Origin of the sequence: Streptomyces sp. NPDC021224 (assembly GCF_044332905.1) — a bacterium.
GTDB lineage: Bacteria > Actinomycetota > Actinomycetes > Streptomycetales > Streptomycetaceae > Actinacidiphila.
Genome location: NZ_JBIRPW010000003.1, coordinates 460,461 through 572,955 on the forward strand (window position 1 = coordinate 460,461; position 112,495 = coordinate 572,955).

Sequence of the window (112,495 nt, forward strand, 5' to 3'; positions counted from 1 at the left end):
GGCGTGCTGCGCGCCGGGCACCGGTACGGGGTGCCCGTTTTTCCCGGGGTCGCCACCCCGGGTGAGGCGGTTCGCGCACTGGAGCTGGGCGCGGACGCGCTGACCGTCTACCCCGCGGTCTCCGTCACCCCGGCGTGGGTGGCCGAGGTCCGCGCGGTGCTGCCGCAGGCGCCGCTCGTGCCGATCGGGGGGATCACGCTTGCGGCGGCGCCCGAGTGGATCGCCGCGGGGGCGGTGGCGGTGGGGCTGGGGTCGGCCCTGACGAGCGGTGATCGGTTGACGGTGAGCAAGCGGTTGTCGGAGCTCTTGGATCGTCTCGCGGCGTAGGCCCTCCGGGGGGGCTGGGGTTTGGCGCTCCGGGGTGCCACCGGGGGTGCTTTGCGCGACCTTGCGGTGGGTGGGTGGCTTGTCGCGCCGTTCTCCCCCAGAGCTTCGCCTGGGAGGTGCCCCCACGCGCCCCTGTCGCGGCGGCGCCGTTGCTGGGGCGGGGGCCGCCACGGGGCACCTCCTCGGAATGCGCGTTCGGCCTCTTGTCGTGTGGGTGAGGCACTTCCAGCGCATTCCTGCGGGGGCACCCCGCACCGTCCCCCTCCAGGCCGGTTCGGCGGCTGCCTGCCAGTGGGGGCGGATGTTTCGCGGACTGCGGTTCGCCGCCGACGGTGAATGCGCCCCGCGAGGGGGCGGAAAGCCGACGTCCATGCCGCACGGGTGGTGCGGGTGGCAAACACCCCGCGCCGCCAGGCGCGGGCACCCCCGCGGCGGGGAAACCCGCCGCGAGGAGGAGACGTGATCGACCTCCATGTCGACACGGTGTACGCCCAGCTCATGACGCAGGTCAGGGAGGCACTCCGGAGGGGGGTGCTGAGGCCGGGGGATCAGTTGCCCACCGTGCTGAAGGCGTACCGGGAGCTGGAGCTGTCGGGGCTGGTGGAGGCGCGGCAGGGGGCGGGGACGTTCGTGAGCGGGGAGCTCGGCGCCGCCGACCCGCATGCGATGGCGCGGCTGCGGGCGAGCTTCGCACGGTGGGTGGGGCAGGCCCGGGAGGCGGGGCTGGAGGCGGAGGACGTACGGGCGCTGATCGGGTCGGTGCTGGCGGAAGAGGCCCGTACGGCGGGGAAGGAGGGGGGTGTCGCATGAGCGCGTACGCGGTGGAGGCGGTGTGGCTGGTCGTGCGGCGTACGCGGCTGACCGTGGGATGACGCCGGGCGGTGCCCACCCGCTGGACAGGGCGCCGCGGGTGGTGCGCCCGCCCCGTAAGATCGGGCCCGCCGGAGGGAGTGGCCCGCCGGCGAGGCGGGAGGCAGTGGTGATCGTCGCCGTACCGGGGTCGAAGTCCGTGACGGCCCGGGCGTTGTTCCTGGCGGCCGTGGCCGGCGGGGAGAGCGTGCTGCGCAGGCCGCTGCTGTCGGACGACACCGACGGCTTCGCGCAGGGCCTGGTGGCGCTCGGCTACGGGGTGCGGCGCACGGACGACGCGTGGCACGTGACCGGCAGCCCGGACGGGCCGCCCGCGGCGGCCGCGGACGTCGACTGCCGGGACGCGGGCACCGCCGCGCGCTTCCTGCCCGCGCTCGCCGCCGCCGGGCACCGCGGTGTCTACCGCTTCGACGCCTCCGCGCAGATGCGCCGCCGTCCCGTCGCCCCGCTGACCGGGGCGCTGCGCGCGCTCGGCGTGGACCTCACGCACGACGAGGCCGAGGGCCACCTGCCGCTGACCGTGCGGGCGGCGGGTGTCAGGGGCGGCGAGGTGGAGCTGGACGCGAGCCTGTCCTCGCAGTTCCTGACCGCGCTGCTGATGACCGGGCCGCTCACCGCGGAGGGCCTGCGGATCCGGGTGACCGGCATCGTGTCGGTGCCCTACGTCGAGATCACGCTGGCGATGATGCGCAGCTTCGGCGTGGACGTGACGCGCGAGGGCGACACCTTCGTCGTCCCGCCGGGCGGCTATCGGCCCGCCGACTACGCGGTGGAGCCCGACGCCTCCGCCGCCAGCTACGTCTTCGCCGCCGCCGCGCTCGCCGGGCGGACCGCGACCGTACCGGGGCTCGGGCAGGGCGCGTTGCAGGGCGACCTGCAGTTCGTCGAGGTGCTGCGGCAGATGGGCGCCGACGTCGAGATCGGGCCGGACGCGACGACGGTGACCGGCACCGGGCGGCTGTCCGGGGTGACGGTCGCCATGCGCGACATCTCCGACACCATGCCGACGCTCGCGGCCGTCGCCCCGTACGCGGACGGTCCGGTGCGGATCGAGGACGTCTACAACACCCGCGTCAAGGAGTGCGACCGGCTGGACGCGTGCGCGGAGAACCTGCGGGCGCAGGGCGTCGAGGTGGAGACCGGCCGGGACTGGATCGAGATCCACCCGGGCGCGCCCCGGCCGGTGGAGATCGCCTGCCACGGGGACCACCGGATGGCGATGAGCTTCGCCGTCGCGGGCCTGCGCAACCCCGGTACGACCTTCGACGACCCCTCGTGCGTGAAGAAGACCTTCCCGGGCTTCCACGAGTTCTTCGCGGACCTGCGGGCCCGCTGGGACGTGTGAGGAGCGGCAACTCCCGTGTGACGGCAGGGGAATCCGTGTGAACGGCTGCACGGCCGCGCGGGCCCCGGCCATCATGGTCCGGACGAGCGGGGTGGCCGGTTTTCGCACCCCCCTGACCGAACGGGAGCACCCATGCACGCAAAAGACGCCGAACTGGCCGACGTCCTGACCGAGTCGCTGGGCGACGAGAAGATCGTGGCGGCCGCCTACGCGAGGGTCGACACCGTGCTGGGCCCGGCGCGCATGCTCTCGCCGCTCGGCAACTACCTGATCGCCAGGCCTGCCGCGCGCGCGGCCGCGAAGAAGATGACCGAGGAGACGGACATACCGCTGGACGCGGCGGTCGTCTTCGGCGTCAGCGACAGCTCCCTGCACGTGTGGACGGCCGACCCGATGCTCAACCGGGTCGGTGACCACCTCGGCGCGATCGCGCTGGAGCGCATCGCGTCCGTCACGGTCGAGAGCGGCAAGAACTGGCAGCCCGTCACGATCACCATGGCGGACGGCAAGAGTGTCGCGCTGGAGGGCCGGGGCGCGATCCACGCGGTGGCGGCGGAGTTCGGCAAGCGCAAGGCCCGGTAGCGCTTCGGCGGTGGGCCGGGCGGGTGGGGCGCGCCGGTGTCCCGTGGCGCAGAACCGTTTCGCCGCAGTTGTCCCGATCTAGGGTGACCTCTGTTTTGCCCACCCCACGAAAGGGATCCCCGTGCGTATCCGTACGACTCTCGCCGCCGTGACCTGCGCGGTCGGCGTCGCCCTGTCCTTCCCGGTCCCGGCGCACGCCGCCGACGGCGCGTTCGCCTACCGCACCTACCAGGGCGAGAAGTCGCTGGTGAACCCGCCCGGCCGGGAGTGCGTCACGCTGCCCGAGGTCGCGGACTGGGACCTGCCGCCGGCCACCCACGCCGTCAACGACACCGACGCCTCGGCCACCGTCTTCGCCGGACCCGACTGCGACGGACCGCACTTCTCGCTGCCGCCGTACGCGGGCGCGGCCCTGAAGGACGGCTTCCGCTCGGTCGTCTTCTCCTTCTGACGTCCGGCGGGGTGCCGGACCGCACGGCCCGGCACCCCGCGGCGGTGCCTCACACGCGCGCGGGCAGATACGGACCCACCGCGCGCCAGGCACGCGCGACGTACTCCTCCTTCTCACCGACCGGCGCGACGTAGTGCAGCGCCTCCGTCGCGGCCTCGGTGCCCGCGAGGCGGGCGATCAGCCACCCGGCCAGATACTGCGAGGCGAGGCAGCCGCCCGCCGTCGCGACACCGTCCCGTGCGAAGAACGGCTGGTCGAGGACCTCGATCCCGGCGGCCACCACCCAGGGCCTGGTGGTCAGGTCCGTGCAGGCGGGAACACCGTCGAGCAGCCCGAGCCGGGCCAGCACCAGCGCGCCCGAGCACTGCGCGGCGATGAGCTGGCGCGCCGGGTCCAGGCCGCGCAGGACGCCCATGACCGCCGGGTCCTCGACGACCTCGCGGGTGGCGACGCCGCTGCCGACGACGACGGCGTCGGCCTCGCACGCCTCCTCCAGGGTGGACATCCGCGCCACCGTCACGCCGTTCATCGACGTCACCGTGGGGGTGGGGCAGGCCAGGGTGACCCGCCAGCCGTCCGCCCGGACGCGGCCCAGCACGCCGAGGGCGATCAGGGAGTCGAGTTCGTTGTAGCCCTCGAAGGTGAGGATGGCGATGTGCACGGCGGCTGTCCTTCCGCTGGAGTGGGCCCCGACGGTAGGGATCCGCGGACGGGACGGTCAAAGAATTGTCATGGATACAATCCGGTTCATGGCGGCCTCGCGCTACAAGACCCTGGTCGACGCCTTCGCGTCGGACATCCGCGCGGGACGGCTCGCCGCGGGCACGCGGCTGCCGACCCACCGCGCGCTCGCCGCCCGCGAGGGCGTCGCCGTGGTGACCGCGACCCGGGTCTACGCCGAGCTGGCGGCCATGGGCCTGGTGAGCCGGGAGCAGGGCCGCGGCACGTTCGTCCGCGACCTCGCGGTGCCCGCCGGGCACGGCATCGACCAGCAGGCCGTCGCCAACGACGCGGTGGACCTCACCTTCAACTACCCGCTGCTGCCCGAGCAGTCCGGCCTCCTGCGCCGGGCCCTGCGGGAGACCGCCACCTCCGGCGAACTCGACGCGCTGCTGCGCTACCAGCCGCACCGGGGCCGCCCCCAGGACCGCGCCTCGATCGCCCGCCACCTGCGGCGCCGCGGCCTCCCCGCCGACCCGGACCGGATCCTCGTCGTCACCGGAGCCCAGCACGGCCTCGCCGTCACGGTCATGGCCGCCCTCGGCGCCGGTGACGTCGTCGCGGTCGACGCGCTCACCTACCCGGGCTTCAAGGTGCTCGCGCAGGCCTTCCAGCTCGACCTGGAGCCCGTCCCCACCACGGCCGCCGGACCCGATCTCGACGCCCTGGAGCGGCTGTGCGCGACCCGCCCGGTGCGCGCGGTCTACACGATGCCCACCCTGCACAACCCGCTCGGCTGGGTCATGTCCGCCGCCGACCGTACACGGCTGGTGGCGATCGCCCGGCGGTACGGTCCGCTCCTCGTCGAGGACGCCGCCTACGCCTACCTCGCCGAGGACCCGCCCGCGCCGCTGGCCGCGCTCGCGCCGGACGTCACCGTCCATGTCTCGGGGCTGTCCAAGAGCGTCGCCACGGGCCTGCGCGTGGGCTTCGTCGTCGCGCCGCCGCCCCTGGTCCCGGCGCTGGAGCGGGCGATCCGGGCCACCGTCTGGAACACCCCGGCGCTCGCCACCGCCCTCGCCTGCCGCTGGCTCGACGACGGGACGGTGGACCGTCTGGAGGCCCGCAAACGCGACGACGCCAGGGCCCGGCAGGCCGTCGCCGCCGAGGAACTGGCGGGTCTGCCGCTCGTCGGCCACCCCTCGTCGTACTTCACCTGGCTGCCGCTGCCCGAGGACGCGCGCGCCGACCGGCTGACCGCCGCCCTCGCCCGCCGGAACATCTCGGTCAGCACCGCGGAGCCCTTCGCCGCCTCGGCGCACCCGCCGCAGGCGCTCCGCCTCGCACTGGGCTCGACGGACCTGGACCGGCTCCGGGCGACGCTGCGCACGGTGCGGCGGGCCGTCACCGAGGACGCGGCCAGCTGAACGCCCCTCACCGCGGGGCGACGGCCGGTTCCCGGTCCAGGGCGATGCCGAACTCCGCACGGTAGGCGGGCAGCACCTCGGCCTCGTCCAACTCCCGCTCCTCGCGGTGCCCTTCGGCGTCCGTCCGGACGAGCGTCCGCCCGCTGAGGGTGACGCGGCCGCCGTCGTCCGTCAGCCGCGAGCACACCAGCGACGTCCGGAAGTACGAGCCCGGCGCCGTGCGCTGGTACCAGCACGTCGCCCCGAAGTCGGCCGCCTCGCGGGGCCGCTGCTCCAGCCGGTAGGCGGGGGAGCCGTCGTGCAGGACGTCCAGGTCGCCGTGCGGGGCCTCGGCGAGACGGAAGCGGCCGCATGGGTCCTGCTGCTCCGCGCGGCTGGCGTAGTCGAGCGGATAGGTGCTGTGCCGCCCGAAGCCGACGTCCGCCAGCCACGGACCGCCGCCGTCCGCGCCCGTGACCCGCAGCGCCATGTGGTCGTACGGCGGCCCGAGCCGCCCGTCGTCCCCGACACCGCGGGCCGCCAGCAGTTCCACGCCGAAGCCGAGCGAGCGCAGCAGCGCGGCGAAGGCGCCGTTGAGTTCGTAGCAGAAGCCGCCCCGGCGCCGTGTGACGATCTTGTCGGTGAGGGCGTCCTCGGTGAGCACGATGTCCTCGCCGAGGTGGATCGACAGATTCTCGAACGGCACGCTCACCAGGTGCCTGCGGTGCAGCTCCCGCAGCGCGTCGGCGTCGGCCGCGGCCGGGCGTGCGGCGCCGATCCGGCGGAGGTAGGCGTCGGTACGGGCGGGGTCCATGCCCGTACCGTACGGTCCGCCCCCGGGGCCGGACGCGTCGGCCTCGGCGACACGCGGATCCTCCCAGCGCAGCCGCCACGGGCGCGGCCCGCCCCGCCCCCCGGCGTGCGGGGCCTCCTCGACCAGCCCGTGCCGGGCCAGCTGCCGCAGGTGGAAGGAGCACAGCCCGGAACTGTGCCCCAGCCGCGCGGCGGCCCCCGTCGCGGTGACGGTGCCCTCCTCGGCGAGCAGGTCGAGCAGCGCGAGCCGCACCGGATGGTCCGGCAGCTCACGGCGGGCACGGCTCGGGCGGGTGGTGCCGCGCAGTTCGTCCTCGGTCATTTGCAAAGAGTGCTACTTTGCAAATGACTTGGCAAGCCGGGGAGTTGCCCGGCCCACCGTTTGCGAAGGGGCTGCGGATGAGCGGGGACGGCGTGCGCGAGGTGCGGGTGCTGGGGGAGCGGGTGGCGTCCTACCCCGACGTCCCGCCCGAGGTGGGACGCGGCGCGCTGCGCCGGATCACCGTCGTCGGCGAGGACGTGCTGCACCGCCCGTGCGCCGACGTCACGGACTTCGGCACGCCCGAACTGGCCCGGCTCGTCGACGACATGTTCGCCACCAACGCGATGGCCGAAGGCGCGGCCATCGCAGCCAACCAGGTCGGCGTGCCGCTGCGGCTCTTCGTCTGGGACATGGCCGACGAGTGGGGCGTGCGCCACGTCGGCCACATCGCCAACCCCGTCCTCGACGAACTCCCCGCCGAACGGCGCCGCCTGGTCGAGGAGTCGGAGGGCTGCCTGTCCGTGCCCGGCCCCTACCGCCCCCTCGCCCGCCCCGACACCGCCGTCGTCCGCGGCCGGGACCTGCACGGCAACCCGCTCGTCATCGAGGGCCGCGGCTACTTCGCCCGCTGCCTCCAGCACGAGACCGACCACCTGTCCGGCAACCTCTACCTCGACCGCCTCTCCGCCCGCGACCGCCGCTCCGTCCTGCGCGAGATGGCCCGCACCCAGGACGAGGTCACCGCCCGCCGTGCCGCCCGCGCCGCCGACCTCGGCAAGCCGCTGCCCCTGCCCTGAGCGCCCTCAGTCCCCGGACGAGCCGAAGATGCCGACATGGCTCGGCTCGTCGGCGCCCGCCCCGTCGTAGAGCAGGACGTACCGCCCCGTCCAGCGCGGTGTCTGCTCGTCCAGCAGCGTGGGGCCGCGCTCCGCGACCGGCTGCTCCAGCCCGGCACCGGCCTCGGCGAGCGCCCGCTCGAACGCGGCGGTCGTCGGCCGGTCCGTGCCGAAGTGCAGGCGTATCCGCTCCGGCGCGAGCGGGCGCAGCGTCCCGTAGCCCTCCGCGTCCATGTCCGCCGGCTCGCCCGTCGGGGGCACGATCCGCGGAATGTCCAGGACCGAGTGCGTCCCGGCCGTGCCCATGAACTCCTCGTCCGCCCACATCTCGGCGATGCTCCCGAAGTCCTCGCTCCACCCCTCCGCGAAGAGCCGGTCCTGCAAGGCCGCCAGCGACTTCTCCACGCTCCCCGCATACGGCGTGACGTACTCCCACGAACTGGCACCCATGGCCCGTGACCTCCCCTGATCCGCTCCACCCCGACGGACACCACGCTAGGGGCGACCACTGACAATCCGGCCCCTCCGGTAACTCGTTCGGGTGATGGACCCATCCACACGGGCCGCGGCTCCGAATACCTGGTGTGAGCGAAAAGACGGACAGCGGCGGCCGACCGGCCCCCCGGCGCGGGCGGTGGGTGCTGGGCGGCCTGAGCGGGCTGCTGGCGGCAGCGGCCGCGCTGGGCTCGGCCGAACTGGTGTCGGCGGCGGTGCGGCCGCAGTCGAGCCCGGTCGTCGTGGTGGGCGGCGCGGTCGTCGACCGCACCCCGGCATCCGTAAAGGACTACGCCGTACGGCACTTCGGCACCCACGACAAGCTCGTGCTCCAGCTCGGCATCGTCGTCCTGCTGGGCCTGTTCGCGGTGGCCCTCGGCCTTGCCGCGCTGCGCCTGCGCCGGACCGCCGCCGCGGGCGCGGCCGTCTTCGGCCTCGTCGGCGTGCTCGCCGCCACCAGCCGTCCGGACCACCGCGCAGCGGACGTCCTGCCCTCCCTGGCGGCCGCGTTCGTCGCGGCCGCAGTGTTGATGCTGCTGTCCGCGCGCCTCACCCCCCGTCCTCCCGCAAGCGGCCCCACCGTCCGGGAGGAAGCCGGGCCGCCGGCCTTCGACCGGCGCGGCTTCGTCGTCGCCGCGGCGGCCACGGCGGCCGCCTCCACCGGCGCCGGGACGCTCGGCCGGGCGCTGAACGGCCGCCGGGGAGCGGCCGCGGCGCGCTCACGCGCCGCGGTCGTGCTGCCCCGCCCCGCGTCCCCGGCGGATCCGGTGCCGCGCGGCGCCGCACTGCCCGTGGACGGCCTCAGCCCGTTCATGACCCCCGCCGACCGCTTCTACCGCGTCGACACCGCCCTCGTCGTCCCCAGGATCGACGCCGGAACCTGGCGGCTGCGCCTGCACGGCCTGGGCGTGCCGCGCGAGGTCGAGTACACCTACGCCGACCTGCTGGGCCGCGAGCTGATCGAGCGGGACATCACGCTGACCTGCGTCTCCAACCAGGTCGGCGGTCCCTACACGGGCAACGCCCGGTGGACCGGCGTGCGGCTGGCCGACCTGCTGCGCGAGGCGGGCGTACGGGCCCCCTCGCAGGGCGGCCCCGCCGACCAGCTCGTGGCCCGCTCCGTGGACGGCATGACCATCGGCACCCCCGTCGAGACCGTCCTCGACGGCCGCGACGCGATGCTCGCCCTCGGCATGAACGGCAGCCCGCTGCCCTTCGCCCACGGCTTCCCGGTACGGGTTGTGATCCCCGGCCTGTACGGCTACGCGTCCGCCTGCAAGTGGCTGCGCGAGCTGGAGCTGACCACCTTCGACGCCTACGACGCCTACTGGGTGCGGCGCGGCTGGGCCCGGCGGGCGCCGGTCAAGACGCAGTCCCGCATCGACACCCCCAGGCCGTTCGCCACGCCCGCCGCCGGCCGCGTCCCCGTGGCCGGCGTCGCCTGGGCCCAGCACCGGGGCATCGAGCGCGTCGAGGTGCGGGTGGACGGCGGCCCGTGGCGGACCGCCACCCTCGCCGCCGAGGACACCGTCGACACCTGGCGCCAGTGGCAGTGGGAGTGGGACGCGCCTCCCGGCACCCACACCCTCGAAGTCCGCGCCACGGACCGCACGGGAGCGACCCAGACCTCCCGGCGCACCGGAACCGTCCCCGACGGGGCGACCGGCCGGCACTCGGTGGTGGTCACCGTGACCTGACCCCCGATGCCGTCCCTGCGGACACGCGATCCACAACCCCCTTTACAACACCCCCTGGAGAGACCATGAGCCACCTCGCCCGCCGCGTCACCGTCGCCCTCACGGCCGCGGCCGTCCTGCCCCTCGCGCTGACCGCGTGCTCCAGCAGCGACAAGAAGTCCGCGGACGACTCCGCGTCGTCCGCCGCTCCCGCGACGAGCGCGGCCGCCCCGTCCGTCGCTGCCATGGACCAGCCGTTCGGCCCCGGCTGCGCGGCCGTGCCGAAGAACGGCGCCGGAAGCTTCGACGGCATGGCGCAGGACCCGGTGGCCACCGCCGCCTCGCACAACCCGGCGCTCTCCACGCTCGTCACGGCGGTGCAGAAGGCCGGGCTCGTGGACACCCTGAACAACGCGCAGGGCATCACCGTCTTCGCGCCCACCGACGCCGCCTTCGCCAAGCTCCCCAAGGCCACCCTCGACAAGGTGCTCGCCGACAAGGCCATGCTCACGAAGATCCTCACCTACCACGTGGTCGGCCAGCCGGTGAAGGCGCCGGACGGACTGGCCCACGGCACCTACACCACACTGGAGAAGGGCACGCTGACGACGTCCGGCTCCGGCGAGTCGTACAAGGTCAACAACACGGCCAACGTGGTGTGCGGCAACGTCGAGACGGCCAACGCGACCGTGCAGATCATCGACACCGTCCTGATGCCGCCCCAGTAAGCCTCCGGGAGGCTTCCCTCGACGACCGGACCGCGACCCACGGCTGACCGCCGTGCCTGCCAGGAGGTGCCCGTGCGTGCCGTGACACGCAGTGCAAGCGAACCCGCCCCCGAGCCGTCCCCGCCGGGACGGCTGGAGTCGCTGCTCGACCGTGTCGCACGCGGCGACGGCGAGGCGTTCGAACGCCTCTACAACGCCGTCGCCGGGTCCGTCCTCGGCCTGGTGCGGCGCGTCGTCAGGGACCCCGCGCAGTCCGAGGAGGTCGCCCAGGAAGTGCTCGTCGAGGTGTGGCGGTGCGCGGCACGGTTCGACGCGCGGAAGGGCAGCGCCATGGCCTGGATCATGACGCTCGCCCACCGCCGCGCCGTGGACCGGGTCCAGTCCGCGGAGGCCGGCGCCCACCGCGAGGCACGCGTGGGCGTCCGGGACTACACACCCGCCTTCGACGAGGTCAGCGAACACGTCGAACGCCGCCTGGAACACGAGCAGGTACGCCGCTGCCTGCGGCAACTGACCCCCCTCCAACAGGAGTCCGTGACCCTCGCCTACTACCGCGGCTACACCTACCAGCAGACCGCGGAAGTCCTCGGCGTGGCCCTCGGCACGGTCAAGACCCGCCTGCGCGACGGCCTCGTTCGCCTCCGCGACTGCCTGGGGGTGGGCTCATGACCGCCGACCTGCACACCCTCACCGGGGCGTACGCGCTCGGCGCGGTGTCCGGACCGGAAGAACGGGCCTTCCGCCACCACCTCGCCGAGTGCGGCGCCTGCCGCCAGGAGGTCCGCGAATTCACCGAGACCGCCGCGCGGCTGGCCATGGCCGTCGCCGAGGTGCCGCCCGCGGCCATGCGCGAGCGCGTCCTCGCCGCGCTCCCCGCCGTCCGCCAGCTCCCGCCGGACGCCCCCGCACCACGTCCCCCCCGACGCCGCTGGCGCCTGTCCCACCTCGCCCTCGCCGCCTGCCTGGCCGTCACCGCGGTCGCCACCGGCCTCGCGCTCGACGCCCGCCACCGCGCCGACGTCGCCGTACGGGCCGAACAGCGCGCCGCCGAACTCAACGCCGTGACCACCGCCCCCGACGCGACCTTCCACACCGGCCCCCTCACCGGCGGCGGCACGGCCACGGTCGTCTCGTCCCCCACGCTCGGCCGCTCCGCCGTCCTCTTCCACGACCTCCCCGACCTCCCCGACTCCCGCGTCTACGAACTCTGGTACCGCCGCGCCGGAACGATGGCCCCCGCGGGCCTCCTCCCCGCCCGCCCGGCGGGCACCGCCCTCCTCGACGGCACCCCCGCGGGCGCGGACGCCGTCGGCATCACCGCGGAACCCCCCGGCGGCTCGCCCGCCCCCACCGGCCCGCCCCTGCTCGTCCTCCCCCTCTGACGTCACCCCACGTGCGCCCACACGAGCTTGCCGACCCCGTCCCGCGAACTCACCCCCCACCGCTGCCCGGTGAGCACCCCCACGAGCGCCAGCCCGCGCCCCGCCTCGTCCTCCTCCGCCGCCCGCCGCGTCAACGGAATCCGGTGCGACGCGTCGTGCACCTCGATCCGCACGCCCTCCTCCCGCCGCTCGTACCGCGTCTCGATGAGCCGCCCCCGCGGCGTCCGCGCATGCCGCACCGCGTTCGTCATCAACTCACTGAGCACCAACTCCGCGGTGTCCGCCAGCCCCTCCAACTCCCACCCGCACAACGCCTCCCGCAACTCCCCCCGCGCCCGCCCGACCGCGCGGGCGCTCATCGGCCACCGGATGACGACGAGCTGCCGCTCGGGCTGGTCGGGGCTCTGGCTGTCGTCCTCGTACGACGGTTCCATATGCGTAGTCCTCCGCGAAGTCTGCGGGCACGTTCTGTGCCTTTCCGCTTACAGAGTGGCTTGGCCGGGGATAGCCTTGACAAGAGGCGCAGGTCTCCAACGGGCCTGTCAACGAGGGGAGCAGCCATGATGGGCAGGCAGGCGCGAAGCTCCAGCTCCGACCCGAGGGTCAAGTACGGGGAGGAACTGAGACTGCGCCGCGAGGCCGGGGGGCTCACACAAGTGCAGCTCGGCGAGCTGGTGATCCTCTCGCCGTCGATGATCGCCCACATCGAAGCGGGCCGCCGCAAACCGAGCCTGGACGACGCCCGCCGCCTGGACCAGGTGCTGTGCACCGAGGGCTTCTTCGTCCGCTTCCTGCCGACGCTGAACGGCAAGCGCTTCGCCGAGCACTTCAACGACGCGGCGGACGCGGAACAGCGGGCTGTGGCGATCTACTCGTACGCGGTGTCGCTGGTGCCCGGCATCTTCCAGACCGAGCGCTATGCCCGAGCGGTCTTCCGCGCTCAGCACGCCAACTACGTTCCCGAGAAGGTTGACAAGCTAGTTGTCAACAGGCTCGCGCGTGCCGAGATCCTGCGTGCGCAGGACGGTCCCGAGGTCTGGACGATCCTCAACGAGAATGTGCTGCGCGCGGTGGTCGGCGGCCCCGAGGTGATGGCCGAGCAGCTCCGGCACATCGCCCAACTCGGCCGGTCGGGCCGTGTGCTCGTGCAGGTGATTCCGTACAGCGCAGGCGCTCACGCGACGATGGCGAGCATGATGTCCTTGATGCGCTTCGAGGACGAGCCAGACGCGGCTTACGTCGAGGGTCTCTACACCGGTTCCCTCATCGACGACCCGGCTATGGTTCAGCGCTACCGGGACGCCTACGATCTTGCCAAGGCCGCGGGGCTCTCGCCCGAGGCGTCCCTGAGCATGATCGAGTCGGTGGCTAAGGAGTACGAACGCCATGCCTCCCAGGTACATCCCTGACGTGTCAGCGCTGACGACGTGGCGGAAGTCCAGCTACAGCGGCGGGGACAACGGCGACTGCGTCGAGGTCGCGGACGGTGTGCTCGGCGTCGTCCCCGTTAGGGACAGCAAGGACCCGCAGGGTCCGGCGCTGGTTTTCCCGGCGGAAGCCTGGGCGAGCTTCGTCGCCGACGTCAAGGCGGGCCGCTTCGGGGCCTGAACCGTCCCTCCCACGAAGGAGAGCGCGACCGTGATGATCTCAACGCACCTCGTTGACGCGTCCGCCCTGCCGGGCTGGCGTAAGTCCAGCTACAGCGACGCCGAAGGCGGCAACTGCGTCGAGGTCGCGGACGGTGTGCTCGGCGTGGTCCCCGTCCGGGACAGCAAGGACCCGCAGGGGCCGGCGCTGCTCTTCTCCTCCGAAGAATGGGCCTGCTTCGTGGCGTATGTGAAGGCGGGGCCCGCCTGAAGTCGGTCGAGGTCCGGGCCGGAGGGCCGTAGCGTACGGGCATGACGCACGAGAACCCTTCAGCCGCCCCCGACACGCTTCAGCAGCGGCTGCGAGCCGCGCTGCCCGCCGCCATGCGGGCCCGGGACAAGGCGACGCTGGCCCTGCTCCGTTCCACGCTCGCGGCGATCGAGAACGCCGAGGCCGTCGCCCTGCCCGACGCGCCGGGCGGCAGCCTGGCGATCGAGCAGACACCCGTGGGCGCAGGCGCGGCGGAGGCCGCGCGGCGGGAGCTGACGGAGGCCGACGTCGAGGGCATCGTCCGGGCGGAACTGGCCGAGCGCGAGGCCGCGGCCGAGGCCTACGACCGAGCGGGTCAGGCCGCCCAGGCCGAGCAGTTGCGCGCCGGGGTCGCGGTCGTCTCCGCGTATCTCCCGGATCCGGACGGCCGCTGAACGTCCGACGGTGATCGATTGTCAGACCCGCCTGGGATGCTCCGGGCATGGAGATGACAGTGCAGCTCACGATCGACTGTTCCGACCCGCGGCGGATGGTGGCGTTCTGGACCGAGGCTCTCGGCTACGTCCCCGAGCCGCCGCCGGACGGCCATGCCACCTGGCACGCCTACTGGGAGTCCCTGGGGCTGCCCGCCGAAGAACTGCCGTCCGGCGCCGGGGACACGCCGGAGTCGATCGTCGACCCCGCCGGGCACGGGCCGCGCGTGTGGTTCCAGCACGTTCCGGAGCAGAAGACCGGCAAGAACCGGTGGCACTTCGACCTCAAGGTCGGCGGCGGCCGTGGCGTCCCGCTCGACCTCCGCACGGAGCGCGTCAAGGCCACGGTGGACCGGCTCGTCGCCGCCGGTGCCACCGTGCTGAGGATCAAGGACGAGCCGGACACCGGCTTCTACGCCACCGCGATGCAGGACCCCGAGGGCAACGAATTCGACGTCGTCTGAGCCCCACCCTTCCCCCCATCACCCCCACCGGCAGGCAGCCGCCCAGCCGGCCCGGAGGGGGACGGTGCGGGGTGCCCCCGCAGGAATGCGCTTCCCAGTCCCTCACCAACTCGGGAGGAGGGCGAAGGCGCATTCCGAGGAGGTGCCCCGTGGCGGCCCCCGACCCACCCTGCGGCGCGCCGCGCAAAGGGGCGCGAGGAACTGCGCGACCAGCCCCCACCGGCAGAAGGTCGCGCGGAACACCGCAAGAGGCCCCCGCAGCGCCCGCCTCACGGCCAGACGATGAAGCGCCCCCCAGCCACCTGCCGGGGCTCCTCCCCGGCCTCCGCCAGCACCGCCCGGATCTCCCGCAGATGCTCGACCGTCATCTCCAGCGGAGGCTCCTCCGGCTGGTACGTCGTACGGATCGGGTAGTCCACGCCCGGCTCGCGGGTCATCTCGATGTGGCACCCCAGCACGTGCGTGACCGGCCGCTGCCCGGCGAACTCGATCAGCCGGTCGATCGTCCGGACGAACGCGGGCCAGTCCTGGACGTACAGCCGCCCCGGATACACCGTGTCGCCGGTCAGCAGGAACCCCGTCCACGGGTCGTAGTACGTGACCGCCGCCTCGTGGTGCCCGGGAGTGGCCAGGCACTCCAGTACGCGGCCCCCCAGATCGACCCGCGCCACCGCCGCCGGGTCCTGGTCGAACCCGAAGTAGCCCCACGCCGTGGCGAGGTCGGCCCCGACCACCCGCGTGCCGGGGCGCCCGGCGAACTGGCCGTCCCCCGCGACGTGGTCGCCGTGCGCGTGTGTGTGCAGCACCAGCAGCTCGTAGCCGTTCCGCGGGTGCCGGGCGAGCCACTCGTCGACGAGCCGGTCGACGACCTCGCGCAGCGGGAAGAACTCGGCGGACGCCGTCGCCCCGGTGTCGATCAGCACCGCCCGCGCGTTCCCGAACAGCAGGAACAGGAACGGCGCCTCGTAGTGGATCGCCTTGTTCTGCCGCAGGACGACCGTGTGCTCGTCGTACGCGTGGACCTGGATGTCCGGGTCGGTGTTGTGCTTGGCCGACGGCGAGCCGTGGATCCAGCGGACGTCCAACGCGCCGGACCGGGGTACCGGATCGGTGAAGTCGACGAAGTCGACGGGATGCGTGCCTGCGGCCATGATGCCTCCTGAGCATGTCGTGCCGGCGGACAGGGCCCGGGTGGGGCCCGAATGCGGCCCGGTTGCGGCCCGGCTGTAGGCCGGGTGCGGCCATCTTGCCGCCCGCCCCGCGGGCCCCGCGTCAGGAGCCCCCCATCCCGCCCCGCCGCGCAGCCAACCGCTCCATCAGCTCCGCGCTCCGCGCAAGCACCGCCCGCTCCTCCTCCGACAGCTCGGACTCGATCGCGAGGGCCAGCCACCCGGCCCGGCGGCCGCGCTCGGCCTCCAGCGCGGAGCGCCCCGCCTCCGACAGCTCCACGAGCGACTTGCGCCCGTCCGTGGGGTGGGCGCGGCGCGTGACGAGGCCCTGGTCGAGGAGGAGGCCCACCGCGCGGGCCATCGACTGCGGCCGTACCCGCTGATCGGCCGCGAGGTCGCTCGTGGTCATCGCACCGTCGCGGTCGAGGGCGCCGAGCACGGCGATCTGGCCGAGCGGAATGACGTCCTCGCCCTTCACCCGCCGGGTGAGTTTGCCCATCGCGGTACGCAGTTCGGCCGCGACGGTGGCGGCTTCCGGGGTCGGCATAGGGCACTTTAACCCGTAACGCAACTATGCAGCTGAGCTGCGCAGCTACGCTGAACAGTGTAACTGAACAGCGGAACTGAACAGCATTACTGCACAGCAATGCTGTAGAGTTCCAGATGTCGGGCCGAGCGCCAGCGCCGTCGCAGCCGGGCCCGGCAGGCGACGAAGGGAAGGACCTCCCATGCCCGCACTCACCAGCATCAGCAGCCTCACCGCCCGCGCCGTCCTCGACAGCCGCGGCAACCCGACCGTCGAGGTCGACCTCGTCCTCGCCGACGGGTCGCTCGGCCGCGCCGCCGTCCCCTCCGGTGCTTCCACCGGCGCCCGTGAGGCGGTGGAACTGCGCGACGGCGACCCGGAGCGCTGGCACGGCAAGGGCGTGGACCGGGCCGTGGCCCATGTGAAGGGCGAGATCGCCGCCGCCGTGACCGGGCGCGACGCCCGCGACCAGGCGGGTCTGGACGCCGCGCTCGTCGCGCTCGACGGCACACCCGCGAAGGCGCGGCTCGGCGCGAACGCCCTGCTCGGCGTCTCGCTCGCGGCGGCCAAGGCCGCCGCGGCCTCGCACCGGCAGCCGCTCTACCGCTACCTGGGAGGGGCCGACGCCCGTGTCCTCCCGGTGCCGATGATGAACATCGTCAACGGCGGCGCCCACGCCGACAACCCGCTGGACTTCCAGGAGTTCATGATCGCCCCGGTCGGCGCCCGCACCTTCGCCGAGGCCGTGCGGATGGGCTCCGAGGTCTTCCACACCCTGCGCCGCGACCTGCTGGCCGCGGGCCACTCCACGGGAGTCGGCGACGAGGGCGGCTTCGCGCCCGCGCTGCGTACGGCCGAGGAGGCGCTCGACTTCGTCATGGCCGCGATCGAGCGGACCGGCTACCGGCCGGGCACGGACATCGGCCTCGTCATGGACCCGGCGTCCTCGGAGTTCTACCGGGACGGCGTGTACGCGTACACGGGGGAGGGCGTGCGGCGGACGTCCGCCGAGCAGGTCGACTACCTCGCCGGGCTCATCGACGCGTACCCGGTCGTCTCCGTCGAGGACCCGATGGCCGAGGACGACCACGAGGGCTGGCGCGAGCTGACCGCGCGGGTCGGCGCCCGCTGCCAGCTCACCGGGGACGACGTCTTCTGCACCGACGAGGCGCTGGTGCGCGAGGGCATCCGCACCGGGGTGGGCAACGCCGTCCTGGTCAAGGTCAACCAGATCGGCACGCTGACCGAGGCGCTCGGCACGGTGGCGGCCGCCCGCCGCGCCGGGTGGAACGTGGTGATGTCCCACCGCTCCGGCGAGACGGAGGACACGACGATCGCGGACCTGGCCGTCGCCACGGGCTGCGGCCAGATCAAGACCGGCTCCCTGTCCCGCTCCGACCGCACGGCCAAGTACAACCAGCTCATCCGGATCGAGGAGGAGCTGGGCGACTCCGCGGTCTACGGCCACCCGGCGCCCTGACCCGCCCGCCGCACCACCCCCCGCCGCGCCCGGCCGCACCGAGAAGCCCTCGCCCAGCCCGGTGGGGAACGGAGGGCCCGGAGCACCGGGACGGGACGCCGCGCTTGACCCTCACGTGGCGTCATGCCGCATCGTCGGGGGCGTGGAAGAACACCTGACCGTGGGGCGCGTCGCGGAGCTGGCCGGAGTCAGTGTGCGCACGCTGCACCACTACGACGAGATCGGGCTCGTCCGGCCGTCCGCGCGGACCGCCGCGGGCTACCGGGCCTACGCCGCCCGGGACGTGGAGCGGCTGCGCGAGGTCCTCGGCTACCGGCGGCTCGGGTTCGGGCTGCGGGAGATCGCCGACCTCGTCGACGATCCGGGCACCGACGCCGTCGCGCACCTGCACCGGCTGCGCGGGCTGCTGCTGGAGCAGCGCGACCGCGCCGCCGCCACGGTCAGGGCCATCGACCGGGAACTGGAGGCACGTGCCATGGGGATCACGACCACACCGGAGCAACAGCTCAAAGCGTTCGGCGCGCAGTTGTACGAGCGGATCGGCTCCGACTACCCGGCGACGCGGCGCACCGAGCCGCGTATCGCCGAGCAGATCTGGGCGGCGCTCGGGGACGCCCGCACCGTGCTGAACGTCGGCGCGGGCAGCGGCTCGTACGAACCGGCCGACCGCGACGTCACCGCCGTGGAGCCGTCCGCGGTGATGCGGGCGCAGCGGCCCGCGGACGCGGCGCCCTGCGTGGCGGCTTCGGCGGAGAGCCTGCCGTTCGAGGACGGGTCCTTCGACGCGGCGATGGCGGTCAGCACCGTCCACCACTGGCGGGACGCGCTGGCCGGGCTGCGCGAGATGCGGCGCGTCGCCCGCCGCGTGGTGGTCCTCACGTACGACGCGAGCAGCCCCGGCTGGCACGACCGCTTCTGGCTCTCCCGCGACTACCTGCCGGAATTCGCCGACATCCTGGTCCACTGGCCGTCCTTCTCCGAGCTGACCGCGGCGACCGGCGGCCGTGCCGAACCCGTCCTCGTCCCCTGGGACTGCGCCGACGGCTTCTTCGAGGCCTACTGGCGCCGCCCCGAGGCCTACCTGGAGGAGCCCGTGCGCCGTGCCGTCTCGGTCTGGGCCAGGGTCGGCCCCGAGGCGGAGCGGCGCGCGGTCGACGCCCTGCGCGACGACCTCGCGTCGGGCCGCTGGGCCGAGCGCAACCGGGACCTCGCGACCCTGGAGGCGGCCGAACTGGGCCTGCGGCTGCTCGTCGCCTGAGACCCGCCGCGCGCCCGCGGGCCACCGGCACAAATGCCGCAACCGGCACCGGTACGGGAGGCGTCCGCGCTAGTGTCGCCGTGCTGGGGCGGCGACGCCGGAGGGGGTGCGGTGGACGAGGTGAGCGCGGTGGACGGCGGCGTGGCCGTCGGCGGCGACGCACGCATGAACGCCCCGGGCGGCATGGCCGTGGGCAGTGTCAAGGGCGACGTGTACATCCACCCGACCCCGGCCGGGCAGGCACCGGGGCCGGTCGTGGCCCTGCCGCCGGCCCCGCCCGTCTTCGTCGGCCGTGAGGCCGAGGCCGACCACGTCCTCTCCATCCTGCGGCCGGACGACGGCGGGACGGCCTCCGTCGTCGTCAGCGCGGTCGCCGGGCTCGGCGGCATCGGCAAGACCGCGCTCGCCCTGCACGCCGCCCACCACGCGGTGCGACGGGAGTGGTTCACCGACGTCGTCCTCGTCGACCTGCGCGGCTACGACCCCGACCCGCTCACCGCCCACCAGGCGCTCGACCTCGTCCTGCGCACCCTGCGCGTCGCCGCCGACGACATCCCCTCCGCGCCGGACGAGCGCGCCGCGCGGTACGGCTCCGTGCTCAGCTCGCTGGGGCGGGAGGGGCGGCGAGTGCTGGTCGTGGCCGACAACGCGTCCTCCTCCGACCAGATCCGCCCGCTGCTCCCCGCCGGGGACCGGCACCGGCTGCTGGTGACCTCCCGTCACACCCACCCCGACCTCGGCGCCCGGCTCATCGACCTGGACACCCTCGCCCCCGGGGCGGGCGTCGACCTCCTCCGGGCCACGCTGGAGGCCGCCCGCCCCGGCGACACCCGCACCCACGACACCCCCGAGGCCGCCCTGGAGCTGGCCACGTGGTGCGGCGGGCTCCCGCTGGCGCTGCGGATCAACGCCGCCGCCCTCGTACTGGACCCGGAGCAGACCCTCCCCGAACTGCTGGACGAGCTGCGGGCCCACAGCTCCCGTATCGACGCGGTCGACGCGTACACCGGACTGACCGGCACACAGCGCGCCCTGCGCGCGACGTTCGACCTCTCCCACCAGCACCTTCCCGCCGGGCACCGGCAACTGCTCCACCTGCTGGCGATCGCCCCCGGCTCCGACATCGGCCTGCCCGCCGCCACCGCGCTGGCCGGCCGTCCGGCACCCGAGGTCCGCGCGGCCCTGCGCGAGCTGACCCGCGCCCACCTGCTGACCCACCGGTCCGGCCCGGCGGGCAGCCGCTGGTCGATGCACGACCTGACGCGCGATCACAACACCCCTGCCGCTCCGGGCGAGGACGGGGCCGACGACGAGGCGGTCACGCGGCTGCTCGACCACTACCGCGGCTGCGCCCAGGACGCGGACACCCACCTGCGGGCCCTGCCCGGCGAGAGCGTCCCGGACACCTTCACCGGCCGTCCCGACGCCGTCGCCTGGTTCGACGCCGAGCAGGACAACCTGCTGGCCGCCGGCCGCACCCACCGCACGTTCGCCACCGCGATCCTCAGCGCCTACCTGGGGGACTACCTCGACCTGCGGCGGCGCTTCGACGAGGCGGTGGAGGTGCACACCCGGGCGGTCGCCTTCTTCCGGGACACCGGGGACCGCCACCGGGAAGGCATCAGCCTGGGCAACCTCGGGGGATCCCTGTGGGACGTGGGGCGTTTCGGCGAGGCGATCGAGGCGCACACGGAGCATCTCGCGATCTGCCGGGAGCGCGAGGACCGGCGCGGCGAGGGCGTCGCCCTGAACAACCTGGGGCTGGTGCTGCGGGAGATGGGGCGTGTGGAGGAGGCGGTGGAGGCGCACACGGCGGACCTGGAGATCTGCCGGGAGACCGGGGACCGGCGCGGTGAGAGCAAGGCGCTGAACAACCTGGGCCTCGCCCTCCAGGAGCTCGGGCGCAGCGACGACGCCCTCGCCATGTTCACCACGGCGGTGGAGATCTGCCGGGAGACCCGTGACCGGGCCATCGAGGGGTCCGTCATGAACAACCTGGGCATCACGCTGCGGGAGATGGGGCGTGTGGAGGAGGCGGTCCAGGCCCACACGACGGACCTGGAGATCTGCCAGGAGGTCGGCGACCGGCACGGTGAGGGCGTGGCGCTGAACAACCTGTGCTTCGCCCTCCAGGAGCTGGGACGCCTCGACGAGGCGGCCGCCGCCTGCACGCAGGCCGTCGAGATCTACCGGGAGACGCGCGACGCGCGGCGGGCGGAGCAGGCCCGCACCACGCTGGCCCTCCTCCGGGAGGCCCAGGAGGAGACCGCGCGGCAGTGACGCGGGAGGGCCCGCGCGTCACCAGTTCAGGGCGTCGTCCATCGACTGCTGCCAGTACGTGGTCTTCAGCGTGCTGTCGATGTAGAGGCCCTTGGCGGGCAGCGGCGGGTGGGCGGCGGTGCCGACGCTCTCGTTGCCGGAGCGGCCGGAGAAGTGGACCGCCAGGGTCTTCGCGGTGTAGCCGTACTCGCCGCTGCCGTCCGCGGCGGACAGCGTCACCGAGGCGAAGCCGGACTCGCCGGGGAAGAGGGTCACCACGGCCTGCGGGTGGGAGGCCTCGACGGGCGGGGGCACCGACTGGGCGCCGGTGAACTGGAGCGCCGGGTAGCCGTAGAGGTAACAGGTCGCGCTGCCCGTGTTGGTGACGGTGAGCAGCATGTGGTTCACCGGGCGGTTCAGCGGTGCCGCGACGGTCTTGGTGTTGGAGCCCTCGCACGTGACCGGCTTGCGGGAGGACGCCGGCGCCTTGGTGGCGGTGTGCCGCGGCGTCGCCTTCGGGCTGCCCGAGCCCTGGTGCCCGGAGCTGGAGGACGGCGCGGGGGCCGCCGTGGAGGGCGATGCGGACGGGTCGGGGGCGGAGGCGGTCGCGCCGGGCGCCGTGGCGCCCGCGGTACTCGCGGTGCTCGTCCCGGACTTCTCGGCGCGGGGGCCCGTGCCGTCGTCGCCGCACGCGGTCAGGCAGAGCGCGGCGAGCGCGACACCCGCGGCCGCGGCGGCGAGTCGGACGGAGGAGGGGCGGATGCCGGACATGCTGCGTACCTCTTTCGCTGGGGACACCGGTGGGGTGCTTGGATGGCAGGAGCTTGTTCGGTGATCCGTCCCACCTGCCATGCCAGCCGGGCGGTTGGGGATACTGGAACGGTGAAACAGGCTCTGACCAGGGCACATCCGGTGACCCTGGAACGCCGGAACGGGACGCAGGGGGACGCTGCCGGATGGACGAGCACGGGGCGGGGGCGGCGGAAGCCGCACCGGCCGAGCGGTTCGCGACGCTGCTGAGGGAGCTCAAGGACCGCGCGGGGCTGAGTTACGGGACGCTCGCGGGGCGGCTGCACATGAGCACCTCGACCCTGCACCGCTACTGCAACGGCACCGCCTTCCCGAACGACTACGCGCCGGTGGAGCGGCTCGCGCGGGTGTGCAAGGCGTCGCCCCAGGAACTGGTGGAACTGCACCGCCGCTGGGTCCTGGCGGACGCGGCCCGCGCGGCGGCGGCCCTGGAACGGCGCAGAGGCCTCGCGTCCGGCGGATCCGAGACGGCGGCGGGCGTGGCCCAGGCGGCCGGTGCGTCCGAGGTGGCCGACACGCCGGACGCGGCCGACGCACCGGACGACACTGCCGCGCCGGACGCGCCGGACGCGCCGGACGCGCCGGACGCGCCCAACGCGCCCAACCCGCCCGACGCCCCGGACGACCGCGACGCCCCCGACGAGCAGGTCGTCGTCAGCACACCGGGCGCCCCCGCCCCGCGGCGGCGGCGTTCGGTGCTGGCCGCCTCCGCCGCCGCGGCCGTGCTCGTGGGCGTCGTGCTCGCGGTGCACCCGCCGTGGGCCGGGGGCGACGGCGGGGACGCGGGGCGGAAGGCGGCCGACGCGGGCAAGGGCAAGGCGGTCGCCGCCTCCGCGTCGCAGGGGTTCACCACCCCGGACACCCCGGCCGTGCCGACCGACAGCGCGAGCGCGTCCGGCCCCTCGCACACCACCGGGGCCGCCACGCCGAGCGGCCCCGCTCCGACGACGTCCGGCGCTCCGGACGCGGGCGGCAGCGCCGTGCCGATCACCGTCCGCACCCGCCCGTACGTCTACGACAACCCGTGCAGCCAGCACTTCCTGGTCGACAGCGAGCCCGCGCAGATGGGCCCGCCCGCGAACGAGGAGAACGCGCCGCGCTGGGCCGCCTCCTACGGAGCGGTGTCCTCCGGCGAGCAGCGGGTCGCCCTCACCGTCCAGGGCGCCGATGCGCAGACCGTCGTGCTGGAGGCGCTGCACGTGCGCGTCGAGTCCCGGGACGCGCCGCTCGCCTGGAACGACTACGCGATGGGCGTCGGCTGCGGCGGCGGCGTCGAGACCAAGTCCTTCGACGTCGACCTGGACGGCGGCAGCCCCACCGCCAAGCCCAGGAACGGGCAGCGCGCCTTCCCCTACAGCGTCAGCGAGTCCGACCCCGAGGTCTTCTACGTCACCGCCCACACCGGGTCGCACGACGTCCGCTGGGACCTCACCCTCGACTGGTCGAGCGGCGGCCGGCACGGCACCGTACGGATCGACGACGACGGCACCCCCTTCCGTACCAGCGCCGACGCCGGCCGCCCCGGCTACGACTACCCGCTGGGCGGCAGCGACTGGATCCCGCGCACGGACTGACCGCAGCGCCCGGAGCGGGCCCTACTCCACCCGCTCCAGCGCCTCCGGCCCCACCGCGTGCAGCAGCGGCTCGCCGCCGAGGAAGCGGGCGATCTCGGCCACCGTGCTGTCGCCCAGCGCCCGGCGGCCCTCCACCGTGGCCGCCGCCTGGTGCGGGGTCAGCAGCACGTTGGGCAGGGACCGGAAGGGGTGGTCCGGCGGGAGCGGCTCGGCGTCGAAGACGTCGAGGGCCGCGTCGAGGCGGCCGGTGCGCAGCTCCGCCAGCAGCGCGGACTCGTCGACCAGCCACGAGCGGGCGGTGTTGACCAGGCCCGATCCGTCGGGCATCAGGGCGAGTTCGCGGGCCCCGAGCATGTGCCGGGTCGCGGGGAGCGCGGGGGCGTGCACGGCGACGACACGGCTGCCCGCGAGCAGGTCGTCCAGGCCGGTGGCGCGCACCCCGAGGGCGTGGGCGTCCTCCGCCGTCAGATACGGGTCGTACACGCTCACCTCGGCGCCGAGCGCGCGGGCGAGCGCGATGTAGGCGCGGCCCGTGCGGGAGGCGCCGACGACGCCGACCGGGCAGCCGCGGATCTCGTGCCGGGCGGGCGCGGCCGAGGCCTCCTCCCAGGGCAGTCCCGCGCGCAGGGCGTGGTCGAAGCGGTGGACGCGGTGCAGCAGCGCCAGGGTGAAGGTGAGCGCGACCTCCGCGACCGGGCCCGCCATCGCCGCCCCCGCCTGGGTGACGCGCACCCCGCGGTCGAGGACGGCGGCGGTCACGTACGGGCTGACGGCCCCTCCGGTGTGGGCCACCAGCCGCAGCCGGGGCGCCCGTTCGAGCAGAGCGGCGTCCAGCCGGGCGGTGCCCCACGCGGTCACCAGGACCTCGGCGTCGCCGAGCGCGGCGGCCAGCGCCGCCGGGTCGCCGTGCGCCTCGACCACGGTGACGTCGGTGAGCAGCTCCAGCCGCCGCCACGCGGCGGGCGCGAAGAACTGCTCGCGCAGCCGGGCGGGCACGGCGACGACCGCGCGGGGGGCCTCAGCGGAGCCAGTCATCGCGGTGCTCCGCCACGAAGGCGTCGTCGGTCAGCCACGGGTACGCGGCCGCGATCGACGCGATCTCCTCCGCCTGCCGCGGGGAGAGCCGCTCGTTCGGGTCCAGGCACCAGGTGCCCTCCAGCAGGCCCTGGCGGCGCAGCACCTCGTGGACGCCGGGGATGCAGCCGCGGAAGGCGTTGCGGACGTCGAAGACCGCGGCGTTGGCCTGGCTGAGCTGGGGCGCGCGGCGCAGCAGGTCGGTCATGAGGGCGTGGTCGCCCGCGCGGGCCGCCCGCACCTCCTCCAGCAGCGCGACCGCGCCCCTGGTCCACACCGCCCACTGGCCGAGCAGCCCGCCGGCGAACCACTTCAGGGTGCCGTCCGGGGTGCGGTACGGGGTGAGCAGGTCGTTGAGGATCGCGTCGTCGTTGCCGGTGTAGAGCGCGACCTCGTCGGCCCGGTCGCTCGCGCCGACCGCGGCGATGACCTCGGCGGTGCGGTAGCGGTCGAAGGGCGCGGTCTTGATCGCCACCACCGCGGGCAGTTCGGCGAAGGCCCGCCAGAAGGCGGGGGAGAGGTAGCGGCCGCCCACCGCGTCCTGGAGGTAGAAGCCGATGACGGGCAGCACCTCGCCGACCGCCCGGGCCCGTTCCAGCAGCCCGGCCTCGTCGGCGCCGGGCACGGCGGGGCTCAGCAGCACGGCGTCGTAGCCGAGTTCGGCGGCGAGCGAGGCCTCGGCGACGGCCTGCGCGGTGTAGCCGCAGGCGCCCGCGACCTTCACGACCGGGCGGCCGGCCTCCTTGTCGGCGGTCTCGGCGGCCAGCGCGAGGACCGGGCGCAGCAGGTCCACCCCGGCGTCCCGGATCGCGAACTGCGTGGTGTGCACGCCGACCGCGATGCCGCCGGCGCCGGAGGCCAGGTAGTAGCGGGTCAGGGCGCGCTGCCGCCGCTCGTCGAGGCGGCGCTCGGCGTCGAGCGCGAGGGGGTGGGCGGGGATGACCGTACCGGCGGCGAGCAGCGCCAGCGGGTCGGCGGCCGCCGCGGCGGCGGTGGGGGCGGCGGGTGTGGGGAGGGACACGGTGGGTCAGAACCTTCCGTCGCGGGTCTGGAACTTGGTCGGTCGGCCGGACAGCGGCAGCCCGCGGCGCAGCCACTCCGCCTGCCAGCCGACGAGGGTGCGCAAGGACACCGGCGGGTAGCCGAACAGCGCGTGGCAGTAGCTCGCGTCGGACAGCAGCGCGGTGCCGGACTCGGCGCCGGTCGTCACCGCGCCCTGCGGCTGCGCGCCGAACTCGGCGGCGAACAGCCCGGCCAGCCGCCGCACCGACGCCGTCTCGGGTCCGGTGAGGTTGACGGTGAAGACGTCCTCGTGGGCGTGCAGCAGCGCGCGCAGCGCGACCTCGTTGGCGTAGCCCTGCCACACGACGTTGACGTGGCCGGTCGTCACGTCGACCGGCTCGCCCGCCCGGACGGTCGCGGCGATGTCGGCGAGCACGCCGTAGCGCAGGTCGACGGCGTAGTTCAGCCGCAGCAGCGCGACGCGGGTGTCGTGGACGGCGGCGTGGTAGCCGAAGACGCGCTCGCGGCCCAGGCACGACATGGCGTACTCGCCGACCGGGCCCACCGGGTCGGTCTCGGCGGAACCGGCCGAGGCGGTGTCGACCAGCGGGTAGACGTTGCCGGTGGAGAAGGCGGCGATCCGGGCGTCCCGGTAGCGGCGGGCGATCCGGTCCGGCAGCGCGGCGTTGACGGCCCAGGCGTGCGCCGGGTTGCCCGCGGAGCCGAACTTGGCGCCGACCATGAAGACGACGTTGCCGGCCTCGGGCAGCGCGGCCGGGTCCCCGTCGAGCAGGTCGGCGGTGACCGGGACGACCCCGTCGGCGGCGAGCGCGTCGGCGGCCGCGCGGTCCGACCAGCGCGACACCGCGTGCACGGCGAGGTCGGTGCGGCCCGCGGCGTCCAGCGCGCGGCGGGCGAGCCGGGCCAGGCTCGGGCCCATCTTGCCGCCCGCGCCGAGGATCACCAGGTCGCCGTCCAGCCGGGCGGCGTCGGAGACCAGGGCGGGCGAGGGCTTCGCGAGCAGCTCCTCCAGCTCCCGCTCGCTCGACGGGAAGTCGACGGCGGGGCCGGTCAGCGGCGGCGGGGTGTGGGTGTGGGTCATGTGCGGGGTCATCCTTTGACGGCCGAGCCGGTGACGCCCTCGGTGAAGTAGCGCTGGCCCGCGAGGTAGGCGGCGAAGATGGGGACGAAGGCGATCACCGATCCGGCGAGCACCTGGCTGAGCGGCACCTGCTGCTGCTGGAGCGAGGCGATGCCGACGGTGAGGGTGCGCATGTCGCTGCTCTGGCCCATGATCAGCGGCCACAGGAAGTCGTTCCAGTGCCACAGGAAGACGAACGTGCCGAGCGTGGCGAGGATCGGCTTGAGCAGCGGCAGCACCAGGCTGACGAAGATCCGCAGCTCGCCGCAGCCGTCCAGCCGGGCCGCCTCGAACATCTCGTCGGGCAGGTCGCGGATGAACTGCCGCATGAGGAAGACCGCCTGGGCGTTGGCGAGGGTGGGGACGATCAGGCCCCAGTAGGTGTCCACGCCGCCGAGCTTCGCCATCATGATGAAGGTCGGGATCATCGTGACGTGGTACGGCACCATGACCATCGACAGGAACGACCAGAACATCGTCTCCCGCCCGCGGAAGCGCTTCTTGGCGAACGCGTACCCGGCCAGCGACGCCAGGGCCAGCACGCCGACCACCGACACCACCGAGTAGACAAGGGTGTTGAGCAGCCAGCGCGGCACGTCCTGGGCGTCCAGCACCGCGCTGTAGGAGGAGCCGCTCAGATGCCACGGCAGCAGGCTGCCGGGCAGCTCCACCGCGGCGCCGGGCTTCAGCGACAGCACGATCATCGCGTAGAACGGGAAGACCGTCGCGAGCGAGGCCACGGTCAGCAGCACCGCGCGCACCGCGAGCCCGGTCCTGCCGGGCCGCAGCGCCCGGGGCACGATGTCCTGGAACTTGTCCCGGGCCATGGTCACTTCTCCTTTCCGAGCACCATGCGCTGCACGAGCGCCACGACCACGGTCATGACGAACAGCACGCAGCCGAGCGCGCTCGCGTAGCCGAGGTCGGAGTACTTGAAGCCCGCGTCGTAGAGCTGGTAGACGAGGCTGTAGCTGGCGTTGGCGGGCCCGCCGCCGGTCATCACGTAGACGGCGTCGAAGATCTGGAAGCTGTTGGTCGTCTCGATCACCGCGAGGAAGAAGAACGCCGGCTTCAGCTGCGGGGCCACGATGTAGCGGAAGCGCTGGAAGGGCCCGGCGCCGTCCATGAGGGCGGCCTCCTCCAGCTCGCGCGGCACGTCCTGGAGCCGCGCGAGCAGGATGAGCATGCCGTAGCCGCAGCGCGACCAGATGCCGACCAGGGCCAGGGCCGGCAGGACGAGCGCGGAGTCGGTGAGCCAGGACTGCTCGGGCAGCCCGAGCAGTCCCATCAGCCCCGACCAGGGGCCCTTGGTGGAGAAGATCCAGATGAAGACGGTGGACGCCAGGATCAGGCTGGTGACCACCGGCAGGAAGAAGATGGACCGGAAGAGCTTGGAGCCGCGGAACGCGCGCCGGGTGAGCAGCGCGAGTCCCAGCGACGCGGCGATCGTGAAGGGCACGGCGATGACGCTGTAGACGACCGTCACCTTCATCGACGACCAGAACAGCGGGTCGTGCATCATCCGCTGGAAGTTGTCCAGGCCGGTGAAGTGGGTGCTGTCGCCGATCGTGTAGTCGGTGAAGCCCAGCACGAGCCCGGCCAGGCCGGGCCCGAACCGGAAGGCCAGGAAGAGCAGGAAGCACGGCAGCACGAACAGCAGCCCGACACGGGCCTCCCGGCGGGCGTGCGGCCCGCGCCGGACGGGCTCCGGCGTGCTGCGGGGGCGGGAACGGGACTCCGCGACTGCGGCCACGGGACCTCCTTCGGGAAGACGGGAGTGCGGGATGCCGGGGTGCGCCGGGGCTCAGCGCTTGCGGGCGATGATCTGGTCGGCGGCCTGCGCCGCGTCGTCCAGCGCCTTCTTCGGGTCGGTCTTGCCGAGCAGCGCGGCCTGCAACTGCGGGGCGAGCACGCCCATCACGTCGCGCGAGGCCTTGTTGAGCGGGCCGACGTCGGTGCTCTCCAGCACCTTCTCGGTGGCCTCCTGGTGCTGGTCACCCGGGTAGAGCGCGGTGGCGTCGGTGCGCGGCGGGAAGTAGCCGCCGGGCTTCTGGAGACCGGCGTCGTTGGCCGGCTGGGTGACGTACGAGATCCACTTGCCCGCCGCGTCCTTGTTGGCGCTCTTGAACATCGCCAGCGTGCCGACGGTGCCGTACGCGGCCGGGCTGTCGCCGGTCAGCGCCGGGCCGACCACGATGTTGTCCTTGCCCCAGAACGGCTCGACCTCGGCGGCGGTGTTCTGCCAGGTGCAGGCGACCTTGTTCTTCGCCAGGTCGGTCTGCTCGATCTGCGGGGTGGTGGTGATCAGGTCCTTGGGCGTCCAGCCGTTGTCGACGAACGTCTTGAGCCAGGTCAGCGCCTTGACCCCGGCGTCGCTGTTGAAGGCCGCCTTGGTGCCGTCGGAGGAGAACACGTCACCGCCGGCCTGCCACAGCAGCGGGTAGAAGGTCATGTTGAGCGTCGCGGTGGTGTCGCCGCTGTAGCTGGTGGCGTAGAAGCCCTTGGCCTTGAGCTTGGGGGCGAGCGCGGCCAGCTGGTCCCAGGTGGTGGGGTAGGTGGTCTCGCCGATCGCGTCGAAGACCTTCTTGTCGCACAGCAGGGGGTAGGTCGACATCAGCACGGGAGCCGCGTACGGCTTGCCGTCCACGGTCACGGCCTTGAGCGCGGAGGGGCGCAGCGCCGCCTTGTCCTTCGCCGTCATCCACTGGTCGGCGGATATCAGGTTGCGCTGGTAGGCGGGCAGCTGGTCGGGGATCAGGTACGCCACGTCCGGGCCCTTGCCCGCCGCGAGCGCGGTGGTCAGCGCGGTGTCGCGGTTGGCCCAGGGGTAGGTGGAGACCTTCACGGTGATCCCGGGGTTGGCCTTCTCGAAGCCCTTGACCAGGCCGTTCCAGTAGGCGTCGTTGGCCTTCGGGTCGTTGATCACCGGGTAGACCCAGGTGCTGACGGTCTTCTTCGAGGACGAGCCGGAGCCGCTGCCGGAGCCGCAGCCGGCGAGGGCGGCGGTGGCGCACAGGGCGGCGGCGGTGGCGATGGCGGCGGTGGTGCGGCGTCTCACGGGGTGTCTCGCTTTCGGGTGCGGATACTGCGGGTTCGAGTCCTGGAGGGGCGCGCTCACCGGGACGGCACGGTCTCGACGGTGCCGTGGTGCCGGGAGCGCTCGGCGGCGAAGGCCGCGAGGTGGCTGCCGAGCGAGTCGGCGGGGCCGGAACGGATGTGGGAGCGGTCGCCGGTGGCGAGCGCGGTGACGAAGGCCTCGACGAGGGCGGTGTCGCCGCCGCCGTGGCCGTCCGCGGCGTTGGAGCCGAGGTCGCCGATGTCGCGGACCACCGTGGAGTCGTCCCGGAAGTCGTGGACGACGACACGCTCGCCGTCGCCGCGCAGCCAGCCGTGGCTGCCGAAGATCCGGGTCTGCCGGTGGGTCTGCTCGGTGAAGGCGGTCATCGTGAAGACGGCGGTGGGCCCGCCGGACAGCTTCATCGCGACGACCTGGTTGTCGACCACGTCGTTGTCGGACCGGTAGACGCACCGCCCGTAGCGGCCGGTGCGCAGCGCCTCGGTGAGCACGTCCTCGTCGTCCGGGCCGGTGGCGGCGGAGGTGACGTGGTCGATGGGCCAGGCGCCGCCGGTGCGGCGCAGCGCCGGGTAGTAGAGCTTGGGCGCGGAGTAGGGGCAGCCCGGTTCCGCCGCGCAGGACAGGCAGTTCTCGCCGGCGTCCGCGGGGGCGTTCTCGGGGCGGAAGTGCTGGAGCGAGCCAAAGCTCGCGACCGTCTCGATGCGGCGGCCGGTGACGTACGCGATCCAGTCCAGGTCGTGGCAGGACTTGGCGAGGATCATCGGCGACGACAGGTCCTCGCGGCGCCACGGCCCGCGGACGTAGGAGTGCGCGTAGTGCCACCAGCCGACCGGCTCCAGGTGGTCCAGGCCGGTGACAGTGCCGAGCACGCCGCTGTCCACGACGCTCTTGACCAGGTCGGTGTAGGGCGTGTAACGCATCACATGGCAGACGGCGAAGGGCACGCCGGTCGCCTCGACGCCCTCCACGATCGCCCGGCACTCGTCCTCGGTGGGGGCGAGCGGCTTCTCGGTCATGATCGCGTACCCGGCCTCGGCGAGGGCGAGCACCGGTTCGGCGTGATCACGGTCCTGGGTGGCCACGATCACGCCGTCGGCCAGCGGTCCGCCGTTCGCCGCGGTGGCGGCGAGCAGCTCGCGCCAGCCGTCGTACCCGGTGGCCCCGGGGACGAGGGCACGCGCCTCGGGCCGCGGATCGGCGACGGCGGTGAGACGGGCGCGTTCGGGGTGGTCGCGGATCCACGAGGCGTAGGTCAGCCCGCGGTTGCCGGCGCCCACCAGGGCGATCCGCACGGGCCGGTCCCCTGCCGGGCCGCCGGTGACGGCGCTGGTGGCGAAGTCGGTGGCCATGTCTCCCTCACGGTGGTGGGTGGACGGGCAGGCCGGGGGCCGGCCCGTGCGGTAACGGGAAAGGGGGGTGGGGCGGTGCGTCAGGCGGGCAGCAGCAGGTTGCCCGCGGTGTGCTGCACGCGGGCGCCCTCGTCCGGCATGGCGGTGCGCGCCACGCCGTCCTCGGTGCAGCCGGTGTGCAGCAGATGGCTGTCGCCCGCGAAGGCGGCGGGCGCGAGCCGCAGGCTGCCGCCGGTGAAGGCGGTGCCGGTGGCCCGGTAGCGGTTGACGCCGTCGGTCAGCAGGATGTGCGCGGTCTTCGCGTCGGGGGCCCGGAAGTCGGCGCCGTCCAGCTGCCAGGTGACGGTGCGCCCGGCGGTGTCGCGGGCGAGATAGGCCGCCGCGCTGTTGCCGCCGGTGAAGCGGGCGCCGCCGTCGATCCACAGCCGCTGGTCCTTGGCGGAGTTCAGCCGCAGGCCGGTGCCGGTGAACGTGCCGCCGTGGACCGCGGTGTCGGCGTGCGCGACCGTGCTGGGCGCCGCGCCGTCCCCCGCGCCGTCGAAGGTGCAGTGGTCCAGCACGAGACCGCCGGTGCCGTTGAACTGCGCGCCGTCCAGGCCCTCCAGCCGGACGCGCAGCAGGTGCACGTCCGCACTGACGTTGGCCGCGGTGATCTCGGACGCCTTGCCCTGGGTGAAGGCCGAGTCGGCGATCACGGTGGGGCGCTGGGCGCGGTGCGAGGACTGCGATATCACCAGCGGGCCGGACGCGACGCAGCCGCGCAGCTGGGCGCCGTCGGCGTTGATCCAGATCATCCCGGAGCCGGGCTGGGCGTTGCCGATGACGAGCATGTCCTCCAGCGTCAGGTCGGTGATGTTCGTCCTGGCCACGAACCACGAGCAGGCGTGCCGCCGTACGGTGACGCGCTTGGCCGCGCCGCCCCAGGCCGCGCCGGAGTTGGCGAAGGTCATCAGGCCGGAGTTGCCGGTGAAGGTCAGGTCGTGCTCGAACTGGCCGTGGGTGACGAAGGGGCCCTGGTCGTCGCCGTCGCCGTGGCAGTTGGTGACGTAGCCGTACGCCGAGGCCGTCCAGTCGTTGAGGTGCCGGGCGTTGGCGACGTGGCAGTCCTCGACGTGCCCGTACAGGCAGTAGATCTGCTGGGTGAGGTAGCCCGCGCCGCCGTACGTGACCGAGGCCGGGTTCTTCAGCTGGCACTCGGAGGTGCGGAAGTACGTGCACCAGCGGCGCATCACGACCGGCCAGAAGGTGCCGGTGGCGTCGATGCCGGACACGTCGCAGGAGACCGCGTACTCGTACGCGATCGGGTGCGAGCCGGTCTCGGTGTCGTTGTCGGCGACGCCGGGCACGCCCTCGAAGACCATGTTGCGCACGTGGACGCGCTCGACGGGCTCCACCCGGGTCCAGGTGAAGGTGCGCCCGGCCGCCAGGTCCCAGCCGATCTTGTAGTTGACCCGGATGTGCGTGCCGTCCACGATCTCGGTGACCTGGACGAGCTTTTGCACCTCCTTCTCGTACAGACCCGTGCCCGCGGCGGCGTCGATCTCCACGCTCCACCACTGGCCCAGCGCGAAGGCCTTGGAGTCCGGCACCTCGAAGATGTCCGCGAGGTCGGGCATCGCGGCCGACAGCTTCGACTTCACGGTGGTGTCGGTGACCTTGCCCAGGAAGTACAGGACGGCGCCGAAGGGGTTGTTGTAGGCGTTCTTCTCGATCCCCACCGTCGTGACCCGGTTGCCGCCGAAGTCCAGCTCGACCCGGGAGCGGGAGAAGGTGTGGCGCTTGGTGAAGTTCAGGTCGGTGTGCGCCTCGATCCGGTGCACCGAGGGGTCGCCCATCATGGCGTCCAGCGCCGCGTCGGCCGGGGCCGAGCCGTCGAACAGGCCGAACTGCCGGAAGTCCAGGACACCGTCGTGGACCATGCGCCAGCGGCCCTTTGCCGCGGGCTTCGGATTCCCCGGGGCCAGGACCGTGCCGCCGTCGGCGGCGGCCGTCGAGGCGGCGTCCCAGCGGACGAGCATGCCGCCGCCGTCGCCGGGCGCGCGGTAGCCGGCGACCAGGGCGAGCACGCCGTCGGCGAGCTTCTTCGGGTCGAGGGCGAGCAGCGCGGCGACGGTGCCCGCGGTGAGCGGGGCGCTCTTCGGGACGCTGTCGGCGTGCGCGGTGCCGGATCCGGCGGCGACCGCGGTGCCGGTCGCGGCGACCAGCAGGCCGCCGATGCCGCCGGCCCGCAGCAGGCTGCGGCGGGAGGAGTCGGGGCGCGGGTCGGGGGTGGTGCGGGTGGATCTGTCGGTGTCCGGCACGGAGCCAGGGGTGTGGTTCACGGGGGTGCCTCCGCCTTCGGTGGGCCTAAGGGCGAGGACGAATCCCGTGACGCTTGTCGTCGGACGGATGGCCGTATCGGCCGGGTGCGGAAAAAGCGCTGACCAGAGGCAGGGTGCGAGCGCGGCACCGGTCGATGAGCGGAGACGTTAAGCCTGCTCCCGCGCTCCGGTCAAGCCCCTGCCGCGCCGGATCACGCCCCGGCGGGGGCGCCGAAGCCGAGGCTGAGACTGATCCGGTCGGCCACGTCCCGTACCTGCAGGCCCAGTTCGCGGAAGCGCCAGCCGGGCAGATCGAGCTTGAGGCCGGTGATGCTGATCGCCCCGGCGCAGTCGCCGCGGTGGTCGCGGACGACGCTGCCGATGCAGAAGATCCCGTCCGCGTCCTCCTCGTCGTCCAGCGCGTAGCCGGTGGCGCGGACGTCGGCGAGGTGCTGGAAGAGCGTGGCCTCGTCGGTGATGGTGCGCGAGGTGCGGCGCGGCAGCCCGGTGCGGGCGACCAGCTCGCGGGCCTGGCTCTCGGGCATCGCGGCCAGCAGCGCCTTGCCGATGCCGGTGCAGTGCGGCAGCTCGCGGGCGCCCATCCGCAGGTCCAGCCGCAGGCCGCCGTTGGTGTCGACCTGGTCGATGATGACCGCCTGGCCGTCCTGCGGTACGGCGACGCGGGAGGCCATGCCGGTGGCCGCGGTGAGTTCGACCAGCAGCGGACGGGCGACGTCGCGCAGCGAGACCTGGGCCTGGGCGCGGTCGCCGAGCCGGGCCAGGCCCATGCCGAGGCGGTAGCGGCGGTTCATGCCCTCGCCCTCGTCGGCGACCAGGCCGTAGTGGCGCAGGGTCTGGAGCAGGCCGAAGGCGGCGCTCTTGGAGACTCCCGCCCGCTGGGCGACCTCGGTCACGCTCAGTCCCGCTCCGGGGCCGCCGGCGGCGAGCACCTCCAGCACTTCGGCGGCTCTGGCGACCGTCTTGACCAGGTACTTCGGATCGGGTTCCGGGCCCCGTGCGGGGCCGTCGCCGAACCCGCCGCCGCCCCCGCTGACGGGTGCGTTCGCACCACTGTTCTGCATATCGAAACACTTTACCACTGGGGACCCCTTGACCGGCGCGGTTTCGCCGACCTAGGATCCGTACTGTTCTGCTATTCGGAACAGTGTTCTTGAAAATCGTTTCTGCATCGTCTCAGCACCGCAGCGAACGATTCCTGCGACGACTTGCCGGGCGGATGGCCCCGCGGTCCGGGCCGGGCAGGGTCCAGACCGTCACCCACAGCATCGACGCGAGGAGCACCACATGACGCTCGCCGAGCGGGCCCGCCGGGTGATACCGGGCGGGGTCAACAGCGGCCAGCGCAGCATTCCCGGCCTCACCGGTCTGGTCGTCACGCGCACCGAGGGCTCCCGGTTCTGGGACGCGGAAGGCCGGGAGTTCACCGACTACCACGCCGCCTTCGGGCCGCCGCTGCTCGGCCACAACGACCCGGACGTCGCCGCGGCGACCGCCGCGGCCGGACAGCGCCTCGGCCTGACCGGCGTGGCCGTCACCGAGGGCGAGGTGCTGCTCGCCGAGCAGCTCGTGGAGCTGATCCCCTCCGTGGAGCAGGTGCTGCTCACCAGCACCGGCAGCGAGGCCACCTTCCACGCGCTGCGGCTGGCCCGCGCGGTCACCGGGCGGCGGCTGGTCGTCAAGTTCCAGGGCTGCTACCACGGCTGGCACGACGCGGTGAGCCTCAACGTGATCTCCGCGCCGGACCGCGTCGGCCGCCACGACCCGACGTCCACCGGGATCCTGCCCGAGGTGCTGGACGCCACGCTGGTGCTGCGCTTCAACGACCCGGCGGCCGTCCGGCAGGCGTTCGCCGAGCACGGCGCCGACATCGCCGCGGTCATCGTCGAGCCCGTCCCGCACAACGTCGGGGCGCTGCTGCCCACCGACGAATTCCTGCGCACCCTGCGCGAGGAGTGCACCAGGGCCGGCAGCGTCCTGGTCTTCGACGAGGTCATCACCGGTTTCCGGCACGCCCTCGGCGGCTACCAGTCGATCGCCGGGGTCACCCCCGACCTCACCACCCTCGGCAAGGCCATCGCCAACGGCGCCCCGCTCGGTGCGCTGGGCGGCCGGGCCGACCTCATGCAGCACTTCAGCAGCCGCCCCGGCGGCCCCGTCTTCTTCGCCGGCACCTACAACGGCCACCCGGCCACCGTCGCCGCCGCGCTCGCGACGCTGCGCAAGCTGCGCGAGGAGCCCGTGCACGAGCACGTCTTCCGGCTCGGCGAGCGGGTCCGCGGCGGACTGGACGCGCTCTACCGGCGGCTCGGCGTGCCCGCGGTCGTCACCGGCTACGGCTCGGTCTTCGTCACCTACTTCATGCCGGGACCCGCGCCGCTCACCTACGACGACCTGCTCGCCAACGACACCGCGCTGTTCGTCGGCTACCGCCGCAACCTCGTCGACCACGGCATCTTCGAGCTGCCGCTCAACCTCAAGCGCAGCCACATCTCCTACGCCCACACCGACGACGACGTGGACCGGCTGCTCGCCGCGACCGAGGCGGCCGTCACCCGCACCCTGAGCGAGGGCGGCCCGGACGACCTCGCGCACGCCAGCACCATGGGCGGCGCCGCCGCGGAAGGGACAGCACGCTGATGCTGACCGTCAACACCACCCGCCCGGCCGGTCCGGCCGGCCGCATCAGCCGCGTCGAGACGCTGCAACTGGGCACCGCCTGGCGCGACTTCGGCTACGTCCGGATCCACACCGACGAGGGCCTGAGCGGCATCGGCGAGATCACCCACCCCTACCGGGTGGACGAGACGTGCCGGCTCACCGAGGCCATGGCCCACCGCCATCTGATCGGCGCCGACCCGTTCGACGTCGAGGAGATCTGGCTGCGGATGTACCAGGGCGACTTCCTGCGCGGCGGCGACGTCGGCGGTGTCGTCGTCTCCGGCGTGGACCAGGCCCTGCACGACATCATGGGCAAGGCGCTGGGCGTGCCCGTCTACCGGCTGACCGGCGGCGCCGTCCGCGACCGCGTCCGGGTCTACGCCAACGGCTGGTACACCGGCGAACGCGTCCCGGAGGAGTTCGCCGCGAAGGCCAAGGAGGCCGTGGGCAGGGGCTTTTCCGCGCTGAAGTTCGACCCGTTCGGCGCGGGCCTGCACGAGCTGGAACGCCCCGAGCTGAAGCGCTCCCTCGCGCTGGTCGAGGCGGTGCGCGAGGCCGTCGGACCGGACGTCGACCTCTTCGTCGAGGGGCACGCCCGCTTCGGCACCGCGACCGCGCGGCGGCTGGTGCACGAGCTGGCGCCGTACGACATCGGCTGGTTCGAGGAGCCGATGCCCTGGACGCACATCGAGCGCTACGCCGAGCTGCGCCGCATCGCGACGTTCCCGATCTCCGGCGGCGAGCACTTCCACAACCGCTACGAGTACAAGCAGCTCTTCGCCACCGAGGCGGTGGACATCGTGCAGCCGGACCTGTCCATGGCCGGCGGCTTCACCGAGCTGCGCAAGATCGCCGCGCAGGCCGACGCGCACGGCATGCTCGTCGCCCCGCACAACTCCAACTCGCCGCTGTGCACCACGGCGTCGGCGCACGCGGCGTTCGGCCTGACCAACCTGAAGATCCTGGAGACCTTCGACGCGCTGCTGGAGCCGTACGTCTTCGACGCGCTGCGCGGTGTGCTGCCCGTCGAAGACGGGTACGTGCCGCTGCCGACCGCGCCCGGACTCGGCGTCGAGCTGGCGGACGAGGTCTTCGAGGAGCACCCGCCGAGCCACCGCTTCTGGAACATGTTCGCGGACGGCTGGGAGAAGAGGAACCGCACATGATCACCGATGTGCACTCCCATCTCTTCCGGCACAGCCACGACTTCGACGCCACCTTCCGTGCCGAGTCCGCCCGCGCCCACGCCGGCGAGGTCGACCTCACCGTGCGGTACGAGGACTACGCGGCCACCGCCCCCGACGGCACCCGCACGATCGTCGTCGGCGGCAAGGCCCGCCGCAGCGGCCTGTGGGTCGACGACGCGGCCGTGGCCGCCTACGTGGCGCAGCACCCCGACCGGCTCATCGGCTACCTCGCACTCGACCCGACGCAGCCCGGCTGGCAGGACGAGATGCGCTACGGGCACCAGGAACTGGGCCTGCGCGGCATCAAACTCATGCCGATGTACGCCGGGTTCGCGCCCGCCGACGAGGCCTACGACGAGCTGTACTCCTACGCCGAACGCCACGGCCTGCCGCTGCTGGTGCACACCGGAACCACCTTCGTCTCGCAGGCGCCGCTGGAGTACGCGATGCCGCGGCACCTGGACTGGGTGGCCATGCGCCACCCCGAGCTGCGGATGGTGCTCGCGCACCTCAGCCACCCCTTCGAGGGCGAGTGCATCGCGGTGATCCGCAAGCACCGGCACGTCTACGCCGACATCAGCGCCCTGCACTACCGGCCCTTCCAGCTGTGGCACAGCCTGCGCCTGGTGCAGGACTACGGGGTGTGGGACAAGCTGCTGTTCGGCAGCGACTACCCCTTCACGACCGTCGATGAATCGGTCGAGGGCCTGCGCCGGATCGCCCGCATCCCCGGCATCCCCGGCCTGGACCCGCTCGACCAGGACGCCGTCGAGGCGCTGATCCACCGCCCCTCGCTGGAACTGCTCGGGCTGGAACAGCCGTGAGCCCGCAACCCCCCGGCGTACGCGGCCGGTTCGACCTCACCGGCCGCACCGCGCTGGTCACCGGCGCCGCGGGCGGGCTCGGCCGGGCCTTCGCCGTCGCCCTCGCCCAGGCGGGCGCCGACCTGGTGCTCACCGACCTGCCGGGGGCGGCGGGCCTCACCGAGACCGCGGACCTGGTCCGCGGCCACGGCCGCACCGCGCGCGTCGAGGAGCAGGACCTCGCCGACACCGGCGCGCTGCACGCCTTCGCCGACCGGGTGCGGGCCGCGGCCGGGCCGCTGCACGTCCTCGTCAACAACGCGGGCACCGCGGCCCTGGAGCGCTTCAACGAGATCACGCCCGAGAGCTGGTACCGCGTCATGCGGGTCAACCTCGACGCGGTCTTCTTCCTCACCCAGCGGATCGCCGAGCACATGATCGCGGACGCGGTGCCCGGCCGGATCGTGTCCGTCACCTCCAAGAACGCCCTGGTCGCCGAGGCGGGCCTGGCCCACTACAACGCCTCCAAGGCCGCCGTGGACCTGCTCACCCAGACCCTGGCGATCGAACTCGCACCGCACGGCATCACCGTCAACAGCCTCGCCCCCGGCATGGTCGAGACCCCCATCGACGGCGAATTCCCCTTCGACCGCGAGGCGTTCGAAACCGCCTACCGGGCCCGTATCCCGCTCGGCCGCTACGCGAGCCCCGAGGAGTGCACGGGCGCGCTGCTGCTGCTCGCCAGCGACGAGGGCGCCTACCTGACGGGGAGCCGGATCGTGGTGGACGGCGGAGTGCTCGCCGACCAGATGCCCCGCACCGCCTTCATGCCTGCCTACCGCAGCACGCTGCGGCCTCCGACGAAGGACGGCACCACACCATGACGTCATCTGCCGGCTTCACCGACCCGCCCGCCGCCGCGGGCCCCACCAGCCGTAGACACCTGCTGCGGGCCGGCGGCCTCGGCGCCGCCGTCCTCGCGGGCGGCACCCTCGCGGCGGCCCCGGCGTCCGCCGCCGACGGCAACGACCAGGGCCACGACGACCCGACGGGCAAGGGCACGTCGGCGCCCCTCGCGCTGCCCACCGTCGCCGCGCTGCTGGCCCTGCCCGCGAAGACGCTGCGCGACGGCACGCTGGCCGTCGTCGCCGGTTACCGCGCCTCCGGGGACGGCGGCGGGATGCTCACCCGCTGGGACGCGCGTGCCACTGCCGCGGCCAACGGCGGCACCGTGCTGCGACCCGCCGACAAGCCCGCGCGCGGCCGCTGGCTGCGGGTGCACGACGGGGTCCTGGACTTCCGCGGCTTCGGCCACTTCGACGCCTCCCACCCCGCCGACGACGCGCTCGACGCGATGGTCGGCGACCCCGCCGTGCACCGCGTCGAGGCCCACACCGACCTGCTCTTCCGCCGCCGCCACACCTACCACCGCTCGCACCTGGTGCTGGACTTCGGCGGGCACACCGTCCACACCGGCGGGATCGAGCGCAACACCCACGACAACCCGTTCGGCGCGGTGCTGTTCTTCCAGGGCACCGTCACCTCGGACACCGTCAGCCACCCGCTCCCCGCCGAGGTCATCGAGCGCACCGACGCCTTCCCGGTGCCCGACTCCGGCGCCTTCCGGGTCGGCCAGTGGTGGGCGGTGCAGAGCGACGAGGTCGCGGGCGGCGGCAGCGACGAGCGCGAGCTGCAGAAGATGGTCGAGGTCACCGAGATCGTCGACGGCACGCACATACGCGTCGGCTACCTCAACGGCTGGCCGCTCGCCGCGGGCCGCACCGTCACCTGGCGCCGGGTCGAGCCCGTCGTCGGCGCCGAGGTGCACAACCTGGTCTTCCTCGGCGCGGGGCAGGACACCGGCGCGGTCGACGACGAGTACACCGGCTCGCACCCGGTGGCGTACGAGTACGCCGTCGACTGCCATGTCTCCGGCATCCAGGCCACCGGCACCTTCTGGCCGGTGATCATGCGCCGTTGGTGCACCCGCTACCGCACGATCGGCTGCGGCCTGAAGAACCCGCCCACCGTCATGTACGGCGGCGCGGGCTACCTCACCCAGCAGATCTACTGCCTCTACGGCCATGTCGCCGACTGCACCACCAGCAACGTCCGGCACCTCAACGACCTGACGGCGTCCGCCTACTGCCAGGTCGTCAACTGCCACGGCGACGGCGACGACGAGGGCGGCAACCCCTTCACCACGCACGGCCAGTACGAGCACGACCTGCTCTTCGACGGCAACTCCGGGCTCATGGACATCGCCAACTCCGGTGCCCAGTGGGGCAACGCGGCCAAGCGCATCACCGTGCGCAACCACGTCTGCTCGTGGTTCACGGCCAACACCCTCATCACCGACCTGACGCTGGAGAACGTCCACGTCGTCCCGCGGCCCACCTTCGACCCGTCCGGGACGCTGGTGATCAACGCGGACGGCGCCCAGCTGCACGGCTGCACCGCCGCGCTGTTCGCCGTCGCACAGCGCTCCGCGCGCTCGTCCCGGCCGACGACCGTCACCGACTGCGCCTTCGACCTGCCCGCCGGACAGGTCCTCGTCCAGACCCCGGTCAGCACGCCCGTGCACTTCGTGCGCACCACGTTCAAGGGCCTGGACGGCACGGTGCTGCGCGGCAGCGGACCGGTCCGCTTCACCGACTGCACGCTGGTCGGCGATCCGAAGGCCGCCCCGGTCTCGGTCGGCGCCGCGGAGGTGGTGATCGACGGCGGCAGCCTGACGAACACCGGCGTCGCGCTCAGCGCGGTCCGCGACCAGCGGCTCGCCGTCGGCGGCGACGTGACGCTGACCGGCACCAACTCCGCGGGCGCGCTGCTCTCCCGGGCCGCGGGCAGCACCGCCACCGTCACCTGGGACCTCGGCGCGCTGCGCAGCACCGCCGTGGGCGACGGCACCGCGCACGTCCGCGTCCCCGACGGCACCAACCGCTACACCGCGGTCGGCGCCCGGCTCACCGGCGGCCGGCTGGACCTCGCCGCCGCGGCCTTCACCGGCGCCTCCTCCCTGCTGCACACCTCGTGCACCGAGGAGGACGTCACCCGCGACGGGCTGCCGCCGGACGGCGCGCGGGTCAGCGCCACCACCGGCAACCTGGTGCTCTGAGCGCCGCGTCCCGCACCGCGTCCGGCACCCGCCGGCCGCGCACGACCACGAGGAAGAAGGGGGAAGGCCGCCGCATGCCGCGCTACCGCACCGCCACCCCGGCGGACGAACCGGCCCTGCACGCCCTGTGGGCGGCGGCCTTCCCCGACAGCGCCGGAACCGTCGCGCTGCTGTGGGGCCGTGACCCCGGCCGGCACGCCCGCACGTTCCTCGCCGAGGACGGCGGGCGGCCGGTGTCCGTCCTCCACTACCAGCCGCGCCCGATCCGCTCGGCCGACGGCGGACCGCAGCGCGTCGGCTGCCTCGGCAGCGTCGCCACCCATCCCGACGCGCGCGGCCGCGGGCACGTCCGCCGCCTGCTCGCCGCGGCGGCCGAGGCGATGACGGCGGACGCGTGCGCCTGGTCGCTGCTGTTCACCGGCACCCCGGACGTCTACCGCGGCGCGGGCTGGCAGACCTTCACCGCCCCCGTGCTGTCCGGCCCGCTCGCCGCCCCCGGCGCCGCCGCCCCCGAGGTGACCGTGCGGCGCGCCACCCAGGCCGACGTCCCATTGCTGCGCGCGCTGCGCGACGCCTACGACGCCGGCCGGCCGCTCACCACGGTCCGCAGCCCGGAGGACTGGCGGCGGCGGATCCCGGTCTGGTACGGCCCCCCGGCCGCGATCCTGCTGGCCGAGGAGGCGGGCAGCGGCGGGGACCGCACCCCGCTGGGCTTCGTCGTGGTGCGCCCGGCGGGCCCCGCCGAGGCCGCGGTCGCGGAGATCGCTCCCGCCCCGGGCCGGGGGCCGGAAGCAACGGCGGCCCTGCTGCGGGCCGCCGCCGGCCACGCCCGCGCCACGGGCGCGACCACCGCGAGCGTCCACCTGCCCGCGGATCCGGACGTGCCGGCCGCGCTGCCGGGGCTGCTCGCCGACGTCACGGCGGGCACCACCGCGTACGGCATGGCCCGCCCGCTGCTCGCCTCCCCGGCGGAAGTGACGGCGACGGTCACCGCGCCCGGGGCCGTCCACTGGTACGGCGACTCCTTCTGACCGGCTCCAGGGCTGTCGGACCCGGCCGGTAGTGTGCGTGGGATGGACGAACTGAGCTTCCGGGGGAAAGATCGGTATCGCTTGGCGTGGCCGCACGCCGCGGGCGCGGTCGCCGGGCTGGTGATCGAGGCGCTGCTGGCCTGGTTCCAGCTCGGGCTGACGGGACTGTACTTGCTGTGCGGCGGGACGGTCGCGGTCGTCGCCGTCTGCCTCTTCATGGCCAGACGCTGCACGACCGACGTCGGGGCCGCCGGGATCACCGTCGGCTGGGGCTTCGGCGCCGGGCGGACGTACGCCTGGCACGACATCCGCCGGCTCTACGTCTGGCAGGGCACCGGCGCGCAGGCGGGCGGGCGCACGGCCCGGATGATCCTCGCGGACGGGCGGCACCGCTCCCTGCCGGCCCTCGCCACGAGCAGCGTCTACCCCGACGCCGACTTCGACGGCGACTTCCACCGGGTCGTGCGGTGGTGGGAGGCGAGCACCGACCCGGCCGAGCGCTTCCCGCCGCCGCCCACGCTGCGGCAGCGGATCTCCCCGCAGTGGTGGGGCGTGATCCTGGCCCTGGTCGTCAGCGCGGGCCTCTTCGTGGGCGTCGTCGTGGCGAACGCCTGAGCCGCGCGGGTGCCGGGCGGCGGACCGCCCGGCACCCGCCGTCTCAGGTCTCGTCGCGCAGGCTGGACGCCAGCGACCTCAGCGGCGCCGCGGCCTCCTCGTGGCCCAGGTCCGTCAGGCGGGAGACCGACGAGTCCAGTGACCGCAGGGCCTGCTCCGGGCGCTTGAGGTACGCCCCCTCCACGACGCCCATGAGCCGCACCGCCTCGGCCCACTCGCCGGCCACGGCCGCGTCCTCCCCGGGCGGGCCGAGGTACGTCAGGGCATCCTCCAGGGCGGCGAGCGCCTCCTCGTACTCCCCGGCGTAGGCGTTGACGCGCCCGTGCTCGTACGCCAGCGCGGCGTCCAGCGGGCGGCCCTCGGCCCGGTAGCCCTCCGAGCGGGCGTCGTCGGCGATCCGGGCCGCGTCGGCGAGGAAGGCGCGGGCGCCGTCGAGCCCCTCCGGGCCCTGCTGCTGGGCCTGGAGCCGGGCGACCTCCCGCAGGCAGCTGCTCAGCTGCTCGAAGCGCGGCGCCCTCTCGTGCGCGGCGAGCGCCTGGTCGACGGCTTCCCGGGCGCGGGCGAACTCGCCGCTCCCGGCCAGCAGTACGGCCGTCTCCGCCGCGATCATCACGTGCGAGCCCGGGTCGTCCGCCCAGGTCGCCGACTCCGCGGCCAGCTCCAGGAATTCGGCCAGCGCGGCCTTGCCGTCCTCCCCGGCGCGCAGCGCCCGCGCGCGGGTCAGCCGCAGCTGGGCGACCAGCCGGTCGTCCAGCTCCCCGGAGGTGACGTCGGGTTCGGCCAGCAGCGAGTCCAGCAGCGCGATGCAGTCCTCGACACGGCCCATGTCGAGGCCGAGCCGCGCCGCGTTGCTGTACGTGCAGAACGCGTCCACCCGGCTGCCGTGCCGCATCTCCACCTCCGCCGAGCGCGTCAGGTGGCGCAGCGCCTCGTCGTGGTGGCCCCGGCCCAGGCAGGCCCGCGCCAGTTCGCCGTGCAGCGTCCCGCAGTACGCGGTGTAGGCGGGCCACCTGCGGGCCTCGCGCAGCCCCTCGGACAGATCGGCGTGGGCCCCGTCCGCGTCCCGCAGGCCCAGGTGGACACGGCCGCGCAGGCCCAGCGCGTGCGGCAGGTGCCAGGCGGGCCCCTGCGCGCGCAGCCGGGTCAGCAGCCCGTCCAGCTCGCGGCTCGCGGCGGCCAGGTCGCCGCTGATCGCGTACGTGCTGGCGCGCAGCAGCACCGCCCGGCACACCTGGCCGTCCAGCTCGTGCGCGACGGCGAAGTCGTGCAGCAGCTCGACCTCGCCGAAGGCCGCCTCGGTGTGCTCCTGCGTCGGCTGCGCCTCCAGCCGCATGCCCAGCGCGGTCGAGCGCAGCCGCAGCAGCCGGGCCTCCTGGTAGGGCGCGAGGTCTTCGGCCTCCGCCTGGAGGCGGGTCAGCGCGGTGTGGGCCGCGGTCATCGCGGCGGCCTTCGCCTCGGCGCGGGCCTCGTCGGACAGCGCCTCCGCCGGTTCCGACTCCGGTACTTCCGCCGCGGCGAGCAGCGCGCAGGCACGGGCCACGGCGGCGTGTCCGGGCAGCCCGGCCCGCGTGTAGAGGTCGGCGGACTCCGCGTACCGCGCGGCGGCCCCGGCCAGGTCGCTGCGCTCGCGCGCCTCGGCGCCCTGCTCGTCCAGCAGGTCCGCGCGCAACTGGTCGAGCGGGCCCACGGCCGGGTCGTCGGGGTGGACGTAGCCGGGCTCGGCGACGAGCGCGGCCAGCCGCTTCCAGCACGCCTCCGCGTCCGGATGGCCCACCTCGTCCAGCTCCCTTGCGCGCGCCACGAGTTCGGCGACCGACTCGGGCAGGGCGGCGGCCGCCGGGCGGGCCGGGGCGGCGGGGGCGGCGGCCGGGGCCACGTCGTCGAGGGTGCGCGGACGGAGCGTCAGCTCCAGGGCCTCCAGCAGCGGGGCGCGCTCCAGCCGGACCCGGCGCCGGTCGGTGTGCGCGCTCGTGCCGTTGCGGGCGTCGAAGCGCGCGGCGAGGTCGTCGGCGCGGGCAGCCACCTCGGCGCGCAGCGAGGCGACCGTCCACGTCCGGCCGGAGAACCCGGCGGCGGGCAGCTCGCCGTGGCCGAGCGCCTCGACCCGGCGGAGCAGCACCTCCACACCGGTGAGGAAGGTCAGCATGTCGCTCGGCGAGTCGACCTCGGCGAAGAGGGTGCGGTTCTCGGCGAGCAGTTCCAGGCCGCGCGCCTCGTTGCCGGTGAGCGCGCAGAACTCCAGGTGCCGCCCGACGTCCGGGGCCATCGAGGGGTTCCGGCGGCAGCCCCGGTAGCCGAACAGGTGCGCGTGCCGGGCGTCGTCGGTGCGGCCGGTGCGGACCAGCGGCAGCAGCGCGTGCGAGATCGAGGTGGCGGGCTCCTCCTGGCAGGACTCCTTGCCGGCCAGCACCGGCTCCCAGACGTCCAGCGCGCGCTCGTCGTCGCCCGCGGTCAGGTGGTACAACGCCCGGCCGCGGATCTCGCACGCCTCGCAGTCGCTGTACTGGGTGCGCGTCCGGCCCGCCCACAGCTCGTAGGCCAGCGCGGTGGCCTCCGGGCTCTCACCGACGTGCGCGGCCAGGTGGTAGGCCTGCCCGTAGTACGGCTGGAGGCCGAGCCCGGCCTTCTCGTAGCGGTCGCGCATCTCCGCCAGCCACTGGCGCAGGCTGGTCAGCGGCATCTCGGGCACCGAGAGCAGGGCGCTCGCCACCCACTTGAAACGCCAGTACATGTGGTGCCGCAGCCGCTCGTCGAAGACGTCGGGCCGCTCGTCGAAGAGCTGGAGCAGCCGGGCGAAGACGACGGGCGACTTGCGCGGCTCGGAGCCGTACGTGTACGCCTCCTGGAGCTCCAGCAGCGCGTCCACGAGCGCGGCGGTCTCGGCGAACTGCTCGGCGGCGTCGACCAGTTCCTCGGCGATCACGGTGCGGGCACGGCCGTAGGGGCGCTCGTCGTTCTCCCGCAGCGCCTCGTACAGCTCGTCGGTGGTCTGGGGTGCGGTCGGCATCGTCAGCTGTCCTTGCGGAGGGCGTGGGCGAGGAGGTCGAGGAAGGAGCGGTTGATCAGGCTCGACTCGGCGGGCCTGAGCGGGCGCCGGGACAGCAGCGCGGCCTGCCCGTAGAGCGCCTCGGCGCTGGTGCGGGCCAGTTCCGGCTCGGCGATCGCGACCGCGGCGCGCACCAGCGGGTTGAGCTGGTTGAGGATCAGCTGCGCCTTGGGCGCCTCCTGGCGCAGCGCGCCGAGGATGTCGCCCCACAGGCCGCCCTCCTGCTCGCGGGCCAGCTGCGAGCGGGTGCGCTCGTGCCGCGCCTCGCGGCTGTCGAGCAGCAGCGCGGGCGCGGAGGCCGGCTGGAAGGTGCGCAGCGCCACGTCGCAGTCGAAGACGGCGAGCGCCTCGCGGGCCAGCGCCAGGTAGGAGGCGGCGGACAGCTCCGTCTCGCGGTCCACCGGGTCCAGATGCGCGGTGAGCGTCGCCGGGTCGAGGTCGGCGACGCTCGCCTCCGGCCGGATCTCCGGCAGCCGGTGCACCAGCGCCCGGTCGTAGGTGTAGCCGCCGTTGACGACGCCGAGACCGGCCGCCGAGGCGATGGCCGCGACCTGCCGGAACTCCTCGACGCTGGACGTCACGAGCACGGTGGCGTGGCTGCGGGCGAACTCGTCCAGCGTGGTGTTGCCGTCGGTCGTCTCGAACGGCAGCCACGGCAGCAGCATCCGCAGGATCTCGTCGTCGTGCACCGCGAGCGACTTGACGGCCAGGTGGTGGGCCTGGAGGAAGCGGCCCAGCAGCTCCGGGTCGCTCGCCGCCGCCCGCGCCATCCAGGCGCGCAGCCGCTCGGCGAGCGCGTCCCGCACCGCCGCGAGCGTGTCGTCCTCGTACAGCGACTCGCGCGACGCCGTCGGGCGCAGGCTCTCGGCGTCCACCACGCAGCGGACGAAGAACGCCCACTCCGGGAGGATCTCCTCGGCCTGCTCCGACAGCAGCATGCCCTTGACGTGCACCCGGTGGCCGTGCCGCCGCCCGGCGGGCACCGCCTCGGGCAGCACGCACGCGATGCCCCGCAGGCCCACCGCGGGCAGATCCAGCTCGATCGTGTCCAGCGGCGTGAAGCCGAAGACGTCCGCCCCGTACGCGGCCAGCGCGCGCTGCCGGGCCCCCGGCGTCGGGTAGGACTGCGCCCAGGGCGCGGGCTCGGGGTTGACGGGCGCGGGCGCGGCGCCGTCCGAGAAGGTGACCGGGTGCCGCAGCAGCGAGCCGAAGTGCCGGGCCAGCGCCCGGACCTGGGCCGGCTTCGTCCACTCGGCGGCGTCCGCGCGCGGGGTGAGCGACACCGTCGTGCCCGGCTGCGGGCGGGCGGAGGCGGGCAGGGTGCGCACCGAGTAGCTGCCGTCGCCGCGGCCGCGCCACTCCACGGCGGGCGCTTCGGGCGTGCGGGCGGAACGGCTGACGACGAGGATCTCGTCCGCGACCAGGAAGCAGGACAGCAGGCCGATGCCGAACTGGCCGATGAAGTCGGCCCGCTGCTCGGCGATCCGCTCGGCCCGCTTGCTGCTGCGGCCGATCGTGGCGAGGAAGCTGTGCACGTCCGCCTCGGTGAGGCCGACACCGTCGTCCTCGACGCGGACCACCGCGCCGTCGGCGTACAGCCGGATGCCGAACGCGTCCGCGGGCGCGCCGGGTTCGAGCGCCCGCCGGGCGGTCAGCGCGTCCACCGCGTTCTGCAGCAGTTCGCGCAGGTAGACCCGGGGGCTGGAGTAGAGGTGGTGGGACAGGAGGTCGACCAGGCCGCGCAGATCCACCTGGAAGGTGCGGTCGGCGGCGCCGGCGGTCGCGGTGTCGTGCTGGGTCATCGGGCAGTCCGGAAGTCAGGGAGCGGGAAGGGCGGGCGGGGCGTGGGGGCCGTGCCGGGCACGGGACGCGGACGGGCCGGGCGGCCGGCCGCGCGGACGGTTGCGGTGCGCACGCGGCGGCGGGCCCTCAGGCGCGGCTCTGGTAGCGGGCGAACTGCTTGGCCGGATCGGGGAGGTAGTCCCAGGGCCGCCGGGTGTACGCGCCGCCCAGCTCCTGGAAGACACGGCGGGCGGTGGGGCCCTCGCCGGCCAGCGACAGCGCCATCGCGAACAGGTTGAACTCGTAGGCCCAGCCCGGACGGCGCTCGTAGCCGGGGTGCAGGACGCTGTGCTCGGCGGCCTCGCGCAGCTCGTCGCGGACGGCCGGGCGCTCCAGGAAGTCCTGCGCGTCGGACTCCACCCAGTTCTCGATGTGCGCGAAGGCGATGACGCAGCCCAGCCGCTGCCCGAGCGGGGCGCGCGCGAAGGCCTCCCGCGCGAAGGCCAGCGCCTCGCCGGGCTCGCCGCCCCAGCGCGGCTGGAGCTGCGTCACCCACTCCAGGTGGGTCTCCAGATCCAGCGGGTCGCGGCGCAGCGCGGCGTCGCGCCGCGCCTCGACGACCGCCGGGCCCAGCGACATGCCGCGCCCGGACGTCAGCAGCCGCCGCCACGGGGCGATCCACTGCGGCCGCAGCTCGGCGGCCTGCAGCAGATGCTCCTCGGCGACGGTCAGCCGGGCGCGGAAGGTCTGCCACTGCTCCTTCGACACCTGCGAGGCCGACGCCCTGGTGCGGGCCTCCCAGCCCCAGCTGACGTGCCGGGCGCCGGAGACGAGCAGCGCCGCCGCCTTCCCCGCCGGGTCGTCCGCGCTCTGCTCGACGGCCCGTCCGATCCACTCCTCGACGCCCTCGGTGTCCGCGATCTCGTTCAGCACGCGGTGGTCGCGGTCCAGGTCGAAGGGCTCCGCGGCCTGCCGCACCGCCGCCCAGTCGCCTGCGCGGGCGGCCGCGGTGAGCGCGAGCACCCGCTCGTCGTCCAGCCCCTGGACCTCGTGCACCCCCCGCTTCGGCCTGCGGCCGGCCTGCCGGACGGGCGTGTCGCCCGCCCGGCCCCCCGCACCCCTGGTGAACAGCTTGCCGAACATGCCGCGCCCTCCCCTGGTCCGCGTGATTACGGGTGCAGGATAGGGGGTTGCACCGACACGTCCTCCACAGGGTTTTCACCGCGCGCGCACCGCGACCCCGGCGGGGCGGTGCCGGGGGCGCGGCGGCGGCCGTCAGCCGAGCACGGCGGGTCGCAGGACGCCGGCGCACCACCGGGCGAAGGTCGTGGGCGACGCCGTCTCCGGCGTCCGCGCGACGCGGTCCGCCGCACGCTCGCGCCGCCGGACTGAACCGCCGCGGCGGCGCCCGGCTCAGGCGGTGTGCGCCGCCAGCGCCTCGATCAGCTCGGGCCACAGCGCGGGCGGCCGGTCGTGGCCCATGTCCGGGACGAGCAGCAGCTTCGCGCCCGGCACCAGCTCCGCCGTGCGCTCGCCGCCGCTGGGGGCGATGAGCGTGTCGTCGAGGCCGTGGATCACCAGCGTCGGCACGTCCAGTTTCCGCAGCGCGTCGGCTCGCGAGCCGCCGAGCACCATCGCGCCGAGCTGCCGCCCGATGCCCGCCGGGTAGTACGCCCGGTCGTAGGAGGCCGCGGCGAGGTCGCGCAGCGCGGCCGGGTCGCCGTACCGCCGCGACGCCCACACCATGTCCCGCTCCGCGGCCGCGATGTAGCCCTCCCGGTCGGCGGGCCGGCCCCGGAAGAGCACCGCCTGCGCCTCGCGCGTCGCCTGTCCGTACTCCGGTTCGCCGGTCGAGGACATCATCGAGGTCAGCGTCAGTACCCGCTCCGGGTGGGCGATGGCCAGGGCTTGCGCGATCATGCCGCCCATCGAGGCCCCGACGACGTGCGCCCGCTCGATGCCCAGCGCGGTGAGCAGTCCCAGTCCGTCGTCGGCCATGTCCGCCAGCGTGTACGGCACCATGGCGAGCGCCCCGGCGACGTCACCGGAACTGACGGTGGCGATGAAGCGCGCCAGGTCGACGGGGTGGTCGTCGAGACGGGTGGACAGCCCGCAGTCGCGGTTGTCGTACCGGACGACGTACCGCCCCCGGTCGGCGAGCGCGCGGCAGAATCCCTCGTCCCACGCGAGCAGTTGCGCCCCGAAGCCCATGACGAGCAGTACGGGCGGATCCCCCGGATCCCCGAAGGTCTCGTAGGCGAGGCGTACGTCGGGGGACACATCGGCGATCGGCATGCCCGGATCCTCTCAGTACGCCCGGCGGCGGCGCATCCGGGATTCGGGCCGGGTGGCAGGCTGCTTCCATGGGATCACGGGATGCGCACACCGAGGTGGCCGTCACGGTCGCGGGGCAGGCCGAGCGGGAGGTTGTCGGCAGGCTGTGGGTGATGTTCGGGCACGACATGTCGGAGTTCACCGGGGAACTGCCCGGGCCCGACGGGGCGTTCCGCGCCGAGCGGCTCGCGGCCGCCTTCCGCGCGCAGGGCTGGGTGCCGTACCTCTTCAGGTGCGCGGACCGGCCTGTCGGCTTCGCCTTCGTCCGCGGGGTGGGCGGCGCGGCGCGGGTCGTCAACAGCTTCTTCGTGGTGCGCGGCGCGCGCCGGGGCGGGGTCGGGCTGCGGGCGGTGCGGGAGGTCGTGCGGCGGCACCCGGGCGCGTGGCAGATCCCGTTCCAGGACGCCAACCCGGGTGCGGGCGCCTTCTGGCGGCGCGTCGCCGAGGACGTCGCCCCCGGCGCCTGGACGTGCGAGCACCGGGACGTGCCGGGTCGGCCGGACGCGCCACCTGACGCCTGGATCTCCTTCGACGCCCCCGCGTGAGGCCGCCGTTCAGGCCGGGGCGTCGGTGTACCGCGCGGGCGGCACCCGCCACAGCCGGATCCGGTGGCCGCCCGCGACCGCGAGGACCGTGCCGTCCGGGCTGAAGGCCATCGTGCGGATCGCCGCCATCGCGTCGCCGGTCCAGGACGTCACCGCCTTCGCCGTCCGCGCCTCCTGCACGGTGATCGTGCGGGACGGCCCGGACGAGGCGACCAGCGTGCCGTCGGGGCTGAACGCGACGGCGTCGGAGCGGCCCTCACCGCCGGGCCACGCGGGCAGCGCGGTGCGCCGTCCGGCGTCGAGGACCTGGAGGCCGAAGGTCCGGCCGCCCACCGCGAGCAGGGCGCCGTCGGGGCTGAACGCCACCGCGCGGACCTTGCGCCCCGGGCGCAGCGGGTCACCCGTCCGCCGCGCGGTCGCCAGGTCCCACGTCCGGACCTCCTTGCCGCCGCCCGCCACCAGGGTCCGGCCGTCCGGGGCGAAGGCGATCGCGTGGATCCAGCCCGGATGGCCGGGCAGCGTGGCCAGGGACGCGCCCGTGAGCGGGTCCCACAGCCGTACGGCCTTGTCGTCGCCCGCGCTGGCGAGCGTGCGGCCGTCCGGGCTGAAGGCGATCGAGCGGACCCAGTCGGTGTGGCCGGTCAGCGTCGCGGTGTTCTGCCCCGTCACCGTGTCCCACAGCCGCACCGTCCGGTCGTACCCGCCGGTCGCGACCAGCGTGCCGTCCGGGCTGAACGCCACCGCCCGGCACCAGTTGCTGTGACCGGACAGCTCGGCGGAGACGCCCTGCGCGGCGGTGATGTTCCACATCCGGACGGGCTTCTCGTCGCCCACGCTCACCAGGACGGTGCCCGCCGGGTTGAACGCGAGGGCGTGCACATCGGCCGGCGCGTCCAGCGCGAAGGGGCCGGGGAGCAGCGCCGTCGCCCCCGCCCGGTACCACGCGCCCGCCCCCGCCCCCGGCGCGGGCGCCCGCCCCGGCACCGCCGCGGGTGCGGGCTCGGGCGAGGGCGGCGGCGCGTCGTACGGCGCCTCCGCCGTCACCAGGGCCAGCGCCTCGCGGGCGCTCGGGCGGCGCGCGGGGTCGCGGGCCAGCAGCGCGGTGAGCAGCGGGGCCAGCCGGCCCGCACGGACCGGCGCGGTGAGTTCGCCGGACGCCGTCGCCCAGGGGTCCGCCGGGTCGAAGGGGAAGCGGCCCTCGACCGCGCGGTAGAGCGTCACGCCCAGCGCGAAGAGGTCGGCGGCGGGACCGTCCGCCGTGCCGTCGCCGCCCGCGTCCGCGGCCGTGAGGAGTTCGGGCGCGACATGGCCCGGCGTTCCGGCGGGCAAGCCGAGCCCCGCGAGCACCGGGTCCGGCGCGCGGCCGGACGCGCACAGGTCCGTGAGCAGGATCGCGCCGTCCGCTGCGAGCAGCACGTTCGACGCCTTGACGTCGAGCCGGACGAGGTCGGCGGCGTAGGCCGCGTCCAGCGCCGCGAGCAGCGCGCGGGCGACGTCCACGGCGCGGGGTGTGGACAGCGGGCCGTGCGCGTCCAGGTGATCGGCCAGCGAGCGGCCCTCCACCAGGTGCGTCACCGCCCACGGGGTGCCGCCGCCGTCGACGACGACGTCGAGGAGGGGAACCACGTGCGGGTGCCCGCGCAGCCGCGCCGCCGCCCCCGCCCGGCGCGCCGCCCGTGCCCGCAGCTCGGCTGCGTCCGCGGTGCCGCCGTCCGGCGCGGGCGGCGGCAGCACGCGCTTGACGGCCACCTCGACGCGCAGCCACTCGTCGTGGGCCCGCCACGCGTTGCCCTCCGGCCCCGACCCCAGCCTGCCGCCCAGGCGGTATCTGCCGCCGAGCACGTGCCGCTGCGCTGCGTCCGTCACCTGCGTCCCCCTTCACGGCTCCGCGAGCAGCGTACGCACGGCGGCCCCGCCCGTCCGGGCCCCTGTACCCACCCGTGACCATCACGGGACAATCCCGGGGTGTGGCGGTGCGGAGGAGGGCAGGGACCGCCCCGGCGTCAGGCCGGTGGGGCGGGCGCGTCGCGGAAGCGGTCGGTCGCGGCGACCACCGCCTCGGTCGTGGAGGTGCCGGACAGCCCGTGGCCCTCGCCGCCGATGAGCCGGAGTTCGGCGTCCGGCCACGCCCGGGCCAGGTGCCACGCGATGTCCGGGGGGCCGCTGATGTCGAGGCGGCCGTGGACGAGGACGCCGGGGATGCCCGCGAGCCGCCCCGCGTCGCGCAGCAGGGCGCCGTCCGGCAGGAAGCCGGCGTGCCGCCAGTAGTGCGTGACGAGGCGGGCGAAACGCATCCGGAAGCGCGGGTCGTCGTAGCGCGGGTCGGGCCGGTGACCCGGGTACGTCGAGACGTGCACGTCCTCCCACCGGCACCAGGCGCGGGCGGCCCGGTCCCGTACGGCGGGATCGGGGTCGGCGAGCATCCGGGCGTAGGCGTCGGCGAGGTTCCCGTCGCGCTCGCCCTCCGGCACGGTGTCGCGGAAGGCGGCCCACTCCTCGGGGAAGACCCGGCCCATGTCCCGTGTCACCCACTCCACTTCGCGCCGCGTGGTGCTGGTGACGCTGAAGAGCACCAGCCCGGTGACGCTGCCGGGGTGCGCCTCGGCGTACGCCAGGGCGAGGGTCACGCCCCACGAGCCGCCGAGCACGAGCCAGGCGCCGATGCCCAGGTGGCAGCGCAGCAGCTCGATGTCGGCGATCAGGTGCTGTGTGGTGTTGGCGGCGAGTGAGGTCTCCGGGTCGGCCGCGTCGGGTGTGCTGAGCCCGCAGCCGCGCTGGTCGAGCAGGACGATCCGGTAGGCCGCCGGGTCGAACAGCCGCGCCCAGTAGGGGCCCGCGCCGGAGCCCGGCCCGCCGTGCAGCACGAGCGCGGGCCTGCCCGCCGGGTTGCCGTACGTCCGCCAGTGCACGCGGTTGCCGTCGCCGACGTCGAGCATGCCCTGTGCGTACGGCTCGGCGGGCGGGTACAGCTCGGGCATGGGGGACGCGCCTTCCTCGCCGGGGAAAATATGACAGCGCTGTCACATTAGCAGGAGGGTGCCTCCGCGGGCCGTGCCGCGCGGGGCTCAGCGACCGGCCCAGCGGCCCAGCTTCTCGGGGTTGCGGACCACCCAGATCCGGGTGATCCGGCCGCCCGTGACGTCGAACGCGAACACCGTGACGACGGCGCCGTCCTCCCGGGCCACCAGCCCCGGCCGCCCGTTGACCGGGTGCTCGGCGAAGGCCACCGCCGCGGGCCTGCGGCGGGCCAGCTCCGCCCAGGCGCGCGCGACCTGCCCGCCGCCGCGGATGGGCTTCGGGAACGTCGTGGCCAGGCCCCCGCCGTCGGCGGTCGCGACGGCGTGCGGGTCGAGCAGACCGATCAGGGCCTCGATGTCCTTGGCCTCCCACGCCCGCTTGAAGTCCCGCACCACACGGGCCCGTCCGGCGTCCGCCGGGTCCGGGGGCCCGGTCGCGCGGATCCGGCGGCGCGCGGAGGACGCCAGCTGGCGGCAGGCCGCCGGGGTGCGCCCGAGGACCTCGGCGATCTCGGCAAAGGAGTGGCAGAAGACGTCGTGCAGCACGAACGCGACCCGCTCGGCCGGGGACGTCGACTCCAGCACGACCAGGAACGCCAGGTCCACCGACTCGTCGAGGGCCACCCGTTCGGCCGGATCGGCGCTCGCCGCACCCGGCCGCCCCGCGACCCACTCCGTGACGTCCGGCAGCGGCTCGGGCAGCCACGCGCCCACATACGTCTCGCGCCGGACCCGGGCGGAGCCCAGCACGTTGAGGCAGATCCGGCTGGCGACCGTCGTGAGCCAGGCGCCCGGCGAGACGATCGACGCCCGCTCGCCCGGGGACAGGGCGTACCAGCGGGCGTACGCCTCCTGCACGGCGTCCTCCGCCTCGGCGGCCGACCCCAGCAGCCGGTAGGCGACGCCGACGAGCCGGGGCCGCTCGCCCATCAGCGCGTCGAGGCCCGGATCGGGCCTGCCGCGCCCCGACCCGGACCGGGTGGTGGTGGTCATGCTGCGGACGGCCCCCTCGCTCGCGGAACTCCTCACCCCTACGACAAGACAGCGCCCCGGAACGTCAGGCCGCCGCGCGGCACTCACATTCCCCGCCGCTGCGCTGTCGAACCGCTGGGACGCGCACACCGGCCGCTGCCGCGCGCCGTCCCGCGCCCGACAGCGAACGCGAGCACGGAGGCACCATGACCACCACCCCCACCCCGGCGGCCCACTTCACCGCCCCGGCGTCCGCCGAACGCCTGGAACGGGCGGCCGCCGCGCTGACCGCGCACGGTTTCACCGTGGAGATCCTCGACGGCGCCGCCGCCGCCCGCGCCCGCGTCGCCGAACTGCTGCCGGAGGGCGCGAGTGTCTTCACCGGCGCGAGCGAGACACTGCGGCTGTCCGGTATCGAGGAGGACGTCAACGCCGGCGGGCGCTACGACGCCGTCCGGCCGCGCATCCTCGCGCTGGACCGCGCCACCGGCGGCGACGAGATCCGGCGCCTCGGCGCCACCCCCGACGTCGCCGTGGGCAGCGTCCACGCCGTCACCGAGACCGGCTCGCTGGTCATCGCCTCCGGCAGCGGCAGCCAACTGCCCGGCTACGCGGGGGGCGCGGCCCGCGCGATCTGGGTCGTCGGCGCCCAGAAGGTGGTGCCCGACCTGGACACCGCGCTGCGCCGCGTCCACGAGCACTGCCTGCCGCTGGAGACCGCCCGCACGATGGCCGCGCACGGCTGGCCGAGCGCCGTCACCCGGCTGCTCGTGCTCAACGCCGAGTACCTGCCCGGGCGCGGCACGGTCCTGCTGCTGCGGGAGGCCGTCGGCTTCTGAGGGCTCCGGCGCCGCGTGCCCCCGGACGGACGGGCCCGGCCCGGGGAGCGGGGCGGCCGGAGGGGGGCCGCCCCGCTTCCCGGGCCGGGCGTTGTCAGAGGGTGCCCCTAGGGTCGGAAGGAACCGACGACGACGTCCGCACGCCCGGGAGGCAGCATGACCACGCTGGAGAATCGTCCGAACACCGCCCTGCTCGTGATCGACGTGCAGAACGGGACGGTGAGCGCCGCCCACGACCGCGACGCCGTGGTCGCCACCATCGCCTCGCTCGTCGAAAAGGCCCGCGCCGCCGGGACGGACGTGGTGTGGGTGCAGCACAACGACGCCGAACTCGTCGCGGGCACCGAGGCCTGGAACTACGTACCGGAACTGGTGCGGCACGAGTCCGAGCCGCTGGTGCAGAAGGAGTACGGCGACTCCTTCGAGGACACCGAGCTGGAATCCGTGCTCGCCGCCCGGGGCGTGGGCCATGTCGTGGTGAGCGGCGCGCAGACCGACGTGTGCGTCCGCTCCACCCTGCACGGCGCCCTCGTCCGCGGCTATGACGTGACGTTGGTCACGGACGCGCACACCACCGAGGACCTCACGTCGTTCGGCGCCCCGCCGCCCGCGCAGGTCATCGCCCACACCAACCTGTACTGGAAATTCCACCGGGCGCCCGGCCGCGAGGCCCTCGCGCTCGCCGCCGCCGAGGTCGACTTCGCGGGCAAGCCCGCGTAACCGCGGCGGCCGGGCGGAACGGACCGTGGCCGCGCCACGCCGCACCGCGACTTCACGGCGTGGCGTACCCCGCTTTCCGCCCGGAAGCCCCCCGGACATACGGCACACTTCACACCGAAGACGCCGAACGTCCAGGTGGAGGGTGCCGTGGCAGAGCAGCGGAACGCGTCGCCGCGCGCGGCGTTCAGCCGCCGCCGGATGCTGCTGGCTGCCGGGGGAGCCGCCGCCCTGCCGGGCGCGAGCATGCTCGCGGTGGGCGCCGCGAGCGACGAGGCCCGCGCGCAGACGCCCCGCCGGAGACGGGACGTCCCGCCCACCGCGGGCCTCCCGCTCGTCGGCGGGCCCGACTTCCCCGTCGGCGCGTTCTGGCCGCCGCCGCCCCCGTACGTCACCGCCGAGCGCTACCAGGAGATCGCCGACGCGGGCTTCACCTTCGTCCACAACGGCAACTACCTGTGGGACCAGACCGGCATCCGCTACGGCCTCGACATCGCCCGGCAGGCCGGGCTGAAAGTGCTCGTCGCGGGCGACCCGCTGCTGTCCGCCCTCACCGCCAACTTCTGGGCCGACGGCGATCCCACCGGCTACCACCCCAAGATCACCGCGGGCGACGCGGAGGTCTCGCTGCGCGCGCTCTTCGCCGCCTACCAGGACCAGCCCGCCTTCGCCGGGTTCACCTTCGCCGACGAACCCGCCGCCAACCGCTTCGGCACCCTCGGCTCGCTCGTCGCCACCGCCCGCGACCTCGCTCCCGCCAGCCTGCCCTACCTCAACCTCCGCCGCCTCGGCCAGCCGTACGGCCCGTGGGGCACGCCCGGCATGGACGTCCCCACCTACACGCGCTACCTCCAGGAGGCGCTCGACACGATCGCCCCCTCGCTGCTGTCCTTCGACCGCTACCCCATGCTCGCCGGCGGCGCGGAAGATCCCGGCTACCACCAGAACTGGGCGCTCGTGCGCGCGGCCGGGCTGCGCGCGGGCGTCCCCACATGGGTCTTCATCCAGTCCCTGGAATACGCCGGGCACCGGCTGCCCACCCCCGCGGAGCTGGCCTGGCAGGTCAACACGAGCCTCGCGTACGGGGCGAAGGGGGTCCAGTACTTCACGTACTGGACCCCCGACCCCAGCCGCGGGGACGGCTTCGTGCCCGCGCAGGGCCTGGTCACCGTGGGCGGCGAGCGCACCCCGCTGCACGCCGCCGCGAAACAGCTCAACGTGGGGTGGCTGCGGCCGGTCGGGCGCGAACTCTTGCCGCTCGTCTCGGAGTCCGTCGTCCACGCGAACGACACGCCGCTGCCGGCGGGGGCGACGGCGTTCGCGCCGGACGCGCGGATCGCCGGGGCCGAGGGGGACGCCGTCGTGCTCGGCGTCTTCTCCGCGCCCTCGCCGGGGGACGCGGAGGTCCGCTGGGTGCTGGTCGCGAACCGCTCCTTCGCGCGGGGCGCTGCGCTGCGGTTGACCGTGCGGTCGGGGTACGCGGTGGCGCGGTTCGACCCGGCGGTTGCGGCGTACGCCGCGGTGGAGGGGGATGCGGTGGCTCTTTCCCTTGAGCCGGGCGCGGCCGCGCTTCTGCGGCTGGCGCCGCGCTGAGGGGGGCGCTTCGGGGGGCTTGTCGCGGTGCGGTGTGCGACCTTCTCTTTGCGGGGGTTGCTCGCGCCGTTCTCCCCCAGAGCTTCGCCTGGGAGGTACCCCCACGCGCCCCTTACGCGGCGCGCCACGGGGTGGGTCGGGGGCCGCCACGGGGCACCTCCTCGGAATGCGCCTTCCCCCTCACCCGTAGCCGCTGAGCCCCTCCCAGCGCATTCCTGCGGGGGCACCCCGCACCGTCCCCTCCAGGCCGGTTCAGCGGCTGCCCGCCGGGAGAGAGTTCCCGTTTCTAGGGGCGCGGCTGCGCGCGACAGCACCCGTTTTTAGGGGGCCCGGGGCACAGCTGCGTGGGAGAGCACCCGTTTTAGGGGCGCGTGGGGGTACCTCCCAGGCGAAGCTCGGGGGGAGAACTGCGCGCTCAGCCCACCACCGGCGGACGGTCGCGGCGCCTGCCGCAACAGGCAGCCCCGGGGTGGCGGAACGGCGGGAGGTCAGAGGCGGGGGCGGGGGCCCGCTTCGCGGGCTTGGGTGGTGTAGGCGGCGTGGGCCGCGCGGGTGGCGGGGAGGGTGGAGGTCTGGGCGACGGGGACGTCCCACCAGGCGTCGGGGGGGAGGGTGGGGCGGGTGGGGTCGGTCTCGACGTAGACCGCGGTCGCGCGGCGGGAGGCGCGGGCGGCGGTGAGCGCTTCGCGCAGTTCGCCGGGGGAGCCGGGGGTGAAGACCTCCAGGCCGAGGCTCGCCGCGTTCGCCGCGAGGTCGACGGGGAGGGGGGCTCCCGTGAGGTCGCCGTCGGCGCCGGGGTAGCGGTAGGCGGTGCCGAAGCCTTCCGCGCCGACCTGCGCGGACAGCCCGCCGATGGAGGCGTATCCGTGGTTCTGGACGATGACGAGGTTGACCGGGACGCCCTCCTGCACGGCGGTGACGATCTCCGTGGGGAGCATGAGGTACGTGCCGTCGCCGACGAGGGCGAAGACCTCGCGGTCGGGGGCGGCGAGCCGGACGCCGATCGCGGCGGGGATCTCGTAGCCCATGCAGGAGTAGCCGTATTCGACGTGGTACTGGTCGGGGTCCGTGGGCCGCCACAGCTTGTGGAGGTCGCCGGGCAGCGAGCCCGCCGCGTTGACCAGGACGTCCCGTTCGCCGAGGGCGGCGGCGAGCGCGCCGATGAGTTCGCCCTGTGAGGGCGGCCATCGGGTGCTGTCGGCGCCGAGCACCGCGTCGGTGCGCTCCCGCCAGTCGGCGACGCCGTGGTCGTGGGCGGGGGCGCGGTGGCCGGCCAGTGCGGCGGTGAGGGCGGCGAGTCCGGCGCGGGCGTCGCCGGTGAGGGCGAGGCCCGCCATCTTGTGGCCGTCGAACGGGGCGACGTTGAGGTTCACGAAGCGCGCTCCGGGTGCGAAGAGCGAGCCGGAGGCGGTGGTGAAGTCCGTCCAGCGGGTGCCGACGCCGAGCACGACGTCGGCGGCGCGGGCGGCGGTGTTGGCGGGGGCCGTGCCCGTGTGGCCGATGGCGCCGAGGGACTGCGGGTGGTCCCACCGCAGCGATCCCTTGCCGGCCTGGGTCTCGGCGACGGGGATGCCGGTGGCGGCGGCGAAGTCGGCGAGCTGCGAGGTCGCTTCGGCGTGCCGGACGCCGCCGCCCGCGACGACGAGCGGCTGCTGCGCGGTCCGCAGCAGGGTCGCGGCCTCGGTGAGCGCGTCGGCGTCGGGCGCGGGGCGCCGTACGTGCCAGACGCGGGTGCGGAACAGCTCGTCGGGCCAGTCGTACGCCTCGGCCTGGACGTCCTGCGGCAGGGCGAGGGTCACCGCGCCGGTCTCGGCCGGGTCGGTGAGGACGCGCATGGCCTGGAGGAGCGCGGCGGGCAGCATCTCGGGCCGCCAGACGCGGTCGAAGTGCCGGGAGACGGGCCGCAGCGTGTCGTTGACGGACACGTCCTGCGCCCAGGGCACTTCGAGCTGCTGGAGCACCGGGTCGGCGGGCCGGGTGGCGAAGACGTCGCCGGGCAGCAGCAGGACGGGCAGCCGGTTGACGGTGGCGAGGGCCGCCCCGGTGACGAGGTTGGTGGCGCCGGGGCCGATGGAGGTGGTGCAGGCCATGGCCGAGAGGCGGTGCGTGGTACGGGCGTGGCCGACCGCCGCGTGCACCATCGCCTGTTCGTTGCGGCCCTGGTGGAAGGGCATGACGGCGGGTCCGGCCTCGCGCAGCGCCTGCCCGATCCCGGCGACGTTGCCGTGCCCGAAGATGCCCCACATGCCGGCGACGGTGCGGTGCCGTACACCGTCGCGTTCGGTGTACTGCGCGGCCAGGAAGCGGATCAGCGCCTGGGCGACCGTGAGCCTCATCCGTTCTCCTTCGGGGCGTCGTACAACGGCAGCCGCGGGTCGGGCCGTTGGCCGGACCAGGTGCCGCGCACCCACGCGTGCGCCGGGTCGTCGCTGATGCGCCAGGCGCGTTCGGGGTCCGGGCCGGCCATGACGTTGAGGTAGTACATGTCGTAGCCGGGCACCGCCATGCTCGGGCCGTGCCAGCCGTCGGGGATGAGCACCGCGTCGCCGGAGCGGACCTCGGCCAGCAGGTCGGTGCCGCCGTGCGGCGAGGGGTAGACGCGCTGGTAGCCGATCGCGGCGGGGCCGCCGGCCAGTTCGTAGTAGTAGATCTCCTCCAGCCGCGACTCGTGCGGGCCCGCCTCGTCGTGCTTGTGCGGCGGGTAGGACGACCAGTTGCCGCCGGGTGTCAGCACCTCCACCGCGATGAGCCGGTCGCACGTGAAGACGTCCGCGGCGGCGAAGTTGTTGACCTGGCGGCTCGCGCCGGCCGCGCCGCGCAGCTCCACGGGGACGGCGGAGGCCGGGCCGTAGCGCGCGGGGAGCCGCCGTTCGCAGCGTGCCCCGGCGAGGGCGAAGCGGCCGCCCGCGGCGGAGGTGACCACCGCGTCGGCGTCCCGCGGCAGGTAGGCGAAGTCGCTGACGCCCGTGAAGACGCTCGTCCGGCCGTGCAGGGCGAACTCCCGCCCGTCCACCCGTACGCCGCACGCCCCGGCCAGCGGCAGCAGCACCCACTCGCTGCCGCCCGTCGCGAACTCCCGCCGCCCGCCCGGCTCCAGGGTCAGCACACGCAGCCCGGAGTAGGTCCATCCGGCGTCCTCGGGGTCGAGGCGGACGTCCCATCCGTCCCGGGCCGCCCGCCCGGCTGCCACGTGCGTCATACGGCACCTCCCGCGTCGGCCTGTTCGCGCAGCGCCGCCGTGATCTCCTCGCGCGTCGGCATCGCGTCCGCGCACGCCAGGCGGGAGGCGACGAGGGCGCCCGCCGTGTTGGCCGCGCGCAGGACGTCCGGCAGCGGGTCGCCCGCGAGCAGGCCCGCGCACAGGGCGCCGCCGAACGCGTCGCCCGCGCCGAGGCCGTTGACGACCTTGACCGGCACCGGCGGGGCCACGCACAGCTCGCCCGCGGTGCGGGCCAGGGCGCCCGCCGGGCCCTGCTTGACGACGGCGGTGCGTACTCCGCGCTCCAGCAGCAGCCCCGCCGCCGTCTCCGGGTCGGCGCTGCCCACCGCGACCTCCACCTCCTCGCGGTTGCCGACCGCGAGGGTGGCGTACGACAGCGCGCGGGCGTAGAGCGCCGGGGCCGTCCCGGGGTCGGACCAGAAGCCGGGCCGCCAGTCCAGGTCGAACCACACCTCGCGGCCCGCCCGCAGGTCCAGCGCGGCGAAGACGGCCGAGCGGGTCGGTTCGACGGCCAGCGCGGAGCCGGTGATCCACAGGGCCCGCGCGTCCCGTACGGCCGCCTCGGCGGCGGGCTCGGCGAGCATGCCGGGGGTCAGGCACTGGTCGGGCGCGACCGGGCGACGGTAGAAGTGCAGCGGGAAGTCGTCGGGCGGGAAGAGTTCGCAGAAGACGACGGGTGTCTGGGTGTCCGGTACGGTCGCCAGCAGCCCGGTGCCGACCCCGAAGGCGTCGAGCGCGGCGCGCACGTACCCCCCGAAGGGGTCCGGGCCGACGCCGCTGAGCAGCGCCGTCCGCAGTCCCAGCCGGGCCCCGGCCACCGCGACGTTCGCGGCTGTTCCGCCGAGGTACTTCGCGAAGCTGCGCACCTCGGCGAGGCCCACCCCGCTCTGCTCGGGGTACAGGTCCACCCCGACCCGCCCGAGGGTGACGACGTCGTACGGGACCGGGCCCCGCGCGGGAGCCGTCATGACGCCGACGCCCACTCCAGCAGCCAGTCCAGGGACGCCGCCACGTCCGCCAGCGGGCCCTCGCCCGGCGGGGGTTCGGCGGTCAGCACGGTGTCCTGCTCCATCACGTACCAGCCCGCGTACCCGGCCGCGTCCAGCGCGGCGAGCAGCACCGGCAGGTCCAGGTCGCCCGTGCCCAGCGGGCGGTAGAGGCCCGCCGCGACCGCGGCCCCGTACGGTGTGCGCCCGGCGCGGACCGCGTCGGCGGCGTCCGCGTCGGCGTCCTTGAGGTGGACGTGCGCGACGCGCGAGGCGGCCCGGCGGGCCAGCTCGACCGGATCGCCGCCGCCGACCAGGACATGGCCGGTGTCGAGGCACAGCCCGACGCCGCTGCCGTCCAGCACCCGGCCGATCTCGTCCGGCCCCTCCACGAGCGTGCCCACGTGCGGGTGCAGCGCCGCCGTCACGCCCAGCGAGTCCGCGAGCGCCGCGACGGCGTCGAGCCGGGCCAGCAGGGTCCGCCAGCCCGCGGCGTCCAGCGGCGGGCGCTCGTCGTAGCCGTCCCGCCCGGTCGCCGCGGCGAGCACCAGCGTGCGGGCTCCGGCGGTGGTGAAGCGGTCGAGCGCGGCCCGTACGCCGGGCAGCGGGTCGTGGTCCGGGTCGTGCAGCACCACGGGGACGAAGCCGCCCACCGCCGTGACGCCGTGCGCGGCCAGCAGCGGCCCCGGCAGGAAGCCGTCGGGCCCGAACTCGCTCGCGCCGATCCCGAGCCCGGTCATCTCGGCGAGCACCCGCCCGGGGGTGAGCTGGTGCCCCCAGCCGGGGACCTCGCACACCCCCCAGGAGATCGGCGCCGCCGCGATCTGCTCCCGCCTCACGCCACTGCTCCCTCGGCTCCCGCGGTGCCTGCCGCCCCGCCCGCCTCCACCGCTTCCACGGCCCGCGCCGCCGCGGCCACCTCCGCGATCCGTACCGGGCGCCGCTCGCGCCGGGAGATCTCGCAGGCCTCGGCGACCAGCAGCGCCCGCAGCGCCTCCCGACCCTCGCAGGGATTGGCGGCGGCGCCCCGCGCGACGCGCAGGAAGGCGTCCATCTCGGCCCGGTAGGCCGAGCCGAAGCGTTCCAGGAACCCGGTCCACGGATCCCGCGGGCCGCCCGCCGCGCCGGGCTCCACCGAGGTCAGCGGGGCGCGGGCGGTGACACCGACGGCGATCTGGTCGTCGGTGCCGGCCAGCTCCATCCGCACGTCGTACCCGGCGGCGTGGTAGCGGGTCGCGGTCGCGGTGGCGAGCAGCCCGCCCTCCAGGGTGAGCAGCACCGCGGCGGTGTCGGCGTCGCCCGCGGCCCGGAAGAAGTCCGCGCCGACGTTCTCGCCCGCCGCGTAGACCTCGGTGACCTCCCGGCCGGTGACCCAGCGCAGTATGTCGAAGTCGTGGATCAGGCAGTCCCGGTAGAGCCCGCCGGACAGCGGGACGTAACCGGCGGGCGGCGGCGCCGCGTCGGAGCTGACCGTGCGGACGGTGTGCAGCCTGCCGAGCCGCCCGGCGGCCACCGCGGCCCGCGCCGCGGCGTACCCGGCGTCGAAGCGGCGCTGGAAGCCCACCTGGAGCACCGCCCCGGCCGCCGTCACCTCCGCGAGGGCGGCCACCGTGCCCGTGAGGTCCAGCGCGACCGGCTTCTCGCAGAAGGCCGGGATGCCCGCGTGCGCGGCCCGGGTGATCAGGCCCGCGTGCGCTGCCGTCGCGGAGGTGATCACCAGCGCGTCGGGCCGGGCGGCGAAGAGCGCGTCCACCGGCAGGGCACGGGCGCCCGCGCGGAGCGCGACCTGCCGGGCACGGGCCGCTTCCGCGTCGGCGACCAGCAGTTCGCCGACGCCGGGGTGCGCCGCGAGCGTCGCGGCGTGGAAGGCCCCGATCCGCCCCGCGCCGATGAGTCCGATCCGCATACCTGCTCCTGCCCCTTCCGAAGAGGAGACGTGACGGCTGTGCGCGCCGTCCCAACCTCCCGCGCCACCGCGGCCTGTGTCAACGCTATGTCCGGACATACGGACTTCCCGTGACCATGCCGTCCCGCTACGCTCCCAGCGTGCCCAAGCACGAGCCCGCACAGCTGCGGCTCGCCGTGGACCGGGCGAGCCACGTACCGCTGTACTTCCAGCTGGCCCGCCAGCTGGAGACGGCCATCGAGGACGGCGCGCTCACCCCGGGCACCCTGCTCGGCAACGAGGTGGAGCTGGCCGCCCGGCTCGGCCTGTCCCGCCCCACCGTGCGGCAGGCGATCGGCTCGCTCGTCGACAAGGGCCTGCTGGTGCGCCGCCGCGGGGTCGGCACCCAGGTCGTGCACACCGGGGTGACCCGCCCGCTGGAGCTGAGCAGCCTGCACGACGACCTGGCCGCCGCCGGTCTGGAGCCCGCGACCCGGGTGCTGCGCAACACCGCGGGCCCGCCGCCCCCCGAGGTCGCCGCCGCGCTCGGGCTGCCGGAGTCCGCGCGGGTCGCCGTTTTGCACCGGCTGCGGCTCAGCTGCGGCGAACCGGTCGCCTACCTGTGCAACTACCTGCCCGCCGATCTGCTGGAGCCGTCCACCGGCGACCTGGAGCGCGGCGGCCTGTACGCCCTGCTGCGGGCCCGCCGCATCACCCTGCACAGCGCCCAGCAGCGGGTCGGCGCCCGCACCGGCACGGAAGAGGAGTGCTCGGTGCTCGGCGAACCGGCGGGCGCGGCGCTGCTCACCGTCCGGCGGATCAGCTACGACGACCGCGGGCGTCCCGTCGAGTACGGCACCCACGTCTACCGGGCCTCGCGCTACGCCTTCGAATTCCGTCTGCTGGTCCGCGGCTGAGCCCCATCCCGCAGGCCGGGAGGCCGCTGCCGCCTCCCGGAGGCGGGGTCGCCGCACCTCTTGACGGATACTGGGGCCGCCGGGATGGTCGTCGCTCAAGACGATGGGCAGCACATCCATCACGGCTGCACCACGGACAGCAGGGAAAGGCAGGGCCTCGTGGCGATGGCAAGGGCGGGAACGAAAGCGCTGGGCGCGCTCCTCGCGGTGGCGCTCGGCGCGGCGGGCCTGGCCGGGTGCAGCAGCACCGGCGGCAAGCGCGCGGAGGACCGGGCCAAGAGGCTGGCGGCGAACGGGTCGGCCGTGAACACCCCGCACTGGACCTTCGCCATGGTCACCCACTCCGGGGCGGGCGACACGTTCTGGGACATCGTGCAGAGCGGGGCGAAGCAGGCCGCCGCCAAGGACAACATCAAGTTCGTCTACTCCAACAGCGACCAGGGCGACCAGCAGGCTCAGCTGGTGCAGGCCGCGATCGACAGCCACGTGGACGGCCTCGTCGTCACCCTGGCCAAGCCCGACGCGATGAAGGCGGCCGTCGCCAAGGCGGTCAAGGCCGGCATCCCGGTGATCACCATCAACTCCGGGGCGGCCGAGTCCCAGCAGTTCGGCGCGCTCACCCACATCGGCCAGGACGAGGAGATCGCCGGCAACGCGGTCGGCCAGGAGCTGAACACCCGCGGCAGGAAGCACGCGCTGTGTGTCCTGCACGAGCAGGGCAACGTCGGGCTGGAGCAGCGCTGCGCGGGCGCGAAGTCCACCTTCCACGGCACGATGGACAACCTCTACGTCAACGGCACCAACATGCCCGACGTGCTGTCCGCGATCCAGGCCAAGCTGCAGTCCGACTCGTCCATCGACTCCGTCGTGACGCTCGGCGCCCCCTTCGCCGACACCGCCGCCAAGGCCAGACAGCAGGCGGGCTCGAAGGCCGAGATCGACACCTTCGACCTCAACGCGCAGGTCGCGACCTCGCTCAAGAACGGCACGATCGGCTTCGCCGTCGACCAGCAGCCCTACCTCCAGGGCTACGAGGCGATCGACCTGCTGTGGCTGTACCGCTACAACAACGACACCCTCGGCGGCGGCCGGCCGGTCCTGACCGGCCCGCAGATCGTCACCAAGGACGACGCGGACGCGCTGCTGACCTATGCCAAGCGGGGGACGCGATGAGTGACCTCGCGCTCGCCGGCGACGAGCGGCTCGCGCCGCGGTCGCCGGCCGGACGGCTGCTGGGGCGGCCGGAGCTGGGCGCGGTCGTGGGGGCGGTGGCCGTCTTCGTGTTCTTCGCGGTCGCGGCCGACCCCTTCCTGCACTGGTCGAGCCTGGGCACCGTGCTGTACGCCTCCTCGACGATCGGCATCATGGCGGTGCCGGTCGCGCTGCTGATGATCGGCGGCGAGTTCGACCTGTCGGCCGGTGTGATGGTCACCAGCTCCGCGCTGGTGTCGTCGATGGTCAGCTACCAGATGACCGCCAACACCTGGGTCGGCATCGGCGTCTCGCTGCTGGTCACGCTCGCCCTCGGGGCCTTCAACGGGATCATGCTGGTACGCACCAAGCTGCCCAGCTTCATCATCACGCTGGGCACCTTCCTGATGCTCACGGGCCTGAACCTGGGCCTGACCAAGCTCGTCAGCGGCACCGTGGCCACCAAGTCGATCGGCGACATGGAGGGCTTCCCGGCCGCACGGGACGTCTTCGCCTCGCACTGGACGGTCGGCGGCGTCGATCTCCAGGTGACGATCCTGTGGTGGCTCGGCCTGGTCGCCGTGGCCACCTGGGTGCTGCTGCGCACCCGCGCCGGGAACTGGATCTTCGCGGCGGGCGGCAACGCCGACGCGGCCCGCGCGGTCGGCGTGCCGGTGGCGCGCACCAAGGTCGGCCTGTACATGGCCGTCGCCTTCTGCGCCTGGATCTCCGGCCAGCACCTGCTCTTCTCGTTCGACGTGGTGCAGTCCGGCGAGGGCGTCGGCAACGAGTTCCTCTACATCATCGCGGCCGTCATCGGCGGCTGCCTGATGACCGGCGGCTACGGCAGCGCCGTGGGCTCCGCGGTCGGCGCGTTCATCTTCGGCATGACGAGCAAGGGCATCGTCTACGCGCAGTGGAACCCGGACTGGTTCAAGTTCTTCCTCGGGGCGATGCTGCTGCTCGCCACCCTGCTCAACGCCTGGGTCCGCAGGCGGGCGGAGGCCACCGCATGACCACCATGACCAAGGAGGGCGGCGGCGCCCCGATGGTGTCCCTCGGCGGCGTCTCCAAGTCCTACGGGAACGTGCGCGCGCTGCGCGAGGTCTCGCTGGAGGTGCACGCCGGGGAGATCACCTGCGTCCTGGGCGACAACGGCGCCGGCAAGTCCACCCTCATCAAGATCATCGCCGGGCTGCACCCGCACGACTCGGGCAGCTACGAGATCGAGGGCGAGCCGGTCCGGCACACCTCCCCGCGGCAGGCGCTGGACCGCGGCATCGCGACCGTCTACCAGGACCTCGCCGTGGTGCCGCTGATGCCCGTGTGGCGGAACTTCTTCCTCGGCTCCGAACCCACCAAGGGCCGCGGCCCGCTGCGCCGCCTGGACGCCGCCGCGATGCGCGCCACCACCCGGGCGGCCCTGCTGCGCTTCGGCATCGACCTGCGCGACGTCAACCAGCCCATCGGCACCCTGTCGGGTGGCGAACGGCAGTGCGTGGCCATCGCCCGGGCGGTGCATTTCGGGGCGAAGGTGCTCGTCCTGGACGAACCGACCGCCGCGCTCGGCGTCAAACAGTCCGGGATGGTGCTGCGCTACGTCGCCGCCGCGCGCGACGCGGGCCTCGGTGTGGTGCTCATCACGCACAATCCGCACCACGCCTACCTGGTCGGAGACCGTTTCGTCCTGCTCAAGCGCGGCGCGATGTCCGGCAGCCACCTCAAGCAGGCGATTACCCTGGACGCGCTGACCCGTGAGATGGCAGGGGGCAGCGAGCTGGACGAGCTGACGCATGAGCTGAGCCGTGCCCCGGCGGCCCCGGAGCCGGTGCACGCCACCGACCCGGAGACCGACGCTTGAGTGCCAACCGTGAACGTGTGTACCGCGGCAGCGCCGCCAGAGCGACCGTGTGGCGCAATGTCAGCGGCGCCGAGCGCCGCGAGCGGCGCAGCCACCTGAGCGCGCCGCGGGTGCCGACCGTCGGCATCGACATCGGCGGCACCAAGGTGATGGCCGGAGTCGTCGACGCCGACGGCACCATCCTGGAGCAGGTGCGCACCGAGACGCCCGACAAGTCCAAGAGCCCCAAGGTCGTCGAGGACACCATCGTCGAGCTGGTGCTCGACCTGTCCGAGCGGCACGACGTGCACGCCGTCGGCATCGGCGCCGCCGGATGGGTCGACGCCGACCGCTCGCGCATCCTCTTCGCGCCGCACCTGTCGTGGCGCGACGAGCCGCTGCGCGAACGGCTCGCCGACCGGCTGCTGGTCCCGGTCATGGTCGACAACGACGCCAACACCGCCGCCTGGGCCGAGTGGCGCTTCGGCGCCGGGCGCGGCGAGGCCGACCTCGTCATGATCACGCTGGGCACCGGTATCGGCGGCGCGATCCTGGAGAACGGCCAGGTCAAGCGGGGCCGCTTCGGTGTCGCGGGGGAGTTCGGCCACATGCAGGTGGTGCCCGGCGGGCACCGCTGCCCGTGCGGCAACCGCGGCTGCTGGGAGCAGTACAGCTCCGGCAACGCCCTGGTCCGCGAGGCCCGCGAGCTGGCCGCCGCGGACTCGCCCGTCGCCTACGGGATCATCGACCGGGTCGGCGGCGCGATCGGCGACATCACCGGCCCGCTGATCACCGAGCTGGCCCGGTCCGGCGACCCGATGTGCGTCGAGCTGTTCCAGGACATCGGCCAGTGGCTGGGCGTCGGCATCGCCAACCTCGCCGCCGCGCTCGACCCGTCCTGCTTCGTCATCGGCGGTGGCGTCAGCGCCGCCGACGACCTGCTCATCACCCCCGCGAGGGACGCCTTCCGGCGCACCCTGACCGGCCGCGGCTACCGCCCCGAGGCGCGGATCGCCAAGGCCGAGCTGGGCCCGGAGGCCGGCATGGTCGGCGCCGCCGACCTCGCCCGGCTGGTCGCCCGCCGCTTCCGCCGCACCAACCGCCGCCGCGTCGAGCGCTACGAGCGCTACGGGCGGATCTACGGCCGGCAGGAGGCCGAGCAGTGACCACCACCCCCGAACGCGAGGCGGGCCCCGCCGCGGGTCCCGGCGGCGCCCCGGACGCCCTTCCCGGCGACGGCTCCGGAGCGGGCCGCGGCGAGAGCGGCGACGGCGGCTCCGGCGGCTCCGGAGGGGCGGGCGGCCCCGGAGGTTCCGGCAGCACCGCGCTGCCGCTGCGCGAGATCCCGCGCTGGATGCGCTGGACCGTCGTGCCGCTGCTCATCGTGCTGCCGCTCGGCTATGTGCTGATCTCCGCGGCGCAGAGCCGCGGCGCGGGCGTCGACTCCCAGAAGCAGGCCGCCGCCCGCCATCTGACCTGGGTCGTCCCCAGCGAGCTGCAGCGCCGCATCTACCAGGTGCCGATCCCCGACGGCACCGTGCACGACGGCTACCTGGAGACCAACTCCTGGGACACCAGCCAGTTCTTCTGCCAGTTCACGACCACCGCTGGCGGCCTGGACACCTTCCTCGCCCAGCTGGGCACCAGCCGGGCGGCCCTGCACGACGGCAAGGTGTCGGTGTCCGACAAGGACGCCGCCCGGGTCGGCTGGAACTTCCACGTGCCGGACCACTACTGGGCCGGTATGTCCACCCACCAGGTCGGCGACAAGCCCGACCACGACATCACCGTGGACCTCACGAACGCCGACGTCCCGAAGGTCTACGTGGTGTCCACCGTCAACTTCCAGCACGGCTTCGGGGGCGGGTGATTCCGGCGCGCGGCGGAGTAGGTAGCGTGAAGCGATGAGCGAGCTGACGACCGAGGCGCCCGTGGGCGCGGCAGCCGACTACGCGGGCGGCCTCCCGGCCGAGTCCGTGCCCGCGGACGACGAGATGGACGACCTCTACGAGGACGCCCCGCCGTTGCAGTACCGCTTCGACGGCCCCGAGAGCGGACCCGTGATCGTCCTCGGGCCGGCCCTGGGCGCCACCTGGCACATGTGGGACCGGCAACTGCCGGCGCTCAGCGAGACCTGGCGGGTGCTGCGCTACGAGCTGCCCGGCCACGGCGGCGCGCCCGCCGAGCCCGCGTCCTCCGTGGACGACCTGGCCCGGCGGCTGCTCGCGGTCCTGGACGACGAGGGCATCGACACCTTCGGCTACGCGGGCTGCGCGCTCGGCGCCGCCATCGGCGCCCGGCTGGCGCTGCTGCGCCCCGACCGGGTCGCGGCCCTCGCCCTGGTGTCGGCCTCGCCGCGCTTCAACACCGCCGACATGTGGCGGCAGCGCGGTGTCGTGGTGCGCGCCAACGGACTGGAGCGCACCGCGCAGGCCAACCTCCAGCGCTGGTTCACCGAGGCCTTCGTCGCCACCCAGCCGGCGATCACCGAATGGGCCGTGCGGATGGTCGCCACCACCGACCAGGCCTGCTACGTCGCCGCGTGCGAGGCGCTCGCCGCCTTCGACATCCGCGACGCGCTCGGCAGCATCAGCGTGCCGACCCTGGTCGTGGCGGGCGCCGACGACACCGAGACGCCGCCCGCGGACGCCCGCGCGCTCATCGCCGGCATCCCCGACGCGCGGCTCGCCGTCGTGCCCGCCACCGGCCACCTGGCGCCCGTCGAGGAGCCCGCCGCGGTCGGCGAGCTGCTCGCGACGCACTTTGCCACCGCCTGGCAGGAACCCGGCGCGGCGGTGCCGCAGCCCCCGCCGCCCGTCCCGCCGGTGCCCGCGCCCCGGGCGGCGGCCCCCGCCCCCGACCAGCTCGCGGCGGGCATGCGGATGCGCGGCGAGGTCATCGGCGACAGCGCGGCCACCGACCGGCCGCCCGCCGCCCCCGGCGCCTTCGGCAGCGGCTTCGACGCCTTCGCCACCCGTTACGCGTGGGGCGAGATATGGGCGCGGCCGGGGCTGGACCGCCGCACCCGGGCGTGCGTCACGCTCACCGCGCTGACCGCGACCGGCCAGCTCGGCGAGCTGGCCGACCACGTCCGCGGCGCGCTGCGGATCGGGCTGAGCCCCGCCGAGATCGAGGAGGTGCTCGTGCACGCCTCGGTCTACTGCGGGCTGCCCGCCGCGCGCGCCGCGATCAGCGCCGCCCGCACGGTCGTCGAGGAGGAGACCGGCGGGCATCCGTAGTCCGCACAGAGGCGGGCGCCGCGGCGAGCGGCCCCGCCGGTTCGACCCGGCCCGTACCGGGCGGGGAGTCCGAGGGACCGGAAGGTCCCGCCGTCATGTCCTGGCAAGGATGGGAATTCCGTGAAGCTGACCAAGAAACGGCACGCCTGCGTCCGGCTGGTCAAGGACGGGCACACGCTCGTCGTCGACCCCGGCGTCTTCAGCGAGGACGACGCCGCGGCGGGCGCCGACGTCATCCTCGTCACCCACGAGCACCCCGACCACTTCGACCCGGCCAAGCTGCACGCCGCCCTGGAGGCCGACCCGGCGGCCGAGCTGTGGACGCTCGCGAGCGTCGCGGACCAGCTCTCGGCGGCCTTCCCCGGGCGCGTGCACACCGTCGGCCACGGCGACACCTTCACCGCCGCCGGGTTCGACGTCCAGGTGCACGGCGAGCTGCACGCCGTGATCCACCCGGACATCCCGCGCATCACCAACGTCGGCTACCTCGTGGACGGCGCCGTCTTCCACCCCGGCGACGCCCTCACCGTGCCCGGCCACCCGGTGGACACGCTGCTGCTGCCGGTCATGGCGCCCTGGAACAAGCTCTCCGAGGTCGTCGACTACGTCCGCGAGGTCAAGCCGCGCCGCACGGTCGACGTGCACGACGCGCTGCTCGCCGACCTGGCCCGGCCGATGTACGACATGCAGCTCGGCAACCTGAGCGGCGCCGACCACCTGCGGCTGGCGTCCGGCGAGGACACCGGCGCCTGAGACCGGCTGTCGTACCCAGCCGCTAGGTTGGGGACATGCGCATCGCGACCTGGAACATCAACTCGATCACCGCCCGCCTGCCGCGCCTGCTCGGCTGGCTGGAGAGCAGCGGCACGGACGTCCTGTGCGTCCAGGAGACCAAGTGCTCGGACGCGCAGTTCCCGTACGACGAGCTGCGCGAGCTGGGGTACGAGGCGGCCGTCAACGCCGACGGGCGGTGGAACGGAGTGGCGGTCATCTCCCGGGTGGGCCTGGCCGACGTGGTCAAGGGCCTGCCCGGCGGGCCCGGCTACGACGGGGCGCAGGAGCCCCGCGCGGTGTCGGCGACCTGCGGCGGCGCGGTCCGTGTGTGGTCGGTCTACGTGCCCAACGGCCGCGAGATCGGCCACGCGCACTACGCGTACAAGCTGGAGTGGTTCGAGGCGCTGCGCGCGGCCGTGGCCGACGGCGCCGCGGCCGACCTGCCCTTCGCGGTGCTCGGCGACTACAACGTGGCGCCCACCGACGAGGACGTCTGGGACACCGCCCCCTTCGAGGGCCAGACGCATGTCACCGCCCCCGAGCGCGAGGCGCTGGCCGCCCTGCGCGGCACGGGCCTGACCGACGTGATGCCCCGCCCGCTCAAGTACGACCACCCGTACACGTACTGGGACTACCGCCAGCTGGCCTTCCCGAAGAACCGCGGCATGCGCATCGACCTGGTCTACGGCAACGCCCCCTTCGCCAAGGCCGTCTCGGACGCGTACGTCGACCGCGAGGAGCGCAAGGGCAAGGGCGCCTCCGACCACGCGCCCGTCGTGGTCGATCTCGACGTCTGAGCCCGGCGGCCCGCGCCGGACCGGCCGTGCGCTCTGGGCGAAAGGGGCGCCGGGCGGCCCGGTGACGCGGTTACGTTCGCCGCCATGGACGTCATCGAACTGCTCCCCTCCCTGCACATGCTGCGGTTTCCGGTGGGATCCGCCTATCTGTGGTCCGACGACGACGCGTTGACGCTCGTCGACAGCGGCGCGGTGGGCGCCGCCGCCGAGATCACCGCGGCCGTCCGCGAACTGGGCCGCGACCCCGCCGACATCCGGCGCATCGTGCTCACCCACTTCCACGAGGACCACACCGGCGGCGCCGCCGAGCTGCGCGCGGCGACCGGCGCCGCCGTCCTCGCGCACCGCCTGGAGGCACCGGTGGTCAGCGGCGCCGTCCCCGGCCCGCCCCCGGTCCTGCGTGACTGGGAGGTGCCGATCCGCGCGAGCGTTCCCGCGCTGCCGCCCGCTCCGCCCGTCACCGTCGACCGCGAACTGGAGGACGGCGACATCCTGGACTTCGGCGGCGGCGCCGAGGTGCTGTGGACCCCGGGCCACACCGACGGCAGCATCGCCGTCCACCTGCCCGGCCCCGGCGTGCTGTTCACCGGCGACACCGCCGCCAACGTCGGCCGCGTCATGCCCGGCGTCTTCCACACCGACCCCGACCGCGCCCTGGACTCCTACCGGCGGCTGGCCGCGCTCGACGCTGCCGTGGTCTGCTTCGGGCACGGCGACGCCCTCCTGGACGGCGGCTGCGCCGCGCTGCGCTCGGCGGACGCACCCGTGGCGGACGGCTGACGGCCGGCCGCCGTCCGGCGTCCACCTGGTGACCGCGGTGTCACTCGAAACGGTGGCGTGCACGGCGTGGCGGGGGACGGGCAGGGCGTGTCAAGGGCGTGATCGACCGGCTGCGGCACGGCATATGTGCATGATGGCGGCACACGTTCCCTGATCCGACCCTCCTCCACACCCACCTCACAGCCGTGCAACCGGAGGCACCACGTGGACTCCCTACAGCAGCTGCCGAACATCGGGGCGGTGCTCGCCGAACGCCTGCGCCGCGCGGGCGTCGACGACGCGGGCGAACTGCGCCGGCTGGGCTCCGGGCGGGCCTTCGAGAAGATCCGCCCGGAACTGCCCGAAGACGCCTGCACCCACACCCTGCTGGCCCTCGAAGGCGCATTGCGCGGGATGCGGTGGACCGCGATCCCGCAGACCGAGCGCGACACGCTCGTCCACCGCGTGCTCGGCTGATCCCGCGGTATGCCGGCAGAGCCGCTGATCGTCCTCGACGGCGTCAACAAGCACTTCGGGCAGCTCCATGTGCTCAAGGACATCGACCTGACCGTGGCGCGCGGCGAGGTCGTGGTGGTCATCGGTCCCTCCGGCTCGGGCAAGTCCACGCTGTGCCGGGCGATCAACCGGCTGGAGCCGGTGCAGTCCGGCACCATCACCGTCGACGGCAGCCCGCTGCCCGCCGAGGGCCGCGCGCTCGCCCGGCTGCGGGCCGACGTCGGCATGGTCTTCCAGTCCTTCAACCTCTTCGCGCACCGCACCGTGCTGGACAACGTGACGCTGGCACCGCTCAAGGTGCGCCGCCGCGCCAAGGCCGACGCGGTGCGCCGGGGCCGTGAACTCCTCGACCGCGTCGGCCTGCTGGACCACGCCGACAAGCTGCCCGCCCAGCTCTCCGGCGGGCAGCAGCAGCGCGTCGCGATCGCCCGCGCGCTCGCGATGGACCCCAAGGTGATGCTCTTCGACGAGCCGACCTCCGCCCTCGACCCGGAGATGATCAACGAGGTGCTGGCGGTCATGCAGCAGCTCGCCGAGGAGGGCATGACGATGGTCGTGGTCACCCACGAGATGGGCTTCGCGCGGTCGGCCGCGGACCGCGTGGTCTTCATGGCCGACGGGCGGATCGTCGAGGACCGGGTGCCGGAGGAGTTCTTCACCGACCCCCGCACCGACCGGGCCCGCGACTTCCTGTCCAAGATCCTCCACCACTGACGCCACCGACCCCACCGACCCCGCCGACCCGCACCGCCCTTGCGCCCCCACGATCCGCCGCCGACCCGCCGGGACCCCTGTCACGTGAGAGCCACTCCGCGCCGCCCCCCGCGGACCGCCGCCCCGCTGCTGCTGGTCCTGATCGCGCTCGCCCTCCTCGCGCCGCTGTCCGGCTGCGGCCGGTCCGGCAGCCCGCCCGTCAAGGGCCCCGAACCCGGCGACCTGCCCTCCTACCGCGTCGACAGCTCCTTCTCGCTGCCCGCCTCGCCCACCTGGAAGCGGGCCCACAGCCGCGGCCGGCTCGTCGTCGGGGTCAAGGACGACCAGCCCTACCTCGGCGAGAAGGACCCCGCCACGGGCGTCTACTCGGGCTTCGACATCGAGATCGCCAGGATGACGGCCGCCTCCCTGGGCTTCCCGGCGAACCGCATCACCTTCAAGGCCATCGCGTCCGCGAACCGGGAGACCTCACTGAGCAACGGCCAGATCGACATGTACGTCGGCACCTACACCATCAACCCGCTGCGCAAACGCCAGGTCGGCTTCGCCGGGCCCTACTACATGGCCGGGCAGAGCCTGCTGGTGCGGTCGGACGAGAACGACATCCACGGGCCGCAGGACCTGAAGGGCAAGAAGGTCTGCTCCGCGGCCGGTTCCAGCTCCATCCAGCGCATCCAGTCCGACTACCCGGACGCCACCCCGGTCACGTACGACACCTACTCGGTGTGCGTGGACAACCTGCTCACCTTCCAGGTCGACGCGGTGACCACCGACGACGCGATCCTGGTGGGCTACGCGGCCAAGGCGCCCAAGGAGATGAAGGTCGTCGGCAAGCCCTTCTCGCAGGAGCCCTACGGGATCGGGGTGAGCCGCTCCGACACCGCGCTGCGCCTCGCGCTGGACGACGCGATCGTGGCGCACGAGCGCAACGGCGACTGGAAGCGGGCCTACGACGCCACGCTCGGCCTGTCCGGCGTGCCCGCGCCGAAGCCGCCGCCGGTGGACCGCTACCCGGGGGGCGGCTGATGGACGTCCTGACCCAGAACTTCTCCCTGTACGGCAAGGGCCTGTGGGGCACCGTGCAGCTCACACTGCTCGCCGGGGCGCTGTCGCTCGTGGTGGGGGTGCTCGTCGCGGGCTGCCGGGTCTCGCCGGTCAAGGCGCTGCGGGCGTTCGGCACGGCGTGGGTGACGGTGCTGCGCAACACGCCGCTGACGCTGCTGTTCTTCGCCGTGCTGCTGGGGCTGCCGCGGTTCGGGGTGGTGCTGCCCTTCCAGCTCTTCGCGATCCTGGCGCTCGGCGCCTACACCTCGGCCTTCATCTGCGAGGCGGTGCGGTCCGGGATCAACACCGTGCCGCTCGGCCAGGGCGAGGCGGCCCGCAGCCTCGGCATGAACTTCACCCAGACCCTCGCGCTGGTGGTGCTGCCGCAGGCGGCCCGCTCGGTGATCTCGCCGATCGGCTCCACCCTGATCGCGCTGGCCAAGAACTCCGCGATCGCCGGGTCCTTCTCCGTCACCGAGCTGCTCGGCACGTACAAACCGCTCAACGAACAGGGCTACGGGATCGTGTGGACCTTCGTGTGGATCGCGGTCGGCTACCTCGTCGTCACCCTCGCGCTGGCGGGCGTCTTCGCCGTGCTGGAGCGGAAGTTCGGGGTGCCGCGATGACCGCCGAGTCCGGGAGCAGCGCCCTCTACGACATCCCGGGCCCGCGCGCGCTCGCCCGGCACCGGCTCTACGCCTGGATCACCACCGCGCTGCTGGCCGCGGTCGTCGGCTTCGTCGTGTACAAGCTGGTCGAGACCGGGCAGTTCTCCGCGGTGAAGTGGCGGCCGTTCACGTACAAGGGCATCCAGCGGCTGCTGCTCACGGGGCTGAAGAACACCCTCAAGGCCTTCGGCTGGGCGGCGCTGGCCTCGCTCGTCTTCGGGGTCGTCTTCGCCGCCGGGCGGCTGTCCGACCACCGGGCGGTGCGCTGGGTGAGCGCGCTGGTGGTGGAGTTCTTCCGGGCCATGCCGCTGCTGGTGATGATCTTCTTCATCTTCATCGCCCTGAAGTTCGACCCGATGATCGCGCTGGTCATCGGCCTGACCCTGTACAACGGCTCGGTGCTGGCCGAGGTCTTCCGCTCCGGCGTCAACGCCGTCCCGCGCGGCCAGCGCGAGGCGGCCTACGCGCTCGGCATGCGCAAGACGCAGGTCATGACCTACGTGCTCGTGCCGCAGGCGGCCCGCGCGATGCTGCCGGCGATCGTCAGCCAGCTGGTGGTGGCCCTCAAGGACACCTCGCTCGGCTATCTGATCACCTACCAGGAGTTCCTCTACTCCGGGAAGCTCATCGCCACCAACCTCGACTACGACCTGCCCTTCATCCCCGTCGTGATGGTGATCGCGCCCATCTACATCGGCATGTGCATGCTGCTGTCGTGGTGCGCCAACCGGCTCGCCCGGCACGAGCGGCGCAGCCCCAGGGCCGAGGCCGTCCCCGTACGGACCGAGCTGCCGCAGGAGATCTGAGGCCGCGGGAGATCTGAGGCCGCCGACGGTCCTCACGCACGGTCGCCGCCGCCGCACGGTACGCGTTCCCGGTTTGCCCCGGGCTGTCCCGGGCAGCCGCACCGCAGGGACGGACCGACCCCGCGAGGAGGACGACGGCGCCATGAACGACACCATCACCCACACCCCCGTCACGAGTGACACCGACCTCGCAGAGCTGGGCCAGCAGCTGCGTGTCGACTCGGTCAGGGCCGCCGCGGCCGCCGGGTCCGGGCACCCCACCTCGTCGATGTCGGCCGCCGACCTGATGGCCGTCCTGCTCGCCCGGCACCTGCACTACGACTTCGCCCACCCGGACCGGCCGGGGAACGACCATCTGATCCTCTCCAAGGGCCACGCCTCCCCGCTGCTGTACTCCGCCTACAAGGCCGCCGGGGCCATCAGCGACGACGAGCTGCTGACCTTCCGCAAGCGCGGCAGCCGCATGGAGGGCCACCCCACCCCCCGGCTGCCCTGGGTCGACGTGGCCACCGGCTCGCTCGGCCAGGGCCTGCCCGTCGGCGTCGGCATCGCCCTCGCGGGCGCCCGCCTCGACAAGGCGCCCTACCGCACCTGGGTGCTGTGCGGGGACAGCGAGATGGCCGAGGGCTCGGTGTGGGAGGCCATGGAGGCCGCCGGCATGGAGGGCCTGGACAACCTCACGCTGATCGTCGACGTCAACCGGCTCGGCCAGCGCGGGCCCACCCGGCACGGCTGGGACCTCGACGCGTACGCCCGGCGGATCCGCGCCTTCGGCTGGCACACCGTCGAGATCGACGGCCACGACATCGCCGCCATCGACCAGGCCATGACCAAGGCCCGCGACACCCGCGGCGCCCCCACCGCGATCATCGCCCGGACCCGCAAGGGCCGCGGGGTGGCCGCCGTCGAGAACCAGGAGGGCAAGCACGGCAAGCCGGTGCCCGACGCCGACGAGGCGATCCGCGAGCTGGGCGGCCGCCGCGACCTGCGGGTCGAGGTCCAGCCCCCGCCGGACACCGCACCGCCCGAGCGCGGCGGCGGCGACCCGCACACCGCGCTGCCCCGCTACCCCACCGGCGGCTCGCCCGTCGCCACCCGCACCGCCTTCGGCGAGACGCTGGCCGCCCTCGGCTCGCTGCACGACGACGTCGTGGTGCTGGACGGCGAGGTCGGCGACTCCACCAAGGCCCAGCTCTTCGCCGCCGACCACCCCGAGCGCTACTTCGAGTGCTACATCGCCGAGCAGCAGCTCATCGGCGCCGCCGTCGGCTTCGGGGTGTGCGGCTGGACGCCCTTCGCCGCCACCTTCGCCGCCTTCCTCACCCGCGCCCACGACTTCCTGCGGATGGCCGCGGTCAGCCGCTCGCGGATCAACGTCGTCGGCACCCACGCGGGCGTCGCGATCGGCGAGGACGGCCCCTCCCAGATGGCGCTGGAGGACCTGGCCATGATGCGCTCGCTGCACGGCAGCACCGTGCTCTACCCCTGCGACGCCAACCAGACCGTGCAGCTCATGACCGCCATGGCCGACCGCCCCGGCATCAGCTACCTGCGCGCCACCCGCGGCGACACCCCCGTCATCTACGGCCCCGACGACGCCTTCCCGGTCGGCGGCAGCAAGGTGCTGCGCTCCCACCCCGACGACCAGGTCACCCTGATCGGCGCGGGCGTCACCGTGCACGAGGCGCTGGCCGCCGCCGACCAGCTCGTCGCCGACGGCATCCGGGCCCGCGTGCTGGACCTCTACTCGGTCAAGCCCGTCGACACCCAGGCGCTGCGCACCGCCGCCGAGGCCACCGGGCGGTTCGTCATCGCCGAGGACCACCACCCCGAGGGCGGCCTCGCCGACGCCGTGATGGAGTCCTTCGGCAACGGATTCCCCGCCCCCCGGCACACCCGGCTCGCCGTCTTCACCATGCCGGGCTCGGCGACCCCCGCCGAGCAGCTCGACGCCGCGGGCATCCACGCCTCCTCCATCGCCGCCGCGGCCCGCAAGCTCGTCACGACCTGAGCGCATGACCGAAGGGCCGGGCCCGTACGCGCCCCGTACGGGCCCGGCCGCGCGAACGCCGGGTGACGCCCGCATGGAGTAAGTGCGTCGTGCCCATTGACAGCGCACCGCGCGCGGCTGAAACCTTGCTCGACGTCAGCGTCGACGCAGGGGAGGGGCCGCATGGCGGCGATATCCGGTACGGGCAGGGGCAGCGCGGACACGGCGGGGGAGGAGTCCCCCGGACGCTCCGGACGCTCCGGACGCTCCGGACGCTCCGGGCTGCGGGCCGCGGCCCTCGGTGCCGCCGCGATCGGCGGGGCCCTCGCGCTCACCGCCGCCGCCGTCAGCCCCGCCGCCGCGCACGGCGACCCGCACCACGGCCACCACGGCAGGCCGCCCGCCCACAGCGCGCCCGCCGTCGACTACGTCGCCCTCGGCGACTCCTACACCTCGGCCCCCGGCGTGCCCGCCCAGATCGACGCGAACTGCGTGCGCTCCGACCACAACTACCCCTCGCTCGTCGCCGCCGCCCGGCACTACCGCGGCTTCACCGACGTCAGCTGCGGCGGCGCCACCACCGCCCAGATGTGGCAGGCCCAGGGCACCAACCCGGCCCAGCTCACCGCAGTCACCCGCGACACCGACCTGGTCACGCTGCAGATCGGCGGCAACGACGTCGGCTTCGGCTCGATCATCGCCACCTGTGCGGGCCTGAGCGTCACCGCCCCGGCCGGCAGCCCCTGCAAGGACCACTACGGCGCGGGCGGCACCGACCAGCTCACCGTCAACGTGCTGCGGACCGCCCCCGAGGTCGCCAAGGTGCTGCGCGCGATCCACCGGCAGGCCCCGCACGCCGAGGTCGTCGTGGTCGGCTACCCCGACCTGCTGCCCGACCAGGGCCCCGGCTGCTTCCCCGCGGTGCCCTTCGCCGCCGGCGACGTGCCCTACCTGCGTTCCACCGAGAAGAAGCTCAACGCCATGCTGCGGGTCGAGGCGCTGCTCGGCGGCGCCTCGTACACCGACACCTACGGCCCGACCGTCGGCCACGACATGTGCCAGGCGCCAGCGGACCGCTGGATCGAGCCGCTGACCCCCGCCCCGCCCGCCGCTCCCGCGCATCCGAACGCGGCCGGCGAGCAGGCGATGGCCGCCGCGCTGTCGGACACCCTGGACGGCCGCGGGCACCGCCGCTGACCTGGACCGCAGGTAAGGCGACCCTGAGTCGCGGGCGCGCGCGGCGTCATGGATCATCGACCCATGCCGGTCCTGATAGCCGCGTGCGCCTTCGCCATGACACTCGTCGGCGGAGTCGTCGCCCACCGCATCGGAGACCGCCGCCACCTCGTCCTCGGACTCGCCGCCGGACTGATGCTCGGTGTCGTCGGTTTCGATCTGCTGCCCGAGGCGCTGGAGACCCAGCGCCGGGTCGTCCACGGGGTGCCCGCGGCGCTGCTGATGTTCGTCGCGGGCTTCCTCGCGCTCCACGTCGTCGAGCGTTCGGTCGCCATCCACCGCGCCCACGAGGGCGAGTACGCCCCGCACGCGCACGGCCACGGGCACGCCCACGACCCCGTCAAGGGCATAGGCGTCACCGCCGCCGCGGCCCTGGTCGGCCACAGCGTCATGGACGGCTTCGCGATCGGCGCCGCCTTCCAGGCGGGCAGCACCGTCGGCATCGTCGTGGCCATCGCCGTCGTCGCGCACGACTTCGCGGACGGCTTCAACACGTACACGATCACCCGGATGTACGGCAACGGGCAGCGCCGTGCCCAGCTGCTGCTCGGCGCGGACGCCCTCGCCCCCGTCGTCGGCGCCGCGGTGACGCTGGCCTTCACCATCCCGTCCGGCGTGCTCGGCCTCTACCTGGGCTTCTTCGCGGGCTTCCTGCTCTACCTGGCGACCTCGGACATCCTCCCCGAGGCGCACAGCCCGCACCCCTCCAGCTCCACGCTGCTGTGCACCGTCGCCGGGGCCGGCATCATGTGGCTGGTGATTGGTCTCGCTGACTGAGCTTCTTGGCCGCCGCGCGGGCGGCCGACCGGGAGGACGACGTCGCCTGCTTGGACACGTCCGCCACCAGCTCCACGACGTCCGAGCCGTAGGACTGGGAGTTCACCACCTTGAGCAGCAGGCAGAAGGTGCCGTCCACCCCGTGCTTGCGCGCCAGCCGGACATGGTGCCGGGCCAGGTAGCGCGCCGCCGCCTGGGTGGCGATGCCGCGCTGGCCCGAGAAGAGGAAGACCGGCCGGTCGTTGCCGGTGTCACCGGCCGCCGCGAGCCGCGCCAGGAGCACGTACTCGACCGCGCCCTTCTCCATCTCGTACGCGCTGCCTCCGATGGTGATCGCCCCTTGCAGGGGGCCGGGCGCGGGGTCGGTGTTGACCTCCACACCGGGCAGCATCGAGCGCAGGTGTGCGGCCAGGCGGGAGTTCTCCACCGGCCCGCCGACGCAGAACTCGGTGCGCGCGCCGAAGCCCTGCCAGGACGTGTCGTGCGCCAGCACCTCCGTGTGCGCCCCGCACTCCTGGATCACGGCGGCCAGCTCCAGCAGCGCGAACGCGTCGTGCCGGGCCAGGCTCCAGCTCCGCGAGCCCGGGTCGCGCGGCACCACCAGCAGGCACTCGGAGTCCGTCGGCAGCCCGAAGAAACGCTGCTTGCGCCGCAGCCTGCGCTTCCACAGATAGGTACGGGCGTACCAGCCGGCCGCGACACACACGGCGGCGGCGAGCAGGCCCAGGACCAGGTTCCGGAGGTCGTCGCTCATGGCGCGGCATCGTAGCGTTGTTCGACTGGTGCCGACTACGGCCCGGACGGGGCCGTAGCCGGCCGTCGCCGCGCGGGTCAGGCGGGGAGCAGCGCCAGGATCTCGTCGGCGGTACCCGTCTCGCCCAGCCGCGGGAAGATCGTCGCGACCGAGCGCTCGTGCGCGGCGAGGTCGGTGTCGGTGACCGAGTCGGTCGCGACCGTGACGTGGTAGCCGTGCTCGTACGCGTCCCGCGCGGTGGACTCCACACCGATGCTGGTGGAGATGCCGCACAGCACGATCTGCGTCACCCCGCGGCGGCGCAGCTCCATGTCCAGGCCGGTGCCGTAGAAGGCGCCCCACTGGCGCTTGGAGACGGTGATGTCCTCCGGCTGCCGGTCCAGCTCGGGCACCAGTTCCGTCCACTCCGCCGGGAAGGACGTGACGGTCGCCGGACCGCCGTCGGTACGGCCGGGCGCCACGCCCGTGACGTTCACCAGGACGACCGGCAGCCCGGCCTTCCGGAAACCGGCCGCCAGCCGGGCACTGCGGGCGACGACACCGTCCGCGGGATGCGCGGTCGGCAGCCCGACGATGCCGCTCTGCAGGTCGATGACGACCAGGGCGGTACGCGGGTCGAGAGTGGTCGCGGTCATTGCGGGACATCTCCTGAGGGGTTGCTGTCGTGCGGGGTCTCCGCCAGGCGGCGGAGCAGCGGGAGCGCCGCCGCGAGCGCGCGGTGCTCCCCGGGAGTGAGCCGGCCGTCGATCGCCTCCGCCAGCCACCCGCGCCGGGCCGCGCGGCCCGATCCGAGCAGGGCGCTGCCGCCCGCGGTCAGCGAGAAGACGACCTGCCGGCCGTCGGTGGGGTGCGGGGCGCGGGCCACGAGCCCGCGCTCCTCCAGCGCGGCGAGCGTCATCCGCATCGACTGCGGCCGCACCAGCTCGCCGCGCGCCAGCGCGGCGGTCGTCGTCGGCCCCTCGGCGGCCAGCCGCCCCATCACCGACTGCTGCGACGGCGTCAGCTCGGCCTCCGCGGAGGCCGCCCGCATCCGCCGCCCCAGCCGTGCGACGACGGTGGCCAGCTCGTCCGCCGTCTCGGCACCTTGGCTGCTCACGGGGCCACGGTAGGAGGAGGACAGGAAAACTTGCAAGTTTGCCTGTCGAGTGAGGGCTCTTTCGGCGGTGGCCGCCGCTGGTCGGGTGAGGGCGGAAGGCCCGTGTCCGGGCGGCCGGAGCGATCGGTCGCCGCACGAAAACGCTACGTAGCAGTGCCGTAACGCGGCGGGTGTCCAATGCCGTGTCCGACGCGCGCGCCGGGTGCCGCGTCCGAACGCGGCCCGTGGCACGCGCGCCGCGTCCGATTGCCCCGCGGCGGCCGACGGAGGAGCTGTTGACACCGGAATTCCTGCACTGCTTCCGCTCCCTGCTCGCCGCGCTCGGCGAGCGGCCCGGTTGGTACGCGGAGTACGCGCGGCGCGACCCCGACGCGGCCCGCGCGCACGAGACGGGGCACGAGGTGCCGCCCTGGGACGTCGTCCGCACTATCCTGCGCGACCTCGCACGCAACGCCGGGGCCTCCGACGCCGGTCCCGCCGACGTCGGGCGCGTCCACACCCTGCACGCCGCCGCCGTCGCGGCGGAGGACGCCCGCCCCGGTGCCGGGGCCCGCCTGTACGCGCGGCTCGCCGCCGCCGAACGCGCGCACGAAGCCGCTGCCGCCCGCGCCCGCGACGCCGCCCGCGCGCACGCCCGGCAGCCGAGCGCCTCCCGCGCGGGCTTCCTCGCCTGGACCCGGGACGACCTGGAGCGGGCCGTCGCCCGCCGGACCGCCCTGCACGCCCGGCTGGGCGCGGTGCTTCCGGCCACCGAGCCGCCGGGCGGTACGGACGCGGACGCGGCACCCGCACCGCGGCCGCGGGGCGCCCGGTTCGCCGGGGCGCCCGCGCAAGGGGACGCGGGGGAGCGGCCGGTGTCCGTGCCGCGCGGTCCGGTGCGGTCCGTAGGCGAGCCCGCCCGCGCGCCGCGGGGTGCGCGATTCGCCGGGGCGGCCGCGGGGGAGCCCGGGCCCGCGCCGCGGGCTGCGGCCGAACCCGCCCCCGCACCGCGCGGGGCCCGGTTCGCCGGGGCGCCGAAAGAAGCCGCACGTTCCGAGCCGCCCGCGCCCGACCCGCGCTGGACGGCGGAGGCCCGCGCGGAAGCCGCCCGGCTGCTGCGACTGCGGGCCGCCGGGGACACCGGGGCCGCCTACCTCGCGCTCAGCGCTGCCGCGCAGGGGCCCGCCGAGCGCATCCCGTACATCGTGCGGGCCCTGGAACGCACGGGGCTCACCGCCGACGCCGGGACCCTCCTGTGGGAGATCGCCGCGCTGCCGGCCGCCGCGGTCGCCGCGGCGGTCGCCGCGCTCGCCGTCGACCGGCGCGACGCGCACGCCCGCACGCTGCTGCACCAGATCGCCGCCCGCCCCGCGGCCGAGGTCGCGGCCGTCGCCGACCTCCTGTACTCCGCCGGGCACACCGGGGAGGCGGCGGAACTCCTCGAAACGGTGGCCCGTGCGCGGCCCGCGGACGCCGCGGCGGACATCGCCCGCGCCCGCCCCGCCCTCACGGCGGCCCTCCTCGCCGCCGCCGCCCGCGTCGCCCCACCCTGCCGCCGCGACGTCGCCGCGGCCCTCCTCCGCGGATGACCCTTGCGGGGCTTGGCTTCTTTCACCCCGGGGTGCCTCTTGGGGTGGTTTGCGTGACCTTCCCGCCGCGGTGGCTGGTCGCGCAGGTGCTCGCGTCCCTGGAGGGGCTTGCCCTGCGGTGAAGGGTGAGCGTTTTTCGGGGCGCGTGGGGGCACCTCCCAGGCGGAGCCTGGGGGAGAACTGCGCGACAAGCCACCCACCGGCCGCAAGGTCCCGGGATCACCGCACCCGGCAGCCCGCAGGGCGAAGCGCGCCCCCCCGCGCCGGGGGGAGAGGCCTCCGTTCTTGGGGGCGACCTCAAGAACGGGGCGCGTCCAGTTGCGTGAAGCGGGCCTCCGCGGAGCGGAACGCGCCGCCCCCCACCCCGAAAGGCTGGCGGAAGGGCTGGTTGAGCTGAGCCGCGAGCACGATCGCGAAGGCCACCGCCGCCCCGGCGAACCCCACCGCGACGAGGTGGCGCGGCGCGGCCGTGAGCCCGAGTACCGCCGGGAAGGTGAGCAGGAAGGCCCCGGAGACGACCATCGCCACCCACACGACCCGCGGGATCCCCGCGGTGACCGCGGCGGCGCGGTCGGACCTGGTCTCGTACACGGTCGCCAGCGCCGACTGCGCCGCCGCCTTCGCCGCCTGCTCCTCCGGCCGCGCCGCCGAGGCGCCGCGCACGGCCGCCCGTACCCGGTCGAGCGCCTGCCACGTCTGCGGACTGGTCCGCCCACGGGCGAGCTGCGGGTATTCGACGTCGCGGACGTCTTCCGTGTACGCGCGCAGCAGCCCGCGCACCGACGTGCGGTCGGCGGGGGCGAGCCCGCCCGCCGCCCAGTACGTGTCGGTGAGCGCCCGCGCCTCGTCGTACGTGCCGGTGCGCGCGTTGCCCAGCGCGGACCAGCTGCCCGCGACCTGGAAGCCCGTCAGCAGGATGAAGGAGCTGAGCAGCACTGCCCCGATCAGGGACAGTCCGTTGCCGGAGTCGCCGTCGGGCGCGGGCACGCGGCGCCGTCCGAGGAACCACCCGGTGGTGAGGGCGAAGGCCGCGCCGCCGAGCGCGGAGAGGACGAAGAGCAGGTAGTGCGGCATGGCGCTCCCAGGGGTGCGACGGGAGGGGGGAGGGGCGGCGCGGGCGTCAGCGCCGGCGCCGGAACGTGCGGTAGGGGACAGCCGCGAGCACGGCGGGCAGCAGCACGACCGCCATCGTGAGCAGCCACCAGCGCGCGGCGCCGCCCCCGGCCCCGTGCGGGTACGGTTCACCGCCCGGCGGAGGGGCGTAGGCCTGCGCACCGGACGGCGAGGCGGACACGCGGGCGGCGGGCGCCCTGCCCGGAGCGCTGCGTACGGGCGGGTCCGGCCGCCCGCGCGCGGGCCCGGGTGCGGACCCGGCGACGGGAGGGGCCGCGGGCGGCGAGGCCGCCGGGGGCGGCGGTGGAGGGGCGGACGTCACCGGTGGCGTCGGCCGGGTCGTGGGCGGCAAGGTGACGGGCGGCGGTCCGGTCGGCGTCGTCGGGGGCGTGCCCGGCGGGGTGCTCGGCGGAGCACTCGGCGGGGCACTCGGATGCGGGCCGCACGCGCCGCCCACCCGGACGGTGACCCGCCCGATCGGCAGCAGGACCACCCCGTCCACCCGCACCAGCACCTCGACCCGACCGTCCCGCCCGCACACGACGACGGTCACCCCGCGCGGCCCGTGCGGGGGACCGGGCGTGGGCGTGGACGCTGCGGAGGGGCCTGCGGCCAGCAGGAGTCCGGACGCGGCGGCCACGGGGAGGGGCCACCGCGGAGGGCGTACGGCTTTCACGAACATTACGGTAAAAGCCGATATTCCATCAGGTCAGCGGAATGGGGGAGTATGGCGTGAACCGACCGCGTGTCCCCCGGGGTTCGAACACCCCGCCCCCTCGGCGCGGCTCTTGACGGCCGCGCCCTCGAACACGACCGTCGCCTTCCGGCCACGCGCACTTCTCGCCGGGGATGCCTCGTGCGGTGGTCCGCGTGATCTTCCCGCCGTCGTGGCTGGTCGCAAGGTCCCGGGACCACCGCACCCGGCAGCCCGCAGGGCGAAGCGAACCCCGGTGCCGGGAAGGCCAACGCCCCCACGGCGAGTGGGCCGTACGGGTCAGCCCGCGGCGACACAGGGGCGACGGCCGCGCGCGAGCGCACCCCGCGGGGGACAGTGGGGCGACGTGACGCCACGTCAGAGGGGCAACAGCCGCATGAGCAACGTCGTACGCGCCGCACTGGTCCAGGCGGCCTGGACCGGCGACACCGACTCGATGGTCGCCAAGCACGAAGCGCACGCCCGTTCCGCCGCCGCGCAGGGCGCGCAAGTCATCGGCTTCCAGGAGCTGTTCAACGCCCCGTACTTCTGCCAGGTGCAGGACACCGCGCACCACCGCTGGGCGGAGGCCGTGCCGGACGGGCCGACCGTCCGGCGGATGCGGGACCTCGCCCGGGAGACGGGCATGGTGATCGTCGTACCGGTCTTCGAGATCGAGCAGCCCGGCGTGTACTACAACACCGCCGCGGTGATCGACGCGGACGGCAGCTACCTCGGCAAGTACCGCAAGCACCATCTTCCGCAACTGCCGGGCTTCTGGGAGAAGTTCTACTTCCGGCCGGGCAATCTCGGCTGGCCGGTCTTCGACACGGCGGTGGGCCGGGTCGGTGTCTACATCTGCTACGACCGGCACTTCCCGGAGGGCTGGCGGGCGCTGGGGCTGGCGGGGGCGCGGCTGGTGTTCAACCCGAGCGCGACCAGCCGCGGCCTCTCGTCGTACCTGTGGCAGCTGGAGCAGCCCGCGGCGGCGGTGGCCAACGAGTACTTCGTGGCGGCGATCAACCGGGTGGGCCGCGAGGAGTACGGCGACGACGACTTCTACGGCACCAGCTACTTCGCCGACCCGCGCGGGCAGCTCGTCGGCGATGCCGCGTCCGCCACGGAGGAGGAACTCCTCGTCCGCGACCTGGACTTCGGCCTGCTGGACGAGGTCCGCACCCAGTGGGCCTTCTACCGCGACCGGCGCCCGGACGCGTACGGCATCCTGACGGGGGCGTGAGGGCGTGGCCACCGTGACCGAGGGACCGCACGAGGCCCTGTACGCCCGGCACCGCGCGGTGCTGCCGGACTGGCTGGCGACGTACTACGAGCGGCCGATCGAGCTGACGCGGGGCGAGGGCCGCCATGTGTGGGACGCCGAGGGCAACCGCTACCTGGACTTCTTCGGCGGCATCCTCACGACCATGACCGCGCACGCGCTGCCCGAGGTCACCGCGGCGGTCGCGGCTCAGGCGGGGCGGCTGCTGCACTCCTCGACGCTCTACCTGAGCAGCCAGGCCGTGGAGCTGGCGGAGCGGATCGCGCGGCTGTCGGGCATCCCGGACGCCCGGGTGTTCTTCACGACCTCCGGCACCGAGGCCAACGACACCGCGCTGCTGCTGGCCACCGCCTACCGCGGCTCCAACCAGGTGCTGGCGCTGCGCAACAGCTACCACGGCCGTTCCTTCAGCGCGGTCGGCGTGACCGGCAACGCGGCCTGGTCGCCGACGAGTCTGTCCCCGCTCCAGACGCTGTACGTGCACGGCGGGGTACGCGGCCGCGGCCCGTACGCGCACCTGGCGGACCCGGACTTCGTGACGGCGTGCGTGGCCGACTTGGAGGACGTGCTCGGGCAGGCGGGCGGCCGGGTCGCCGCGCTGGTGGCCGAACCGGTGCAGGGCGTCGGGGGGTTCACGATGCCGCCCGACGGGCTGCTCGCGGCCTTCAGGCAGGTGCTCGACAAGCACGGCATCCTGTGGATCACCGACGAGGTGCAGACCGGCTGGGGCCGTACCGGCGACCACTTCTGGGGCTGGCAGGCGCATGCGGCGGCCGGGCCGCCGGACGTCCTCACCTTCGCCAAGGGCATCGGCAACGGCATGTCGATGGGCGGTGTCGTGGCCCGCGCCGAGGTGATGAACTGCCTGACCGCCAACTCCATCTCGACCTTCGGCGGCAGCCCGGTCACGGCCGCCGCGGCGCTCGCCAACCTCGACTACCTCGTCGGCCACGACCTCCAGGGCAACGCCCGCCGGGTCGGCGGCCTGCTGCGGGCCCGGATCGAGGCCGCCGCCGCGCGGCTGGACCTGGTGCGCGAGGTGCGCGGGCGCGGTCTGATGCTCGGGGTGGAGATGGTCGTGCCCGGCACCGACCGCCCCTCGGCGCAGGCCGCGAGCGCGGTCCTGGAGGCCGCGCGGGAGAACGGCCTGCTCGTCGGCAAGGGCGGCAGGGCGGGCAACGTGCTGCGGATCGCGCCGCCGCTGTCGCTGACCGTCGCCGAGGCCGAGGAGGGCGCGGACATCCTGGAGACGGCGCTCGCCGCGGCCCACCAGGACTACGCGGCGCGGGTGGCCCTGTGACGCCGCGGACCCTGATCCGCGGCGGCCTCGTCGTCACCGCCGCCGAGGAGACGCACGCCGACGTGCTGATCGAGGCGGGCCGGATCGCCGCGCTGGCGGCGCACGACAGCGCCTCCGCCGCGTCCTTCACCGCCGACACCGTGATCGACGCGACGGGCCGCTACGTCGTCCCCGGCGGTGTGGACGCGCACACCCACATGGAGATGCCGTTCGGCGGCACCACCGCGTCCGACACCTTCGAGACCGGCACCCGGGCCGCCGCGTGGGGCGGGACCACGACGATCGTGGACTTCGCGGTCCAGCAGGTCGGCGGCTCGCTGCGCGCGGGCCTGGACGCCTGGTACGAGAAGGCCGACGGGCGCTGCGCGGTCGACTACGGCTTCCACATGATCGTCGCCGACGTCCACGACCGGACGCTGCGCGAGATGGACGCCCTGGTCGAGGAGGGCGTCACCAGTTTCAAGCTCTTCATGGCCTACCCCGGCGTCTTCTACAGCGACGACGGGCGGATCCTGCGCGCCTTCCAGCGGGCCGCGGCCAACGGCGCCCTGCCGATGGTGCACGCCGAGAACGGCATCGCCATCGACGTGCTGGTCCGGCAGGCCCTGGAGGCGGGCCGGACGGACCCGCGCGTGCACGGCGAGGTGCGGCACGTGCTGCTGGAGGCCGAGGCGACGCACCGGGCGATCCAGCTCGCCCGCGTCGCGGGCTCCCCGCTCTACGTCGTGCACGTCTCCGCCGAGCAGGCGCTCGCCGAACTGACCGCCGCCCGCGACCTGGGGCTCCCGGTCTTCGGCGAGACCTGCCCGCAGTATCTGTTCCTGTCCACCGCCGATCTCGCCGCACCGGACTTCGAGGGCGCCAAGTACGTGTGCAGCACCCCGCTGCGGCCGCGCGAGCACCAGGCGGCGCTGTGGCGCGGCCTGCGCACCGACGACCTCCAGGTGGTCTCCACCGACCACTGCCCGTTCTGCTTCGCCGGGCAGAAGGAGCTGGGCCGCGGCGACTTCTCCCGCATCCCCAACGGCCTGCCGGGCGTGGAGCACCGGATGGACCTGCTGCACCAGGCCGTCGTGGAGGGCAGGCTGAGCCGCCGCCGCTGGATCGACGTGGCGTGCGCCGCGCCCGCCCGGATGTTCGGCCTCTACCCGCGCAAGGGCACGATCGCGCCCGGCGCGGACGCCGATGTCGTCGTCTACGACCCGCACGCCGAGCAGACCCTCTCCGCGCGCACCCACCACATGAACGTCGACTACTCCGCCTACGAGGGCCGCACCCTCACCGGCCGGGTCGAGACCGTGCTGTCGCGCGGTGTCCCGGTCGTCGACCGCGGTACGTACGTGGGCCGCGCGGGGCACGGCCAGTTCGTCCCGCGGGGCCTGTGCCAGTACCTGTGACCCCGTGTCCGTGACCGTCACGCACCAGCGAGGAGCGCGGCCCCATGCACTTCGGCCTCGTGCTGCAGACCGACCCGCCCGCGTCCGACGTCGTCGCGCTCATGCGGCGCGCCGAGAGCCGGGGCTTCCGGCACGGATGGACCTTCGACTCCGCCGTGCTGTGGCAGGAGCCCTTCGTCATCCACAGCCGCATCCTGGAGCACACCGAACGGCTGACCGTCGGCACCATGGTCACCAACCCCTCGACGCGCGCCTGGGAGGTGACCGCCTCCACCTTCGCGACCCTCAACTCCATGTACGGCAACCGCACCGTGTGCGGCATCGGCCGTGGCGACTCGGCGATGCGCGTCGCGGGCCGGCCGCCCGCCACGCTGGCCCGGCTGGGCCGCGCGATCACCGCGATCCGCGACCTGGCCGAGGGCCGTGAGGCGGTCGTCGACGGCACCGCGCTGCGGCTGCCGTGGGTACGGGAGGGGCGGCTGCCGGTGTGGATGGCCGCGTACGGGCCGAAGGCGCTGGCCATGGCGGGCGAGCTGGCCGACGGCTTCATCCTGCAACTGGCCGACGTCCACCTGACGGCCTGGATGGTCAAGGCGGTGCGCACCGCGGCCGAACGCGCCGGGCGCGATCCGGCGTCGGTCACGGTGTGCGTGGCCGCGCCCGCGTACGTCACCGAGGGAGCCGCGCCCGCCGACCTCGCGCACGCCCGCGAGCAGTGCCGCTGGTTCGGCGGCATGGTCGGCAACCACGTCGCCGACCTGGTCGCCCGCTACGGCGCGCACTCCGCCGAGGTGCCGGAGGAGCTGACCGCGTACATCCGGCAGCGGCAGGGCTACGACTACGCCCACCACGGCCGCAGCGGCAACCCCGACACCGCCTTCGTACCGGACGCGATCGTGGACCGCTTCTGCGTCGTCGGCCCCCCGCAGGCGCATGTGGCCCGGATGCGCGCGCTGCGCGGCCTGGGTGTCGACCACTTCGCCCTCTACGCGATGCACGACGCCAAACAGGCCACCGTGGACGCGTACGGCGAGCATGTCATCCCCGCGATGGCGTGACCCTGCCATCCGTACCGGGGTACCGGACCACAGGGCCCCGCGGTCTGGTTGGATGGGCCGCATGGGCAACGGAGTCGGTGCGGTGACCGGTGGGGCGGAGGCGGCGGGCGGCCCGCGCGCACCCCGCGACGACGCCGGGACGGGCGCCCGCGGCCGGACGGCGGTCGCGCCGTGAGGCGGGCCGTGGTCGCGGACGCGGTCGTCGTCGGGGCGGGCCCCAACGGGCTGACCGCCGCCGTCGAACTGGCCCGCGCGGGCCTGAGCGTGCAGATCTACGAGGCCGCGGACACCGTCGGCGGCGGCGCCAGGACCGAGGAGCTGACGCTGCCCGGCTTCCGGCACGACCCCTGCTCGGCCGTCCACCCCTTCGGTGTCGGCTCGCCCGCCTTCCAGGCGCTGCCGCTGGCCCGGCACGGCCTGGAGTGGCTGCACCCGGAACTGCCGCTGGCCCACCCGTTCCCGGACGGCACCGCCGCCGTCCTCGCCCGCGGCGTCGGGGAGACCGCCGCGTCGCTCGGGCCGCGCGACGCGGGCACGTACCGCAGGCTGATGGCGCCCTACATCGGCCACTGGGAGTCGATCGCCGCGGACTTCTTCCGCCCGCAGTGGTCCGGGATACCGCGCGACCCCTACCGCTTCGCGCGCTTCGGGCTCACCGGCGCCCCGCCGCTGTCGCTGCTCGCGCTGCGCTTCCACGGCCCCAAGGCACGCGGGATGCTCGCCGGCCTCGCCGGGCACGCCATCACCAGGCTGAGCCAGCCCCTCACCGGGGCGATGGCGATGATGTTCGCGCTCGCCGGGCACGAGCGCGGCTGGCCTGTCGCGCGCGGCGGCTCGCAGTCGATCGCCGACGCGCTCGCCGGGTACCTGACCGAGCTGGGCGGGGTGATCCGCACCGGGGTGACGGTCCGCAAGCTCGACGAGCTGCCGCCCGCCCGCGCCTACGTCTTCGACACCTCGCCGACCGCGCTGGCCCGGATCGCCGCGCTCGGCGACGCCTACCGGCGCTACCGCTACGGCCCCTCCGTCTTCAAGATCGACTACGCCCTGGACGGCCCCGTCCCGTGGACCGCCCCCGAGGCGCGGCGGGCCGGAACGGTGCACGTCGGCCCGACGTACACCGAGATCGGCGACGCCCTGAACCGCGCGGTCACCGGGCGCCCGCCGCACACCCCGTTCCTGATCACCGCCCAGCCGGGCGTCGCCGACGCCTCGCGCGCGCCCGCGGGCAAGCATGTCTTCTGGGCCTACGGGCACGTGCCGAACGGCTGGCACGGCGACGCGACCGACGCCGTCGAGCGGCAGATCGAGCGCTTCGCCCCGGGCTTCCGCGACCTGGTGCTGGCCCGCGCCGTCACCGGCCCCGCCGGGCTCGCCGCGCGCAACGCCAACTACGTGGGCGGCGACATCGGGTGCGGCGCCTTCTCCGGACTCCAGACGGTGCTGCGCCCGCGGCTCGCCGCGATCCCGTACGCGACCTCGCGCCCCGGGGTCTTCCTGTGCTCGTCCGCGACCCCGCCGGGGCCCGGTGTGCACGGCATGAGCGGCCACAACGCCGCCCGCGCGGTGCTGCGGCACCTGCGCCGCACGGCCCGCCGCTGAAGCCGCCGGGCTTCCGGACACGCGGAAGCCGCGGCGGGTCCTCCCGCCGCGGCTCCGGATTCCGAAGGGCCGTCAGCCCACGTACGGCGACTGGCCGGGCACCGGCTGCGCCTGGTAGCCGGGCTGCGCGCCGTAGCCGGGCTGCACGCCGAACCGCACCTCGGACAGCGCCTTCTTGTAGATGACCTTGGCGAAGTAGCCCGACCCGAAGAAGATGTTCTGCACCACGTACCAGAACTTCTCCGCACCGGTCATCTGGACCAGGCCGTAGTCGCTGAGGGCCTTCTTGACCGGGACCTTGGCGAAGTAGCCCGCACCGAAGGCGATGCAGTGCAGGACGTACCAGAAGCTCTCGGCGGACGTGGTCTGGCCGCTGCCGAGCTGCTGGGTCTGGGGCTGGGACATGGTGGAGCCTTTCGCGGTGCGCGAGCGCGCGCTGGGGACAGTGCGGCGCGGTCGCAAGACGCCCCCGGGACGCCGCAGTTCACCCGCGCCGACTCGGAAGCTTAGGGGTAAAGGTTGCCCTCTGTCGCGGCTTTACCGGCTATCACCCGATCTTCGGACGGTGGGCGGACGGCGCCGTGCCCCGCCTCCGGTGGGCGGCGGTGCGGGTGCGAGGGTGCGGGTTGTCGGCGGCGGGCACGGAAACTATCCTTACCCGTCGGTAAGTTTACTTTGGAGTAAGGACGGTGGACCCATGGCGGCACTGGACGACCTCGACCTGGAAACCCTGGACTTCGGCACGGTCGAGCCCCGCGACTTCGCCCGGATCGTCAAGGGCCTGCCCGCCGCGCGGATCGCCGAGCTGATGGCCGGACGGCAGCGCCGCCGCGTCCTCGACGAGGTCTTCGGGCGCATGCACACCCTCTTCAAGCCGGACGCCGCCGCGGGCCGCGACGCCCTCGTCCGCTGGCGCATCACCGCCGCCGACGGCGGCCCCGACGACGTCTACGAGACACACATCGGCGGCGGCACCTGCACCGTCACCCCCGAACGCACCGACCGCGAGCCGCAGCTCAGCCTGGTCATGGCCGCACCGGAATTCCTCAAGCTCGTCTCCGGCAACGCCTCCGGCCCCACCCTCTTCTTCACCCGCAAGCTCAAACTCAAGGGCGACATCCGGCTGGCGGGCTCGCTCACCTACTTCTTCGACATCCCCAAGGCCTGAGACCCCTCCCGGCGGTCGCGGCACGCCGGGACGACGGCGGCCAGCATGGCGGCGCCGGTCAGCGCGAACGCCCAGGAGTAGCCGGTGCCCGCCGCGAGCCAGCCGAAGACCGCCGCGCCCGCGCCCATACCGGCGTCGTAGGCGACGTTCCACACCGCGCTGACCGTCGCGTAGCCGGAGGCCGGGACACGCGCGTACATCAGCGTCAGCGTCGCGTTCTGCGCCACCCCGAACCCCGCGCCGAACAGCGTCGCCCCGGCGGCCACGGCGGCGGCGCTGCCCGTCACCGCCATGAGCAGCGTCCCGCCCGCCGACAGCAGCAGACCGGGGAGGACCAGCACGGCGGACCCGTGGCGGTCGCCGTACCGGCCCGCCAGCCAGCGGGCCGCGGTGGCCGCCGCGGGCTGCGCGAAGAGGGCGAGCGCGACCAGCCCCGGGTGCGCCGGCACCGCCAGCGGCAGGAAGGTGACGACCACGCCCGCGGTCGCGGTGGTCGCCGCGAAGACCACCGCGGGCCGCCGCAGCCCGGGCGCGCGCAGCCCCTCCGCCAGGCCGACCGGCCGCCCGGCGGTCCGGATCCGGTCGGGCAGGGCCGGCACCGACAGGACCGCGGCGAGCGCCGAGACGGCCGCGGCGGTGAAGACCACCGGATACCCGGCGTGTGCCGCCAGCCACACGCCCAGCGGCAGCGCCACCAGCCCCGGCACCCCCGAGACCAGCCCGACCAGCGCCAGCCCCTCGCCCCGGCGCTCGGCCGGGACGAGCGACGCGGTCAGGGCGCCGCCCGCGACCACCGTGAAGGCGAACCCCAGACCGCGCAGCAGGCAGACCAGCAGGATCCAGAACGGCCCCCCGGCCGCGAGCGGCACCAGCGCCGGGGCGCCCAGCAGGAACAGCCCCGCGGCCAGCACGACCCGGTATCCGAAGCGGTCCGCCAGCGCCGGCGTGACCAGCTCGCCCGCGACCGTCGCGAGCATCAGCGTGCCGGTGACGAGCCCGGCCGCACCGCCGCCCCCGCCGTGCGCGGCGGCGTAGCCGGGGACGACGGACAGCAGCAGGTAGAAGCTGGTCGAGGCGCCCAGGATGGAGACGAAGCGCAGCAGCAACGGCCGTGTCACCAGCGGCGGGCGGGACACCGGGGCGCGGGACGCGGAGTCGAGGATGTCGGTCACGCAAGGACGGTAAGCGGCCCGGTGGACCGCCGGTAAGCTCCGGTTGCATGTCGCTGGAGTGGGCCGGTTCGTCCCCCGAACTACTGCTGGCCGTCGACCGGACCGGCACGGTGCCGCTGCGCGCCCAGCTCGAACACGGGCTGCGGGACGCGATCAGGACCGGACGGCTGCGGGTCGGCGAACGCCTGCCGTCCTCCCGGGAGCTGGCCCGCACGCTCCGCCTCTCCCGCGGCCTGGTCCAGGAGTGCTACGCCCAGCTCCAGGCCGAGGGCTACCTGGTGACCCGCCCCGGCTCCGCGACCCGGGTGGCCGCCGGAACCTGCGACCCGCCCGCGGCCGCAGCGCCGCCCGCCGCGCCTCCGCCGCTGCTGGCCGACTTCCGCGCAAGCGTGCCCGACCTCGGCGCCTTCCCCGTCCAGGACTGGCTCTGGGCCGTCCGGGAGGCCGCCCGCGCCCTCCCGGTGAGCGCCCTCGACTACGGCGACCCGCGCGGCAGTGCCGAACTGCGCGAGGTCCTGGCCGGGTACCTGCGCCGGGTACGCGCCGCCGCCGCGGAACCGGAGCACCTGGTCGTCTGCAACGGCTACGCCCAGGGCCTCGGCCTGGCCCTGCGCGTCCTCGCGGACACCGGCGTGCGCAGCGTGGCCTTCGAGGACCCCGGTTCGCCCGGCACCGTCCGCGCCGCCGCCGCGGCGGCGGGCCTGCACGCCGTCCCCGTACCCGTCGACGACCACGGCCTCGACGTGGCGGCCCTGGACGCCACCGGCGCCCGCGCCGTCGTGGTCACCCCCGCCCACCAGTGGCCCACCGGCGTCGTCCTGGCCCCCGAGCGGCGCCTCGCCCTCGCCGACTGGGCCCGCCGCCGCGACGCGGTCGTCGTCGAGGACGACTACGACGCGGAGTTCCGCTACGACCGCGAGCCGGTCGGCGCGCTCCAGGGCCTGGCGCCCGACCGCGTCATCGCGATCGGGACGGTCAGCAAGACGCTCGTCCCCGCGCTGCGCATCGGCTGGATGCTGTGCCCGCCCGGCCTCACCGGGCCGGTCACCGAACACAAGTACCTCAGCGACCGCGGCACCCCCACCCTCGACCAGCTCGCCCTGGCCCGGCTCATGGCGTCCGGCCGCTTCGACCGTCACCTGCGCCGGATGCGCGTCCGCTACGCCGCCCGCCGCACGGCGCTGCTCGACGCGCTCGCCGCACACGCCCCCGGGCTCCCGGTGACGGGCCTGGCGGCGGGCTTCCACGCCGTCGCCCACCTGCCCGAGGGCGCCGCCGAGCAGGACGTCGTGACGGCGGCTTCGGCCCGCCGCGTCGGCCTGTACGGCATCGGCGCCTGCCGCGCGGCACGGACCGGACCCGCACAGATCGTGCTCGGCTACGGCAACGTCCCGCGCCGCGCCGTCGCCGAGGGCATCGCCGCGGTCGGCGACCTGCTCACCTAGCGTCGGCCCCCGGGCGGCCGTCCACCAGCTCCACGGGCGCGCGGCCGGTGGCCAGCGCCTCGACCGCGGCCCGCACCGCGCCCGCGCTGTTGGGGGTGAGGTAGCGGTCCACCTCGTCGGGCTCGACCAGCTTCCACGAGTCCAGCTCGCTCTCCTGGAGGCGGATCGACGCGATCTGGTCGTCGGTCAGCACCCCGCCGTCGTACAGGAAGGTCACCGACGGCGGCCGCACCGGTCCCGCGGTCGTCCACCCCATCACCAGCAGCGCGCCGGGCTCCACGTCCAGCCCGACCTCCTCCACCGACTCGCGCCGGGCCGCCTGCCGCGGCGTCTCGTTCTCGTCCGTCTCGATCGTGCCGCCCGGAAGCGTCCACGTCTCCCGGTAGTTGGGCTCCACGAGCAGGACCCGGCCGTCCGTGGAGCGGAAGAGCATGTTGGCCCCGGCGAGGATCCTCGGCAGCCCGGCGATGTACGTCGCGAAATCGGTCGTCATCCCTCGAATCTACGGTCCGCCGCCCCGCCGCGCGGGCCACTCCGGGCAGCGGGATAAGGTCCGAGCTGCCGTTGAACCATGATCGGACGGGAGCTGACGAAGGTGGCCGACACCGCACAGAAGTCGCCGGGGCGGGTGCTGATCGCCGCCGACAAGTTCAAGGGCTCGCTCACCGCCGTACAGGTCGCCGCGCACGTGGCCGCGGGCCTGCGGGCCGCCGTACCCGGCCTCGACGTCGCCGCGCTGCCGGTCGCCGACGGCGGGGACGGCACGGTGGACGCGGCCGTCGCCGCGGGCTTCACCCGGCACACCGTCCGCGTCACCGGGCCGCTCGGCGAGAGCGTCCAGGCCGCGTACGCGCTGCGCGACGGAACCGCCGTGGTGGAGATGGCCGAGGCCTCCGGGCTGCGCCACCTGCCGCCCGGCGTCTTCGCACCCCGCACCGCCACCACGTACGGCACCGGCGAACTGCTGCTGGCCGCGCTGGACGCGGGCGCCCGCACCATCGTGCTCGGCGTCGGCGGCAGCGCCACCACGGACGGCGGCGCCGGCATGCTCGCCGCGCTCGGCGCCCGGCTGCTGGACGCGCACGGCGCACCCGTCGCACCCGGCGGCGCCGCGCTCGCCTCCCTCGCCACCGCCGACCTCGACGGACTCGACCCGCGGCTGGCTGCCACCGAGGTCGTCCTCGCCAGCGACGTCGACAACCCGCTGCTCGGCCCGACGGGCGCCGCCGCGGTCTACGGGCCGCAGAAGGGCGCCGACGCCGACGACGTACGCGCCCTGGACGCGGCGCTCGCGCACTACGCGGAGGTCCTCGGCGCGGCCGACCTCGCCGCCGCGCCCGGCGCGGGGGCCGCGGGCGGCATCGGCTTCGGAGCGCTCGTCGCCCTGCGGGCGGCCTTCCGGCCCGGCATCGACGTCCTGCTCGACGTCCTGGGCTTCGCCGACGCGGTCGAGGGCGCGACCCTCGTCATCACCGGTGAGGGCTCGCTCGACGAGCAGACCCTGCACGGGAAGGCGCCCGTCGGCGTCGCCCGCGCGGCCGCGGCTCGCGGTGTCCGCGTCGCCGCGGTGTGCGGACGGCTCGCCGTCCAGCCCTCCGCGCTCGCCGCGGCCGGCATCTGCGCGGCCTACCCCCTCTCCGCCCTCGAACCCGACCCGGCCCGCTCCATCGCCGCGGCCGGCCCCCTCCTCGAACGCGTCGCCACGACCCTGGCGAAGGAGCTTCTCCTCTGACCCTTGCACATCCCGCGCCGGGCACCCCGTTTTTCAGGCCGCGGAGAGTATGCGCCTGCCGCGCCGGGCAACCACCAGGGCCGCGGGGAGGATGCGCCTGCCGCGCCGGGCACCCGTTTTACGGCCGCGGGGAGGATCCGCCTGCCGCGCCGGGCACCCGTTTTTCAGGGGCGCGGGGAACTGCGCGACAAGCCCCCACCGGGGCGCGGGTAGTCAACCGGCCCGAAGGGGCAGTTCGATCCGCTCCGGACCACCGGCCGGTGGTGGGCTGGTCGCGCAGTTCCCCGCGCCCCTAAAAACGAGGTGCCCGGCGGCGGAGGCGCGGCCTAGAAACGCGTGCCCGGCGCGGCAGCGCTGAGCGCTCGGCCCGCGCGGCAGGCGCACCCCCGCGCGGGAGCGCGGAGTGCGGAAACCCGGCCGCGCAGGGTGAAAGCTCACTCTGCGCAGCCGGGCAGGGACTACGGGGTGCGGCCCGGAAGGGGCCGCGGTATTACCGAAGCGCGGTGGCGCGCGCCTCGCGGCGATTCGCCCGCATCGTGTTCACTCGCCGCGTCGTCGCAAAGCACGGAATCACCGCCGCGGCCACGCACTGGAGCGCGGCCCCGGTCTGGAGCAGCTGGTGCCCGCCGGGCACGTCCAGCGTCCAGGCCGTGAGGCAGCCCATGCTCACGATCGTCCAGGCGAACGTCAGCGCGGCGAGCCGACCGCGCGGCTTGGGGTATTCGACGCGGCTGACCATGAGCCACGCCACACCCACGATCGCCCCGATGGTCGGCGCGAAGGGCAGCTCCAGCAGGACCAGGGAGACCACGGTCATCGCCCCGAAGGGGCTGGGCATGCCCTGGAAGACGCCGTCCCGCAGGGTCGTGCAGGAGAAGCGGGCGAGGCGCAGGACGACCGCGAGCACCACGAGGACGGCCGCTGCCGCGGACACCTTGCCGTAGGCGTCGTCGGCGACCAGGCCCCAGACGACCACGAAGTACGCCGGGGCGAGTCCGAAGCTGATCAGGTCGGAGAGGTTGTCCAGCTCCGCGCCCATCGCCGAGCTGCGCAGCTTGCGCGCGACCAGGCCGTCGCAGAGGTCGAAGACGGAGGCCAGCAGCATGAGCGAGACGGCGGTGGCGGCGCTGTGCTTGGACATGCCGCCGTCGCTCGTGCCGTTCAGGTGCGGGACCAGCACCCCGGTGGTGGTGAAGTAGACCGCCAGGAAGCCGCAGATCGCGTTACCGAGTGTGAGCGCGTCCGCGATGGACAGCCGGGTGGACAGGGGGAGGTCGTCGACCTCGTCCTGGAGTTCGGTCACCCAGTCGGACTGCGCCGTATCACCGTCAGTCACGGTCAAGGCGTGTCACCCCAGCCGTGGTGGTCTGCCCGACCTCGACGCCCGCCTCGATGCCTTCGGGGAGGTACACGTCGACGCGTGAGCCGAAGCGGATGAGCCCGATGCGGTCGCCCTGCTCGACCTTGCAGCCGCGCGGCACGTACGGCACGATCCGGCGCGCGACGGCACCGGCGATCTGCACCATCTCGATGTCGCCGAGGTCGGTGTCGAAGTGCCACACGACCCGCTCGTTGTTCTCGCTCTCCTTGTTGAACGCCGGGACGAACCCGCCCGGGATGTGCTCGACGGAGGAGATCGTGCCGGCCAGCGGAGCGCGGTTGACGTGCACGTTGAGCGGGCTCATGAAGATCGCGACGCGGGTGCGCCCGTCCTTCCACGGCATGATGCTCTGGACCACGCCGTCGGCCGGGCTGATCACCCGGCCTTCGGCGATCTCCCGCTCAGGGTCGCGGAAGAACCACAGCATCCCGGCCGCCAGGGCGGTGGCGGGGACTGCCACGGTCGCCCAGCGGCCGGAGTGGCGCGCCTTGACGAGGGAGACCGCCGCGGTGGCGACGGTCGGGAAGAGCCACGGTGATGCTCCACGGGCGAGGCGGACCCGGCCGCGCGGTGCAGGGGAATGGCTGTGGGGCATGGAAGACCTTCGTAGCGGAGGATGCCGCGAATTGCTTCTGGGGACGGCGGCTTTGGTCGATGGTATCGGCTGACACCGGCAACTGGGCAAGCGCGAGGGCGAGTCGATGGCCGGTTCTGGTGGCTCTACAACGGCCGAAACCACGGCGCAGTGTGATGTTTGCCTCGGGTAAATCCATCCAAAATTGGACATTTACCCCTGGATTCGATACTCCTCCAGAAGTCGCCGCCCGATGATCATTTTCTGGATCTCAGCGGTCCCCTCGCCGATCAGCAGCATCGGGGCCTCCCGGTACAGCCGCTCGATCTCGTACTCCTTGGAGAAGCCGTAGCCGCCGTGGATGCGGAAGGCGTCCTCGACGACTTCTTTGCAGAACTCTGATGCGAGATATTTCGCCATGCCCGCCTCCAGATCGTTCCGCTCGCCGGAATCCTTCTTGCGTGCGGCATTGACCATCATCTGGTGGGCGGCCTCCACTTTGGTGGCCATTTCGGCGAGCTTGAACTGCACGGCCTGGTGCTGGGCGATCTGCTTGCCGAAGGTGTGCCGCTGCTGCGCGTAGCCGATACCCAGCTCGAACGCACGCTTGGCGACGCCGCAGCCACGCGCGGCGACGTTCACCCGGCCCACCTCGACGCCGTCCATCATCTGGTAAAAACCGCGGCCGCTGGTGCCGCCGAGCACCCGGTCGGCGGGGATCCGCACGTCCTGGAGCACCAGCTCGGTGGTGTCGACGCCCTTGTAGCCCATCTTCTCGATCTTGCCCGGCACGGTCAGGCCCGGCACCGTGGCGTTGGCGCCGAAGCCGGGCTCCTTCTCGATCAGGAAGGTGGTCATCGAGCGGTGCGGCGGTGCGTCCGCCGGCTGCCCCTCGTCGGTCCGGCACAGCACCGCGACCAGGTTCGACGAGCCGCCGTTGGTCAGCCACATCTTCTGGCCGTTGATCACGTACGCGTCCCCGTCGCGGACGGCCTTCGTCCGGATCGCGGAAACGTCCGAGCCCAGTCCCGGCTCCGACATCGAGAACGCGCCGCGCACGTCACCGGCCGCCATCCGCGGCAGGAAGTGGTCCTTCTGCTCCTGGGTGCCGTGCTGGCGGATCATGTACGCGACGATGAAATGCGTGTTGATGATGCCCGACACACTCATCCAGCCGCGCGAGATCTCCTCCACGGCCAGTGCGTAGGTCAGCAGCGACTCGCCGAGCCCGCCGTACTCCTCGGGGATCATCAGCCCGAAGACGCCCAGCTCCTTGAGGCCCTCGACGATGGCGAGGGGGTATTCGTCGCGGTGCTCCAGCTCGGTGGCGACCGGCAGGATCTCCTTGTCGACGAATTCCCGGACGGTGCTCAGGATCTCCCGCTGGATCTCGGTCAGGCCGTCGGTGTGCGCGAGACGGTCGGCCATGTCACTTCCCTTCCGGCTGCGACTGGGGCTGGGGCTGCGGCTGCGGGCGGCCGGGCTGCTCGCCGCCGCGCTGCTCGATGTAGCGGGCGGTCGGCACCATCACCTTGCGGTGGAAGACGCACACCAGGGTGCCGTCCTGGTTGTGGCCGCGGGTCTCGACGCGGACGATGCCGCGGTCGTCCCGGCTCTTGGACGGCCACTTGTCCAGCACCGTCGTCTCGCCGTAGATCGTGTCCCCGTGGAAGGTCGGCGCGACGTGCCGCAGCGACTCGACCTCCAGGTTGGCGATGGCCTTGCCGGACACGTCCGGCACCGACATGCCGAGCAGCAGCGAGTAGACGTAGTTGCCGACGACCACGTTGCGGCCGAAGTCGGTCGTCCGCTCCGCGTAGTTGGCGTCCATGTGCAGCGGGTGGTGGTTCATGGTGAGGAGGCAGAAGAGGTGGTCGTCGTACTCGGTGACCGTCTTTCCCGGCCAGTGCCGGTACACGGCGCCGACCTCGAACTCCTCGTATGTGCGGCCGAACTGCACGGTCATACCTCCAGCTCGTTCTGCCCGGCGGGTCCGGCGGACCCGGCGAGGCCGTGCGCGCGCCGGATCTCGTCCACGATCCGGCCGATGATCCCGGTGATACCGAAATCCTTGGGTGTGAAGACCGCCGCCACACCGGCGGCGAGCAGGGCGTCCGCGTCCGCGGCCGGGATGATCCCGCCGACCACCACGGGCACGTCGTCCGCGCCCGCGGCGCTCAGCCGCTCCAGCACGTCCGGCACCAGCGCGCCGTGCGACCCGGAGAGGATCGACAGGCCCACGCAGTGCACGTCCTCGGCCACGGCGGCCGCCACGATCTGCTCGGGGGTCAGCCGTATGCCCTGGTAGACGACCTCGAAGCCGGCGTCGCGGGCGCGTACGGCGATCTGCTCGGCGCCGTTGGAGTGCCCGTCCAGACCGGGCTTGCCGACCAGCAGCCGCAGCCGCCCGCCGCCCAGTTCCTCCGCGGTCGCCGCGACCCGGCGGCGTACCTCCGCGAGCGGCCCGCCGTCGTCCGCCGTGACCGCCACCGGCGCGCCGCCCACCCCGGTCGGGGCGCGGAACTCCCCGAAGACCTCGCGCAGCACGCCCGCCCACTCGCCGGTCGTCACGCCCGCCCGGGCGCACTCCAGGGTGGCCGGCATCAGGTTGTCCGTGCCCTCGGCGGCCTCCCGCAGCGCCGCCAGCGCGGCCTTGGCGCGGGGCTGGTCGCGCTCGCGCCGCCACTCCTGCAGCGCGGCCACCACACGGGCCTCGGCGGCCGGGTCGACGGTCATGATCGCGGTGTCCAGGTCGGCGGTCAGCGGGCTCGGCTCGGTGGCCTCGTGGACGTTGACGCCGACGATCTTCTCCTCGCCCGACTCGATACGCGCCCGGCGCGCCGCGTGCGAGGCCACCAGCTCCGACTTCAGGTAGCCGGACTCGACGGCCGCCATCGCGCCGCCCATCTCCTCGATACGGGCCATCTCGGCGGTCGCCTGCCCGACCAGTTCGGCGACCTTCGCCTCGACGACATGGCTGCCGTCGAAGAGGTCGGGGTATTCCAGCAGGTCGCTCTCGTAGGCGAGGACCTGCTGGATGCGCAGGCTCCACTGCTGGTCCCACGGCCGGGGCAGGCCCAGTGCCTCGTTCCATGCCGGGAGCTGGACGGCGCGGGCGCGGGCGTCCTTCGACAGCGTCACCGCCAGCATCTCCAGCACGATGCGCTGCACGTTGTTCTCCGGCTGCGCCTCGGTCAGGCCGAGCGAGTTGACCTGCACTCCGTAGCGGAAGCGGCGCTGCCGCGGGTCCTGGACGCCGTAGCGCTCACGCGTGACGGTGTCCCAGATCCGGCCGAAGGCGCGCATCTTGCACATCTCCTCGACGAAGCGCACCCCGGCGTTGACGAAGAAGGAGATCCGCCCCACGACCTCGCCGCGCCGTTCCTCGGGTACCTGCCCGGAGGCGAACACCGCGTCCAGCACGGCGACCGCGGTGGACATCGCGTACGCGATCTCCTGCACCGGCGTCGCCCCCGCCTCCTGGAGGTGGTAGCTGCAGATGTTGATGGGGTTCCAGCGCGGGATTTGGTGGACCGCGTACGTGATCATGTCCGTGGTCAGCCGCAGTGACGGGCCGGGCGGGAAGACGTGCGTCCCGCGCGACAGGTACTCCTTGACGATGTCGTTCTGCGTCGTGCCCTGGAGGGCGGGCAGTTCGGCCCCTTGCTCCTCCGCGACCACCTGGTAGAGCGCCAGCAGCCACATCGCGGTGGCGTTGATGGTCATCGAGGTGTTCATGCGGTCCAGCGGGATGTCCGTGAACAGCCGCCGCATGTCGCCGAGGTGGCCGACCGGCACCCCGACCCGGCCCACCTCGCCGCGCGCCAGCACGTGGTCGGCGTCGTAGCCGGTCTGCGTCGGCAGGTCGAAGGCGACGGACAGGCCCGTCTGCCCCTTGGCGAGGTTGCGGCGGTAGAGCGCGTTGGACTCCTCCGCGGTCGAGTGGCCCGCGTACGTCCGCATCAGCCACGGCCGGTCGCGCTGCCCGGGCCCGCTCACGCGGCGGCCCCCGCGGATGCGGCGGACCGGGCGGGCGCCGCCGCGGCCCCTGCCGCGGTGGCCGCGCGCGCCGCGTCGCGGAAGAGGTTGATGGACGCCAGGTGGCGTTCACGCATTTCGGGGTCGGTCACTCCCATGCCTTCCTCAGGGGCCAGCGCCAGCACGCCGACCTTGCCGTGGTGCAGGTTGCGGTGCACGTCGTACGCGGCCTGGCCGGTCTGCGCCAGCGGGTAGGAGCGGGACACTGTCGGATGGATCTTCCCCTTGGCGATCAGCCGGTTGGCCTCCCAGGCCTCACGGTAGTTGGCGAAGTGCGAGCCGACGATGCGCTTGAGGGACATCCACAAGTAGCGGTTGTCGTACTCGTGGGTGTAGCCGGAGGTGGAGGCGCAGGTGACGACGGTGCCGCCCTTGCGGGTGACGTAGACGCTGGCGCCGAAGGTCTCGCGGCCGGGGTGCTCGAAGACGATGTCGACGTCCTCGCCGCCGGTCAGTTCGCGGATCCGGCCGCCGAAGCGCTTCCACTCCTTCGGGTCCTGGGTGTGCTCGTCGCGCCAGAAGCGGTAGCCCTCGGCGCTGCGGTCGATGACGGCCTCGGCGCCCATCGCCCGGCAGATCGCCGCCTTCTCGGGGCTGGACACCACGCAGATCGGCGTCGCACCGCCGGCGAGCGCGAACTGCGTGGCGTAGGAGCCGAGTCCGCCGCTGGCGCCCCAGATGAGCACGTTGTCGCCCTGCTTCATCCCGGCGCCGTTGCGGGAGACCAGCTGCCGGTACGCGGTGGAGTTGACCAGGCCGGGGGCCGCCGCCTCCTCCCACGTCAGGTGTTCCGGCTTGGGCATCAGCTGGTTGGACTTGACCAGGGCGATCTCGGCGAGGCCGCCGAAGTTGGTCTCGAAGCCCCAGATGCGCTGCTCGGGGTCGAGCATCGTGTCGTTGTGCCCGTCGGCCGACTCCAGTTCGACGCTCAGGCAGTGCGCCACGACCCGGTCGCCGGGCCGCCACTTGTTCACGCCCGGCCCGGTGCGCAGGACGACGCCCGCGAGGTCGGAGCCGATGACGTGGTAGGGCAGGTCGTGCCGGGCGGCGAGCGGTGAGGTGCGGCCGTAGCGCTCCAGGAAGGCGAAGGTCGAGACCGGCTCGAAGATCGACGTCCAGACCGAGTTGTAGTTCACCGAGCTGGCCATCACCGCGACCAGGGCCTCGCCAGGACCCACCTTCGGCACCGGCACCTCGTCCAGGTGCAGCGAGCGGCGCGGGTCCTTGTCGCGGGTGGCCAGACCGGCGAACATCTCCGCCTCGTCCTTGTGCACGGTGACCGCGCGGTAGGACTCGGGCAGCGGCAGCGCCGCGAAGTCGGCGCTGCTGCCGGGGCCTTCGGCCGCGATCACGGCGTCCAGGATTTCCTTCATGTGACTCGCCTCCGGCGAAGCGTTCCGGCCGGGTGGGACGCCGGCGGAACGCTGGGGTCGGGTGGGGTGAGGGTGCCGTCGTCGGTCCGGCGAGGACGGAACGGGTGGAGCGAAGGAACCGCGCGGTGGCGCGGGAATGCCTGTGACGCAGGCGTCCGGGCCTGGGGGACAGCCGGCCTGCGGAGGGTACCGAGGGCCGTCCGCCCGGACTGGGGATACCGTATGGCACCGCGTGCCAGTCGTAAAGACACTGCGTGCCATATTTTTCTTTTCAGTGTCACCTGGTGCGCGCAGGCAGGCAACAGCGGCCGCCCGGGTGCACCCGGACGGCCGCTGAACAGGGATTTCCCGGGGCGGGCGGACCTTCAGGCCCTGCGGAGGGCTTCCTCGATGCTGCGCAGGATCTGCGCGGGCGAGGCGTCCGTACGCGCCACCGCGACGACGACCTCGTCCTGCCGGGTCACCGTCGCGGGCCGGGCGGCCGCGCCGCGGGACGGTATCCGGCCCGCCCCGACACCGGTGCCGAAGGTCGCCTTGATGACGTCGAAGGCGTGCTCCAGCTGCGCCTCCACGTCACCCTTGCCGTCCGCCCGCAGCCAGCGGCGCAGCACGTGGTTGTGGGCGGCGACCACCGCGGAGGCCGCGACCTCGGCGAGCAGCGGGTCGTCGTCGCCGTACCCTTGCGCGCTCTCGTCGAAGTGGCCCAGCAGATAGCGGGTGAAGAGCCGCTCGTAGCGGGCCACCGAGGCGATCTCGCGCTCGCGCAGCGTCGGCACCTCGCGCGTCAGCCGGTAGCGCTCGACCGACACCTCCGGCAACTGCGCGTACATCCGCAGCACTTCGGTGATGCCGCGGCACACCGTGTCCAGCGGGTGCTCGTGCGGGTCGGCGGAGTCCAGCACCGCCTGCACGCGCACCAGCGTGTCGTCGTGGTCGGGGAAGATGGCCTCTTCCTTGGAGCGGAAGTGCCGGAAGAAGGTCCGCCGCGCCACGCCCGCCGCGGCGGCGATCTCGTCGACGGTCGTTGCCTCGTACCCCTGTGTGGCGAACAGGTGCATCGCGGCCGCCGCCAGGTCCTGCCGTACGCGCTGCCGCTGAGCTGCGGCGCGGGGGACGTTCGCGCCCTCGGGGACGCCGGACTTCGCGGACTGGGGCATGTGGGGAACGTAACACGGCGGACCGCCCCGCCCGGCACCCGGGGGAAAAGAGCCCCAGCTCCGGGCGGGAGGGGCCGCGTCCCCCACGGGTCTCCGGCGCGGGCGTCCGGCACGTCCGGGGCGCTCAGCGGCGGGCATACTCGCGGAAGCCGCGGCCGGTCTTGCGGCCCAGGCACCCCGCGGACACCAGATGCTCCAGCAGCGGCGCGGGCGCCAGGCCCGGGTCGCGGAACTCGTCGTGCAGCACCTGCTCGATCGCCAGCGACACGTCCAGGCCCACCACGTCCAGCAGCTCGAAGGGCCCCATCGGATACCCGCCGCCGAGCTTCATCGCCGCGTCGATCGCGTCCACGCTCGCGTAGTGGTCCTGGAGCATCTTCACCGCGTTGTTCAGGTACGGGAAGAGCAGCGCGTTGACGACGAAGCCCGCCCGGTCGCCGCAGTCCACCGGGTGCTTGCGGATCCGCGCGCACACCGCGTGCAGGGTGGCCCGCACGTCGTCGCCGGTCAGGACGGTGGAGACGACCTCCACCAGCTTCATCGCGGGTGCCGGGTTGAAGAAGTGCATCCCGGCGACGTCCTGCGGGCGCCCGGTCACCCGGGCGATCGCCACCACCGGCAGCGAGGATGTCGTCGTGGCCAGCACCGCGCCCGGCCTGCACACCTTGTCCAGCGTCCGGAAGAGCTCCTGCTTGACGAACAGGTCCTCGGCCACCGCCTCCACCACGAGGTCGGCCTCCGCCAGCTCGTCGTACGCCCCGGCGGCCGTGACCAGCGCCGCCGCGGCGTCCCGCTGCCCGGCGTCCAGCCGCCCCCGGGCCACCGCGCGGTCCAGCGCCGCCGCGACCCGGGCGACCGCCTGCTCGGCCTTCTCCGGGCTGCGCGCCGCCAGCCGCACCGGGAAGCCCGCCTTGGCGAAGACCTCGGCGATGCCCGTCGCCATCGTCCCCGACCCGGCCACGCCCACCGTGCGCACCTCGCGCGCGGGGGCCGCGTGCGCCGCCCCGCCCCGCGGGGTGCGCGGCTCGGGCACGACCGCGGAACTGCCCGGCGCCTCGTAGACGTAGAAGCCGCGGCCCGACTTGCGGCCGTGCAGCCCCGCCGCGGCGAGCTGGCGCAGCACGGGCGCGGGGGAGTGCAGCCGGTCGCGGGTGGCCTCGTACATCGCGTCCAGCACGGTGGTGGCGGTGTCGATGCCGATCAGGTCCAGCAGCGCGAGCGGGCCCATCGGCAGGCCGCAGCCCAGCCGCATCGCCGCGTCGATGTCCTCGCGGGTGGCGTAGCGCGCCTCGTACATCGCGGCCGCCTGGTTGAGGTAGCCGAACAGCAGGCCGTCGGCGATGAAACCGGGCCGGTCGCCGACCGGCACGGGCTCCTTGCCGAGGCTGCGCACGAGGGCGGTGACCGCCGCCGTGGTCTGCGGCGAGGTCAGCACGGTGGAGACCACCTCGACCAGCTTCATGGCCGGTGCGGGCGCGAAGAAGTGCAGGCCCAGCACCCGGTCGGGGCGGCCGGTCTCGGCCGCGAGCCGGGTCACGGACAGCGCGTTGGTGCCGGTCGCGAGAATCGCCTCCGGCTTCGCCAGCCGGTCCAGCGCCGTGATGACGTCCCGCTTGACGTCGTAGCGCTCGTCGACGACCTCGACGACCAGGTCCGCGGCGGCGGCCGCCCGCAGGTCGGGGAAGGTGCGGAAGCGGGCGAGCGCGTCGGCCCGCTCCTCCGCGGTGCAGCGCCCGCGCTCCACCGAGCGGGCCGTCGAGCGCTCCAGGGCGGCGACCGCGCGGCGGGCGGCGCCCGGGTCGATGTCCACGCCGATCACCTCGTGGCCGGCCCGGGTCATGACTTCGGCGATGCCGGTCCCCATGGTGCCCAGGCCCACGACGGCGACGACGGACGGGGGAGCGGCCTCGGGCGAGCCGGCGCCGGGCTGCGCGGCGGGCGCGGGGGACGCGGGTGACGAGGGGGACGCAGGAGGTGCGGAGGGACGGGACATCGCGTGACTCCAGACGCTGGGAAGCGCGGGCGCGCCGCGGCGCGCACGGCGGGATGAGGGTGGGTGGAGTCGCGGGGCAGCCGATGTGTGGGGGCGCGCCCGCGGGATACCCGGCCGGCCCTGTCCCGGGGCCGGGCCGCGATGATGCCGGACCGAACGTGGTCGTGCGGTGCGGGCGGCTGCGTCACCAGGCCGCCGTGCACGGTGCTTTCGAGAGTAACCGGCGAGTAACTTGAGCGCTACCCCTGCGCGCATGTGATCTGGACCGCCGACAGATGAGCGCGCGCAGGCGGGTCCGGGCCGCCGCCCGTACGCCCCCGTGGCGTACGCGCGGACCGGCCCGCACCCGCCCCGCGGGTCAGAGCAGCGTCAGCTGGGTGTCGCCCGGTCCGCTCCCGTCCTGCCCGCCCTCACGCGCACGGCCGGGCTCGCGCTCCGCTGCGGCTTCCCGCTCCGGTACGGCCCCGCGCTGCGCCTCGGGGCGGCGGAAGCCGCGGGCCGGGCCGCAGCCGAACTCGGCGGCGAACTCGTGCACCTGGCGGGTGATGCGGCGCTGGTACCACGTCGGCGCGTAGGCCCCGCCCGCGTACATCGTCTCGTAGCGCCGCACCAGGTGCGGGTGCTCGCGGGCCAGCCACGCCATGTACCACTCCCGCGCGCCCGGCCGCAGGTGCAGCACAAGCGGGGTCACGGATCCCGCCCCGGCGGCGGCGATCGCCCGTACCGTCGCCCGCAGCTGCTCCGGCGAGTCGCTGAGGAAGGGCAGCACCGGCGCCATCAGCACCGACGCCGGTATCCCGTTCTCCGCGAGGGTGCGGCAGACCGCCAGACGCGTCTGGGGGGAAGGCGTGCCCGGCTCCACGCTGCGCCACAGCTCGCCGTCCAGGAAGCCGACGGACAGCGCGATGGACACCTCGGTGACGCGGGCGGCCTGCCGCACCAGCTCCAGGTCGCGCAGGATGAGCGAGCCCTTGGTGAGGATCGAGAAGGGGTTGGCGTGGTCCCGCAGCGCCGCGAGGATGCCGGGCATCAGCCGGTAGCGGCCCTCGGCCCTCTGGTAGCAGTCGACGTTGGTGCCCATCGCTATGTGCTCGCCGCGCCAGCGCGGTGCGGCCAGTTCGCGGCGCAGCAGCTCCGGGGCGTTGGTCTTCACCACGATCTGGGTGTCGAAGTCGAGCCCGGTGTCCAGGTCCAGATAGCTGTGCGTCTTGCGCGCGAAGCAGTAGACGCACGCGTGGCTGCACCCGCGGTAGGGATTGACCGTCCACTCGAAGGGCATGCGCGAGGCGCCCGGCACCCGGTTCAGGATCGAGCGGGCGCGCACCTCGTGGAAGGTGATGCCGCGGAATTCGGGCGTGTCGAAGCGGCGGGTCACCGCGTCGGTGCCGAAGAGCGCGGCCGTCGCGTCCTCCCGCCCCAGCTGTTCCCAGCGCATCGCGCCCTCCCTGCGGTCGTCCGGTGTGCCGTGCTTCTCCACAATAGAACAAAGATTCGAAGATCGGGTGTGGTTGGCTTGTGCGGCGCGTCGCACGAAGAGCGCGCACGGACACGGACCGAGGAGAACCAATGGCGCTGGTCGAGGCCACCACCGAGCGGATCGTCGCCGCGGAGCCGGAGCGCGTCTACGCGGCTCTCGCCGACTACGCGGGCACCCGCGGCCGGGTGCTGCCTGAGCAGTTCAGCGAGTACGAGGTGCGCGAGGGCGGCGAGGGCGCCGGCACCCTCGTGCACTGGCGGCTCCAGGCCACGAGCAAGCGGGTGCGCGACTGCCTGCTGGACGTGACCGCGCCCGCCGAGCGGCAGTTGCTGGAGAGCGACCGCAACTCCAGCATGACCACCGCCTGGACGGTGACCGAGGAGGGCGCCGGCCGCAGCAAGGTCGTCGCCACGACCCGCTGGCAGGGTGCCGGAGGCGTCGGCGGCTTCTTCGAGCGCACCTTCGCGCCCAAGGGGCTCAACCGGATCTACGACGAGATCCTGGCGAAGTTCGCCGCCGAGGTCGAAGCGCGCGGCTGACGCGCCCGGGCCGCCGTCCGGCATCCTTGCCCCGCCTGTCACCCGGCCGGTTTCGCGATCTTTCACTGATACGGGTGGTTTTGCCTACTTCCTGAGAATCGCCGCGCCCCTGCTTCGTTGTCGCCTCATGGCGGAGACGGTGGCGGAGCAGGTGTGACGAGGGGAGTGACGGGTGGCAGGCAGTGCGCTCACGGCGCGGACGGCGGCACCGGCCGAGGACGGCGCGGGCGGCGGAACGGAGGACGAGGGGGAGCGGAGCGCGGCCCGCAGCCCCGCCCTGCGGCAGACCGCGGGCATCGCCGAGACCGTCGTGGACGGCGCCGAAGCGACCACCACGGTCGTCCTGCCGGCCGCGGACGGCGGCCCCCCGCCGGACACCGGTGACGAGGCGGAGCAGCCGGGCGGGGCCGCGCCCGTCGATCTGGCGCCGCGCCGGGTCCGGCTGGTCTTCGTGGGCCTCATGTTGGCCCTGCTGCTGGCCGCGCTCGACCAGATGATCGTGGCCACCGCGCTGCCCAAGATCGTCGGCGAACTGCACGGCCTGGACAAGATGTCGTGGGTCGTCACCGCCTACCTGCTGGCGTCCACCATCGGCCTGCCGATCTACGGCAAGCTCGGCGACCTCTTCGGCCGCAAGGGCGTCTTCCAGTTCGCCATCCTGACCTTCGTCGCCGGCTCCGCGCTGGCGGCCTGGTCCCGCTCCATGAACGAGCTGATCGCCTTCCGCGCCGTGCAGGGCATCGGCGGCGGCGGGCTCATGATCGGCGTCCAGGCGATCATGGCCGACATCGTCCCGCCCCGCGAGCGCGGGCGCTACATGGGCACCATCGGCGCCGCCTTCGGGCTCGCCTCCGTCGCCGGACCGCTGCTCGGCGGCTTCTTCACCGACCACGCCTCCTGGCGCTGGTGCTTCGCGATCAACATCCCCTTCGGTCTGGTCACCCTGGCCGTCATCGCGCTGGTGCTCAAACTGCCCAAACCGGCTGTCCGTCCCAAGCTGGACGTGCTGGGCGCGCTGCTGCTCGCCGCGGGCTCCACCTGCCTGGTGCTGCTCACCACCTGGGGCGGCGCCACGTACGGCTGGCGCTCCAAGGAGATCCTGGGCCTGGGCGCGGGCGCCGCGGGCTGCGCGCTGCTCTTCCTGATCGTCGAGCGGTACGCGGCCGAGCCCGTCATCCCGCTGCGGCTCTTCCGGGACGGCGTCTTCAACGTCACGGCCCTCATCGGCTGCGTCGTCGGCGTCGCCCTCTTCGGCGCCGCCAGCTACCTGCCGACCTTCCTGCAGATGGTCGACGGCGCGAGC

General features: G+C 74.2%; 105 protein-coding genes and 1 pseudogene (2 of these 106 only partly in view). 60 read left to right on the forward strand and 46 right to left on the reverse strand.

What is annotated here, in order from left to right; translation table 11 throughout:
- The 5 genes from ACH4PY_RS10440 to ACH4PY_RS10460 form a co-directional block, all read left to right on the forward strand.
- Positions 1-327, forward strand: the 3' portion of a protein-coding gene (locus ACH4PY_RS10440) for a bifunctional 4-hydroxy-2-oxoglutarate aldolase/2-dehydro-3-deoxy-phosphogluconate aldolase (RefSeq protein ID WP_398178577.1). Its footprint begins 291 nt before the window's first position; 327 of the gene's 618 nt are visible here — the last part of the coding sequence; the start codon falls outside the window, past its left edge; its stop codon occupies positions 325-327.
- 459 nt (positions 328-786) lie between these two features.
- Positions 787-1,137, forward strand: coding sequence for a GntR family transcriptional regulator (locus ACH4PY_RS10445; protein ID WP_398178580.1), 351 nt, complete (start codon positions 787-789; stop codon positions 1,135-1,137).
- A gap of 169 nt (positions 1,138-1,306) precedes the next feature.
- A complete protein-coding gene (gene aroA / locus ACH4PY_RS10450) occupies positions 1,307-2,542 on the forward strand; it encodes a 3-phosphoshikimate 1-carboxyvinyltransferase (protein WP_398178583.1) in 1,236 nt (411 codons plus the stop codon).
- A gap of 132 nt (positions 2,543-2,674) precedes the next feature.
- Positions 2,675-3,124: a hypothetical protein gene (locus ACH4PY_RS10455; RefSeq protein ID WP_398178586.1), complete on the forward strand. Its 450-nt coding sequence runs from the start codon at positions 2,675-2,677 to the stop codon at positions 3,122-3,124.
- A gap of 121 nt (positions 3,125-3,245) precedes the next feature.
- Positions 3,246-3,575 carry a hypothetical protein gene (locus tag ACH4PY_RS10460; RefSeq protein WP_398178588.1) on the forward strand — a complete coding sequence of 110 codons (330 nt, stop codon included), beginning with the start codon at positions 3,246-3,248 and terminating at the stop codon, positions 3,573-3,575.
- A gap of 49 nt (positions 3,576-3,624) precedes the next feature.
- Here ACH4PY_RS10460 and ACH4PY_RS10465 read toward each other — a convergent pair whose 3' ends face one another.
- Positions 3,625-4,236 (reverse strand): DJ-1/PfpI family protein, encoded by a 612-nt coding sequence (locus ACH4PY_RS10465; RefSeq protein ID WP_398178591.1) that lies wholly within the window; start codon positions 4,234-4,236, stop codon positions 3,625-3,627.
- Positions 4,237-4,324: 88 nt separating this feature from the next.
- On the opposite strand from ACH4PY_RS10465, the gene ACH4PY_RS10470 reads away from it, so the two are divergent.
- A complete protein-coding gene (locus tag ACH4PY_RS10470) occupies positions 4,325-5,662 on the forward strand; it encodes a PLP-dependent aminotransferase family protein (RefSeq protein ID WP_398178594.1) in 1,338 nt (445 codons plus the stop codon).
- Between the two features lie 7 nt (positions 5,663-5,669).
- Here the strand turns inward: ACH4PY_RS10470 and ACH4PY_RS10475 are convergent, their stop codons facing one another.
- Positions 5,670-6,455, reverse strand: coding sequence for an arylamine N-acetyltransferase (locus tag ACH4PY_RS10475; protein WP_398179324.1), 786 nt, complete (start codon positions 6,453-6,455; stop codon positions 5,670-5,672).
- Between the two features lie 126 nt (positions 6,456-6,581).
- Positions 6,582-6,776, reverse strand: a pseudogene (locus tag ACH4PY_RS10480) (helix-turn-helix domain-containing protein); the annotation flags it as partial.
- Positions 6,777-6,853: 77 nt separating this feature from the next.
- Here ACH4PY_RS10480 and def point away from each other — a divergent pair.
- Entirely contained in the window at positions 6,854-7,513 is a 660-nt protein-coding gene (gene def, locus ACH4PY_RS10485) for a peptide deformylase (protein ID WP_398178597.1), read from the forward strand.
- 6 nt (positions 7,514-7,519) lie between these two features.
- On the opposite strand, the gene ACH4PY_RS10490 is transcribed toward def, so the two are convergent.
- Entirely contained in the window at positions 7,520-8,002 is a 483-nt protein-coding gene (locus ACH4PY_RS10490; RefSeq protein WP_398178600.1) for a hypothetical protein, read from the reverse strand.
- Between the two features lie 134 nt (positions 8,003-8,136).
- Between ACH4PY_RS10490 and ACH4PY_RS10495 the strand changes: the two genes are divergently transcribed.
- From ACH4PY_RS10495 to ACH4PY_RS10510, 4 genes are all read left to right on the forward strand, one after another.
- On the forward strand, positions 8,137-9,744 hold the full coding sequence (locus tag ACH4PY_RS10495; protein WP_398178602.1) for a molybdopterin-dependent oxidoreductase: 1,608 nt from the start codon (positions 8,137-8,139) through the stop codon (positions 9,742-9,744).
- Positions 9,745-9,809: 65 nt separating this feature from the next.
- Entirely contained in the window at positions 9,810-10,451 is a 642-nt protein-coding gene (locus ACH4PY_RS10500) for a fasciclin domain-containing protein (RefSeq protein WP_398178605.1), read from the forward strand.
- 81 nt (positions 10,452-10,532) lie between these two features.
- A complete protein-coding gene (sigK, locus tag ACH4PY_RS10505) occupies positions 10,533-11,120 on the forward strand; it encodes an ECF RNA polymerase sigma factor SigK (RefSeq protein WP_398178608.1) in 588 nt (195 codons plus the stop codon).
- Positions 11,117-11,833, forward strand: a complete 717-nt coding sequence (locus ACH4PY_RS10510) for an anti-sigma factor domain-containing protein (RefSeq protein ID WP_398178611.1) — start codon at positions 11,117-11,119, stop codon at positions 11,831-11,833. The genes sigK and ACH4PY_RS10510 overlap by 4 nt, the downstream gene beginning before the upstream one ends.
- 2 nt (positions 11,834-11,835) lie before the next feature.
- Here ACH4PY_RS10510 and ACH4PY_RS10515 read toward each other — a convergent pair whose 3' ends face one another.
- Positions 11,836-12,267 carry an ATP-binding protein gene (locus ACH4PY_RS10515; RefSeq protein WP_398178614.1) on the reverse strand — a complete coding sequence of 144 codons (432 nt, stop codon included), beginning with the start codon at positions 12,265-12,267 and terminating at the stop codon, positions 11,836-11,838.
- A gap of 126 nt (positions 12,268-12,393) precedes the next feature.
- Here ACH4PY_RS10515 and ACH4PY_RS10520 point away from each other — a divergent pair, with 126 nt between their 5' ends.
- From ACH4PY_RS10520 to ACH4PY_RS10540, 5 genes are read left to right on the forward strand one after another with little or no spacing between them, the layout of a single operon-like run.
- Positions 12,394-13,242: a helix-turn-helix domain-containing protein gene (locus ACH4PY_RS10520; RefSeq protein ID WP_398178616.1), complete on the forward strand. Its 849-nt coding sequence runs from the start codon at positions 12,394-12,396 to the stop codon at positions 13,240-13,242.
- 1 nt (position 13,243) lies between these two features.
- Positions 13,244-13,441, forward strand: a complete 198-nt coding sequence (locus ACH4PY_RS10525; RefSeq protein ID WP_398178619.1) for a DUF397 domain-containing protein — start codon at positions 13,244-13,246, stop codon at positions 13,439-13,441.
- A 33-nt stretch (positions 13,442-13,474) separates the two neighbouring features.
- Positions 13,475-13,690, forward strand: a complete 216-nt coding sequence (locus ACH4PY_RS10530; RefSeq protein WP_398179327.1) for a DUF397 domain-containing protein — start codon at positions 13,475-13,477, stop codon at positions 13,688-13,690.
- 41 nt (positions 13,691-13,731) lie between these two features.
- On the forward strand, positions 13,732-14,124 hold the full coding sequence (locus ACH4PY_RS10535) for a hypothetical protein (RefSeq protein WP_398178622.1): 393 nt from the start codon (positions 13,732-13,734) through the stop codon (positions 14,122-14,124).
- 47 nt (positions 14,125-14,171) lie between these two features.
- A complete protein-coding gene (locus ACH4PY_RS10540) occupies positions 14,172-14,627 on the forward strand; it encodes a VOC family protein (RefSeq protein ID WP_398178625.1) in 456 nt (151 codons plus the stop codon).
- A 269-nt stretch (positions 14,628-14,896) separates the two neighbouring features.
- Here the strand turns inward: ACH4PY_RS10540 and ACH4PY_RS10545 are convergent, their stop codons facing one another.
- Together ACH4PY_RS10545 and ACH4PY_RS10550 are read right to left on the reverse strand one after the other, a co-directional pair.
- Positions 14,897-15,778 (reverse strand): MBL fold metallo-hydrolase, encoded by an 882-nt coding sequence (locus ACH4PY_RS10545; RefSeq protein ID WP_398178628.1) that lies wholly within the window; start codon positions 15,776-15,778, stop codon positions 14,897-14,899.
- A gap of 121 nt (positions 15,779-15,899) precedes the next feature.
- A complete protein-coding gene (locus tag ACH4PY_RS10550; RefSeq protein WP_398178632.1) occupies positions 15,900-16,343 on the reverse strand; it encodes a MarR family winged helix-turn-helix transcriptional regulator in 444 nt (147 codons plus the stop codon).
- A gap of 181 nt (positions 16,344-16,524) precedes the next feature.
- On the opposite strand from ACH4PY_RS10550, the gene eno reads away from it, so the two are divergent.
- The 3 genes from eno to ACH4PY_RS10565 all read left to right on the forward strand — a co-directional run bounded on the left by eno (position 16,525) and on the right by ACH4PY_RS10565 (position 21,340).
- Positions 16,525-17,802, forward strand: coding sequence for a phosphopyruvate hydratase (gene eno / locus ACH4PY_RS10555; protein ID WP_398178635.1), 1,278 nt, complete (start codon positions 16,525-16,527; stop codon positions 17,800-17,802).
- A 142-nt stretch (positions 17,803-17,944) separates the two neighbouring features.
- Positions 17,945-19,060: a MerR family transcriptional regulator gene (locus tag ACH4PY_RS10560; protein ID WP_398178637.1), complete on the forward strand. Its 1,116-nt coding sequence runs from the start codon at positions 17,945-17,947 to the stop codon at positions 19,058-19,060.
- A gap of 111 nt (positions 19,061-19,171) precedes the next feature.
- A complete protein-coding gene (locus ACH4PY_RS10565; RefSeq protein ID WP_398178640.1) occupies positions 19,172-21,340 on the forward strand; it encodes a tetratricopeptide repeat protein in 2,169 nt (722 codons plus the stop codon).
- A gap of 18 nt (positions 21,341-21,358) precedes the next feature.
- Here ACH4PY_RS10565 and ACH4PY_RS10570 read toward each other — a convergent pair whose 3' ends face one another.
- Positions 21,359-22,090, reverse strand: a complete 732-nt coding sequence (locus ACH4PY_RS10570; RefSeq protein ID WP_398178643.1) for a DUF4232 domain-containing protein — start codon at positions 22,088-22,090, stop codon at positions 21,359-21,361.
- A 185-nt stretch (positions 22,091-22,275) separates the two neighbouring features.
- Here ACH4PY_RS10570 and ACH4PY_RS10575 point away from each other — a divergent pair, with 185 nt between their 5' ends.
- A complete protein-coding gene (locus ACH4PY_RS10575) occupies positions 22,276-23,703 on the forward strand; it encodes a helix-turn-helix domain-containing protein (RefSeq protein WP_398178645.1) in 1,428 nt (475 codons plus the stop codon).
- 21 nt (positions 23,704-23,724) lie between these two features.
- On the opposite strand, the gene ACH4PY_RS10580 is transcribed toward ACH4PY_RS10575, so the two are convergent.
- The 9 genes from ACH4PY_RS10580 to ACH4PY_RS10620 form a co-directional block, all read right to left on the reverse strand.
- Positions 23,725-24,738 (reverse strand): hydroxyacid dehydrogenase, encoded by a 1,014-nt coding sequence (locus ACH4PY_RS10580; protein WP_398178648.1) that lies wholly within the window; start codon positions 24,736-24,738, stop codon positions 23,725-23,727.
- The gene (locus tag ACH4PY_RS10585) at positions 24,722-25,798 is read right to left on the reverse strand and encodes a dihydrodipicolinate synthase family protein (RefSeq protein WP_398178651.1); all 1,077 of its coding nucleotides are present in this window, start codon (positions 25,796-25,798) and stop codon (positions 24,722-24,724) included. Before ACH4PY_RS10585 ends, ACH4PY_RS10580 begins: the two co-directional genes overlap by 17 nt.
- Before the next feature lie 6 nt (positions 25,799-25,804).
- On the reverse strand, positions 25,805-26,881 hold the full coding sequence (locus ACH4PY_RS10590) for an NAD-dependent epimerase/dehydratase family protein (protein WP_398178653.1): 1,077 nt from the start codon (positions 26,879-26,881) through the stop codon (positions 25,805-25,807).
- 8 nt (positions 26,882-26,889) lie between these two features.
- Positions 26,890-27,747, reverse strand: coding sequence for a carbohydrate ABC transporter permease (locus ACH4PY_RS10595; RefSeq protein ID WP_398178656.1), 858 nt, complete (start codon positions 27,745-27,747; stop codon positions 26,890-26,892).
- Positions 27,748-27,749: 2 nt separating this feature from the next.
- The gene (locus tag ACH4PY_RS10600) at positions 27,750-28,673 is read right to left on the reverse strand and encodes a carbohydrate ABC transporter permease (RefSeq protein WP_398178660.1); all 924 of its coding nucleotides are present in this window, start codon (positions 28,671-28,673) and stop codon (positions 27,750-27,752) included.
- 51 nt (positions 28,674-28,724) lie between these two features.
- A complete protein-coding gene (locus ACH4PY_RS10605) occupies positions 28,725-29,978 on the reverse strand; it encodes an extracellular solute-binding protein (RefSeq protein WP_398178663.1) in 1,254 nt (417 codons plus the stop codon).
- A gap of 56 nt (positions 29,979-30,034) precedes the next feature.
- Positions 30,035-31,345 (reverse strand): Gfo/Idh/MocA family protein, encoded by a 1,311-nt coding sequence (locus ACH4PY_RS10610; protein WP_398178666.1) that lies wholly within the window; start codon positions 31,343-31,345, stop codon positions 30,035-30,037.
- Between the two features lie 80 nt (positions 31,346-31,425).
- Positions 31,426-33,363, reverse strand: coding sequence for a peptidase C14 (locus ACH4PY_RS10615; protein WP_398179330.1), 1,938 nt, complete (start codon positions 33,361-33,363; stop codon positions 31,426-31,428).
- A gap of 494 nt (positions 33,364-33,857) precedes the next feature.
- The gene (locus ACH4PY_RS10620) at positions 33,858-34,727 is read right to left on the reverse strand and encodes an IclR family transcriptional regulator (protein WP_398178669.1); all 870 of its coding nucleotides are present in this window, start codon (positions 34,725-34,727) and stop codon (positions 33,858-33,860) included.
- Positions 34,728-34,950: 223 nt separating this feature from the next.
- Here ACH4PY_RS10620 and ACH4PY_RS10625 point away from each other — a divergent pair, with 223 nt between their 5' ends.
- From ACH4PY_RS10625 to ACH4PY_RS10655, 7 genes are all read left to right on the forward strand, one after another.
- Entirely contained in the window at positions 34,951-36,303 is a 1,353-nt protein-coding gene (locus tag ACH4PY_RS10625; RefSeq protein WP_398178673.1) for an aspartate aminotransferase family protein, read from the forward strand.
- Positions 36,303-37,490: a mandelate racemase/muconate lactonizing enzyme family protein gene (locus ACH4PY_RS10630; protein ID WP_398178676.1), complete on the forward strand. Its 1,188-nt coding sequence runs from the start codon at positions 36,303-36,305 to the stop codon at positions 37,488-37,490. The genes ACH4PY_RS10625 and ACH4PY_RS10630 overlap by 1 nt, the downstream gene beginning before the upstream one ends.
- The gene (locus tag ACH4PY_RS10635) at positions 37,487-38,335 is read left to right on the forward strand and encodes an amidohydrolase family protein (protein WP_398178679.1); all 849 of its coding nucleotides are present in this window, start codon (positions 37,487-37,489) and stop codon (positions 38,333-38,335) included. Before ACH4PY_RS10630 ends, ACH4PY_RS10635 begins: the two co-directional genes overlap by 4 nt.
- Complete coding sequence (locus ACH4PY_RS10640) at positions 38,332-39,198, forward strand: SDR family NAD(P)-dependent oxidoreductase (RefSeq protein WP_398178682.1); 867 nt, start codon at positions 38,332-38,334, stop codon at positions 39,196-39,198. Before ACH4PY_RS10635 ends, ACH4PY_RS10640 begins: the two co-directional genes overlap by 4 nt.
- Complete coding sequence (locus ACH4PY_RS10645; RefSeq protein ID WP_398178685.1) at positions 39,195-41,432, forward strand: peptidase C14; 2,238 nt, start codon at positions 39,195-39,197, stop codon at positions 41,430-41,432. Before ACH4PY_RS10640 ends, ACH4PY_RS10645 begins: the two co-directional genes overlap by 4 nt.
- A gap of 74 nt (positions 41,433-41,506) precedes the next feature.
- Complete coding sequence (locus tag ACH4PY_RS10650; RefSeq protein WP_398178688.1) at positions 41,507-42,463, forward strand: GNAT family N-acetyltransferase; 957 nt, start codon at positions 41,507-41,509, stop codon at positions 42,461-42,463.
- 81 nt (positions 42,464-42,544) lie between these two features.
- The gene (locus ACH4PY_RS10655; protein WP_398178691.1) at positions 42,545-43,078 is read left to right on the forward strand and encodes a PH domain-containing protein; all 534 of its coding nucleotides are present in this window, start codon (positions 42,545-42,547) and stop codon (positions 43,076-43,078) included.
- A gap of 43 nt (positions 43,079-43,121) precedes the next feature.
- On the opposite strand, the gene ACH4PY_RS10660 is transcribed toward ACH4PY_RS10655, so the two are convergent.
- The 4 genes from ACH4PY_RS10660 to ACH4PY_RS10675 all read right to left on the reverse strand — a co-directional run bounded on the left by ACH4PY_RS10660 (position 43,122) and on the right by ACH4PY_RS10675 (position 50,201).
- The gene (locus tag ACH4PY_RS10660) at positions 43,122-46,085 is read right to left on the reverse strand and encodes a hypothetical protein (protein ID WP_398178694.1); all 2,964 of its coding nucleotides are present in this window, start codon (positions 46,083-46,085) and stop codon (positions 43,122-43,124) included.
- 2 nt (positions 46,086-46,087) lie between these two features.
- Positions 46,088-47,926: an HSP90 family protein gene (locus ACH4PY_RS10665; protein ID WP_398178697.1), complete on the reverse strand. Its 1,839-nt coding sequence runs from the start codon at positions 47,924-47,926 to the stop codon at positions 46,088-46,090.
- A 127-nt stretch (positions 47,927-48,053) separates the two neighbouring features.
- Positions 48,054-49,049: a hypothetical protein gene (locus tag ACH4PY_RS10670; protein WP_398178700.1), complete on the reverse strand. Its 996-nt coding sequence runs from the start codon at positions 49,047-49,049 to the stop codon at positions 48,054-48,056.
- 270 nt (positions 49,050-49,319) lie between these two features.
- Positions 49,320-50,201: an alpha/beta fold hydrolase gene (locus ACH4PY_RS10675; RefSeq protein WP_398178701.1), complete on the reverse strand. Its 882-nt coding sequence runs from the start codon at positions 50,199-50,201 to the stop codon at positions 49,320-49,322.
- Positions 50,202-50,269: 68 nt separating this feature from the next.
- Here ACH4PY_RS10675 and ACH4PY_RS10680 point away from each other — a divergent pair, with 68 nt between their 5' ends.
- Complete coding sequence (locus ACH4PY_RS10680; RefSeq protein WP_398178704.1) at positions 50,270-50,785, forward strand: GNAT family N-acetyltransferase; 516 nt, start codon at positions 50,270-50,272, stop codon at positions 50,783-50,785.
- Between the two features lie 9 nt (positions 50,786-50,794).
- Here the strand turns inward: ACH4PY_RS10680 and ACH4PY_RS10685 are convergent, their stop codons facing one another.
- The 3 genes from ACH4PY_RS10685 to sigJ all read right to left on the reverse strand — a co-directional run bounded on the left by ACH4PY_RS10685 (position 50,795) and on the right by sigJ (position 54,795).
- A complete protein-coding gene (locus tag ACH4PY_RS10685) occupies positions 50,795-52,651 on the reverse strand; it encodes a protein kinase family protein (protein ID WP_398178706.1) in 1,857 nt (618 codons plus the stop codon).
- 137 nt (positions 52,652-52,788) lie between these two features.
- Positions 52,789-53,763, reverse strand: coding sequence for a prolyl aminopeptidase (pip, locus tag ACH4PY_RS10690; RefSeq protein WP_398178709.1), 975 nt, complete (start codon positions 53,761-53,763; stop codon positions 52,789-52,791).
- Between the two features lie 87 nt (positions 53,764-53,850).
- Positions 53,851-54,795, reverse strand: a complete 945-nt coding sequence (gene sigJ, locus ACH4PY_RS10695; RefSeq protein ID WP_398178712.1) for an RNA polymerase sigma factor SigJ — start codon at positions 54,793-54,795, stop codon at positions 53,851-53,853.
- Between the two features lie 185 nt (positions 54,796-54,980).
- Between sigJ and ACH4PY_RS10700 the strand changes: the two genes are divergently transcribed.
- The 3 genes from ACH4PY_RS10700 (at position 54,981) to ACH4PY_RS10710 (ending at position 57,923) form a co-directional block, all read left to right on the forward strand.
- The gene (locus ACH4PY_RS10700; RefSeq protein WP_398178715.1) at positions 54,981-55,613 is read left to right on the forward strand and encodes an LUD domain-containing protein; all 633 of its coding nucleotides are present in this window, start codon (positions 54,981-54,983) and stop codon (positions 55,611-55,613) included.
- A 156-nt stretch (positions 55,614-55,769) separates the two neighbouring features.
- Positions 55,770-56,333, forward strand: a complete 564-nt coding sequence (locus ACH4PY_RS10705; RefSeq protein WP_398178718.1) for an isochorismatase family protein — start codon at positions 55,770-55,772, stop codon at positions 56,331-56,333.
- A 147-nt stretch (positions 56,334-56,480) separates the two neighbouring features.
- Positions 56,481-57,923 carry a hypothetical protein gene (locus ACH4PY_RS10710; RefSeq protein ID WP_398178720.1) on the forward strand — a complete coding sequence of 481 codons (1,443 nt, stop codon included), beginning with the start codon at positions 56,481-56,483 and terminating at the stop codon, positions 57,921-57,923.
- A gap of 488 nt (positions 57,924-58,411) precedes the next feature.
- Here the strand turns inward: ACH4PY_RS10710 and iolD are convergent, their stop codons facing one another.
- From iolD to ACH4PY_RS10735, 5 genes are read right to left on the reverse strand one after another with little or no spacing between them, the layout of a single operon-like run.
- Positions 58,412-60,259 (reverse strand): 3D-(3,5/4)-trihydroxycyclohexane-1,2-dione acylhydrolase (decyclizing), encoded by a 1,848-nt coding sequence (gene iolD / locus ACH4PY_RS10715; RefSeq protein ID WP_398178723.1) that lies wholly within the window; start codon positions 60,257-60,259, stop codon positions 58,412-58,414.
- Complete coding sequence (gene iolB, locus ACH4PY_RS10720) at positions 60,256-61,122, reverse strand: 5-deoxy-glucuronate isomerase (protein WP_398178726.1); 867 nt, start codon at positions 61,120-61,122, stop codon at positions 60,256-60,258. Before iolB ends, iolD begins: the two co-directional genes overlap by 4 nt.
- A complete protein-coding gene (gene iolC / locus ACH4PY_RS10725; protein ID WP_398178729.1) occupies positions 61,119-62,111 on the reverse strand; it encodes a 5-dehydro-2-deoxygluconokinase in 993 nt (330 codons plus the stop codon). Before iolC ends, iolB begins: the two co-directional genes overlap by 4 nt.
- Entirely contained in the window at positions 62,108-62,968 is an 861-nt protein-coding gene (locus ACH4PY_RS10730; protein WP_398178732.1) for a TIM barrel protein, read from the reverse strand. The genes iolC and ACH4PY_RS10730 overlap by 4 nt, the downstream gene beginning before the upstream one ends.
- Positions 62,965-64,035: a Gfo/Idh/MocA family oxidoreductase gene (locus ACH4PY_RS10735; RefSeq protein ID WP_398178735.1), complete on the reverse strand. Its 1,071-nt coding sequence runs from the start codon at positions 64,033-64,035 to the stop codon at positions 62,965-62,967. Before ACH4PY_RS10735 ends, ACH4PY_RS10730 begins: the two co-directional genes overlap by 4 nt.
- A gap of 116 nt (positions 64,036-64,151) precedes the next feature.
- Here ACH4PY_RS10735 and ACH4PY_RS10740 point away from each other — a divergent pair, with 116 nt between their 5' ends.
- The 18 genes from ACH4PY_RS10740 (at position 64,152) to ACH4PY_RS10825 (ending at position 81,282) form a co-directional block, all read left to right on the forward strand.
- Positions 64,152-64,931, forward strand: coding sequence for a GntR family transcriptional regulator (locus ACH4PY_RS10740; protein WP_398179333.1), 780 nt, complete (start codon positions 64,152-64,154; stop codon positions 64,929-64,931).
- A 165-nt stretch (positions 64,932-65,096) separates the two neighbouring features.
- Positions 65,097-66,104, forward strand: a complete 1,008-nt coding sequence (locus tag ACH4PY_RS10745; protein WP_398179336.1) for a sugar ABC transporter substrate-binding protein — start codon at positions 65,097-65,099, stop codon at positions 66,102-66,104.
- Positions 66,101-67,138: an ABC transporter permease gene (locus tag ACH4PY_RS10750; protein WP_398178738.1), complete on the forward strand. Its 1,038-nt coding sequence runs from the start codon at positions 66,101-66,103 to the stop codon at positions 67,136-67,138. Before ACH4PY_RS10745 ends, ACH4PY_RS10750 begins: the two co-directional genes overlap by 4 nt.
- Entirely contained in the window at positions 67,135-67,983 is an 849-nt protein-coding gene (locus ACH4PY_RS10755; RefSeq protein WP_398178741.1) for an ATP-binding cassette domain-containing protein, read from the forward strand. Before ACH4PY_RS10750 ends, ACH4PY_RS10755 begins: the two co-directional genes overlap by 4 nt.
- On the forward strand, positions 67,980-69,128 hold the full coding sequence (locus ACH4PY_RS10760; protein WP_398178744.1) for an ROK family glucokinase: 1,149 nt from the start codon (positions 67,980-67,982) through the stop codon (positions 69,126-69,128). The genes ACH4PY_RS10755 and ACH4PY_RS10760 overlap by 4 nt, the downstream gene beginning before the upstream one ends.
- A complete protein-coding gene (locus tag ACH4PY_RS10765) occupies positions 69,125-69,832 on the forward strand; it encodes a hypothetical protein (RefSeq protein WP_398178747.1) in 708 nt (235 codons plus the stop codon). The genes ACH4PY_RS10760 and ACH4PY_RS10765 overlap by 4 nt, the downstream gene beginning before the upstream one ends.
- A gap of 124 nt (positions 69,833-69,956) precedes the next feature.
- The gene (locus tag ACH4PY_RS10770) at positions 69,957-71,201 is read left to right on the forward strand and encodes an alpha/beta fold hydrolase (RefSeq protein WP_398179339.1); all 1,245 of its coding nucleotides are present in this window, start codon (positions 69,957-69,959) and stop codon (positions 71,199-71,201) included.
- Between the two features lie 120 nt (positions 71,202-71,321).
- A complete protein-coding gene (locus ACH4PY_RS10775; RefSeq protein ID WP_398178750.1) occupies positions 71,322-71,954 on the forward strand; it encodes an MBL fold metallo-hydrolase in 633 nt (210 codons plus the stop codon).
- A 35-nt stretch (positions 71,955-71,989) separates the two neighbouring features.
- Positions 71,990-72,772: an exodeoxyribonuclease III gene (locus ACH4PY_RS10780; RefSeq protein WP_398178752.1), complete on the forward strand. Its 783-nt coding sequence runs from the start codon at positions 71,990-71,992 to the stop codon at positions 72,770-72,772.
- An 84-nt stretch (positions 72,773-72,856) separates the two neighbouring features.
- A complete protein-coding gene (locus ACH4PY_RS10785) occupies positions 72,857-73,552 on the forward strand; it encodes an MBL fold metallo-hydrolase (protein ID WP_398178755.1) in 696 nt (231 codons plus the stop codon).
- 204 nt (positions 73,553-73,756) lie between these two features.
- Positions 73,757-74,008, forward strand: a complete 252-nt coding sequence (locus ACH4PY_RS10790) for a TfoX/Sxy family DNA transformation protein (protein ID WP_031515493.1) — start codon at positions 73,757-73,759, stop codon at positions 74,006-74,008.
- A gap of 9 nt (positions 74,009-74,017) precedes the next feature.
- Positions 74,018-74,761, forward strand: coding sequence for an amino acid ABC transporter ATP-binding protein (locus tag ACH4PY_RS10795; RefSeq protein ID WP_398178759.1), 744 nt, complete (start codon positions 74,018-74,020; stop codon positions 74,759-74,761).
- An 84-nt stretch (positions 74,762-74,845) separates the two neighbouring features.
- Entirely contained in the window at positions 74,846-75,787 is a 942-nt protein-coding gene (locus ACH4PY_RS10800) for a glutamate ABC transporter substrate-binding protein (RefSeq protein WP_398178762.1), read from the forward strand.
- Positions 75,787-76,431 carry an amino acid ABC transporter permease gene (locus ACH4PY_RS10805; RefSeq protein ID WP_398178764.1) on the forward strand — a complete coding sequence of 215 codons (645 nt, stop codon included), beginning with the start codon at positions 75,787-75,789 and terminating at the stop codon, positions 76,429-76,431. Before ACH4PY_RS10800 ends, ACH4PY_RS10805 begins: the two co-directional genes overlap by 1 nt.
- Positions 76,428-77,279, forward strand: coding sequence for an amino acid ABC transporter permease (locus ACH4PY_RS10810; protein ID WP_398178767.1), 852 nt, complete (start codon positions 76,428-76,430; stop codon positions 77,277-77,279). The genes ACH4PY_RS10805 and ACH4PY_RS10810 overlap by 4 nt, the downstream gene beginning before the upstream one ends.
- Before the next feature lie 142 nt (positions 77,280-77,421).
- Complete coding sequence (locus ACH4PY_RS10815; protein WP_398178770.1) at positions 77,422-79,290, forward strand: transketolase; 1,869 nt, start codon at positions 77,422-77,424, stop codon at positions 79,288-79,290.
- A 162-nt stretch (positions 79,291-79,452) separates the two neighbouring features.
- Positions 79,453-80,466, forward strand: a complete 1,014-nt coding sequence (locus ACH4PY_RS10820; RefSeq protein WP_398178773.1) for an SGNH/GDSL hydrolase family protein — start codon at positions 79,453-79,455, stop codon at positions 80,464-80,466.
- 63 nt (positions 80,467-80,529) lie between these two features.
- On the forward strand, positions 80,530-81,282 hold the full coding sequence (locus ACH4PY_RS10825; RefSeq protein WP_398178776.1) for a ZIP family metal transporter: 753 nt from the start codon (positions 80,530-80,532) through the stop codon (positions 81,280-81,282).
- Here the strand turns inward: ACH4PY_RS10825 and ACH4PY_RS10830 are convergent.
- The 3 genes from ACH4PY_RS10830 to ACH4PY_RS10840 form a co-directional block, all read right to left on the reverse strand.
- The gene (locus ACH4PY_RS10830) at positions 81,251-82,036 is read right to left on the reverse strand and encodes a hypothetical protein (protein ID WP_398178779.1); all 786 of its coding nucleotides are present in this window, start codon (positions 82,034-82,036) and stop codon (positions 81,251-81,253) included. The two genes, ACH4PY_RS10825 and ACH4PY_RS10830, sit on opposite strands and share 32 nt — an antisense overlap.
- A gap of 77 nt (positions 82,037-82,113) precedes the next feature.
- Positions 82,114-82,671 carry an isochorismatase family protein gene (locus ACH4PY_RS10835; RefSeq protein ID WP_398178782.1) on the reverse strand — a complete coding sequence of 186 codons (558 nt, stop codon included), beginning with the start codon at positions 82,669-82,671 and terminating at the stop codon, positions 82,114-82,116.
- Positions 82,668-83,066: a MarR family winged helix-turn-helix transcriptional regulator gene (locus ACH4PY_RS10840; RefSeq protein ID WP_398179342.1), complete on the reverse strand. Its 399-nt coding sequence runs from the start codon at positions 83,064-83,066 to the stop codon at positions 82,668-82,670. Before ACH4PY_RS10840 ends, ACH4PY_RS10835 begins: the two co-directional genes overlap by 4 nt.
- Before the next feature lie 341 nt (positions 83,067-83,407).
- Here ACH4PY_RS10840 and ACH4PY_RS10845 point away from each other — a divergent pair, with 341 nt between their 5' ends.
- Complete coding sequence (locus ACH4PY_RS10845; protein WP_398178785.1) at positions 83,408-84,700, forward strand: hypothetical protein; 1,293 nt, start codon at positions 83,408-83,410, stop codon at positions 84,698-84,700.
- Between the two features lie 297 nt (positions 84,701-84,997).
- Here ACH4PY_RS10845 and ACH4PY_RS10850 read toward each other — a convergent pair whose 3' ends face one another.
- Entirely contained in the window at positions 84,998-85,774 is a 777-nt protein-coding gene (locus ACH4PY_RS10850) for a hypothetical protein (RefSeq protein ID WP_398178788.1), read from the reverse strand.
- Between the two features lie 167 nt (positions 85,775-85,941).
- Entirely contained in the window at positions 85,942-86,259 is a 318-nt protein-coding gene (locus ACH4PY_RS10855) for a hypothetical protein (RefSeq protein ID WP_398178790.1), read from the reverse strand.
- A 645-nt stretch (positions 86,260-86,904) separates the two neighbouring features.
- Between ACH4PY_RS10855 and ACH4PY_RS10860 the strand changes: the two genes are divergently transcribed.
- The 5 genes from ACH4PY_RS10860 to ACH4PY_RS10880 all read left to right on the forward strand — a co-directional run bounded on the left by ACH4PY_RS10860 (position 86,905) and on the right by ACH4PY_RS10880 (position 93,143).
- Positions 86,905-87,747, forward strand: coding sequence for a nitrilase-related carbon-nitrogen hydrolase (locus tag ACH4PY_RS10860; RefSeq protein ID WP_398178793.1), 843 nt, complete (start codon positions 86,905-86,907; stop codon positions 87,745-87,747).
- 13 nt (positions 87,748-87,760) lie between these two features.
- Complete coding sequence (locus tag ACH4PY_RS10865) at positions 87,761-89,086, forward strand: aspartate aminotransferase family protein (RefSeq protein ID WP_398178796.1); 1,326 nt, start codon at positions 87,761-87,763, stop codon at positions 89,084-89,086.
- A complete protein-coding gene (gene hydA, locus ACH4PY_RS10870; RefSeq protein WP_398178799.1) occupies positions 89,083-90,483 on the forward strand; it encodes a dihydropyrimidinase in 1,401 nt (466 codons plus the stop codon). Before ACH4PY_RS10865 ends, hydA begins: the two co-directional genes overlap by 4 nt.
- A 44-nt stretch (positions 90,484-90,527) precedes the next feature.
- Positions 90,528-91,541 (forward strand): TIGR03842 family LLM class F420-dependent oxidoreductase, encoded by a 1,014-nt coding sequence (locus ACH4PY_RS10875; protein WP_398178802.1) that lies wholly within the window; start codon positions 90,528-90,530, stop codon positions 91,539-91,541.
- 171 nt (positions 91,542-91,712) lie between these two features.
- Positions 91,713-93,143, forward strand: coding sequence for a phytoene desaturase family protein (locus ACH4PY_RS10880; protein ID WP_398178805.1), 1,431 nt, complete (start codon positions 91,713-91,715; stop codon positions 93,141-93,143).
- Positions 93,144-93,215: 72 nt separating this feature from the next.
- On the opposite strand, the gene ACH4PY_RS10885 is transcribed toward ACH4PY_RS10880, so the two are convergent.
- Positions 93,216-93,548, reverse strand: a complete 333-nt coding sequence (locus ACH4PY_RS10885) for a hypothetical protein (RefSeq protein ID WP_398178808.1) — start codon at positions 93,546-93,548, stop codon at positions 93,216-93,218.
- Positions 93,549-93,840: 292 nt separating this feature from the next.
- On the opposite strand from ACH4PY_RS10885, the gene ACH4PY_RS10890 reads away from it, so the two are divergent.
- Complete coding sequence (locus tag ACH4PY_RS10890) at positions 93,841-94,311, forward strand: SCP2 sterol-binding domain-containing protein (RefSeq protein ID WP_398178811.1); 471 nt, start codon at positions 93,841-93,843, stop codon at positions 94,309-94,311.
- On the opposite strand, the gene ACH4PY_RS10895 is transcribed toward ACH4PY_RS10890, so the two are convergent.
- Positions 94,284-95,483, reverse strand: coding sequence for an MFS transporter (locus tag ACH4PY_RS10895; protein WP_398178813.1), 1,200 nt, complete (start codon positions 95,481-95,483; stop codon positions 94,284-94,286). The genes ACH4PY_RS10890 and ACH4PY_RS10895 overlap by 28 nt on opposite strands.
- 47 nt (positions 95,484-95,530) lie before the next feature.
- Here ACH4PY_RS10895 and ACH4PY_RS10900 point away from each other — a divergent pair, with 47 nt between their 5' ends.
- Positions 95,531-96,928: a PLP-dependent aminotransferase family protein gene (locus ACH4PY_RS10900; protein WP_398178816.1), complete on the forward strand. Its 1,398-nt coding sequence runs from the start codon at positions 95,531-95,533 to the stop codon at positions 96,926-96,928.
- Here the strand turns inward: ACH4PY_RS10900 and ACH4PY_RS10905 are convergent.
- The gene (locus tag ACH4PY_RS10905; protein ID WP_398178819.1) at positions 96,921-97,421 is read right to left on the reverse strand and encodes an NUDIX domain-containing protein; all 501 of its coding nucleotides are present in this window, start codon (positions 97,419-97,421) and stop codon (positions 96,921-96,923) included. The two genes, ACH4PY_RS10900 and ACH4PY_RS10905, sit on opposite strands and share 8 nt — an antisense overlap.
- A 78-nt stretch (positions 97,422-97,499) precedes the next feature.
- On the opposite strand from ACH4PY_RS10905, the gene ACH4PY_RS10910 reads away from it, so the two are divergent.
- Positions 97,500-98,660, forward strand: coding sequence for a glycerate kinase (locus ACH4PY_RS10910; protein ID WP_398178823.1), 1,161 nt, complete (start codon positions 97,500-97,502; stop codon positions 98,658-98,660).
- Positions 98,661-99,150: 490 nt separating this feature from the next.
- Here the strand turns inward: ACH4PY_RS10910 and pssA are convergent, their stop codons facing one another.
- The 9 genes from pssA to ACH4PY_RS10955 form a co-directional block, all read right to left on the reverse strand.
- The gene (gene pssA / locus ACH4PY_RS10915; RefSeq protein ID WP_398178825.1) at positions 99,151-100,002 is read right to left on the reverse strand and encodes a CDP-diacylglycerol--serine O-phosphatidyltransferase; all 852 of its coding nucleotides are present in this window, start codon (positions 100,000-100,002) and stop codon (positions 99,151-99,153) included.
- The gene (locus tag ACH4PY_RS10920; protein ID WP_398178828.1) at positions 99,989-100,636 is read right to left on the reverse strand and encodes a phosphatidylserine decarboxylase; all 648 of its coding nucleotides are present in this window, start codon (positions 100,634-100,636) and stop codon (positions 99,989-99,991) included. Before ACH4PY_RS10920 ends, pssA begins: the two co-directional genes overlap by 14 nt.
- 192 nt (positions 100,637-100,828) lie before the next feature.
- The gene (locus tag ACH4PY_RS10925) at positions 100,829-102,043 is read right to left on the reverse strand and encodes an acyl-CoA dehydrogenase family protein (RefSeq protein WP_398178831.1); all 1,215 of its coding nucleotides are present in this window, start codon (positions 102,041-102,043) and stop codon (positions 100,829-100,831) included.
- 1 nt (position 102,044) lies between these two features.
- A complete protein-coding gene (locus ACH4PY_RS10930; protein ID WP_398179345.1) occupies positions 102,045-102,575 on the reverse strand; it encodes a MaoC family dehydratase in 531 nt (176 codons plus the stop codon).
- Between the two features lie 2 nt (positions 102,576-102,577).
- On the reverse strand, positions 102,578-104,614 hold the full coding sequence (locus tag ACH4PY_RS10935) for a protein meaA (protein ID WP_398178834.1): 2,037 nt from the start codon (positions 104,612-104,614) through the stop codon (positions 102,578-102,580).
- Positions 104,611-106,026, reverse strand: a complete 1,416-nt coding sequence (gene ccrA, locus ACH4PY_RS10940) for a crotonyl-CoA carboxylase/reductase (RefSeq protein ID WP_398178837.1) — start codon at positions 106,024-106,026, stop codon at positions 104,611-104,613. The genes ACH4PY_RS10935 and ccrA overlap by 4 nt, the downstream gene beginning before the upstream one ends.
- A gap of 365 nt (positions 106,027-106,391) precedes the next feature.
- The gene (locus ACH4PY_RS10945) at positions 106,392-107,183 is read right to left on the reverse strand and encodes a TetR family transcriptional regulator (protein WP_398178840.1); all 792 of its coding nucleotides are present in this window, start codon (positions 107,181-107,183) and stop codon (positions 106,392-106,394) included.
- Between the two features lie 124 nt (positions 107,184-107,307).
- Positions 107,308-109,176, reverse strand: a complete 1,869-nt coding sequence (locus tag ACH4PY_RS10950; protein ID WP_398178842.1) for a 3-hydroxyacyl-CoA dehydrogenase family protein — start codon at positions 109,174-109,176, stop codon at positions 107,308-107,310.
- A gap of 358 nt (positions 109,177-109,534) precedes the next feature.
- The gene (locus ACH4PY_RS10955) at positions 109,535-110,611 is read right to left on the reverse strand and encodes an Rv2578c family radical SAM protein (RefSeq protein ID WP_398178845.1); all 1,077 of its coding nucleotides are present in this window, start codon (positions 110,609-110,611) and stop codon (positions 109,535-109,537) included.
- Positions 110,612-110,742: 131 nt separating this feature from the next.
- Between ACH4PY_RS10955 and ACH4PY_RS10960 the strand changes: the two genes are divergently transcribed.
- Positions 110,743-111,192, forward strand: a complete 450-nt coding sequence (locus ACH4PY_RS10960) for an SRPBCC family protein (RefSeq protein WP_398178848.1) — start codon at positions 110,743-110,745, stop codon at positions 111,190-111,192.
- 310 nt (positions 111,193-111,502) lie between these two features.
- Positions 111,503-112,495, forward strand: the start of a protein-coding gene (locus ACH4PY_RS10965) for an MFS transporter (RefSeq protein ID WP_398179348.1). It continues 1,476 nt past the right edge of the window; only the first 993 of its 2,469 coding nucleotides appear in the window; its start codon is at positions 111,503-111,505; the stop codon falls past the right edge of the window.

Excerpts from the sequence above, each read along its gene's own strand:
- ACH4PY_RS10745 (WP_398179336.1), top strand. The coding sequence starts at position 65,097 with ATGGCAAGGGCGGGAACGAAAGCGCTGGGCGCGCTCCTCGCGGTGGCG.
- ACH4PY_RS10810 (WP_398178767.1), top strand. The coding sequence starts at position 76,428 with ATGACCGCCGAGTCCGGGAGCAGCGCCCTCTACGACATCCCGGGCCCG.
- ccrA (WP_398178837.1), bottom strand. The coding sequence starts at position 106,026 with ATGAAGGAAATCCTGGACGCCGTGATCGCGGCCGAAGGCCCCGGCAGC.
- ACH4PY_RS10740 (WP_398179333.1), top strand. The coding sequence starts at position 64,152 with ATGCCGTCCCGCTACGCTCCCAGCGTGCCCAAGCACGAGCCCGCACAG.
- ACH4PY_RS10910 (WP_398178823.1), top strand. The coding sequence starts at position 97,500 with ATGATCGGACGGGAGCTGACGAAGGTGGCCGACACCGCACAGAAGTCG.
- ACH4PY_RS10570 (WP_398178643.1), bottom strand. The coding sequence starts at position 22,090 with ATGTCCGGCATCCGCCCCTCCTCCGTCCGACTCGCCGCCGCGGCCGCG.
- ACH4PY_RS10900 (WP_398178816.1), top strand. The coding sequence starts at position 95,531 with ATGTCGCTGGAGTGGGCCGGTTCGTCCCCCGAACTACTGCTGGCCGTC.
- ACH4PY_RS10620 (WP_398178669.1), bottom strand. The coding sequence starts at position 34,727 with ATGCAGAACAGTGGTGCGAACGCACCCGTCAGCGGGGGCGGCGGCGGG.
- ACH4PY_RS10960 (WP_398178848.1), top strand. The coding sequence starts at position 110,743 with ATGGCGCTGGTCGAGGCCACCACCGAGCGGATCGTCGCCGCGGAGCCG.
- def (WP_398178597.1), top strand. The coding sequence starts at position 6,854 with ATGAGCGGGGACGGCGTGCGCGAGGTGCGGGTGCTGGGGGAGCGGGTG.
- ACH4PY_RS10665 (WP_398178697.1), bottom strand. The coding sequence starts at position 47,926 with ATGACCCAGCACGACACCGCGACCGCCGGCGCCGCCGACCGCACCTTC.
- ACH4PY_RS10590 (WP_398178653.1), bottom strand. The coding sequence starts at position 26,881 with ATGACCCACACCCACACCCCGCCGCCGCTGACCGGCCCCGCCGTCGAC.
- ACH4PY_RS10850 (WP_398178788.1), bottom strand. The coding sequence starts at position 85,774 with ATGCCGCACTACCTGCTCTTCGTCCTCTCCGCGCTCGGCGGCGCGGCC.
- ACH4PY_RS10635 (WP_398178679.1), top strand. The coding sequence starts at position 37,487 with ATGATCACCGATGTGCACTCCCATCTCTTCCGGCACAGCCACGACTTC.
- ACH4PY_RS10510 (WP_398178611.1), top strand. The coding sequence starts at position 11,117 with ATGACCGCCGACCTGCACACCCTCACCGGGGCGTACGCGCTCGGCGCG.
- ACH4PY_RS10675 (WP_398178701.1), bottom strand. The coding sequence starts at position 50,201 with ATGCCGATCGCCGATGTGTCCCCCGACGTACGCCTCGCCTACGAGACC.
- sigJ (WP_398178712.1), bottom strand. The coding sequence starts at position 54,795 with ATGACCACCACCACCCGGTCCGGGTCGGGGCGCGGCAGGCCCGATCCG.
- ACH4PY_RS10830 (WP_398178779.1), bottom strand. The coding sequence starts at position 82,036 with ATGAGCGACGACCTCCGGAACCTGGTCCTGGGCCTGCTCGCCGCCGCC.
- ACH4PY_RS10735 (WP_398178735.1), bottom strand. The coding sequence starts at position 64,035 with ATGCGGATCGGACTCATCGGCGCGGGGCGGATCGGGGCCTTCCACGCC.
- ACH4PY_RS10925 (WP_398178831.1), bottom strand. The coding sequence starts at position 102,043 with ATGGCCGACCGTCTCGCGCACACCGACGGCCTGACCGAGATCCAGCGG.
- iolC (WP_398178729.1), bottom strand. The coding sequence starts at position 62,111 with ATGACGGCTCCCGCGCGGGGCCCGGTCCCGTACGACGTCGTCACCCTC.
- ACH4PY_RS10660 (WP_398178694.1), bottom strand. The coding sequence starts at position 46,085 with ATGCCGACCGCACCCCAGACCACCGACGAGCTGTACGAGGCGCTGCGG.
- iolD (WP_398178723.1), bottom strand. The coding sequence starts at position 60,259 with ATGAGGCTCACGGTCGCCCAGGCGCTGATCCGCTTCCTGGCCGCGCAG.
- ACH4PY_RS10950 (WP_398178842.1), bottom strand. The coding sequence starts at position 109,176 with ATGTCCCGTCCCTCCGCACCTCCTGCGTCCCCCTCGTCACCCGCGTCC.
- ACH4PY_RS10820 (WP_398178773.1), top strand. The coding sequence starts at position 79,453 with ATGGCGGCGATATCCGGTACGGGCAGGGGCAGCGCGGACACGGCGGGG.
- ACH4PY_RS10645 (WP_398178685.1), top strand. The coding sequence starts at position 39,195 with ATGACGTCATCTGCCGGCTTCACCGACCCGCCCGCCGCCGCGGGCCCC.
- ACH4PY_RS10700 (WP_398178715.1), top strand. The coding sequence starts at position 54,981 with ATGACCACCACCCCCACCCCGGCGGCCCACTTCACCGCCCCGGCGTCC.
- pip (WP_398178709.1), bottom strand. The coding sequence starts at position 53,763 with ATGCCCGAGCTGTACCCGCCCGCCGAGCCGTACGCACAGGGCATGCTC.
- ACH4PY_RS10580 (WP_398178648.1), bottom strand. The coding sequence starts at position 24,738 with ATGACTGGCTCCGCTGAGGCCCCCCGCGCGGTCGTCGCCGTGCCCGCC.
- ACH4PY_RS10575 (WP_398178645.1), top strand. The coding sequence starts at position 22,276 with ATGGACGAGCACGGGGCGGGGGCGGCGGAAGCCGCACCGGCCGAGCGG.
- ACH4PY_RS10540 (WP_398178625.1), top strand. The coding sequence starts at position 14,172 with ATGGAGATGACAGTGCAGCTCACGATCGACTGTTCCGACCCGCGGCGG.
- ACH4PY_RS10945 (WP_398178840.1), bottom strand. The coding sequence starts at position 107,183 with ATGCCCCAGTCCGCGAAGTCCGGCGTCCCCGAGGGCGCGAACGTCCCC.
- iolB (WP_398178726.1), bottom strand. The coding sequence starts at position 61,122 with ATGACGCACGTGGCAGCCGGGCGGGCGGCCCGGGACGGATGGGACGTC.
- ACH4PY_RS10650 (WP_398178688.1), top strand. The coding sequence starts at position 41,507 with ATGCCGCGCTACCGCACCGCCACCCCGGCGGACGAACCGGCCCTGCAC.
- ACH4PY_RS10670 (WP_398178700.1), bottom strand. The coding sequence starts at position 49,049 with ATGTTCGGCAAGCTGTTCACCAGGGGTGCGGGGGGCCGGGCGGGCGAC.
- ACH4PY_RS10835 (WP_398178782.1), bottom strand. The coding sequence starts at position 82,671 with ATGACCGCGACCACTCTCGACCCGCGTACCGCCCTGGTCGTCATCGAC.
- ACH4PY_RS10515 (WP_398178614.1), bottom strand. The coding sequence starts at position 12,267 with ATGGAACCGTCGTACGAGGACGACAGCCAGAGCCCCGACCAGCCCGAG.
- ACH4PY_RS10595 (WP_398178656.1), bottom strand. The coding sequence starts at position 27,747 with ATGGCCCGGGACAAGTTCCAGGACATCGTGCCCCGGGCGCTGCGGCCC.
- ACH4PY_RS10490 (WP_398178600.1), bottom strand. The coding sequence starts at position 8,002 with ATGGGTGCCAGTTCGTGGGAGTACGTCACGCCGTATGCGGGGAGCGTG.
- ACH4PY_RS10905 (WP_398178819.1), bottom strand. The coding sequence starts at position 97,421 with ATGACGACCGATTTCGCGACGTACATCGCCGGGCTGCCGAGGATCCTC.
- ACH4PY_RS10470 (WP_398178594.1), top strand. The coding sequence starts at position 4,325 with ATGGCGGCCTCGCGCTACAAGACCCTGGTCGACGCCTTCGCGTCGGAC.
- ACH4PY_RS10705 (WP_398178718.1), top strand. The coding sequence starts at position 55,770 with ATGACCACGCTGGAGAATCGTCCGAACACCGCCCTGCTCGTGATCGAC.
- ACH4PY_RS10630 (WP_398178676.1), top strand. The coding sequence starts at position 36,303 with ATGCTGACCGTCAACACCACCCGCCCGGCCGGTCCGGCCGGCCGCATC.
- ACH4PY_RS10610 (WP_398178666.1), bottom strand. The coding sequence starts at position 31,345 with ATGGCCACCGACTTCGCCACCAGCGCCGTCACCGGCGGCCCGGCAGGG.
- ACH4PY_RS10750 (WP_398178738.1), top strand. The coding sequence starts at position 66,101 with ATGAGTGACCTCGCGCTCGCCGGCGACGAGCGGCTCGCGCCGCGGTCG.
- ACH4PY_RS10770 (WP_398179339.1), top strand. The coding sequence starts at position 69,957 with ATGGACGACCTCTACGAGGACGCCCCGCCGTTGCAGTACCGCTTCGAC.
- eno (WP_398178635.1), top strand. The coding sequence starts at position 16,525 with ATGCCCGCACTCACCAGCATCAGCAGCCTCACCGCCCGCGCCGTCCTC.
- ACH4PY_RS10520 (WP_398178616.1), top strand. The coding sequence starts at position 12,394 with ATGATGGGCAGGCAGGCGCGAAGCTCCAGCTCCGACCCGAGGGTCAAG.
- ACH4PY_RS10885 (WP_398178808.1), bottom strand. The coding sequence starts at position 93,548 with ATGTCCCAGCCCCAGACCCAGCAGCTCGGCAGCGGCCAGACCACGTCC.
- ACH4PY_RS10625 (WP_398178673.1), top strand. The coding sequence starts at position 34,951 with ATGACGCTCGCCGAGCGGGCCCGCCGGGTGATACCGGGCGGGGTCAAC.
- ACH4PY_RS10545 (WP_398178628.1), bottom strand. The coding sequence starts at position 15,778 with ATGGCCGCAGGCACGCATCCCGTCGACTTCGTCGACTTCACCGATCCG.
- ACH4PY_RS10795 (WP_398178759.1), top strand. The coding sequence starts at position 74,018 with ATGCCGGCAGAGCCGCTGATCGTCCTCGACGGCGTCAACAAGCACTTC.
- ACH4PY_RS10535 (WP_398178622.1), top strand. The coding sequence starts at position 13,732 with ATGACGCACGAGAACCCTTCAGCCGCCCCCGACACGCTTCAGCAGCGG.
- ACH4PY_RS10860 (WP_398178793.1), top strand. The coding sequence starts at position 86,905 with ATGAGCAACGTCGTACGCGCCGCACTGGTCCAGGCGGCCTGGACCGGC.
- ACH4PY_RS10755 (WP_398178741.1), top strand. The coding sequence starts at position 67,135 with ATGACCACCATGACCAAGGAGGGCGGCGGCGCCCCGATGGTGTCCCTC.
- ACH4PY_RS10500 (WP_398178605.1), top strand. The coding sequence starts at position 9,810 with ATGAGCCACCTCGCCCGCCGCGTCACCGTCGCCCTCACGGCCGCGGCC.
- ACH4PY_RS10890 (WP_398178811.1), top strand. The coding sequence starts at position 93,841 with ATGGCGGCACTGGACGACCTCGACCTGGAAACCCTGGACTTCGGCACG.
- ACH4PY_RS10785 (WP_398178755.1), top strand. The coding sequence starts at position 72,857 with ATGGACGTCATCGAACTGCTCCCCTCCCTGCACATGCTGCGGTTTCCG.
- ACH4PY_RS10475 (WP_398179324.1), bottom strand. The coding sequence starts at position 6,455 with ATGGACCCCGCCCGTACCGACGCCTACCTCCGCCGGATCGGCGCCGCA.
- ACH4PY_RS10550 (WP_398178632.1), bottom strand. The coding sequence starts at position 16,343 with ATGCCGACCCCGGAAGCCGCCACCGTCGCGGCCGAACTGCGTACCGCG.
- ACH4PY_RS10875 (WP_398178802.1), top strand. The coding sequence starts at position 90,528 with ATGCACTTCGGCCTCGTGCTGCAGACCGACCCGCCCGCGTCCGACGTC.
- ACH4PY_RS10780 (WP_398178752.1), top strand. The coding sequence starts at position 71,990 with ATGCGCATCGCGACCTGGAACATCAACTCGATCACCGCCCGCCTGCCG.
- ACH4PY_RS10615 (WP_398179330.1), bottom strand. The coding sequence starts at position 33,363 with ATGCTCGTCCGCTGGGACGCCGCCTCGACGGCCGCCGCCGACGGCGGC.
- ACH4PY_RS10955 (WP_398178845.1), bottom strand. The coding sequence starts at position 110,611 with ATGCGCTGGGAACAGCTGGGGCGGGAGGACGCGACGGCCGCGCTCTTC.
- ACH4PY_RS10455 (WP_398178586.1), top strand. The coding sequence starts at position 2,675 with ATGCACGCAAAAGACGCCGAACTGGCCGACGTCCTGACCGAGTCGCTG.
- ACH4PY_RS10920 (WP_398178828.1), bottom strand. The coding sequence starts at position 100,636 with ATGCCCCACAGCCATTCCCCTGCACCGCGCGGCCGGGTCCGCCTCGCC.
- ACH4PY_RS10840 (WP_398179342.1), bottom strand. The coding sequence starts at position 83,066 with ATGCGGGCGGCCTCCGCGGAGGCCGAGCTGACGCCGTCGCAGCAGTCG.
- ACH4PY_RS10825 (WP_398178776.1), top strand. The coding sequence starts at position 80,530 with ATGCCGGTCCTGATAGCCGCGTGCGCCTTCGCCATGACACTCGTCGGC.
- ACH4PY_RS10530 (WP_398179327.1), top strand. The coding sequence starts at position 13,475 with ATGATCTCAACGCACCTCGTTGACGCGTCCGCCCTGCCGGGCTGGCGT.
- ACH4PY_RS10680 (WP_398178704.1), top strand. The coding sequence starts at position 50,270 with ATGGGATCACGGGATGCGCACACCGAGGTGGCCGTCACGGTCGCGGGG.
- ACH4PY_RS10805 (WP_398178764.1), top strand. The coding sequence starts at position 75,787 with ATGGACGTCCTGACCCAGAACTTCTCCCTGTACGGCAAGGGCCTGTGG.
- ACH4PY_RS10815 (WP_398178770.1), top strand. The coding sequence starts at position 77,422 with ATGAACGACACCATCACCCACACCCCCGTCACGAGTGACACCGACCTC.